Consider the following 115,343-nt stretch of genomic DNA (forward strand, 5'->3'; position numbering starts at 1 on the left):
GCTCCGTCTGCTCCTGTTGCTCCTGCTGGACCTGTTGCTCCTGCTGGGCCTGTCGCTCCGTCTGCTCCTGTTGCTCCCGCTGGACCTGTTGCTCCCGCTGGGCCTGTTGCTCCTGTTGGACCTATTGGACCTTGTGGACCTTGTGGACCTTGTGGACCTGTTGCTCCTGTTGCTCCTGTTGGACCTGTAATTCCTGTTGGACCTGGAACACCTGGTGGCAATGGTGCTCCCGTAGGACCTGTTGGAGCTGGTGGTAGTGGTAAGACTGGTGGTAATTGTGGGCCTGGTGGGCCTGGTGGTATTGGCAAATAGATACACCTCCAAAAATATTTTGACGTACACTTTATCTTATTTTTGTTGGACAAGTTTGTTTGGATTTTAATACTATTTCTATTAAAAATCCGCAAAAAAACTCTACTTACTAGATTCAAAACTATCATTGATAGCCAAATGTGATCTAGTTTAGTAGAGTCATTGTTAAAATATTTTTCTTACTTCTATTTATTAATTAGTTTATAGCTACTCCTGCGCTAGCATATCCAGTAACAGTATTGATAAGGCTAGCACCGTTTGCAGTTGCAGTAAATACCATCATTAAACGAGTTTGTGCTGCAATTGGTACTGCTAAAGGTGTAGAAATACCGCTAGTGATTTGGCCTATTGTAAGCGGACCTGCTAGAGCCGGTAAAGTGACACTTGCACCTGCAACTGGAGTAAAGTTATTACTATTTACTGGTGCACTATATAATTGTGCAGTGACAGTAATACTTGTTCCTAAAATATTTAAAGCTACTACATTACTATAAGATGCGGAAATAGCCGTAATTGTACCAGCTCTAGGCATTGAGAATGCAAAATCAAGAATTTCAGTTGGTAAACCAGTTCCAGTTAAATCAATCGCTGGTCCAGGAAGTAATGCAACATTCGGAATTGAACTTCCAAATCCTACAAGACCTGCTGTTCCTGCTAATCCGCCTAAAACTGTTGACATTACTACTGGTGCACCTGATGCAAACGGAATGATTGCACCTGTACCTGCTATTCCAGTTGCCCCTGCTGGGCCTGTTGCTCCTGCTGCTCCTGGTGTTCCTGCTGGACCTGCTGGACCTGTTGCTCCTGCTGCTCCTGGTGTTCCTGCTGGACCTGCTGGACCTGTTGCTCCCGCTGGACCTGTTGCTCCTGCTGCGCCCGGTGTTCCTGCTGGACCTGTTGCTCCTGCTGGGCCTGTCGCTCCTGGTGCTCCTGGTGTTCCTGCTGGGCCTGTTGCTCCTGCTGGGCCTGTCGCTCCTGGTGCTCCTGGTGTTCCTGCTGGACCTGTTGCTCCTGCTGCGCCCGGTGTTCCTGCTGGACCTGTTGCTCCTGCTGGGCCTGTTGCTCCTGCTGCGCCCGGTGTTCCTGCTGGACCTGTTGCTCCTGCTGGGCCTGTTGCTCCTGCTGGGCCTGTCGCTCCTGGTGCTCCTGGTGCTCCTGGTGTTCCTGGTGTTCCTGGTGTTCCCGCAGGGCCTGTTGCTCCTTGTGGACCTGGTGACCCTTGTGGACCTGCTGGACCTGTTGCTCCTGGAACTCCAGCTGGACCTGCTGAGCCTGTTGCTCCTGCTGGACCTGGGATTCCTTGTGGACCTGTTGCTCCCGCTGCTCCTGGTGTTCCTGCTGGGCCTGTTGCTCCTGCTGGACCTGTTGCTCCTGCTGGGCCTGTTGCTCCTGCTGGGCCTGCTGGGCCTCCTGAAGGACCTGTAACTCCCGCTGGACCTGTTGCTCCTGTTGCTCCTGCAGTACCCGGAGTTCCTGCTGGTCCCATTGGCCCCATTGGACCCATTGGACCCATTGGACCTCTTGGACCTCTGTCTCCATCTTCCCCTTCTTTTCCTCGTTTACCTCTTTCTCCACGAGGACCTTGTTGACCTTCAGGACCGCGTGGACCTGTAGCTCCTGTTGGACCTGTTGGACCCATTACTGGTCTTGGAAGGAATGAAGAAATTTGTTGTAATAACTCTGATTGTTCTGTGCTTTGTGTAGTATCTGATTGATTTGGTTCTTCTGATGGTTGTTGTGGTAGTGGTGGAATTGGTGGTAGTGGCAAAAAAATACACCTCTCAAAAAAATTTTAATTGTACAATTTATAGTATAAAAAAAGGACAAATTGGTTCATTATTATCAAAAAAATGAGTCAAAAAACATGTACAAATTCATTATTATTTTAATATAATAATTCTAACCTTAAATACTTTTTTATTCATATTGGTTAAAAATAGGAAATCCAGGTATACCTACAGCACAAAAAAACCAAATTCTAAAAAAAGAATTTGGTTTTTTTTACATTAATTATATTAATTATTTACCCACGTAATTGAGCATTATGTGTTTCTTCTACAGCTTTTAAAACTTTTGAATGAGCTTTAGTTACTTCTTCATCCGTTAAAGTGCGTTCTGGATCGAAATATGTTAATGAGAAGGCAACTGATTTTTTACCAGCTTCCATCTTATCACCTTCGTATAAATCAAAGATTGTAGCATCCTTTAGAAGTCTTCCACCAGTTGAACGAATTGTAGATAAAATATCACCAGCAAATACTTTTGATTCAACTACTAATGCCATATCTCGGTTCATTGATGGGAAACGAGGAATTGCATTATATAAAATATCATCAAATTCAGTATTTAATAGTTTTTCAAGAGATAATTGGAATACATATGTTTCTTTAAGATCCCACTCTTTTTGAGTAACAGGATGAACTTGACCGATAAAACCAATTTCTTCTCCGTTTAATAAGATACTTGCTGTACGTCCTGGATGTAATTCTTCTTTTTTAGAAGCAAGATAAGTTATTTTATTTGATAAACCTAATTCATTAAATAAACCGTCTAAAATACCTTTTACAACATAGAAATCCACAGCTTTTTTCTCGCCTTGCCAAGCATGTTGCAACCATAAACCAGTTAATGCTCCTGCTAAATATTCTTCTTCATGAGGAAGATCGTTCTTTTCCTTTGTTAAGAATACAGAGCCTGTTTCGAATAGTTGAACATTTTCTTCTTTACGTGCAACATTATAGGAAATAGCATCTAATAAATGTGGTACTAAACTGAAACGTAGCTCACTGCGTTCTTCACTCATAGGTAATGCTAAACGTACAGGTTCTGCATCTACTGTTTCTAGTGCAAAGCGTTTTACTTTATTATTGCTAGTTAGAGAGTAAGTTACAGCCTCGTAAAGACCTGCATGCTGTAAATACTGACGAATTTTTCTACGTTTTGCTTGATAAAGTGTTAATTGTCCACGACTAGCAACACCTGTTGGTAAAGTAGCAGGAATATGATCATAGCCATATAGTCTTCCTACTTCTTCAACTAAATCTTCTTCTATTGAAATATCTCCACGACGACTTGGTACAGTAACTGTAAATACTTCACCATTCCCAGTAGCATCTAATCTTAAGCGACGGAAAATATCTTTTACTGTCTCAGCATCAATTGATGTACCAAGTACACCATTAATCTTACTTACAGAAACTGATACTTTTTTAGCAGCTTCAACTAAATTGTCGGCAATTACAGTACCTTCTTCAATAGTTCCACCAGCTAGTTCAGCCATTAACTGAGCAGCACGTTCAGAAGCAGGCAATGTACGAGAAGCATCAATACCTTTTTCAAAACGAGCACTTGAATCACTACGTAAGCCTAGGTCTTTTGAAGTTTGGCGAACACTTTGACCTCTGAAAACAGCTGATTCAATTAAAACGTCTACAGTATCCACATCAACTTCAGTACTTTGACCACCCATTACACCTGCAACTGCTACAGCTTCTTTCTCAGTTGCGATTACTAAATTATGTGGCTGTAATGTACGCTCTTCACCATCAAGTGTAACGATCTTTTCGTTTTCTTTCGCATGACGAACGATAATTTGATTACTATTTAATTTATTAAAATCAAACGCGTGTAAAGGTTGACCATATTCAATTAAAATATAGTTCGTAATATCAACCACATTATTAATCGGACGAATACCAGCACTCATTAAACGAGCTTGCATCCATAATGGAGAAGGACCAATTTTTACACCTTTAACTAATTTAGCACTATAATATGGTGCATCTTCTTTTGATTCAATTGAAACTGAAACATATTCAGCAGTTGATGCTGATTGTGCGCTAATCGCTGGAAGTTTCACATCACGATCTAAAATTGCAGCTACCTCATAGGCAACACCAATCATATTTAAGCAATCAGCACGGTTTGGTGTTAAACCAAGTTCTAATACTGCATCATCACGATATAATACGTCTAATGCGTCTGCTCCTACTTCTGCATCACTTGGTAAAACAAAAATGCCATTTGAGAATTCTTTTGCCACTACTTTGCCTTCAATTCCTAATTCTTGAAGAGAGCAAATCATTCCTTCAGAAACTTCTCCACGTAATTTTGCTTTTTTAATTTTGAAATTCCCCGGTAAAACAGCGCCTACTTTTGCTACGATTACTTTTTGACCTTTAGCAACATTTGGTGCGCCACAAATAATTTGTACTGGTTGTTCTTCTCCAACATCAACAGTACATTTTGATAATTTATCTGCCTCTGGATGTTGTTCACGTTCCATTACATAACCAACAACAACATTTTTAATTCCCTCTGAAAGATGATTAACACCTTCAACTTCAATTCCTGCTTTTGTTATTAATTTTGCAAGCTCGTCTGGTGTTACACCACTTAAATCAACGTATTCTTGTAACCATTTTGTTGATACAAACATGTTTTGTCCCTCCTACCTTACATTTGTTGGAATTGTTTTAAGAATCTTATATCGTTCGTATAGAAATGACGAATATCATCAATACCATATTTTAATAATGCAATACGTTCTGGACCCATACCGAAAGCAAATCCTTGAACTTCTTTTGGATTATAACCGGCCATCTCAAGTACGTTCGGATGTACCATTCCCGCACCTAAAATTTCAATCCATCCAGTGTGCTTACACATGTTACAGCCTTTGCCTCCACATTTCATACAAGAAATATCCATTTCTACTGAAGGCTCAGTGAATGGGAAGAAGCTTGGGCGTAAGCGAATTTCACGATCTTCACCAAACATTTTTTTCGCAAAAAGCTGTAAAGTACCTTTTAAGTCACTCATTGAAATGTTTTCACCAATTACAAGTCCTTCGATTTGCATAAATTGGTGAGAATGCGTAGCATCATCGTCATCACGGCGATAAACTTTACCAGGACAAATTATTTTAATTGGTCCTTTTTCCACATTCGCTTCCATTGTTCTAGCTTGAACAGGTGAAGTATGCGTTCTCATTAATGTTTCTTCAGAAATATAGAATGAATCCTGCATATCACGAGCTGGATGACCTTTTGGTAAATTTAATGCTTCGAAATTATAATAGTCCTTTTCTACTTCTGGACCTTCTGCAATCTCATATCCCATTCCAATAAATAAATCTTCAATTTCTTGAATAACCGCTCTTAATGGATGAGCTCCACCTGCATGAACTGGTCTTCCTGGAAGTGTTACGTCAATTGATTCGCTTTCTAATTTTTCATTAATTGCATTTTGTTCTAATACAACTTGCTTTGCTTCAAGTTTTTCTTGGATTGCCGCACGTACTTCATTTGCAACAGCCCCCATTTTTGGGCGCTCTTCAGGAGATAAATCCTTCATTGCTTTCATTGCCTCAGTAATCGGACCTTTTTTTCCTAGATAGGCAATTCTTATTTCATTTAATGCTTTTAAATCTGTTGCTTCTTCTATTTGCTTAATCGCTTCTGATTGTAAAGAAACTAAACGCTCTTGCATGAATAATCCTCCTATTCAAATTCATAAATTTAAACATAAAAAAACCTCGCTCCCAAAAAAGGGACGAGGATTGATCGCGGTACCACCCTAATTAACAGTTATTATGTTACAGAAACTAACTGCTCACTTCATTCATATAACGGTCTACTTAGATAGACCGAGTCGCCTTTACATTCAAAAATGGTCCCGGCGCTAGCTCAAGAGGTGAATTCAATTTGGTCTACTATAAAAGTGCTTACAGTCTACGGCACCTTTTCCCTAAATAGAGATTCAAATTTACTATTCTCTGTCAAAGCTTTTTATGTATTAAATTTTCTTAATTAATTATATTGATTTTTTGCAATTAATGCAACTGCTCAACAAAATTATTTACTAAATGATTTGAATCATTTTTACTGACCAAGAAAGCTCGAATGAGCCTTCTATATTTTTTCACAGGCTATACATTAGAATCCCTGCTGCAATACCAACGTTTAATGATTCCGCTTTACCATAAATCGGTATATATAGATTTTCATCAGTTAATGAAAGTAATGTTGAATTCACACCTTTTCCTTCATTTCCTACAATAATGGCAAAACGATTTGTAACATTTACTTCATTAAATGGTTTTGCATTTTGAAGAGATGTTCCGTAAACAGTTATTCCTTTATCTTTCAAATTAGAAACTGCTTCAACTAAATCCCCACGTAATATTGGTAAATGGAATAATGATCCTTGGGTGGATCGAATTGTTTTAGCATTATATAGGTCACTTGTACCTGAACCTAAAATAACCCCATCAAAACCAGCAGCATCCGCTGTTCGAATCATTGTTCCAACATTCCCTGGATCTTGAACCTCATCAATTAATAATAACTTTGACACTTTCTCAAAATCAATTCTTACAAAAGAAAATTCAAGAATTGCATAAATACCTTGAGATGTTTCTGTTTCGCTTAATTCTTTACTAACCTCTTTTGATATATACGTAATGTCAAATGACCCTGTTGAAAAATTAGAAGGTAAGTCAATCTCTTCACTAATTAATAAATGAAGAATCGGTGCATCATGCTTAATTGCCTCCTCGACTAAATGAAAACCTTCTACGATATATTGTTTAGCTTTATCTCTTCCTTTTTTTGTATGTAGCTTTTTCCAAGCCTTAACAGAATTATTTTGTATGGAATCAATTTGTTTCATAAGTTTCCTTTACCTTTCATCGTATCTCATATGAGTTTATCATACATAAAATCGTTTCCGTTTACAAATACTACATAAAGCTTAATATGAAAGGAGAATCCAAATGAATTTTAATATTCGCGGAGCAGTTCTTCACAATATTTCAGGTAATAAAAGTGATCAATTAGAAGCAACAATTGTAGATGCTATTCAAAGTGGCGAGGAAAAAGTATTACCAGGTTTAGGTGTACTTCTCGAAGTTTTTTGGAATCACGCGTCAGAAAATCAAAAGCATGAACTACTTACAGTTTTAGAAAATGGAGTAAGTCAGTAATCTAATCTGTTATAAACATAGAAAAGGACTAACGAAAGTTTTTAACTTTTCGTTAGTCCTTTTATTTTGGCTATTTTGTTTTACCTTTTAAATCATCGATTGAATTGATCTTCATATATTTTGGGACGACTAAGCCTAATTTTGTCCCTTTTAAATTCGGCCCAAGATCAACCAATTGTTTTTTGTACTCATTCATGTAATCTTGATGAGTTGTCGGAAGCCAAGCTGCGACCATTGCATCAGCACTTCCATCTGAGATACCAGCAAACATCGGTCCTGCCTCGACTTGTTTTAATGTAACGTCATATCCTTGATTCTCAAGTACTTTTCCAATCACATTTGTACTGGCAACTTCAGATTCCCATGAAACATAAACGAGACTAATTTTTTCGCCATTTCCTTTTGAAGCATCTTTCGTCCAATTATTTACTTGATCTTGATGCTTTTTAATCCATTTCGCCGCTGCATTTTCAGGTTTTGCACCGTCTTGAATATTACTCATCACTTCTTCCATATCAGATGGTTTCCATGAAAAGTTATCTAAAATCTTGTACGCACCAGGAGCATCTTCTTTTAATCCTTTTCTAACCACTGTATGAATTTCTTCATCCTTACCAAATGACCCTTTTGGATCTTCTAAATACTTTAATTTATATTTTGAAAACATCCAGTGTGGTGTCCATCCTGTAACGATTATAGGTTCCTTATTTTCATACGCTTTTTTCAATTCAGCAGTCATTGCTGCAGAAGATCCTTCTTTTAGAGTCCAATCCTTTAAATCATAATCCTTCATCGCTTTTTCAGTTGCTTTCATTAACCCAGCTCCTGGATCAATTCCGGTAATCTCAAAATTAACCTGAGAACCTATTTTATTTGAAGCTGTTTTTTGATCCTTGCCACCTGCAAAGGCAACTGAAATGGCCGAAATACAAAAGATTAATAAAGTAAATCCATAAACATATTTTTTAGCAAATTTTTTCCCATAAGCAGGTTGACGAAGGTTTTGTGAAATTCGATCAAGAATAATTGCCACGATAACAATTGATATACCTGCCTCAAAGCCCTCACCTACTTTAATCTGAGTTACAGCACGGTAAACCTCTGCCCCTAATCCTGGAGCTCCTACTAGTGATGAAATAACTACCATCGATAATGCAAGCATAATACTTTGATTTATACCAGCTAAAATTGTAGGTGCTGCTAAAGGTAGCTGTACTTTAAAGAGTCTTTGCCACGTTGTTGATCCAAAAGCATTAGATGCCTCTATTAAATCACTTGGAACCTCTCGAATACCTAAATTCGTTAATCGAATTGTTGGTGGAATTGCAAAAATGACAGAAGCTAAAATACCAGGAACTACACCAATTCCGAAAAAGAGAATTGCTGGAATTAAATAGACAAATGCTGGCATTGTTTGCATAAAGTCTAGTATTGGTGTAATCACTTGTTTTACTCGATCGTTTTGCGACGTCCAAATCCCTAAAGGAATTCCAATTACAACCGTAATAACGATTGATGATAAGATCAATGCTAACGATTCAACTGTAGCATCCCAAAGTCCAAGATTATCGATTAATAACAAGCCAAGTAATGTAAACAGACCAACTGTCCACCTACTTGTATAAAAAGCAAGTAATGAAATTAATATTATTAGAATAATAGATGGGCCAAGTCCTAAAACTTTAACAAGGTTATTTAAAAGGGTTTCTGTGATGTTGGTTATTGCGCCAAATAGAGGATGGAACGTTTTAATAATTAGATCGACAATTTTATCAATCCATTCTGCTAACGGAATTTTTGGAATACCCATATATTTAACCTCCCTTTATATTTAAATCGTCTGTTTTACCCGCTAATGCACCGATTACTGCTCCACGGATAATGACACCTTTTAATCGATCATTTTTATCTATAACTGCTAATGGTAGTACAGATGTTGCAAGTGCTCCAATTACATCCGTTAATAAAGTATCTTCATAAACAGACACAATTTCCTTCTGCATAGCTTCCTCTACCGATTTATTTTTAATAAGCGCATTTGAAGCATCATCAGCAGTAATGGCTCCAAGCAGCTTTTGTCTACGATCAACAACAAATATACTTGAATATCCTTGGTCTCGCATTACTTGTAAAGCTACACGTGGTCCACGGTCAGGCGTAATTCTTTCAGCACGTTTCTGCACATGAGCCGCCGTTAAAACTTTTGATAGGTCTACATCTTCTACAAATCGTTCAACATATTCATTGGCTGGATTTACCATGATCTCCTCAGGAGAACCAATTTGCATGATGTTACCATCTTTCATTAGAGCAATTCTATCTCCAATTCGAAGGGCCTCATCAAGGTCATGTGTTATAAATATAATCGTTTTTTTCATCGTCTCTTGCAGTTCTAATAATTCGTCCTGCATATCTTTACGAATTAATGGATCGAGCGCGCTAAATGCTTCATCCATTAATAAAATATCCGTGTCACTTGTTAGTGCCCTTGCAAGGCCAACACGTTGTTGCATACCACCACTTAATTGTGATGGGAACTGATGCTCATATCCTTTTAAGCCTACAATTTCTAATGACTTCAGAGCTTTTTCTGTTCTTTCTTCCTGTGAAATATTTTGTATTTCTAAACCATATTCTGTATTTTCAAGAATTGTCTTGTGTGGGAACAGAGCAAAATTTTGAAAAACCATACTAATTTTTTTACGACGAACATCTCTTAACTGCTGAGGATTCATTTTTACAATATCCTCATCATCGATTAAGATTTGTCCAGTAGTTGGTTCAATTAATCGATTGAGCATTCGAATCAAAGTCGATTTACCACTACCTGACAGTCCCATTACAACAAAAATTTCACCCGGGAATATTTCAAAGCTTGCATTATTTACCCCGATTGTTGAGTTTGTCTGCTCTAATATTTGCTTTTTTGAATAACCCTTTTCTAGTAACTTTATGGCGTTCTTAGGAGACTTACCGAAAACCTTTGTTACGTTTTTCACTTTAACTTTCGCTTTCATTAACTCACCTCAAAACTTTTTATTTATTTTGCTTCTCTATCTATGAAATAAGGATTCTCCCTATAAAAAAAATCAGCCAAGTACTATTTAAGTCTTGGCTCCTTAAAAACTCCATCTACAAAATTGGAGTCTAAATTTTATTTATTAGCTTTAAAAAATTCCGTAAGAAACCATTTTTCAAACTATATTTCCGAGTATCCTTATTTGAAAAGCGTGCATTCATGATAACAATAAGATATGACAAAACTATTTCAAACAAGTTATAGGAATAATACAATTTGTTTCAGTTCGATAACGTTAAAGAAGGAAAAAGTGGGAATATCAGGTTGGTTAGGTAAGTAGAAGAAGCAAAAAAACCCTTTATAAATAAGGTTTTTTCGGAGATATGAAAATTAACTTTATCAAGTAAGATTCATGAGGATGTAAAAAAGGCAGATGGTGTAATTTAGTTTCTCATAAGAGCTTCATAAGGTACTATAAAAAAAAATCCCTCAATAAATGAGGGATTGATTTTCTTAGTTATATGTTAAACGCTCCACTGTTTCGCGATCTAATCGTTTGATTACTTCTACGATTAATTTAACTGTATTTTCATAGTCATCACGATGAAGGATACCAGAATGAGAATGAATATATCTCGTTGGAATTGTGATTGCTAATGCTGGAACACCTTTCATAGTAATATGCATTGAACCAGCGTCAGTTCCTCCGCCAGGCATCGATTCGTATTGATATGGAATTCCAATTTCATCTGCTACATTTACTACAAATTCACGTAAATCTTTATGAGACACCATTGATGCATCATATAGAACGATTTGTGGGCCTTTGCCTAATTTACCTTGTGCTTCTCTTTCAGATACACCTGGCATGTCACCTGCAACACCGACATCTAATGCAAAACCTATATCTGGTTCAACTTTATATGTAGATGTTTTTGCACCACGAAGTCCTACTTCTTCTTGTACTGTTCCAACTCCAAATACAATATTTGGATGTGCTTGGCCTTGTAATTGTTCTAAAACGTCAATTGCAATAGCACAACCGATACGGTTATCCCATGCTTTTGCTAATAATAATTTTTCATTTTTCATCGTTTGGAATTCAAAATATGGAACAACTTGGTCTCCAGGACGAACGCCAAATTCTAATGCCTCTTCTTTACTTGAAGCACCGATATCAATAAACATATCCTTAATGTCTACTACTTTTCTTCTTGCTTCTGCACTCATAATATGAGGCGGTTTTGAACCAATAATACCTGTAATATTACCTTCTTTTGTTGAAATGGTAACACGCTGAGCAAGCATTACTTGTGCCCACCAGCCACCAATTGTTTGAAAACGTAAAAATCCTTTGTCATCAATTTGTGTAACCATAAATCCCACTTCATCAAGATGTCCAGCAACTTTAATTCTTGGACCATTTGGGTCTCCGGTTTTAACTGCTATTAAGCTTCCTAAATTATCAGTTACAACCTCATCAGCAAGTGGTGTAATATATTTTCTCATTACTTCACGTGGTTCATGTTCAAATCCAGCTACGCCGTTTGCATCTGTTAGTTCTTTTAACATTTGTAACTTTGCATCTAAAGTAGACAAACTCATCCATCCTTTTTTTAAATAAGATTATGTACATATAACATTATACAATTTGGGATTCCTTTTGACAAAATTTTTAGATAGTTCTTCAGCCCTCGTATTAAAACATATAAATTTTATATTAATTTTCTCCTAATTGTTTGTGGGGTATAATAATGAAGCTTATAAATAATTACTAGTTTTTTTAAAATTAACCATCTGGAGATTAATATGATAACAACTTCCGCTTTATATAAAGAAGCATTTTCCTTTATATCACAATGCTATAAGGAACTCGATAAATCCGATCAAATAGAAAAACGATTAAAAAGTATCGAAGCTGAAATTCGAGATACTGGTTTTTACACTCATACTTATGAGGAATTAGAGCACGGCGCGAAAATGGCGTGGCGCAATAGCAACCGCTGTATCGGTAGACTATTTTGGGATAAGCTTCATGTTTTAGATGCTCGCCATATTAACGATGATAAAAGTATAGAGCACGAAATATTACATCATATAAGCTATGCAACAAATTCAGGTAAGATTCTACCTACAATTACAATTTTCAAACCAAATCTAGGAACAAATAACACTCTTAAAATCCATAATCACCAGCTGATACGCTATGCTGGCTACGAAACAGAAAATGGAATAATTGGAGACCCAAAATCGATTGAATTTACAGAGGCATGTGAGAGTCTTGGTTGGAAAGGAAATGGTACTAACTTCGATATTTTGCCCATTGTTTATTCCTTAGACAATCATGAACCAAACTATTTTACGATCCCAAATGAATTTGTACTCGAAGTACCTATCGAACATCCTGAATATGATTTTTCCCCTCTAAATACTAAATGGTATGCTGTTCCGATGATATCAGATATGATTTTAGAGATTGGTGGTATATCTTATAGTGCTGCCCCATTTAATGGATGGTATATGGGAACGGAAATCGGTGCTCGAAATCTTGCTGATGAATTTCGTTTCAATCTATTGCCGAAAGTAGCAAAAATTATCGGCCAAGATACAAATAGAAACAGTACACTTTGGAAAGATCGTGCATTAGTTGAATTAAATATTGCCGTTTTATATTCATATAAAAAAAATGGTGTTAGTATTGTTGATCATCATTCTGCCGCACAGCAATTTCTCCAATTTGAAAAACAAGAAGAATCATGTGGCCGTGAATTAACGGGTAATTGGAAGTGGTTAATTCCGCCTATGTCGCCTGCTTCAACCCATGTTTTTCATAAACGATACGATGATACAATTGTTAAGCCAAATTTCTTTCCAAGATAATCATTATAGTTATAACCTTAATGAACTACACATTTGTAGTTAATTCATTAAGGTTTTTTCTATTATTTGATACAATATTAAGTATCAACATAATTTTCTAAAAATTAAAGGAGTAATTCAAAATGATTTTATATCAAAATGACAATATTACTGTATTTCAAAGTGCATTATTTCAAACAAATTCAACCGTTGTAGCAACCGACGATTGTATCATTATTGTTGATCCAACTTGGTTACCGCATGAAATCAATGAAATAAAGGAATTTGTTGAATCAATTAAAAATGAACGACCAATTTATTTATACTTTACACATGGAGATTTTGATCACATTATAGGTTATTATGCATTTCCTAACGCTAAAACGATTGGTAGTGAAAATTTACATAACCATCCTGAAAAAGAGATTAAACTATCAAAAATCCGTCAATTTTACAATGATAATTATATTAATTATGCTCAGCCAATACAATTTCCAAAAATTGATTTAATTATTAGTGAAGATGGCCAGGAAATTAAAATCGGACAAACAACATTAAGATTTTATCATTCTCCTGGACATACTAAAGATGGTTTATTCCTTTATATTGAAAATTTAGGTATATGGGTTACAGGGGATTATTTATCTGATTTTGAACTTCCGATTGTATTTGATAGTGTAAAAAGTTACTACAATACATTAGATAAGGCAGAAGAACTAATTAGTAAGTTTGAATTCTCATTGTTAGTTCCAGGCCACGGTCAAGTTTCATCAAATATAGAAGAGATTGCTACTCGAATTGAGCTAGGTAGAAGTTACTTAAAAAGACTTCAAAAAGCTGTACAGAATAATAATGAGACAGAAATAAATTCGTTAGAAAAAGAGTTTTCATTTCCATCTGGTTTCACAAAATATTGTCATGAATCAAACGTTACTAACATGAAAAAAGAATTTAGTTTCGTTTAAAAAATTATTAAAATAAAGAAAACTTGCCTATTGGCAAGCCTAAAGGCGAAGACAGAGGTTTAGTTGCACTTATACTTTATTCCTAAAATTGGATACCACGTCGAATTAACTTCCTCGTTGCCAATTTATCCTTTAAAGTGAAAAAAATCCTTAACAAATGTTAAGGATTTTTTAAACGAATTATTTTAAGTTAGCTTTTGCAGCGTTTGCTAATTCAGCAAATGCTTTTTCGTCAGCAACAGCTAGGTCAGCTAACATTTTACGGTTAACTTCGATACCTGCTAATTTTAATCCGTGCATTAAACGGCTGTAAGAAAGTCCGTTCATACGAGCAGCCGCGTTGATACGAGTGATCCATAATTTACGGAAATCACGTTTCTTTTGACGACGGTCACGGTAAGCATACATTAATGATTTCATAACTTGTTGGTTTGCAACTTTGAATAATGTATGTTTAGAACCGTAATAACCTTTTGCTAATTTAATAACCTTTTTACGACGAGCGCGTGTAACTGTACCGCCTTTAACTCTTGGCATATTGTTTCCCTCCTAGATATCTATCTAATACGTTTATCGTTCTTATTTCATGTTTGTAAGCATAAAGCGGATACGTTTGAAATCGCCTTTGCTTACTAATGAAGCTTTACGTAATTTACGTTTTGCTTTTGTAGATTTGTTAGCGAATAAGTGGCTTGTGTAAGCACGACCACGTTTTAATTTACCTGATCCAGTCTTTTTAAAACGTTTTGCTGAACCACGGTGAGTTTTCATTTTAGGCATATCGTGTTTCCTCCTCAAATAAATTACTTTTCGTTTTTAGGTGCTAAGACTAAGAACATACTACGACCGTCCATTTTTGGATGTGACTCAACAGTTGCAACTTCTGCACAAGCAGTTGAGAAACGATCAAGTACTCGTTGTCCAATTTCCTTATGCGTAATAGCGCGTCCTTTGAAGCGAATAGACGCTTTAACTTTATCGCCTTTTTCTAAGAACTTAATTGCATTACGAAGTTTTGTGTTAAAGTCATGTTCATCAATTGTAGGACTTAAACGAACTTCTTTCATGCTAATAATTTTTTGGTTTTTACGGCTCTCTTTGTCTTTCTTTTGTTGCTCGAATCGGAATTTTCCGTAGTCCATAATACGACATACAGGTGGTTTTGCCGTTGGTGCTACCATCACTAGATCAAGATTAACATTCGAAGCTAACTCAAGAGCCTCTTGTTTTGTCTTGATTCCAAGTTGATCTCCGTTAGGACCAATTAATCGAACTTCACGAGCACGAATTCCATCGTTTACCATCATGTCTTTGCTAATAGTAAAACACCTCCAAGGTATTGTAAGAATGATCTTAATTTGTTTCGTTGAAGCAATCATAACCCAACAAAAAAGTGTGGGTATATAAATACACCCACACTGACAGTATCAAAGTAATTAATGATTCTGTTACCTGATAACAGCTTGTAGCGTCATCCAGGTGAGAAGCGGGTGCTTCTTCTTCAACAAATAAGTATTCTTTTCTTTCGTTACTATAACATAGCGACATGATGTTGTCAATATTCGTATGCTTTGTTCGCAACGAAATTTATTATATCAAAGAAACTTATTTATGACAATGCTTTTTTAAATTATAAATTTTCATTTCAATTTTTCCTGTGAAAACTCTTGTAATGTATGTATTAGGACTCTTTCTTGAAAGATATTTTGGAGTGTAATGATTAATGAAATATCGACTGATGAAGTGTATAAATGAATTCTTTTAGGTGCAATTGCTGTTAAGGGCAAAATTAATTCGTTATCAATATACTCTCTATTTTCCACTTGTTTGCCATATTCTTTTAATACATCTTTAGTAAGTGGTAAAAATAGATGATCATATACGCTAAATTTCCCGTCAAAAACTATATGCACATGTGGAATAAGCGCATCCGTTTTAAGTACCTGCTGTCTTAAACTCTCAATAAGATTCTGGTATTCGTTTTCTAATTTGTACTCATCTATTGCAATTTCACAAACATAAGCTAACTGCTTGTAATATTCCTTCAAACGAAAAGTAATAAATGAATCGAAGCTAAAATTTACTCCATCTTTTAAATACTCAGAAAGTGCATAAGAAACTAGATTCTTACTTCTACGAATTTTTTTCTGGTTTGGTATGCTTCTTCTAGTTCCTCTTAATAATGATTGTGCAATAGGTATGATTTGATTTTGCTCGTCTTCCTCATAGAAAAAAGATGTATGTAAAATGGATTGAATCCACTTATCTTCTTTTTGAAGTAAAATAAATTGTACTAGTGTCGGAACTAAAATACTTTTTATTAAATCTTCAGTGTTTTGAGGAAATGTGATTAAAATTGTATTGATTTTGTGTCTTCGTAAAATGTATGGTCTCGATTGCTTTTTTAAACGTTTTTGTAATCGTTCGTAGACATAAGCTGCGTCAATGGGTTCATTGAAAAAAATTTCAATCACCCTGTTCCCCCCTTTCTAGCACCACCTAGTCCTATATATATTAAAGAAATAATTAAAAAATGACGCAAAATCACTTAGTAATTTGTGATTTTACGCCATTTTTTGATTTTTTTATGAATGTCTTAAATTTGAACCAGAAATTTTAACTGGTTTGGCTAAAAACTTAACACGATCTACAATACGTGCTGCTTTAACCCTTTCTTCTTCTCCACGTTGAGAATATGTTAAGTGATGCTCTAATTGATTTAAATCAGCATTCGATGTAAAGAAGGTAGGCAATTTTTCTAGCATGCGGTATTGAAGTATTGTGCCTAATATTTCATCTCTTGCCCAACTAGACATTTGCTCTGCACCAATATCATCTAACATAAGAACTTCCACTTTTTTTACAGCTTCAATTTTCTCCTCTAATGTGCCATCACTAATAGAGCTTTTTAGTTCGCGTAAAAATTCTGGTAAATAAACGAGCATTGAAGTTATTTCTTCCTCTGCTAGTTCATTTGCTATAGCCCCAAGAATATACGTTTTTCCAACCCCAAATGGACCATGTAAATATAAACCTTGAGCCATTTTTCCTTTTTCATAGTTCATAATAAACTGTCTAGCAGCAGAAATTGCTTCAAAACGGCCAGGGTCTTCTAAAGACAAGTTTGACATAGATGCTTGAAGAACATCCTTTGGTAAGTACATGCATTTTATCAATGACTCATGTTTTTTGCGTTTATCATGTTTGACACCATTTGGACAACGATCATATTGAACATCAATACGTTTTCCTTGAATAATCAAATGAGGATGATAACCATGCACCATATTTTTACACTCATTAAAAGATGGGCAATCTTCACAATTTACACTTTGTCCAATATACTCATATAGCTTAACTAAGCTACTATCAATCATTTGATCCGTAATTTCATTTTTATGCTCAGCTAAAAATGAAATGATTTTTGGGTGACTACGGACTTCTTGTCGCATTTTTTGAAATGTGTCCTGGAATTGTTTATTTTTCATTAATGCACTAAATGCGTTTTGAATAGGTTCCATTAGCGTCCTCCCATTTAACGTTTCTTTTTATTTTTAAACATTTCTAGTTCTTTTTCTAATCGTTTTCGTTCTTCATCTATCGAAGAATCGTTTTGGTTATTGATTGTTGCCGGTGCAGTCTGTGATTCATTCGACTCACTCGATTGAAGCCAGTCAGGTACAATCTCAGTTCGAATTGTTTTATTTCGTCTATTACTTGAGCGAGTTTTTGCAGCAGTTGCACTTTGTTTAGTTTCTTCAAACTCTTTACGGGCAAGATCCATAGCTTGTTTAACTGTTGTTACACCTTTTCTCGCCCAATGACTTGCTATCTTAATTACGTAATTTCTAGAAAGTTTTTTATCTAAACGGATCATTACATAGTCAATTAACACATTTGCGACCCCAGGTAGAAGCTTTTGATCGATCATAATCTCTTCGATAATTTTCAAATCAGCTTCACTTGGTTCAGCTCCACCCGATATCTCCTTAAGGTACTGGCGAGGAGAAATTGTTTCGAAACAATGAATTAATTTTTCTTCTTGAGTTGATGGCTGCTCATTGATCATTTGTCTATGCTGAATCGGTTGAACCTTTTCCACAATAGTAGGCAGCGCTTCATGATGTTGGAATTGATACCAGTCTCTTGCTTCAAGTCGAAGCGTCTCAATATTGATTTTATTATCTTCATTTAATGAGCGCATAACAATCGTTTTCATTTGAATTGGATTTATTCCATATAAAAATGCAAGTTTTAAAATTGTTTCTTTTACTTCTGTAGTAAATGCTCTTTTTGGAACAAATGAATCTGAAAGTCCATCTAAAAATAGAGCATAGTCAAACTCTTCCATTTTGACAGATATTTTAATTGGCTGATTGTCTTGTAAAATTCTACGATCATTTGCCGTAGAAAGATCGTTACTTTGCTGAATTTCATTTAATTGCTCAACTGTAATTGCCTGGAATACCGAATCAAATGAACGTGAAATCTCACGAAACCCTTCTTTCGAAAATGCCTGTCTACTAAAAAAGGTTTTGGTTCGTTGATATTGTGTTTTTCCAATTGTTTTAAACAGAAAAATATTTAGGATAGGGTCTTCGAAAAAAGAATGAGGATCTAGCGGAGATTGAAGCTCATACAGAAGCTTTTTTGTACTATTTTCAAATCCTTCATAAACTTTAAGTAAGCCGATTCCTTCAAGGATTAATCTTTGTTCATAAATTGATTTTAAATTACTTTTCATTCCAAGCATTAAAGAATGATGTGTTAAAGTATTAGGATTAAGGTCCGTTTGTTCACATTCACTCCAAAGCGTCATATATAAACTTAAAGCTTGACTACCAATTATTGGTTGATACAACATCGTCAATACTTGCCTATGAAAATTATGTAAATACCCAGCTGCCATTACAGTATAAGGATCCGCAGGTAGAACATCCATCCAGTGTTGCTTATCAATAGACATTCAAACATTCCTTTCTTGTATCAAAAGAGCGAAGTATTATTCGTCTTTACCTCGCTCTTTGTTAATTAAATCTTTTAATTCATCAATGAATACATTAATATCTTTAAATTGACGATAAACTGATGCAAATCGTACGTATGCAACTTCATCTACTTTAGATAAATGCTCCATGACCATTTCACCTAGAACTTCACTCGGAACTTCTGATGTGCCACTATTTTTCAGTTCTTTTTCAATGCTATGAATAATATCTTCTAGCTGAGATAAAGAGACAGGGCGTTTTTCACACGCTTTGATCAGACCCCTTAACATCTTATCTTTACTAAATTCTTCACGAGCTCCCTCTTTTTTTACAACTAAAATAGGATTATCTTCAACTCGCTCGAAAGTTGTAAAACGATGCTGACATTCTTCACATTCACGTCTTCTTCTAATTGAACGACCTTCATCTACTGGTCTACTATCAAGTACTCTTGTCCCATTAAAGTTACACGTTGGACATCTCATCGTTATAGTTCAACTCCAAACACTTAATTGTTTAAACGTATTATTATAACTCTATACTATAACAAATTCAAAATAAACTAAAGTTTATTTCATGCTGTCGAAAAAAGAAGTTGTCAATTAAATAAGAATGCCTTGTTGATTTTCACTACGAGATGCTCGCTTTCCATGGGGCATGAGCTGAGCCTCCTCGTTCCTGCGGGGTCTCACCCTTCCTGCATCTCCCATAGGAGTCGAACATCCCTTCGTTCCAATCAACTCTTCAAATATAAAAATTAATCTTTAGATCATTAGAATAATGATCATTTTAAATAATTGTCTTTTATTGACTAAAAAATGTACCCAAAATTCAAATTCTACTTATACAAATTTATAAAATATGGTAAACCCCTTTATGACATTGCTCTTTAGCTGAAATAATTTTTTCTTAGCGAAATCATTATTAAGTCAATTAAAAACATAAAAAACATTTTTTAATCAACGAGTTTCAGAGCCTCTTGTAAAAACTTAAACTTAATGTTCATACTTTTCATATTGACTCTAATATATTTCAACACTCTTGATAAATTAAAGTTTTTTCAACGAGTTGGAAATTATCAATAAAAAATTAATATTATGTTGATGTTAAACAATTTTAATAATAAGCCGTTCAAAACTTCTTTATTTTAATTTAATGAAAATATTTTTTTACTATGTAAAGATTATTGAAAACAAGTTTGTTTAGATAATCTGATTTTAGCTCCAAAATTTAGCCTAAATGCAGCATTATACCAAACTCTTTAAATCAATTTAACAAAACAAAAAAGAGAGATGAAAAATCACCTCTCTCAATTCTTTTTAGTTACCATTTACAATTTTTACATTATCAACTTGAATGGGACCCATTCCTCTTGGTAACTCAACGTTTTCGCGAGTATCAGCTTCTAAAGCTTCAGCGATAAAGTTTGCAGCTACATTCGGATCAATTCTATCACCGCAAGTGTAAACATCAATACTTGCATAACCATGCTCAGGAAAACTGTGAATAGTTAAGTGTGATTCTGAAATGATTACGACACCACTAACGCCATGAGGAGCGAACTTGTGAAAAGCAACTTCACGAACTTCTGCACCAGAGCGTAACGCAGCATCAACAAAAGTTTCCTCAATAAATTTCATATCATTTAATTTTTCTGTATTACAACCCCATAATTCTGAAATGACGTGACGACCCATAGTATCCATATTCATTTCCCCCTTAAAATAATTTGTCATGACTTCTATTGCGAAAGTATGATCAACTACCACGGGGGAAAGTTAGTCCAAAGAGGTCCTAACCCTTTAAGTAATTAGTTATACTTTTAGAAGTTCACGAAAGTTAGTATACTTTTTTTAAATTTGAATTGCAAGATAAATTTTATTTTTTTGTTATTTACTGAATTAATTGTGAAGAAAATAAGTCTAAAAGTGCGATAAATGCATGTATAGCAGGGAAACGAAGGGTACATGCTTTTTAGGGGATCGATCGTTATTTGGTATTGTAAATCAAGACTTCTTAGGTGAAAATCAACGTTCCTCATGTAATAGATATTAAGTCATAGATCCCTCTTTTATTTAGTCATAAATTCACATTTCTTCTTAATATGTTATATAACTTCAAAAAGACTAACCAGATAAACTAGTTAGCCTTTTGTATTCGTTTACAATTTTTTATAAGTACAAGATTTTAATGATTAAACAGTTTCAAGCTTTTTTATTTTAGAAGCAACGATTGACACTAAGTCAACTACACGTCTTGAGTAGCCCCACTCATTATCATACCAAGCTAATACTTTAACTTTTGTACCATCAATTACCATTGTTGAAAGAGAATCGATAATTGCAGAGTGTGTATTAGTATTAAAATCAATTGATACTAATGGTTCGTTACAATATTCGATAATTCCGTGCATTGATCCTTTAGAAGCAGTTTCAAATACTTCATTAATTTCTTCAACAGTTACTTCTCTCTTTAAGTCAACAACTAAGTCAACAAGTGATACGTTTGGAGTAGGAACACGTAAAGCCATACCATGTAACTTGCCATTTAAATGTGGAAGTACTTTAGATAATGCTTTTGCTGCACCTGTAGTTGTTGGAATAATTGATTGACTGCAAGCACGTGCACGACGTAAATCTTTATGTGGATTATCAATATTTTTTTGATCATTTGTAAATGAATGAACAGTTGTCATTAATCCATTAACAATACCAAATTGCTCATCTAATACTTTTACAACTGGCGCTAAACAGTTTGTTGTACAAGATGCGTTTGAAATAATATGATGATTTTCTAGGTCTAATTTATCATCATTTACACCAATTACTACTGTGATATCTTCATTTTTACCAGGTGCTGTTAAAATTACTTTTTGAGCTCCAGCAGTGATGTGCATTTTTGCTTTTTCAGCATCATTAAATTTTCCTGTTGCTTCAATTACTATATCAACATTAAGCTCGTTCCATGGAAGTAACTCAGGATTTCTTTCACTAATTAATTCCACACGCTTACCATCAACGATTAAATGATCTGCATTTGCAATTACTTCACCATCAAACTTGCCATGAACTGTATCATATTTAATTAAGTGCGCTAAAGTTTCAGAAGGATAACTTGCATTAATTGCAACGATATTATAATCTCCATTTTTAATTGCTTGACGGAAAACCATGCGTCCAATTCGACCAAATCCATTTATTGCTACATTTACCATAAGTAAACCCCCAATTAAGTTATACTGTTTATTATCTCCCTGCAATTAGTATAACACATAACTTGGATTTTGGTTAAACTATTTACATTATTTTATGAAATAATTTTATTTAATAGGTCTTTAACTTGTATTTTTGTATCCTCAAAGTCACCATTGTTATTTATTACGTAGTCAGCACGTGCTGCTTTTTCTTTAACTGGTATTTGAGATGCAATACGTAAAAGTGCATCCTCTTTCGATAAACCATTACGATTCATCAAACGCTTTAATTGATTTTCTTCCGACACTGTCACTACGATTACTTTTTCAACCAATTCAATTGAGTTACCCTCATATAAAAGAGGAATATCTAAAATAACAAGTGGTTCACCTTGTTTTATGTATCGATCAGCTTGTTCTTTCATTTCACGTCTGACTTCCGGATGTACTATTTCATTAAGTTGTAAGCGCTTTTCTTTATTATTAAAAATAATACTTCCGAGAAATGGTCGATTAATTTCACCAGACTCTAAAAGAATCTCACTTCCGAAAGCTTCAACGATTTTTTTAAATGCAGGTTGTCCAATTTCAACCACTTCTTTTGCAATTACGTCTGCATCAACAATTGGAACATTTAATTCCTTTAAGTAATTGGAGACTGTACTTTTTCCACTTGCAATACTACCAGTTAGTCCAAAAATTTTACCCATCTTTTATTCTCCTTACACTAGATAAAGAGGACCAAATGGAATAAATCCATTCGGATACACTCTTTCATTATTTTTATTACATCTTCATTAATCCAATTAATATTAAGAAAACACCTGGTAAGAAGGTTAACTTTTGAAGCCACAATGTTTTCGATAACACATTTCCTAATTTCATACCAAATAATAAGAATAAAGCACTTGCAGTAGATGTTACAATTGCCGTCAATAGTGGAGAAAATCCAAGTAATGATGCACCTATACCAGCCCCAAAGGCATCAAGTGAAAGTGCAAACCCAAGTAACATCGCTTCCAATCCATTAATACTACCTGAACGATCTATGTCTGCAGTTGTAGGCTTCTTTAAAATTTTTACGACTACACCTAAAATTTCAAATTCCCAGTCAATCCCTTTATCTTCTAACTCATTCTTTTCTTCTATATTTGATCCTTTATTTGATCGGTAAAATTGAAACAGTACCCATAATCCTATACATACAAGTACAAATCCTCCGATTCTTTTTGCTATTATTGGTGAAAAAAAGTCTGTAATTGCATGCCCAATCCCCATGGATGTCATTAATATGATTCCTGAACAAGATGCAATTGTAATGATTGATTTTAAAGGAATTTTTACTTTTCGAAGTCCATAAGTAAATCCAACACTGCAACTATCTAAGCTTAGTGCGCATGCTAGTAGTATTAATGATAGCATATTTACCATAAAAATAGGCTCCTCTCTTTCGTACTCTTGATATAGTATGAAAGAAAGGAACCTTATGTTAATTTTTTTTAGGCTGACATACCGGGCAAAAAGAAGTACCTCTGCCACCAACTTTTATTTTTTCTATTGGTTGGCCGCAATTTTGACACTCTAAACCCTTTCTGCCATATACTTTAATGATATCTTGAAAAGTTCCTATTTGCCCTTGGGAATTTACATAAGAACGAATTGTGCTTCCGCCTAAATTCACAGCCTCTTGTAAAGTTGCTGTAATGGATTCGGCAAGTATTTTTATTTGTTTAGGCTTTAATGATGATGCAGGTGTTTCCGGATGAATCTTAGCTCTAAACAAAACCTCATCAACATAAATATTGCCTAAACCGACTACTAATTCCTGATCTAATAAAACGACTTTAATTTTTCGGTTTGTATTTTTAAGCTTTTCCCTTAAATAATCAGCAGTAAATTCATCGGAAAATGGCTCTGGACCTAATTTAGCAAGTGGTGGTCCTTCATTCTCCTCACCTTTATTAAATAAATGCATAGTGCCAAATTTACGAACATCTTGATATCTAAGTTCAGTTCCATCTTCAAATAGGAATCGAACATGTGTATGAGGTGCTACAGGTTCTTCCGCTGGGAACACGCGAAATTTCCCTTCCATTCTTAAATGCGAAACAAGTGTAAAATCACTTAATTGAAATAGTAGAAACTTACCTCGACGATTTATATTTTCTACTGTTTGACCTTTTAGTAAAATCTGAAACTCATCTACTTCATTAGGTTTTTTAATTATTTTTCCCCATGAAACGATTACTGTTGAGATTCTTTTCCCAACAATTAAATCCAGCAAAGTTCGTCTAACCGTTTCAACTTCTGGTAATTCAGGCATAAAAAGTCATCCTATCTATTTATTTTGCTTCAAACCAAGAATCTCCAAAATTATAATCAACCTTTAATGGCACAACTAGCTCGACTGCATGTTCCATTACTTCTGGTACGATTTTTTCTAAAATTGCTAATTCCTCTTTTGGAGCTTCTAATATTAATTCATCATGTACTTGTAAAATTAATTTTGCCTGAAGTTTTTCTGCTTTAAGACGTTCATCTAATAAAATCATCGCCTTTTTAATAATATCTGCAGCACTACCTTGGATTGGCGTATTCATCGCTGTTCTTTCAGCAAATCCACGAACATTAAAATTTGAGCTTGAAATTTCAGGGATATAACGACGTCTATTTAAGATTGTACTTACAAATCCTTCTAGTTTAGCCTTTTGAACAATATCTGACATATAATCTTTTACTTTTGGAAAACTAGCAAAGTACTTTTCAATAAATCTAGACGCTTCTTTTCTTGTAATACCTAATCCTTGTGATAATCCATAATCACTAATTCCGTATACAATCCCAAAGTTAACAGCTTTTGCTTGTCTTCTCATATTACTTGTTACCTCATCAGCACTAACATGGAAAACATCCATTGCAGTCTTTGTATGAACATCAAAGTCATTTTTAAATGCATCCATTAAATTATCGTCTTGTGCGATATGAGCTAATACCCTTAATTCAATTTGAGAATAATCGGCAGCAAAGATCAGCCAGTCTTTTTTAGATGGGACAAAAGCTTTTCTAATTTTTCTACCTTCTTCTAAACGAATCGGAATGTTTTGCAGGTTAGGATCAATTGAGCTTAAGCGACCAGTTTGTGCTAATACTTGATTAAATCGTGTATGAACCTTGGAATCTGATTCATTGATCACTTTTAATAAACCTTCTACATAAGTAGAATTTAATTTCCCAACTTGACGATAGTGAAGAATTAATCGTATGATTTCATGTTCTGCCTCTAATTTTTCAAGTACATCAGCAGAAGTCGAATAACCAGTTTTTGTTTTTTTACCAGATGGTAAATTTAACTTTTCAAATAATATAACACCTAGTTGCTTTGGTGAATTAATATTGAATTTTTCACCGGCTAACTCATAAATAGACTCTTCAAGCTCTTTTAACGTATTAGCTAGTTCTGAACCCATCGTACGAAGAGTCTCTTCTCTGACTGTTACTCCTTCAAATTCCATATCACCTAAAATAAAAGTTAATGGTAATTCTAATTCTGTTAGTAGTTCAAATTGACTATTTTTTCGCAATGATTCTTCTAAAGTTTCTTTTAATTTGCTAATAGCAATTGTTTTACGAACAATATATTCTGATAAAACTTCATCTGATGGTTTAGTTTGCTTTGCACCTTTACCATAAATCGATTCGGCAGTTTGAATTGAAAAATCTATTTTACCATTTACGATATCAGCAAATTCTTTATTAGACTGGGCAGGGTCATATATATATGAAGCAAGTAACGGGTCGAAATTAACACCATTTAAATTAATCCCTCTCCACTTTAGTGCAACATAAGCACCTTTTGCATCATATACATTCTTATTAACACTCTCATCCTCAAGCCATTTTTTAAATAAATCCGACTCTAATCCAACAGTTGTTGGAATAAAGAAATGACCTTTTTCATTTGAAAGTCCAAACCCTTGAATTTCTTCTGTATGATAATTTTCTCCGATCATTTCAACGATTAAGCTTGAATGGTTCGCTAAATGTTTCTCCTCAATTGAATCTAGTACTTCATAGTTAATCTCTTCTAGATCTTCCATCGTTTCTTGGATATCCAATTTAGCTAACAATGATGTGAATCCAAGGGATTTAAAAAATTCCGCTACTTTATTCGTATCGGCTTCTGGAAGCGTTGTGTCATTTACAGTTAATTCAATTGGTGAGTTTTTATTAATTGTCGCTAATTGTTTACTCATTAAGGCTTGATCTTTATTTTCACTTAAATTTTGAAGAAGCTTTGCTCCACTTACTTCCCCTATATTTTCATAAAGACCTTCTACAGTTTGAAACTGTTTTAAAAGTTTAATTGCAGTCTTTTCCCCAATACCTGGTACACCAGGAATATTATCAGATTTATCACCCATTAAACCTTTCATATCAATAATTTGATCAGGTGTAATCTCATATTTTTCATGAATCGCTGCAGGAGTATATTCTTCAACCTCAGTAATACCCTTTTTAGTCATACTTACTGTAATACGATCATCAACTAGCTGTAATAAATCTCGATCACCTGAGATAACCTTTACTTCATATTCATCTTTAGAAGCTTGACCTGCAAGTGTACCAATAATGTCATCCGCTTCATAATTCTCTAACTCATAACGTGCAATTCCGTATGTATCTAATAACTGGCGAACAAGTGGAAACTGCTCACTTAACTCTGGTGGAGTCTTTTGTCTTCCACCTTTATATTCTTTAAATGTACTATGTCTAAATGTTGTTTTCCCTGCATCAAATGCAACAAGCATATGAGTCGGTTTTTCATCTTCAAGAATTTTCATTAACATCATTGTAAATCCATAAATTGCATTCGTATGGACACCTTTATCATTACTTAAAAGTGGCAATGCAAAGAAAGCTCTATAGGCAATACTATTCCCATCAATTAAAACCAATTTTTTCTTCAAAATAGATCCCCTTCCTATTACAAATCTCACTATCTTTTTATGTATAATTTTATTTCATACTTTATCTTTTCAAGAGGTTAGTCGTTTCCTCATTTCCTTGCTCTTAACATTTTAACACGAACTATTCATAAAAGAAAAAGAGGTCGTCTTTGATTCAGGCATATTAAAAGTTTTTATTCACTTGAGACTAAAGTTGAATAATTATGACTTTTAAGAATGAATCGTAAGACTACCTCTGTAATTAATTCAAGTCGATTTCTCGCTCAAAAATTAGTTCAACACATGAACCTTCTATTGCTGCTTGCTGATTATTTACAACCTGATGGAGGCGCCAGCCACTTTTAGCATAGTTCCCAACTACGTCATAATAATATCTATTTGATGATTTCGTGTTAACTTTTACAAATTCGTATTCGTACATCTGTATCCACCCTCCGATGTATGATTCAACACTCATAATTTCCCCAAAAATTATAAAAGTAATATGATCAAATAAAGAAAACTCTTCGACTGTGGTGATTACTCGTTGCCAATTTATACGATCTTAAAGTGTAATAAAAAAGGTATCCACTAGTATGGACACCTTAAAGAAAAAATAAAACAGTATTAAATATAAAAAATCCCGGAAGTATAACTACTCCCGGTTTAAGATAACTCCTTGGATGAAGGGGTTTTCATCATAACTATAACAATTTTTTATTAATTATTAATAAATACAATGTAAAAACAATGTAAATGTTACATCGAAATATTTTTATTTAATGTTACAATGAATGATGTCCCATGGCCTAGTTTACTTTCAACTTCGATTTTGCCTTTATGCGCTTCGACAAGATGCTTTACAATCGCTAGTCCTAGGCCTGTCCCTCCAGAGTTCCTACTTCTTGCTTTATCTACTCTGTAAAAACGTTCGAAAATACGAGATATATCTTCTTTTCCAATTCCAACTCCTGTGTCATTAACCCTTAAAACAATATGATCATTCGTCTCGGAGGCAGTAATAAATACTTTACCACCAGCTGGAGTATAGTGAATTGCGTTATCAACTAAATTAATAATTACTTGCTTTAATCTTAACGCATCAGCATATACAACTAACGGACTATTTAAATATAATTTGAAGTCTATATTCTTCTCTTCTGCTTTTTGATTAAGCATTTGCTGTACATCTTCAATAACTTGTTTTGCTGATACTTCTGCAAGATCTAATTTAAAATTCTGTTGCTCAATTTTTGAAAGGTCTAACAAATCTTGAATAAGTGTCTGCATACGATCACTTTCCGTTAAAATAATCGATAAGAAGTTTTTACATAACTCATCATTTTCCATTGCTCCATCTAGTAGAGTTTCAGTAAAACCTTTAATAGATGTAATAGGTGTTTTAAGCTCGTGGGATACATTTGCAAAAAAATCTTTTCGAACTTGCTCTAATTTCTTTAATTCACTTATGTCATGGAAAACAAGAACGATTCCTTTCCACTCGTGATTTATCCCAATGATTGGTGCACCATATATTTCAAAATGTTTTCTTTCAATTGATAATGGCAGAATGATTTGCTTTCTAACTTTTATTTCTTTTAGAAAAATTTCTTCCACAATTTCAATGACTTCTTTATGTTTAAATGCGTCATAATAAAGTTCACCCAGTATACTTCTGGAGTCAATTTTGAATGTTTCTCGATATGTTTTATTAATTAGGTTTACATGACCCCTACTATTAATTAAAACAACCCCGCTACCAATATTATGGATTAATGTGTTTAATCGATCTTGCTGCATTTCTTGTTGACTAGTCATTTCTTGTAGATTTTTTGCAAGTACATTCATTGCTTGACTTAACATTGTTGTCGATTCATTACTTTCAGCTAATGTTCTAGCTTTATAATTCCCTTTGGATAATTCAATTGCAACTTGTGTAATATCTTCAATTGGTTTTGAAAATTGATGCGAGTATCGTATCAGTAAAACTATGATGGCAAATAAAACAAAACCTAATAATGAAAATAATAACATCGAAATACTTCGGTAAACTTCTTTGATTGACTTAGTTGAATAATCGACAATTAAAAATTGCTTATTGCCATGTTTATCTGTAATTTTCTTGCCATAATATTTAGCTGCAGAATCTTTTTCAGTAAATTTAGCTGCACTCTCTACTTTATCAAGTCGTTCTAGATAAGTTTTTAAATCCTTTGATGATATATTCAATTCCACATTCTCATTGCTAGATTTAGCAATCAGATTATAGTGATCATCAAATAATATAATATCGATATTTAAGTCCTTTGATATCTTTTTTAACGTCTGATTAGATATATTCTTTGTTAATGGTGTATTCGACTCCATAATTGAGGCAATTAAGTTAGTTTCTTTCTCAATTCTTTGGTCATAGTTTGTCAGATAAAAGGATTTAAATATTTGCCCTAGTACGATTCCTAATATAACAAGAATAACGATTATGATTGCAGAGAATCCATAGAGCAATTTTCGATTAAGATTACTCATTTAATCTTGGTTCCTCTAATTTATATCCTAATCCACGAATTGTTTTTATATAAACTGGTTTTTTCGAGTCTAGTTCAATTTTTTCTCTTAAATGGCTAATATGAACATCGACAATTCTAGTGTCTCCAGCAAAATCATAATTCCAAACAGCACTTAATAATTGATCTCTAGTTAATACTCTACCTTTATTTTTCGTTAAATATAATAATAACTCAAATTCCTTAGGTGTTAACTCTAGTTTTTCACCTTGGAAATATGCTTCATAGTACTCAGGTAGAATTTTTAGATCAGCTATTATTAAAGTATCAGCATCGTCATTTGATTGTACTGGTGTCTCAGTAATTTTAGATCTTCTTAAAATCGCTTTAACTCTAGCTACGACTTCTCTTGGGCTAAATGGTTTTGTCATGTAATCATCGGCACCAAGTTCGAGTCCTAACACTTTATCAAATTCATCATCTTTTGCTGTAACCATTAAAATAGGCGTCGTATTTCTTTGTAGTCTTAATTCTTTACATACTTCCATACCATCTTTTTTAGGTAGCATTAGATCTAGAACAATTAATTCTGGTTTTTCCTCTACAGCCTTTTGTAAACCTTCATCCCCATCAGTAGCTGTAACAACTTGGAAGCCTGCTTGTTCTAGGTTAAATTTGATTAAAGTTAAGATATGCTCTTCATCGTCAACTACAAGAATTTTATTGTTCATTTCATATTCCTCCAGGTCATTGTTAACCCCTCATCCATTTGTAACTATTTTATTATTTATGTCTACTTTTTAATCATACTAAAAATTCCATCAGACGTAAAACGTAAAAAGCAGGGATGGAAAGTTCATTCAAAAGTAAAACAACAAAAAAAGAATGTCAGAGTTGACATTCTATAGTTAAAAATTTTCATATAATAGAGCATTCGATTGGTTTACCGTTGGTGGAATTACTGTCAGTTTTCCATTAGCAATTTCAGTTTGCGTTTTATTTAAAACGCTTACATTAATACATACTTCATTTAAATCTAAGTTAATTTCGACTACCTCAAAATGAATTGAAATTGTTTCATTGTGATATATATGTTGATCGAATTGAAGTTCTTTTTTTATAATATGACTTCCTGGACCAGGTAAATGTTTTGTAACTGCTGCAGAGACTAGCCCGCTTATAATAAAACTTGGAACAATCGGTTTATTATATTTTGTTTGAGAAGCATAGTTGTATTGAGTATATAATGGGTTTGTATCGCCTGTTAAAGCCAGGTATAAGTAAATATGTTTTTCATCAATATGTTCTGTTACAATTAACTTTTCACCAATTGAAATGTCTTCAAGTTTTCGTCCGATTTTTGCTTTTTTAGTTAACATATTAAACCCCCTGTTTATCTTAATATTTTAAAAATTCGATAAACAACAGCAAATTTCCTTCTTAATCGGCAAAATTTTTATAAAAAAACTTATAAAAATTTTTACTTTTCGTCTGTTTATATTTTCCCCCTTATGGATGATAAAATTCTATCTTTCTCCTTAATAAGTAATTAAATACTCTATATTCGTTCTGTATAAAAATCATTGTGGTTTGTTGCATAAAAAACTTGTACATACTTATACCGTGAAACGACAATTCAGATGCATAAGTTTTTGGTATAATTTAGTAGATAAGATGATTAAATTAAAGTTTGGCTAAGTGAAAAGGAGAGATGGACATGTCTTATACAGTTGATTTTAAAAATGTGTCTACGGTTGGTTTAGAGTCTTCCCCAGTAGTAGATGCACTTGCTGGTTTACGTGCAAATGAAGCTCGTTATTTTATGAACAAGTACAAACATGAATTTACGGTTGTACCAGCTAGTGAAAGTCAGGAGACACTTGATTATGTTAACCGAATTTTGAAAGAAGAACGTGATATCGTATTCGCTGCTAAACCTTTAGAAACATCTCGTTTTCAAGTGGAAAATATTAAATTTACCTACGTCTTTTATGAGGATGGACTTTCGGTAAATGTTATGTATACGGTTGATGACCCTAAAAAGCGTGCTGTTGGTTTTAAACTTTCTGACGGAATGGAAATTCCAATGGAGTTAGTAGAGAAGTTTAAGTTTGCTAGGCAGAAGTCTAAACTAGCTGGAACGATTCGTGGCTCATATTTTGTAATTAAAGGTGAATATTAAAGTAGGATAAAATGAAAGACCCACAAGGTAATTAGAAATTACTTGTGGGTCTTCTTTTTAAGCTAAAACGTTCATAACGTTTTTGACAGCTGCAACTGAACGATCTAACGCTGATTTTTCTTCAGCGGTTAAATCTAATTCGATAATTTGTTCAATACCGTTTCCGCCAATAATTGTAGGAACTCCTAAGTAAATACCGCTGTACCCATATTCGCCTTCTAAATAAGCGATTGTAGGTAATACGCGACGTTGATCCTTAAGTATAGCTTCAACCATCTCTACTAAAGATGCAGCAGGTGCATAATAAGCACTTCCGTTACCTAGTAGATTAACGATTTCTCCGCCACCCTTACGAGTACGTTCAACAATAGCTTCTAAACGATCTTTTGGAATTAATTTTTCTAATGGAATACCACCAGCATATGAATAACGCACTAATGGTACCATATCGTCTCCGTGACCACCTAAAACAAATCCAGAAATATCTTTAACGGATAAATTTAATTCTTGAGCTACAAACGTTCTAAAACGTGCTGTGTCAAGAACTCCAGATTGTCCTATAACGCGGTGTTTAGGAAAACCAGCTTCTTTGTATACTGTATAAGTCATTGCATCAACCGGATTAGTTAAAACAACGATTGTACAGTTAGGAGAGTATTTTACGATTTCACGAGTAACTGCTTTCATGATGTTTGAGTTAGTTGATACTAGATCGTCACGGCTCATACCCGGTTTACGAGCGATACCTGCTGTAATGACTACTACATCTGAATCAGCTGTGTCAGCATAATCACTAGTACCAATAATGTTAGCATCAAATCCTTGAACTGGACTTGCTTCAAGCATATCTAAGGCTTTGCCCTTAGTAGGGTTCTCAAGTTGTGGAATATCAACTATCACAACATCCCCTAATTCCTTTTGTGCAAGCAAGAAAGCTGTTGTAGCACCAGTAAACCCAGCACCTACTACGGAAATTTTACGTCTACGAATTGACATACAAATACCTCCCTTTTATTTACAAACACAATTTAATTATACAAGAACTGATTCCATATTTGAAATTAATTCGTTTGCAAATTCAGAACATTTCACTTCAGTAGCTCCATCCATTAGACGAGCAAAGTCATAAGTAACAACTTTTGAAGCGATTGTTTTTTCCATTGATTTAAGAATCATAGAAGCTGCTTCATTCCAACCCATATGCTCAAGCATTAATACTCCAGAAAGAATAACTGAAGATGGGTTTACTTTATCTAAACCAGCGTATTTAGGTGCTGTTCCATGAGTAGCTTCAAAAATAGCATGTCCAGTTTCGTAGTTGATATTTGCTCCAGGAGCGATACCAATTCCACCAACTTGAGCAGCAAGTGCATCAGAAATATAGTCACCATTTAAGTTCATTGTAGCAACTACATCGAACTCACGTGGTCTAGTTAAAATTTGTTGTAAGAAGATATCAGCAATGCTGTCTTTTACTAGGATTTTCCCAGCTTTTTCAGCTTCATCCATTGCTTTGTTAGCAGCGTCTTTACCGCTTGTTTCTACAATGCGATCGTATTCTGCCCATGTAAATACTTTGTCGCCGAATTCTTGCTCAGCAACTTCATAACCCCAGTTCTTAAATGCACCTTCAGTAAATTTCATGATATTACCTTTATGAACTAAAGTTAAAGATTTACGGTTTTCTTGGATTGCATAATTAATTGCTGCACGTACAAGACGTTTTGTACCTTCTTCAGAAACTGGTTTGATACCGATACCAGATGTTTCTGGGAAACGGATTTTATTAACACCCATTTCTTTTTGTAAGAATTCGATAACTTTTTGAACTGCTTCAGAACCTTTTTCATATTCGATACCTGCATAGATATCTTCAGTGTTTTCACGGAAAATTACCATGTCAGTATCTTCTGGACGTTTAACTGGTGAAGGTACACCTTCAAAGTAACGTACAGGACGTAAGCACACAAATAAATCTAATTCTTGACGTAGAGCAACGTTTAAAGAACGAATACCACCACCAACTGGAGTTGTTAAAGGTCCTTTAATTGCGATCATGTACTCTTCAATTAAATTTAAAGTTTCTTGAGGTAACCATTCACCAGTAACATTAAATGCTTTTTCACCAGCAAGAACTTCTTTCCATTCAATTTTACGATTACCATTATATGCTTTTTCAACAGCTGCATCTAAAACACGTGATGATGCTGCCCAAATATCTGGGCCTGTACCGTCGCCTTCAATAAAAGGAATAATTGGATTGTTTGGCACGTTTAATTGGCCGTCTACTAATGTAATTTTTTCAGCTTGCATTACATGCTCCCCCTTGTATAAATAAATTAAATTCATTAAAATACATGCTTTTGAGAGGAAGATTCCTCTTCCTCTCTTTACTATACCACTATTATTCGAATATTAAATACTATTTTAAGTATTCAATTATTTCTTTATGCACGCTCTTCAATTGGAATGTAAGAGTTTTTCTCTGGTCCTGTATAATCTGCACGCGGACGAATAATACGATTATTTTCATATTGTTCTAAAATGTGTGCAGTCCAGCCAGACATACGGCTAATAGCAAAGATTGGAGTGAATAAATCATGTTCAATTCCTAAGCTGTGATAAACAGATGCAGAGTAGAAATCAACATTTGGTGGAATATTCTTTTGAGTTGTAACAAGTTCTTCAATTTTTTCAGACATTGTGTACCATTTTAACTCTCCAGTAATTGCACCTAATTGACGAGACATTTCTTTTAAATGTTTCGCACGTGGGTCCCCACCACGATATACGCGATGTCCGAATCCCATAATTTTCGCTTTAGCATCCATTTTCTCTTGAATGTAAGATTCAACATTTTCAATCTCACCGATTTCAGCTAACATTTTCATAACGCTTTCATTTGCGCCGCCGTGTAATGGACCTTTTAAAGCTCCAATCGCAGCTGTAATACCTGAATAAATATCAGATAATGTAGCTACGCAAACGCGTGCAGTAAATGTCGAAGCATTTAATTCATGGTCAGCATGTAGTACTAAAGCCTTATTAATTGCTTCTTCAGCAATTGCATTAGGTTTATCACCTGTTAGCATGTATAAGAAGTTAGCCGAATAAGATAAATCTTTATTAGGAGCAACTGGTTCAAGCCCTTGACGAATTCGAGAAAACGCTGCCACAAATGTTGAAACTTTAGCTTGAAGTTGGATTGCTTTAAGATAATTTGAATCTGAGTCCATTGCTTCAGCATTTTTATCATACAATGCAAGCATTGAAATAACTGTACGTAGTACAGTCATAGGATGTACATTTTTTAAATTAGTTGATTTTAAGTAAGTAATAACTTCTTCTGGTAATTCGGCATTATCTGCTAATTGAGAAGCAAGTTCTTTAAGTTGATCCTTATTTGGTAACTTGCGATGCCATAATAAATATACTACTTCTTCAAAACTTGCATATTCTGCTAATTCATCAATACCGATACCCACATACGTTAATGTATCATCAATAATAGAACTTATAGAAGTCGTAGCTGCTACAACACCCTCTAAACCACTTTTAACTGTCATATTCCCCTCTCTCCTTTACGCAAAAATTTCCCTAGTATTTAATACATACATATACTGGTATAACTCTTTTTAAATACCGAGTATATATAGAAAGGAACCCTACTATCACTTATTATAAACAATAATCTGACTTTTGTGAATGAAAACAATTTACTAAAATATAATTATTATGCAATTACTTAATTAATTCTACAATCCAAATGAATAGATATGCGATTCCAGCTCCAATTAAAGGCCCTACTGCAACCCCTTTAAATACCGCTACAGACAGTACAGTACCTAGTACTAATGCTGCTGTTATTTGTGGACTAGTTGCTAATAATTGTACTCCACCTTTTGCCAAAAGAGCTACGGCGATACCAGAGAGTAGTGCGATCCAGGCAACAGGGGTTTTTAATGCATCAATCAAATTTTTAAAACCGATTTCTCCGGTCGCTATTGGTACTAATACAGCAATCGTAATGATTGTTACGCCTAAATTAATACCTTTTGATTGCATATACGGAAATACTCGAACTCCTAAGGGAGTATATTTTAGTACTAACAATACTATAATTGAAATAATTAAAGAGTTATTTTTAGCGATTGCACCAATTAATAATAAAACTAAGAGAAAAATTGTCGATTCACTCATTTGTTAGTATCCCCTTAATGTATAATTTATTAATAAATACTATCAAACTTTACTATTATAAAAAAATAATTCTTGATAAAATAAGACAAGAGGACTCATTTCACTTTGGAAGGAGGTAAAAGTTTGAATAGAACTTTAGTTTTTCAGATCATTCGGTTTTTATTTGTTATCGCATGTACTATTCTAGGTCTTTACGTGGCACTATTCATCTCAAAACTTACATACCCTTTCATCATTGCTTTAATCATTGCATACCTTTTAAATCCACTAGTAAATTTTTTAAACGAAAAAGCCAGAGTACCTAGAGGAATAGCAGCATTTTTATCAATTATTTTACTATTAGCTATTCTAGCAGGATTATTTACATTACTAATTACGGAAATCATCTCAGGCTCTACCTATTTAATTCAAGTTGTTCCAGAAAGCTTTGAACGATTAATTTATTTCGTTGAAAATCTTGTTACTGATAAGGTGATTCCTTTATATGACTTGATTATGAGTAAATATAGTCAACTCGGAGCTGGTCAACAACATACGATTCGCACAAATATACAATCGATTGGCGATTCTGCAATTAATCTAGGAAAAGAAGCATTAAATGGTATTATTGTAGGGATTAAGTTAGTAATCGCTTTATTACCAAATACTGCTACCTTAATATTCGTTTCTTTATTAGCAACTTTCTTTATTAGTAAAGATTGGTACAAAATAAAAAATTTATTCGCAAAATATACACCAGATCGAATTCAACATTACAGCAAAACAATTTTTATTGATTTACGAAAAGCTTTATTTGGTTTTATTAAAGCACATATCACTCTTATTTCTATGACGACTGTGCTAGTCTTAATCGGATTATTAATATTAAGAGTTCCTTTTGCAATCACTATAGCTATTCTAATTGGCTTCATCGACTTACTTCCATACCTAGGAACTGGCTTAATTTTCATACCATGGATCTTATATACATTTCTGTCTAGCGATTATAAATTAACGATTGGTCTCGCAATTTTATATGGTGTTGTAATTGTCCAACGTCAACTTGCAGAGCCAAAAGTTCTATCTTCAAATATTGGACTACAACCACTTCCTACTTTAATCTCGATATTTGTTGGTTTTAAATTTTTTGGTCTACTAGGATTGATAGCCGGTCCAGTAACCTTAGTAATTTTATCAACTTTGTATCGAGCAAGAGTCTTCCATGAACTTTGGTATTATATTAGAGGTTCGAATTAAACTGAAAATCAATTTATTATTTCTTTGCAAAAATAAAACGAGAAAGCTAACCGCTTTCTCGTTTTTTTGTCTCTGATAAAAAATCAATTGTATTTCCAATGTTTATTTCTTTATATAACCTGTCCAAACAACATTACCCTTTAGCCTTTTCATGACAAAATAAATAAGTTGTTGAACAAATTTGATTCTAATTGGTTTAATTAGCAAAACGATTGCTAGTAAGTCGGTAATTGGTCCTGGAATAAAAAATAGGAGGCCAATTAGGAAAAATGACAATCCCTCTATCATGATTAAATCCGGCATTTTGCCAGCCCGAATCTGTTCTCCGGCTTGATTTTTAACTGTAACCCAAACGGTTCTCATGATATATATACCAATCAAAAGCGTACCGATTAGCCAAAGAAATACTGATAAGGAACCAATTACTCTACCAAGTAATGTTAAACAGATTAAATCAATTAATGGGATTAACAATAGCCAACCAACAAGTTTTTTCATGATCGTTTCACCTCTTGCTTAGAATTAAAAATATATCTCTTAATAATCTTATGCACGTCAAAAAATAAAGAGAAGGAAACTTTGTCCTTCTCTTTATTATATCTTAAAATATGCTTTTATGTCCTGTACTAACTATTCCTCTTGAAGCATCTACTGTAACAGCTTGACCGTTTACTAAGATGTTTGTTGCATTTTCAACTCCAACAATTACTGGAATACCTAAGCTAACACCTACTACTGCAGCATGGCTAGTTAATCCACCTTCTTCAGTAATAATAGCCGCTGCTCTTTCAATCGCTGGCATCATGTCTCGATCTGTACTATTTGTTACAAGAATACTTCCTGGTGTAACTTTCGAAACAGCTTCTTCACCAGTTTTTGCGATGACAACTTTTCCTGCAGCAGTTTTGCGACCAATACCTTGACCTTGAGCGATCACGTCACCTACTACATGGATTTTCATCATATTTGTCATACCTGTTTCACCAACTGGTAATCCAGCAGTAATGATGACAGTATCACCATTTGAAACAAATTTAGCGTCTTGAGCCGCTTCCATAGCATGTTGTAACATTTCGTCAGTTGAGTTTGCTCTTTCTCTATATTCAGTTTGTACTCCCCAAACTAAAGTTAGGCGGCGACAAATACGAATATCAGATGTAATAGCTAATATAGGAGCTTTTGGACGATATTTTGAAATCATTTTCGCAGTATGTCCACTCTCAGTAGGAGCAATAATTGCAGCTACTTTTAAGTTTAAAGCCGTTGCTGCAACCGATTGACCAATTGCATCTGTAATTGTTCCTTTATTTTCTCTTTGACGCTTTTTAAATAATTCTTCGTATTGTAAGCTTTTTTCAATTCGAAGCGCAATTGAGTTCATCATTGAAACAGATTCGACTGGATATGAACCTGCAGCAGTTTCTCCTGATAACATAATTGCATCAGTTCCATCAAGAATGGCATTTGCAACGTCACTTGCCTCTGCTCGTGTTGGTCGAGGATTACGTTGCATAGAATCTAACATTTGAGTAGCTGTAATTACTGGCTTACCTAAATTATTACATTTTTTAATTAATAGTTTTTGAACGATTGGTACCTCTTCTGGTGGAATTTCTACACCCATATCACCACGTGCAACCATTAAACCATCTGAAACCTCAAGAATTTCATCGATATTATCGATCCCTTCTTGGTTTTCGATTTTCGGTATAATTTGAATATACTCAGCGCCATGTTTACCTAAAAGCTCACGAATTTCTAATACATCAGAAGCTTTACGAACGAAAGATGCGGCAATAAAATCAACATTTTGTTCAATACCAAATTGGATATCGCTTATATCTTTTTCTGTAATACCAGGTAAATTTACACGTACATTTGGTACGTTTACACCTTTTTTATTTTTTACTAAACCGCTGTTTAACACTTTAGTACGAATATCATTTCCTTCAATACCGATAACTTCTAATCCGATTAATCCATCATCGATAAGAATTCTAGAACCAACATGTACGTCATCAATTAAACCTTCGTAAGAAACCGCAAATTTTTCTGCTGTACCTACTACTGGTTCTGTAGTAATAATAACTTCATTTCCAGTTGTTAATTCTGCTTGGCCACCTTCAAAATCTAAAGTACGAATTTCTGGACCTTTTGTATCTAAAAGAATCGCTACAGTTCTACCAGTTTGTTTTGAAGCCTCGCGGATACTTGTAATTCTTGCAGCATGCTCTTCATGAGAACCATGCGAGAAATTTAAACGTGCTACGTTCATTCCTGCATTAATTAACTCTACTAATTTTTCTACCGATTCACTAGCAGGACCAATCGTACAAACTATTTTTGTTTTACGCATTTTTTACCCTCCAAATTTATATAAAACTCTATACTATTACGAAATTTATGAAATCGATTGCCCAATTAAATCTAACTAATTAAATTGAAAGTTCTTGAGATAATTGGTACATATCTCGATCAAGTTCATGCTTTTTAGATAGTGCTTCGATAATGTCATGGTCAACTAACTTATTATTTTGGATTCCAACACAACGTCCACCTTTGCCCTCCATAAGTAGTTCAACCGCTCTTGCTCCTAGACGACTTGCTAAAACTCGATCAGCAGCACTTGGTGAACCACCACGTTGAACATGTCCTAAAACTGTTACACGTGTATCAAAGTGAGTTCGCTCTTGTATTACTTTACCTATCTCAATTGCACTTCCGACGCCTTCTGCAACTACAATGATACTATGTTTTTTGCCACGCTCACTACCACGGTTTAATTTACTAATAATATCATCCATATCATAGTCACATTCAGGTATTAAAATCGTTTCTGCACCATCAGCTAACCCTGCCCATAATGCAATATCACCTGCGTTACGACCCATAACTTCAATTACATATGTACGCTCATGTGATGTCGCTGTATCACGAATTTTATCAATTGCATCAATAACAGTATTTAATGCTGTATCGAATCCAATTGTAAAATCTGTACCTGGGATATCATTATCAATTGTACCTGGAACACCAACGCAAGGATAACCATGTTCAGTCAGCTTCTTTGCACCTTGATATGATCCATCTCCACCAATAACAACTAATCCTTCAATTCCGAACTTTTTAAGTTGTTCGATCCCTTTCATTTGTCCTTCCAATGTTTTAAATTCTGGACAACGAGCACTAAGTAGTTTTGTCCCACCACGATGAATAATATCACCTACAGAACCTAACTCTAGCTTCTCAATATTTCCATTAATAAGACCAGAATAACCTTGGTATACACCATAAACTTCAAGACCATGGAAAATCGCTTTCCTTACAACTGCACGTACAGCAGCGTTCATTCCTGGAGAGTCTCCTCCACTAGTTAATACGCCAATTCTTTTCATTATGTATTCACCTCAATGATTTTACCTTATGCATTTATTCATTTTTATAAAGTACCATGTAATGCCTATTTAAACAATAGAAATAATGTGAACTTTTTCATAAACTTTTTTTAATGAATGAAACACTTTTAAAAAGTATGACGACATCTTTATGCATATTGCTATTTTTTACTAATTTTATAAAAAAAATACAAAAAGAGCATGCTAACATATTGTTTCACACACTCTAGAAGTTAAACTAAATATTATTGGTTAAAAGAAATTTTCCCTAACTTTGCGTGTTTTTCATATCGTTGTTGAACTAGCTCTTCTTTATCCATAGTTAACAGTGACTTTAATGTTTCATATAAGTACTTGTCAATATACTTAGCCTGTTGTTCAACATCATTTTGCGCTCCACCTTTTACTTCAGGAATAATTTGGTCAACTACACCTAAATCTAATAAGTCTGGAGCTGTTATTTTCATTGTTTCAGCTGCTCTACGTGCTTGTGAAGAATCTTTCCATAATAATGCTGCTGCACCTTCTGGTGATATTACAGAGTAAGTTGAGTTTTCTAACATCAGTAACTTATTACCAATTCCTAATGCTAAAGCTCCACCACTACCACCTTCGCCAATTACAATACAAATAGTAGGTACTTTTAAGCCTGCCATTTCAAAAATATTTCGGGCAATTGCTTCACTTTGTCCACGCTCTTCAGCTGCCTTACCAGGATATGCACCTTTTGTATCGATAAACGCGATAATCGGTCTGTTAAATTTCTCTGCTTGCTTCATTAAACGAAGTGCTTTTCGGTACCCTTCTGGATGTGGCATACCGAAATTACGTCGAATATTTTCTTTTGTATCTTTACCACGTTGATGTCCAACGATAGTAACCGGTAATCCACGGTAAGATGCGATACCTGAAACGATTGCAGCATCGTCTCCAAATAATCGATCACCATGACACTCAAAGAAATCTGTAAATAATCTATTAACATAATCTAAAGTAGTTGGTCGTTCAGGATGTCTAGCAACTTGTACACGATCCCAAACTCCCATGTTACCGTATATTTCATTTTCTAAGGTTTTTAAACGTTCTTCTAAACGTCTGATTTCTTCAGAAAAATCAACATCATGTTGACTTGTATAAACCTTAAGTTCATCTATTTTCGTCTTTAGTTCATGAATCGGTTTTTCGAATTCTAACATAACCACTATTGCAAGACACCCCCTTGATGTAAGTTAAGGATTGTAAATAATTTTGAACGTAATTCTAATCGTGAAATGACTGCATCAAGCTGACCATGATTCATTAGGAATTCAGCAGTTTGGAAGTCTTCAGGTAATTCTTCACGGATCGTTTGCTCAATAATACGTCTACCAGCAAAACCAATTAAAGCACCCGGCTCAGCAAAATTAAAATCGCCTAAAGATGCAAAACTAGCAGATACTCCACCTGTAGTTGGATTTGTCATAATTGAAATTGCTAAATAACCTAGCTCGCTATGCTTTTTAAGCGCAGCACTAGTTTTTGCCATTTGCATTAAACTTAAAATACCTTCCTGCATACGAGCTCCGCCGGATGCAGTAAAAATAATAAATGGTGAACCGTCAGATGAAGCTCGCTCAACTGCACGAGTTATTTTCTCTCCGACAACAGATCCCATGCTTCCCATTCGGAATCTTGCATCCATAACTGCAATTACAACAGGAATTCCGTCGATTTTTCCTTTTCCTGTAACAATCGCCTCGTTAAGCTCAGTTTTTTTACGATCCCCTTCAAGCTTCTCTATGTAATCAGGGAAGTGTAGCGGATTTGCAGAAACCATATTTTGATCAAACTCTTCAAAAGTATCTTCATCAATTAAGCTTTCGATTCTTTCGAATGCTGTCATTTGATGGTGATAACCACAATTATTACAAACTTTTAGGTTTTTTATTAATTCTTTTGTAATACTAATTTTTTTACATTTAGGACATTTTGTCATAACACCGTCAGGTAAATCTTGTCTCATTACTTCTGAAGGTATAGATGCATATTTTTTCTTTTTGGAAAATAAGTCTTTGATTTGCAACCTAATTCCTCCTAACTTTTTTAGTACTAAATACTAATAGGATACTATAAATGTTATACACTTTTTGTTAACATTTGTCGATAAAATTCAGCTAAATTTCGTCATTTCAACCATTTAACCAACTTGAAATTTGTAGAAAATCTAAAAAAATTAATTTATACATTTTTTATGTAATTCCTTTAATTTCCAACAATCTTTGCGCTTTTTTACCACATCTAAGTATTATATCAGATAAAAAAGGATAGTACTACATTACTTAATTTTAGTATTGTAATACTATCCCCATTAATATTGATATCTGGTAATAAAACTATTTAATTAAAGCTAGTTTTTTTGTTTTTTCTTCGATTTCTTTCGGGTCAACATTCAGTCTCGCAACCCCTGTTTCCATTGCAGCTTTTGCTACACTAGCAGCTACTTTTGGAGCCACTCGAGGATCAAATGGCGCTGGAATAATAAAATCTGGAGATAGATCAGCTTCACTTACTAAGCTTGCAATTGCATTTACTGCAGCAATTTTCATCTCTTCATTAATATGTGTAGCACGAACATCTAATGCTCCACGGAAAATTCCTGGGAATGCAAGAACATTATTTACTTGGTTAGGATAATCACTGCGACCAGTACCGATTACTAAAGCGCCTGCTTCTTTTGCATCTTCAGGCATAATTTCTGGATCTGGATTAGCCATTGCAAAAATAATAGGATTTTCATTCATTGAACGAACCATTTCTTGAGTTACTGCTCCTTTTACAGAAACCCCAATAAATACGTCTGCCCCTTCGAGTACTTCTTTAAGGCTACCTTGAATTTTATCTTTATTTGTGTATTTTGCAACTTCATTTTTTACGCTATTCATACCATTTGGACGCCCTTCGTAAATCGAGCCTTTTGTATCACACATAATAATTTGACGAACACCAAAACGATACAATAATTTTAATATAGCAATACCTGCAGCTCCTGCACCATTTAGGACCACTTTAATATCAGCCATATTTTTATTCACTATTTTTAAAGCATTTACTAAACCTGCAAGTGTAACGATCGCCGTTCCATGTTGATCATCATGGAATATAGGAATATTTGTTTCACGCTTTAAGCGCTCTTCTATTATAAAGCAGTTTGGAGCTGCAATATCCTCTAAATTTATTCCACCAAATGTAGGCTCTAACAATTTTACTGTTTGAATGATTTGCTCTACATCTTGCGTATTTAAGCAGATTGGAAATGCATCAACACCAGCAAAGCTTTTAAATAACGCAGCTTTACCTTCCATTACAGGTAATGCAGCCTCTGGACCAATATTACCTAGTCCAAGAACGGCAGATCCGTCCGAAACTACACCAACCATATTACCTTTCATTGTGTATTCATACACTCTGCTTTTTTCTTCGTAAATTTCTTTACACGGCTCGGCAACACCTGGTGAGTACGCTAAACTTAGTTCTTTAGCATTTGTAACTGGCACCTTAGAAACTGTTTCTAATTTACCTTGATGTACTCTATGCATATGTAATGCTTCTTCACTTAATAATGACAAACTATTCACTCTCCCTAATGTTGACGAGTTGACTTTTCAACTGTATATTTCTTAGTGATTTTCTCTTTAAAAGGTAAAAATTTCTTTTTGTATGATATCACATGTATGTTAATAATAAATAGTTTAGAGAAGAATGTCTATTTCTTTAATACAACATTTGCATCTCCTACAATATTTCTTAACATCGAAAGACAATTCACAGAAGGATTCACATAATAGTGTTCAGATAATTGAACAGCTTTTTTATCTTCTTCATAGTAAAGCACAACTTTCGCATGCCCTTTATACTTAGAGATCGTTTGCTGTATTGTGTACGAAATATTTTTATTAGTATGTCCCGTTATTTTAATAAATAAAGTATACTTCTTTTGGTCGTTTATTTCTTCCATTTCTTCGATTGTAAGGACTTCATTTATTATTAATTGTTTTCTTTCATCCCGTTCATCAACTTTTGCTTTAACTACAACTACTTCTTTTTCTTTTAATTTATGACGGTATTTTTCAAAAGTAGTTGGAAATACAACAGCATCAATTGAAGAACTTAAATCTTCAACTTGTAAAAAAGCCATATGCTGCTGTTTTTTTGTTTTTGTAATCCTTAAGTCCTTAATATAGACAAACAGTAGATGCTCTGTATCTTTCTTCATCATAATTGATGTAATAGTCCCGGCATTACTTTCATTCAGCAACTTCTCGTATTGACTAATCGGATGACCTGATAAATAAGTTCCTAAAGCTTGTTTTTCAAGTTCAAGCTTGATTGAAATTTTCATTGGCTCCACTTTAATAATTTCTGGTTTAGGCACAAAATCTTCATCAAGAAATAAATCAAATTGATCTTCATTTTCAGGTCTTACTATATCCACGTAATCAAAAATCATATCAATATTTGCTAATAGTGTTGCACGGTCGAGCTCAAACTCATCAAAGCATCCCGAAAAAATTAAATTTTCTATACTTTTTCGGTTTAATGCTTTTGGTGAAATTTTAATGCAAACCTCAAAAAAATCTTTATATGGCCGCTTTTGTAGAATTTCTCTTACAGTTGCCATTCCTATATTTTTAATAGCTAATAAACTATATCGAATTCCATTTCCTTCAACTACAAATGCGTATTGACTTTTATTTATTGAAGGTGGATAGATTGGGATCCCTTTTAATTTTGCTTCCCCAATATAATTCGATACTTTCTCTTCACTTCCTATAAAACTCGATAAAAGTGCTGCATAAAATTCTAGAGGAAAATTTGCCTTTAAATATGCTAGTTGATACGCAATCATACTATACGCTACAGCATGACTCCTATTAAATCCATAATTAGCAAATTGGACAATTAAATCGTATACTTCATTTGCAACTTGTTCATCATAACCTTTAGCTATTGCACCTTCTACAAAATGAATTCTTTCTTCATCTAAAACTTCCTTCTTCTTTTTACTTACAGCTCTTCGAAGTAAGTCTGCTTCACTTAAAGTAAATCCTGAAAGTGTCGAAGCAATTTGCATGATTTGCTCTTGATATATGATTACACCATATGTTGGTTTTAATATTTTTTCTAAAACTGGATGAGGATACGTAACATTCTCCAATCCATGCTTATATTGAATAAATCTAGGGATTTGCTCCATTGGACCCGGACGATATAACGCGTTTACAGCCACTATATCTTCAAACTGATTAGGCTGTAATTGCTGTAGTACTCTTCTCATCCCTGATGATTCTAACTGAAATACGCCTGAGGTATCTCCTTTACTAAGAACTTCAAATGTTTTTAGATCTTGTAACGGAATTTCTTCCAAATTAATTACTTCGCCTTTTGCTTCATAAATTAATCGACAGACCTCTTCCAATAAACTTAAGTTACGTAGACCAAGGAAATCCATTTTTACTAATCCAAGCTCTTCAAGGATTTCTGCAGGATATTGTGTTAAAAACACTCCATGATTCCCCTCTTGTAGCGGGACAACATTTGTTAAGGGAAGTTCAGAAATAATTACACCTGCTGCATGGATGCTTGTATGACGAGGTAATCCTTCAACTTGGCAAGCTACCTCAAATATCCGTTTATGAATACCAGAATGTTCAACATGATTTTTAAATGCTTTTGATTGCTCAAAGACATCTTTTAATGAAATTCCTAATGATGATGGAATTAACTTTGAATACCGATCTATTTCAGTTGGTGTAAGCCCCATTACCCTGGCAATATCTCGAATAGCTGCTTTTGCTCCTAATGTTCCGAATGTAATAATTTGTGCAACATGCACATCACCATATTTTGAAGCGACATAATCAATCATTTCATCTCGTCGATGATCTGGAAAGTCAATATCAATATCTGGCATTGTAATTCTTTCTTCATTTAAAAAACGTTCAAATAGTAAATTATAATGTATTGGGTCTACATTCGTAATTTTTAATACGTAAGCCACTAAAGATCCCGCAGCGGAACCACGTCCTGGTCCAACAAATATCCCTTGTTCAAGTGCATATTTAATAAAGTCCCAAACAATGAGGAAGTAATCATTAAATCCCATCTTATTGATTGTATTTAACTCAAATTCTAATCTTTGTTTAAGTTCATCATTTATTTCCCCGTACCGCTCAATCATGCCATTTTCACAAACCATTTTTAAATATTCCACTGTTGAATATTCATCAGGTACTGGATACTTAGGCAATAACGGCTGATGAAAAGGAATCGTTACATTACAGATATCTGAAATATGGATAGTGTTTTGAAATGCTTCTTCCTCATCAGAAAACAGCTTCAATAATTCGGCTTTTGATTTATAATAATATTCGTTGGAATGTAATCTTGGTCTTGATTCGTCCGATAACTTAGTACCATTTTTAACTGAAAATAATGCATCTTGAATAAGTGCATCCTCTTTTTCAATATATCGAACGTCATTTGTAACTACTAAACTGATGTTTGTTTCTTTTTGTACTTGTTTAATGAGTGGATATAGCAAACGATCTTCAGGTAAACCGTGATCTTGAATACTGACAAAAAATTGATCAAAAATTGATTGATACTCTTTTAAATGAACAATAGCTCTTTCTATTTCTCCATTCAGTAGTAAGTTTTCAATTTCTCCCTCGATTCCTGGCGTAATTGCAATCACGCCGTTACTATATGCCGATAACCACTTTTTAGGAATTCCTTCTGGTGATTTTGTCCCTATTATACTTGTAAGTTTTAAAAGGTTTTGATAACCAGTCAGATCTTTTGCTAGAAAAATCATCGGATAAGACTGCTGTTCATCCATTAAAATTGAGATTTTCACCCCAATAATTGGCTTAATCCCCGCTTTTTTACACGCATGATAAAAAGGAATTACCCCGTACATGACATTTTCATCTGCAATAGCAAGCGCAGGATGTCCTTCTCTAACAGCAGCATTAATTAATTCATCTATTTTACATGCGCTTTGCAATAAACTATAAGAACTTTGAACTTGCAAATGAACAAAACTCATCTACATTCCTCCTTACCATCTTTTCAATATAATCTATTCTATCACAAAATACGAACTTACATTCTATTTTTGTTCGTGAAAATTAAAACATATCTTTTATTTTAAACTTACTTTAATACTCATCATACACATAACACTTTGTCCATATATATTAATGGAGGGAGTGAGGACAATTGGAGCTTAAGTTGCCATTTATACCAGCATTAATTTCAATGTATTTTATTTCACTAGGAATCATAATAGGTGGATCGATAATTGGTTCAATCGGTTACTACGTCATTGGACAGCCACCACTTAGCAGCATGTATGATTTATCAATGAAGTTACGAATTTGGGCAATTGTTGGGGCGATTGGTGGAACATTCGATACATTCTATAGTTTTGAAAAAGGATTATTTGAAGGAGAAACAATTGAATTCATTAAGCAAATTTTCATGATTATAGCCGCCATGGGAGGAACTCATACAGGTACAATCATTATCCAATGGTTTACAGGAGAACACGTTTAATGAAAGCTCCTCCAGAACAACTCTCCCACGCTTGGGCTAAATTTTTTGTAGGCATTTTTTTCGGGTTTATCATTAGTTGGCTCGTTTTTATTTATTTTTATGGTGTGACTGAAGAAGAGCAAGTAAAACAAATATCTGAATTAAAAATGCTCAATAAACAATATTTAAGAGATAAAAATATATTTATTGAAAATATGGAGCGAATGAACAAGGAAAAGAAACGAAATTTAACAGTTCAAGATATCAAGGTGACAATTTTAAATTACAAACAATACAATATAAATGCCTTTACTAATAATCAACTTGTTACTGATGTAAAGGATGATCTAAGTAATTTACTTACTCAAGATATTAAAAGCGTTTCACAAAATCGGGAATTATTAAGACGTGCAATCGAAAACAAAGTTTATATTAAAGATGATCGGCGTTTTAAACTTGAAATAGATACAATCTACTTTGATACCGTATTAGAAATCACATTAAAAATAAAAAGCACAAAATAAATGAGAGGCTAGCATTCGATTAGCCTCTCAAATTTATTTTTTTAAGCTTTATTTTTCTTCCCTACAAACCTTTTTTAATTCTTCCACTACTTTTTCTGCTTCTTCCCATGAGAAGACTTTCGCTCCAGAAGCAAGCGGATGTCCACCCCCGTTAAACATAGCAGCTACTCCATTTATAACTGGTCCTTTTGAACGAAGACGTACTCGAATTAAATCCTCTTCCTCTAAAAAGATAACCCAAGCTTTTACTCCTTTTATATGTCCAAGTGAACTTACAGCCAACGAAGCTTGTTCAGAATTAACATTGTATTCATCCATTAGAGCCTTTGTCATGTTTATATGACCGACTCCCTCTTCTGTCAGTTTAAAATTTTGAAGAACATATCCATTTAAATGTGCCATCTCAATTGATGTTTCGTACATATTGTCATATATTTCATTAATTGAAAAATCCTTTTTTATCAAATTACTAGCTGCATGAAAAGTTCTTTCTGTTGTACTTGGAAATAAGAATCTTCCTGTATCTCCAATAATCCCCGCATAAATTAGTCTCGCAGCTTTGTCAGTTACGACTAATTGTTCATTACTACTCTCTGCCAGTTCAAAAATTAACTCACTTGTTGAACTGGCAGTAGTATCTACATGCATAATGTCACCGTATGGATCTACATTCGGATGATGGTCAATTTTAATCAGTTTCTTTCCAGATGAATATCTTGCGTCATCTACTCGTTCAGTATTGGCAGTGTCACAAACAATGACAAGAGCATCCTCATATACTTCATCTGCAATTTCATCCATTTTATATAAATACTCTAGAGATTGTGGCAAATGTCCTACTACATATACTTTTTTAGCGGGATAACTTGCTTTAATCATCTCTGCTAAACCACACTGTGAACCGATTGCATCTGGATCTGGGCGAACATGACGATGAATGATTATCGTATCAAACGAATGTATATCTTTTAAAATTTGTTCCTTCAACATTAAACTCTCCTTTATATGAAAACTTTTGAAATATAGTTTCTATGACTGTAAAATAGAATTATGTATTAGTCATTGAAAGGTGGAAGCTAAGTGAATAGCATTGCAACAATCGTAATTATATCTTTTCTATTCTTCTTATTTTACGTTACCAAATTTTTCTTTACAAGCGAACTATTAACAAAAAAAATTGCCGGGTCACGTGCCAGATTAACTTTTGGATTATTCTTATTGCTTTACGGTATAAATCAAATGGTAGCAAAGCTTGAATTAATCACAATTTGTGTCGGTATTCTTTTCATTCTATTTGGTGCGGCAAATCTATATCGTGGATACTTACAAAATAAGCATTATAAAGCAATTGAAAATAAACAAACTATTTAATCTATAGTAATCTAGAAAGTGAGAAAACTTACATGATGACAGAAGATCTATTTTCATCTAAATTTGATGAACTAGTAGAATTATCACATTCTAGTATTAAACTTCAAAAACTACTTACTTTTGCAGAAGAATTAGAAAATCAAGAGGAATGGGGATATCTATATTACGTTAATATGGAATTAGCAGAAACTGCTTTTTCTATTGGTGAAATAGATTTATTTATTGATACCTTTTTGTGGTGTGTAGATTTATATGATCAAAACGAAGAACGTATCGAGCAAGAGCAGATCCTATGGTTGTACAAGTGGTTGTTAGAAATAATACCTCAGTCCCTCAGATTCTCGTTAGAAGAAATTCACCATTATTTCGAGGATTTTAAGAATCGTTTAGTAATTGCTAACTATTCTTTAAGACCTTATTTTCAATCTCTATTTATAATGAATTTATATTTAAATCAAATTGATTACGCAAAACAAAACTTTCAACTATATAAAAAATCTCCAAAGGATCATTTAAGTAATTGCGAAAAATGTGAAATGTATGGTGAAATGATTTATTTACTAAAAACGGATCATCTTCAAGAAGCGTTAAATTTACAAAATAAAATAATGAATAGCTCAGTTGATTGTGACGAAGCGATTCACAAATCCTACTCAAAATTACTGCTTCCTTTATTAGAAGAAAGCAAAATAGATGAAGCATTAATTATTCAACAAAAAGCTTATTTTGTAACATACAATCGCACAAAATACATTCCTGAACTAAGTGAACAAATGATCTTTTTAACTTTTTGTGATCCTGACAGAGCAATTGAATTGTTCTATAAACATGTTGATTTATGTGATAATCTTTCAAATCTATCATATAAATTCGAGTTTTGGCTAGCAGCATTATTTATGGCGAAAAAATTGAAAATAAATGAAGATGAATTTATTTATGACTTAGAGAAATTAGAGAAAATTGTATATGACTTAGCAAAAGATTTTGATACTAGAAACGAAAATAATGAATTTGTTAATCGAGTTACTAAACTACTTTCGAAATAAATATACGGGATGATATTTTCATAAACTTCAAAGGCAGGGAATGGTTTCCTGCTTTTTTTTTACGTAATTAAAAAATAATGGAAGCCCTAATAGAGCTTCCTCGCTGTTAAAAAACAAACTTCTCAATTTAAATTACCAAATTTTCGTAAAGGAGTAGTGTGATGTTGATTTCCACTACAGGATACTCGCTTTCCATGGGGCGAGACCTGAGCCTCCTCGGCAAGCCTCCGGGGTCTCAGCCTTCCCACTTATCCCATAGGAGTCGAGCACCCCTCCGCTCCAATCAACTTATTCATCGAAAAAAGTCTGCTATAAATCATAATCAAATAGCCTTTACTTAAAGTAACTTAAATACCAGCTTGTCGGTCAATTAATCTCGAAAAATTAAACTAATCAATTGAATTTGTTTTTCTAAAAATTAACTCATAATATTTTTAATTTCTGAAAAAATCACTACTAGTGTTATTGGAAACATGCAATTACTCAAAACTATTAACATTTAAAACCATTAATAGCAATCCAAAAAAATGATAATTTCATCCATAAATAAATGCTCATTTAATGTCCGTTTTCCCTATTGACCATTTTATATTCCAACAGTGTGTAGACAAAGTACAAAAAATTTGATTCTCAGACTGATTGCAAGCTCTTGTCTTTCGAGGAGCGAGAGATGAGCACCATAGACAGCCGAAGCAATGAAGAAAGTGAGCGTTTTCGGGCAATCTGATGGCTTCATATCTCATCGATCTAATAACTGCATCATCATCAATGCTTTGCCTACTAATATTCCTTGCTGAAATACTTCTACATCAACTTTTCCAAACTTACGACCTAATTCTAAAACTTTTGGTTTAATTTCAATTACATCGTCAATTTGAACTGGTTGTACGAAGTAAATTGTAATATTTTCTACGATTAAGTCCCCTTTTTTCATATCACGAACTGCTCGTTTACCTGCCTCGGTTACAATCGTTGTAAATACACCATGTGAAAGAGTACCAATTACATTTGTCATTTGAGGAGTTACATTACATCTAACCGTAAAGTCATCATTTTTTTGCTCTTTATTATTATGGAATTGACTAGTAACGATATCATCAATTGTTTCGCCCACTTGAGGTTGTCGTTGCAATTGCTGTAATGCTTCAAGTACATCTTGACGACTTATAATACCAATTAAGTTATTCGATGTATTTACAACTGGTAGCAACTCTATTCCTTCCCAAACCATCATTCTAGCAGCTGCTGCAACCGACATTTTTTCATTTACACTTATTGGTTGTCTAGTCATCACTTTATCAATTCTTTGCGTACGTTGTTCATGTATAATATCCTTTGAAGTTACAATTCCTATTAGCTTACCTCGATCATCAATTACTGGATATCTTCCATGACCTGTGTCTCTATTATATTCATACCACTTTTCAACTTCATCAAATGGAGATAGTGTAGCTGTTTTTTCAGTTGGGATGAGTATATCTTCAACTAGTACTATATCTTTCTTAATTAACTGATCATAAATTGCTCTATTAATTAACGTGGCAACAGTAAACGTATCATAACTAGAAGAAATAATCGGCATTTTCATTTCATCCGCAAGACGTTTTACACTTTCATCTGTATCAAATCCACCTGTTACTAAAACCGCTGATCCTTCTTTTAATGCTAATTCATGTGCTTTCACTCGGTTACCGACGATTAATAAATTATTTGCACTAATATATCTCATCATCGCATCAAGCTGCATTGCACCAATAACAAACTTATTAAGTGTTTTATGTAATCCTTCTTTACCACCCAAAACTTGTCCATCAACAATATTAACAACTTCGGCAAAAGTTAATTTTTCAATATTTTCTTTTCTTTTCGTTTCAATTCGAATCGTACCTACACGTTCGATGGTACTAACAAACCCTTTGTTTTCCGCATCTTTAATTGCTCTATATGCAGTACCTTCACTTACACTTAAATCTTTTGCAATTTGTCTTACTGATATTTTATGACCGACCGGTAGTTGTTCAATATGTTCTAGTATTTGATCGTGCTTTGTAGTCAATTACCTCACCAAGCTTTCAATGGTTGTATTAATATTTTTATTAACTATTATATAACAATTCATACCATGAAAAAAAGCACGTTTCAACGTGCTTTTAAAACTGTACTAATATTTTCTTCAATGACCTATACTACAATAGTGAAATTGTTGTATTTGGCTCATGAATGAAACCATTATTCTTTGGTAATTTTGCAAGGAACTCATTTGGGTCTACTTGGATTGGTGGAAATGTATTATAATGCATCGGAATTACTTGCTGTGCATTAATCCATTCAGAAGCAATTACTGCATCGTCGATTCCCATTGTAAAATGATTACCAATTGGTAAATATGCTAGATCGATTTTTTCATACTCACCTAATGTTTTCATCCCTCTGTATAACGCAGTATCACCAGCATGATAAATTGTTTTACCAGCTATTTTTAATAAAACGCCTGACGGTGGTCCTACATTAATTATTTGTTTATTTTCTTCATCAACAATACTTGAGCCATGGATTGCTTCTACTAATTTTAATTTACCAAATGAAAACTCTTTTTCTCCCCCGATATGCATAGGGACAACTTTGACACCTTGCCACGAAATCCAAGTTGCTAATTCCACAGGAGCAATAACCGTTGCATCATTTCGTTTTGCTAGTTCAACTGTGTCACCTAAATGATCGCCATGACCATGTGTTACATAAATATAATTCACTTTAATATTTTCTACCTTCACATTAGTATGTGGATTACCATTAATAAATGGGTCAATAATAATTGAATCTTGACCGTGTTCTACTAAAATAACACTGTGCCCAAAATATGTAATGTTCAAATGAAGTCGCTCCTTTATTATAAAATTAGTCTCTACCACATTTTAACAGATTATTTTCTATTACAAAAATAAGAAATAAGTTAACTATTTTACGTAATTTGATAAAAAATGATAAAATAAGAGTGTTATAAACTGTAAAGACTTTTTTGTTTATTGCAGTAATTTGTTTTTTAAGAAAGGATGTTACAAATGGAACACCGTATACAAAATCTATCAACTTGGTTAAAAGAGCAAGATATTCAACTAGGATTTATTACATCTACTGAGAACGTATTTTATTTAACTAATTTCCATTGTAATCCACATGAACGTCTTTTAGCTTGTCTTGTATTTCCAAATGATGAGCCAATTCTAGTATGTCCACAAATGGAAGTTGGACATGTGCAAAACGCAGGTTGGAAATATGACGTAATAGGCTTTAATGATAGTCAAGATCCTTGGGCAATGATACAAGAAACATTAGCAAAACGTAATATTACAGTAAATCGTATGGCGATTGAAAAAGAACATCTTCTTGTTGGCCGCTATGAAAGATTAGTACAACTTTTCCCTGGCGTACAATTCCTAGCAGCTGAGGAAAAATTACATGACTTACGTTTAATTAAAGATAGTGAAGAAATTCGTCGTATGCAAGTTGCTGCTGAAGCTGCTGACATGGCTTGCCAAATTATTGTTGATCGTATTGCTGAAGGCAAAACAGAAATGGATTTAATTGCTGAAATGGAATACGAAATGAAGAAAAAAGGTATTTCTAAAACTTCATTTAGCACTTTAATTTTAACTGGTGCAAACTCAGCGTTACCACATGGAAATCCAGGTACAAACCCAATTAAAAAAGGTGATTTCGTACTTATGGACTTAGGTTTTATCGTTGATGGATATTGCTCAGATATTACTCGTACAGTAATGTTTGGTCAACCAAATGAGCAACAACAAGAAATTTATGAAACCGTTTTAAAAGGTCAACTTGCTGCAATCGAAGTAAGTAAACCGGGCGAGGTATTAGGAAATGTTGATCGTGCTGCTCGTCAAATTATCACTGATGCAGGATATGGCGAATACTTCGTTCACCGTATTGGTCACGGTTTAGGTATTGGAATCCATGATTACCCGTCAGTAAATGATTCAAATACTGGTATTATTAAAACTGGTATGTCATATACAATCGAGCCAGGAATCTATGTACCAAATGTTGGTGGAGTTCGTATTGAAGATGATATCGTTATAACAGAAACAGGTGCAATGACATTAACGAAGTTCCCTAAAGAGTTAATCATCCTATAATATGAATCAAGGCGGATTAATAAATATTCGACAAGTACTTCCCTCAGATATCCCTATTATGCATAAATGGGAATGTGATGATGAGATTGGTAAGCTTGTAGGAATAGAAAAACCACGTTCTTTAGATGAAATGGTACAAGGCTATGAAAAATATTTTGACGGACTTAAACCTAATCTCCACTTGTTCACAATCGAAAACAATGGTATTTGTGTAGGAAGAATTGAATTAGGAAATCTTGATCAAGAGAATCATCATGCCGCTTTTGGAATCGTAATTGGAGATCATTCAATGCAAAATAAAGGAATTGGTTCATTTGCATTAAACTATCTACTAAATTATGCTTTTAATGAATTAAAACTCATAAAAATATATGGTGAAGTATACGATTATAATATCGTTTCACAAAAATTTCTTACAAAATTAGGCTTTCATTTAGATGGTATATTGCGCAAGCATGAGTTTTTCAAAGGCGCTCATCGAAATATGCATCAATATAGCATGCTGAAAGAAGAATATAATTTAAGTCAGGTTTAAAAATAAACCCCCTTTCTTCATAAAGATGGAGAAGGGGGTTTATTTTTAAACCTTTTGAAGTATTGTATGTTGTAAAGGAACACCACCCATTGATACATTTCGTTCAATTAGATGATAGTGTTTACCATTTATTATGAAAAGTCTATTCCCTCTGTAATCAACTGTTTTACCTTGGCTTTCTAATTCAGCCTTCACAGCCTTCGCATAATCATTTAGATGTATATAGCGCTCATCTAAATCTAATATAATATTTTGATTACGATAACCCATTAGCCAGTTAAACGCGAAAATACCCGCAATCAGAAAAATAAGGATTAAAATAAACTCCAATACCATCGCTCCTTTTTACATAAAATGGAAATTATAATATAATTTTACTATAAATTTAAAGTGAATGTTATTGTAATTGAGAAAAAAATAAAATCCCTTTACCGTCTTCGATAAAGGGATTTTTCTTTAAATTAGTTTGTAGAAACAGATGTACCTTGTAATAAAGTAGTTGCTTCTTTATATTCTAAGCCGTGAGCTTCAGCTACTGCTTCGTAAGTTACATATCCATCAAGTGTATTAATACCTTTAAATAATGCAGAGTTATCTAAGCAAGCTTTTTGATAACCTTTGTTAGCAATTTGAACTGCATAAGGTACTGTAACATTTGTTAATGCCATTGTAGAAGTACGAGGTACTGCACCAGGCATATTTGCTACAGCGTAGTGTACTACTCCATGCTTCTCATATGTTGGGAAATCATGAGTTGTAATACGATCTGTAGTTTCGAAAATACCACCTTGGTCAATTGCAATATCAACTACAACTGAACCTGGTTCCATTGATTCGATCATTTCTTTTGTAACAAGTTTTGGCGCTTTTGCACCTGGAATTAATACTGCACCGATTACAAGATCAGATTCTTTAACCGCTTCAGCAATATTGTAAGGGTTTGACATTAAAGTCGTAATTTGATGACCAAAAATATCATCTAATTGACGTAAACGATCTGGATTTAAGTCAATCATCGTTACGTGAGCACCAAGACCAACAGCCACTTTAGCAGCATTTGTTCCTGCTACACCACCACCAATGATTGTAACATTTCCACGACGTACTCCTGGTACTCCACCTAATAAAATACCTTTTCCGCCTTTATTTTTCTCAAGGAATTGAGCACCGATTTGAGCTGACATACGTCCTGCTACTTCACTCATTGGAGTTAATAACGGTAATGTATTACCAACTTGTACAGTTTCGTAAGCAATTCCGACTACTTTATTATCAATTAAAGCCTTAGTTAATTCAGGCTCTGGAGCTAAATGTAAGTATGTGAATAAAATTAATCCTTCACGGAAGTATCCATATTCGCTTGGAATTGGTTCTTTAACTTTCATAACCATTTCATTATTCCAAGCCTCTTCAGCTGTTTCAACAATTGTTGCGCCAGCATTTACGTATTCTTCATTAGTAAATCCTGAACCAATTCCAGCATTTGTTTCAATGTAAACTGAATGACCATGTCCAACTAAGTTCATTACTCCAGCTGGTGTCATTGCAACACGATTTTCGTTGTTTTTTATTTCTTTTGGTACCCCAATACGCATGTTATTTCCCCCTGAAATATATTTATTTCGTGCCTCTTAGGATGAGCTCTATTTATTAAAAAATAATACATTTTTATATTAACACAAAACATATAGTGCAGAAAATGAAAACGCTTAATTTCGTTTAATAAATATTAATTCAGAATCTTTTTTATTATAAATTATGCTTTAAAAATGGAATTGTCCCACGAATTCTCATGATAATGGAATATGTCTGTATTTATTAATAACATCCAAGCCACCAGTGACTTCAAATATATCACCTGTTATAAAATCAGACTCTTCCTTACACAAAAATTGCACCATTCTTGCTATATCTTCCCCAGTACCAGATCTTCCAATTGGTGCAAGACCTTTTCCATCCTTACTTGCTTCAGATTGATTTGCCTCTTTCATATCACCAAAAATATCTCCAGGACAAATCATATTAGATGTTATACCATTCTCTGCTTCCTCATAGGCTATTGTTTTAGTCAAAGAAACTAGACCTACTTTAGCTGCGCTGAATGCAGAACGATAAATCCACCCCGAAGCTGAATTGGCACCTTGGAATCCATAATTTATGATACGTCCATATTTCTGCTTTCTCATAATTGGAATAATTTGCTTTAAAAGATAAAACACGCTGTGCAAATTTCCATACAACAAGTATTCCCACTCTTCATCAGTGTAGTCAGCCAGTTTTTTACGGTTAAATAAATACGGGCCAGCATTATTGATAAGACAATCGACCCTACCGAATTTCTCCATCGTTTTTGAGACAATCTCATTAATAAATTGTTTATCGCAAATATCACCTTTTACAAAAAGAACCCGGTCCAAATAATCCTTCCATTCTTCTTTTCGCTCTTTGATAGCCTGTTCATCAGAAAAGTAAGTAACAGTTACTGAATAACCATCGTTTAAAAATGCTTCAGTTACTTTCTTCCCTAACCCCTTCGATCCTGCCGTAATGACAGCATGCCTCATAAAACTCTTCCTTTCGAGTCTAAATAATTTTATATATTTGTGAAAATCATCTAGATAAATCAATCAATTGTATGTATTTGTAGATCTATTCTCATTATCCTTTTTAATTGGTTATTTAAGCATAAAGCCAGTTCATTAAAAATTATGTCATTATCTTATACCTTTATCTTTAATTTAGTAAGATTATTTTATTAAAAGATAACTATGTTTTCTATTATTATGAATTATTTTCCTTTTATTTTAATAATTTTTATTTTTAGATTTTAGACTTTAATTTAAAAATTTTTATTGAAATTTAAAATTCAATTTGTTTCAATTATTTTTTTCAATGTATAATATAGTCAAGAGGGGGAGTAAGGGATGTTTCAAGATTATTTTTCATACGATGAACGATTAGGTATTTTTCTACCAAGCCTAAAATTAGATTGGGAAGATTACTCTCACGATCAGCAACAAATGATTCTTACGGAATGGGAATATATCCGTGGTGGAATACCTGATCAAATTACACGTTTAGAGTTTACAATTAATCATAAACAAGAACTTTTAAATCACGAATCTGATTTTGTTTTGAGCTGTAAATTAAATTCTGAAATTGCAGAATTAGCATCAATTATTAACGATCTTTGGATTTGGTTTAGAAGTAACCAACAAATGTCCAATGATACAAAAATACATGGTTAAAAAGCTAACAATTAATTTGTTAGCTTTTTCATTCTGTTGAAAAAAGAAGTTATCAATTAAATAAGAATATCTTGTTGGTTTCCACTACGGGATGCTCGCTTTCCATGGGGCATGAGCTGAGCCTCCTCGTTCCTGCGGGGTCTCACCCTTCCTGCATCTCCCATAGGAGTCGAGCGTCCCTTCGTTCCAACCAACTCTTCAAATAAAAAATTAATCTTTATATCATTAAATAATGATCATTTTAAAGAATTGTCTTTTGACTAAAAACTGTAACCAAAAATCAAATTCTACTGATGCAAATTTACTCAATATATTTTTTAGCAAAATCATTATTAGTTCAATAAAAAAACGTAAAAAACATTATTTAATCATGAGTATTAGAGCCACCTTGTATAAACTTATTAATACTTTTAAATATTGACAACAATATATTTCAAAAATTTGAAAAAGCTAACAATTAATTTGTTAGCTTTTTCAAGAGTGTTGAAATATAAAATGATCAATAGGGAAAACGGACATTAAATGAACATTTAATAATGATGAAATTTTCATTTTTCTGGATGATCTTTCCAATAACATTAGACATGTTTTTTCAGAAGTTAAAAAAATTATGAGCTTATTCTTAGAAAAACAAATTCATTTGATTAATTTAGTTTAATGTTCGATATTAATAGAACTACAAACTGATTAATAAAAACTGCTAGATTACTCTAAGTAAAGGCTATTTGATTAGGATTTATTGCATACTTTTTTTGATGAAAAAGTTGATTGGAATGGAGGGGTGCTCGACTCCTATGGGATTAGCGGGAAGGCTGAGACCCCGCAGGCTTGCCGAGGAGGCTAAAGAATCTCGCCCCATGGAAAGCGAGCATCCTGTAATGGAAATCAACATCACTCTACTCCTTTTACGAAAATTTGGTAATGTAACAGCGTGGAAAAAGCTAACAATTAATTTGTTAGCTTTTTCATTTTGTGAGTACCAGTTTATTCATTTTCGCGCTTTTGAATTTGTAAAAGAGTGTCTCCGATTGTTTTTAGTTCCTCTTTTAGTCGGATGGTTTCATTCGCAACTTTTTCGGAAGATGCTTCTTTAATTTGCTTGTTTAGTTGGTCAGCCACTTTTCGTAACTTTCCGATGGATTGTTCTAGTTGAAAACTTGATGTAGGCTTCATAATTGTCTCCTTGAATGGTTTTCTTTTAGCATACCACATACTCGTTTACAACCAAACGGGTATTCGATTAACTAAAGGTAAATTGCCTAATGGAGATTGAAGTATTTCGGTTTCAACTCATTCTACATTAAAAAAAGCTAACAGATAATTTGTTAGCTTCTCAAATTGCGATTTAATCTGTTGGTTCTTGGTTTACCCGTTCCGATAATATACGATATTGATAAAATTTCTTTGTATATTCTAATACGTTTTTTGTAAAAGATTCATTCCATTTTGCCCCAACAGAAACTCCTAATAAAGGAATACCACCTAAAACTTTATTCCGTAATGAATGGATCATTAATAACTTGCACATTTGTAATATGACAGTGTAATAGACCCCTTCTCCATTAAATTGATTTTCCCAAGTTGCAAATACGTCAGAATCCTCATGCTTTAAAATATCGTTCATTAACTTACTCCAAACAACGTATTTTTCGTTTGATGGGAGGATTGCACCTTGTAGTACTTTTAAACTACATTCCATTTCTTTTGGAATACTTACATCATAACCATAACAAAGTGCTATTTCTTGTACCGTTTTAAGATTAATAAATAATAAAGCCGGTAAATCACCAAATAAAGCAAGCTTTGTACTAGTTCCACTTATTCCACCTTGAACACTTGAGACTATTAATGCTTTCGATATTTCTTGTTCAGCTAAAAAATTCAATTGTCTTAATGGTAGCTTTCTTAGATCACTTATTGTCTTAACATCACTTCTTAAAATTTGTGCTCGATTAAGTATATCTAATTTCTTTTCTTGAAACTGTTTTGTTGTTTGTATTAAAGATTGAGTGTGGAAAAAAGCAGTTGAAAAAAATTCATTAAAAGTATTCGAATAGCTCTGGGGTATTTTTTGGAGGAGAAAATTAGAAGCATTTTGATACATTAGTTCTAATTTATTTAAATTTTGCTGTTGTTTCTTTTCAATCAAATCGTTAAGTTCGAGCCATAAATTATACTCTTTCATTTGATCCATACTATCACCTCGAATATAAAAAAAACGTAGAGCCAAAAAGTGATCTCATTTTAAGAATATGAGTTCATCTATTTTTGTATGCTCTACGTTTATGTTTACTAAACAGATTATTTCATTCCAACTCGTACTACATCTCTTGCAATTACAACTTCTTCATTAGTTGGAATTACAATTACTTTAACTGGAGAGTGATCAAAGCTAATGAAAGCTTCTTTTCCTCTAAAGTTATTTTTACTTGGGTCAAAATACACACCCATAAATTCAAGACCTTCTAAAACAGCTTGACGAATTTCCGGTCCGTTTTCACCAATACCAGCAGTGAAGATAATCGCATCTACACCTTTCATACGTGCAGCATAAGATCCTAAATATTTGTGAATACGTTCAATGAATACACTTTGAGCGATTTTAGCTCGTTTATTACCTTCTTCAGCTGCAGTCTCAATATCACGTAAGTCACTTGAGAATCCAGAGATACCAAGCATACCACTTTGTTTATTTAATACATCAAGTACTTCCTCAGCTGTTTTACCCGTTTTTTCCATAATAAATGGAATTAAAGCTGGGTCTAAGTTACCTGAACGAGTTCCCATTGTTACACCAGCAAGTGGAGTGAATCCCATTGAAGTATCAATTGATTTTCCACCTTCAACTGCAGCAATACTTGCACCATTTCCTAAGTGACATGAAATAAGTCTTAATTCTTCAAGAGGTTTACCGATTAATTCAGCAGCTCTTTCTGTTACATACTTATGAGATGTACCGTGGAATCCATATTTACGAATACCAAATTGTTTATAGTACTCATAAGGTAAGCTATATAGGTAAGATTCTTCAGGCATTGTTTGATGGAATGCAGTATCGAATACAGCTACTGCAGGAATATTTGGTAATAATTCTTTAAATGCACGAATACCAACTAGGTTAGCTGGGTTATGAAGTGGTGCTAAATCAGAAAGTTGATCAATTTGTTGTTCAACTTCTTCAGTAATTAAAGCAGAATCTGTAAATAGTTCTCCACCGTGAACTACACGATGTCCAACTCCATGAATTTCATCGAATGAAGAAATAATTCCTAAACCTGTTAGCTTTTCAAGAAGCATTTTTACTGCAACAGAATGATCAGCAATATCTGTTACTTCTTTAATTTTTTCCCCGTTTACTGAAATTACAAAAACGCTATCCTTAATACCGATACGTTCTACTAAACCAATTGTAAGTACTTTTTCGCTAGGCATTTCAATTAATTGAAATTTTAATGACGATGAACCTGCATTAATAGCAAGAATATTTGCCATGTTTTTACATCTCCTTTAAACATGAAACTGTTATATTTTTTTAGCTGAAATTATTATAACACAAATTAGTTTACGTGTTTAAAAGTTCAATTATTGTAAATTTTCTTTAAACCATTCATTCATTTGAAGCATAATATCTTCAACTGCTTTCATATTCGATAACTTAGGGAAATCAACTAATAAAGCCTGTTTTGGCTTCTTCATATTTTCTGCATTTTTGCGGATTATTAATATACTTTTTTGATGTCTTTCGTCCTTAAAGGCAGATACTGGCAACTGTATCAATCCTTGAATAACGCCTGTTTCATTAATATAGCTTTGTAATTGCGCAGATTGCTCTGAAGTAAATAAGTGATTTGGAACTAGCGAGATGAAAAATCCTCCAGATTTTAAGTAGTTCATACTTTGCTCAATAAATAAATGATGAGCATAAGACATGCCCTCTTTTGCTTTTAAAGTAAACTCTTTTGCACGTTCTGCATTTGGATAAAAGCCAATTGGTAAATCACAAACAACAAGATCAACCGGATCTACAAATAAAGGTGCTAAACTGTCTTGATTAAATAATTCAATTTCATGGCCAAGTAAGTTGCCAATAACAAATGCGATTCTAACAAGAATGTCATCTACATCGATTCCAACAGAATCAGTAAATTTATCTTTTGAAGAATTTAAAATTGTTAATAGAAGATTTCCAGTACCAATTGCCGGATCTAAAATAGTTAAATTTTGTTTACCCTCAGTAAGCTTTCCTACTAAATAAGTAATAATAAAAGCAATACCATCTGGAGTCATTTCATGGTTTGTTTGTACCCCTTGTTTCATTCCTTTTAGTATCGCTAATTGAAATGCTCTACGAATACTCTCATTATCTTTTGACGCCGATGTAAATTGATGAATTGTATTCATCAGTTTATCTTTTTGTGGACCATTAATTTCTTCTTGTAAAACTTCCCCTTCAAAGAAATTTTCACCCGTTTCAATTAATGCCTCTAAATAAGAAATTTCTAAATTATCTTTTAAACATTCTGTCGATTCATCTATGTAATTAAATAAAAATTCCACTGAATTCTCTTTTAGCATTTTTCATTCCTCACTTTCATAATAGAACAGTCATTGTGTTTCATTATACGTATGGCTTTTAAACGTGTCCACTTTATTAAATTCTTCTATTAGAAAGTATTTGGTTTTTTTAATCATTTTTAATCCAGTACTGTTAATTTAATTTTAATGGATGAATGTTTGCTTTTAATTAATACATTTTGAACTTTTTATGTAGTTTTAATTTTTTTGTATTGAATTGGAATTAATGGAATTATGACGAACAGTATCATTTTCATAAAGCACTACTGAATACATAAAAAAAGACCTCCTTTATTGAGGCCTTCGTTAACTAATTTTTACTTTTTTCTTTTCTAACGGCTTCATAAATCGAGTGATATAGTTCAAAGATTTTGTTCCATGAACTAGGCGATATAAGCTTGTGATAACCGATAGTAGTGTATATGGTTTGTATGCTAAGTACTTTGATTCCCATTTATTTGCAAATTTACTTTTAAAAATTAATAATCCTTTGAAGTTATAAATTGAGTTACCATATTTAAAGATCATTTTTGCAGATTTCTCGATGATTGATGATTTTGAATCTTGGCCAACATTTGCTAATGGTGCCATTCCAAGGCTGCAGCTTTTAAATCCATTTTCTTTTGCCCAAAACATAATTGAAACAAAAAGCATATCCATCGTTCCGTATGGTAATTCTTTTAAATATCTCATTAAATCAATTGTTATATTTTCGCCTTGAATTGGTAATGTCGCAAAAGCAATAACTTGACCATTTTTATCCCTTAAGATTCCGATCGGAAAATTTGAAACATAATCAAAATGAAATGAACCAACTGAAAAGGATAGCTCTTCTCTTCCGTTTAACCATACATCTGAGACCCCTTTTAGCTCTTGAAGTAGACCTATAGAATATCCAGGCATAGACACTTCAAATTGATATCCTTGTCGGATGAATTTGTTCCTTTTTGTTCTTAGTTTTGCTCCTTTTTTACCTGCAATTTCGAAATTTTCTAATTCAACTATTGCTTCTTCACCTAATTTCAACAATCGATAGCCAGCTTTTTCATACAACATCTTTGAGTTTTCGTCTATTTGATAAAAGCACGGAGTACACTTCATACTCCTTGAATAATTTTCAAACTCCTTTATTTTTTCAAAAGAAATCTCACCAATTGGATCACATAGAACAACTAATTTATTCCCCTGTTTCCGGTAAACAAATGCAGATTTTTGATCTTCTGAAAGAAATACTTTTTTATCTCCAAGTAATCCTAAATGTGTTAATGAAGTTCCACCATATGTTTGAATAAGTTGTTGAATAATCTCAATTGTAGTTTTATGATTTGATTCTTTTAAAATTTGTTTCATAATACCCCCAAAATAAAGAGTCAATTTTCTTTACAATTTCTATTTTACAAAAAATAATTCCTTGTGGATATCCATACATTAATTTTTTTTAATAATGTATTGTTTGGTAATATTTAACCCCTCCTGTATAATTCAATTTATTAAATATATTGGATGTGAGTACAAATGAATAAGAAAATTGGTTTTATTGGTTGCGGTAAAATGGCTCAAGCTATGATTGGTGGGTTAATTGAATCGAATGTAATTGATAAGCATCAAATTTATGTAAGTGCAAGGTCTAATGAAACACTTGTAAAAGTGAAAGATTTATATAATGTTCACACATTAAATAGTAATATCGATTTAGCAATGCAAGTTGATTATTTGTTTTTAGCAGTTAAACCTGATTTATATCCAACTATTATTGAAGAAATTAAAGAAGTTATTTCAAATAATACTGTAATCATTACGATTGCCGCTGGAATTACTTTAGAAGGTGTAGAGAAATCCTTCGGTAAAGAGGTTAAAATCGTTAGAACAATGCCAAATACTCCTTCATTAGTTAGAGAAGGAATGAGTGCACTTTGTCATAATCAAGTAGTGACCAATGAAGAGTTAAATGAAGTAATGGAAATTTTCAATAGCTTCGGAAAATGTGAATTAGTAAATGAAAAATTAATGGATGCGGTTCCTGCTGTTAGCGGTTCTTCTCCAGCTTATGTTTACTTAATGATCGAAGCTTTAGCAGATGGAGCTGTATTACAAGGAATACAGCGAGACCAAGCATATAAGTTAGCTGCCCAAGCTGTTTTAGGTGCAGCAAAGATGGTACTTGAAACTGAATTACATCCTGGTGAATTAAAGGACCAAGTTTGCACACCAGGTGGTGCAACAATAGAAGCAATTGCTGAATTAGAAAAAAAAGGCTTCCGCTCATCTATTATTTCTGCCATGGAACGTTGTACTGAGAAATCAGTTTCTTTAGGTAAATGATTTTAGCAACAGTCTAATAATACACACTGAGGCATTCATATTTGTGAATGCCTTTTTAATGCAAAAAAAAACTGCCGAGATCTACTCGACAGCCTTTTACCTCTTAATAGAGTTATTACTATTATTTTGCAGCTTTTACAGCTTCGATTGCTGCTTCATAATTCGGATGAGTTGTACCTTCAGCTACGTACTCAACGTAAGTAACAACATCATTTGAATCTACTACGAATACTGCACGAGCTAATAAACGTAATTCTTGCATTAAAACACCAAATGCTTCACCAAAAGATGCATCACGGTGATCAGAGTAAGTATGTACATTTTCTAAACCACTTGCAGCACACCATCTTTTTTGTGCGAATGGTAAGTCCATTGAAATTGTTAAAACTTCAACGTTTTCTACGTTTGATAATTCTTCGTTAAAACGACGAGTTTGTGCATCACAAATTCCAGTATCTACAGAAGGTACTGCGCTAATTAAGCGTACTTTACCAGCTGAAGCCTCTAAAGTTACAGGGCTTAAATCATTTGCTAATACAGTAAAGCTTGGAGCTTTTTCTCCTACTTTTACTTCTTGTCCAATAAGAGTTACTGGATTGTTTTTAAATGTTACAGATGCCATGATATTTCCTCCCAAAATTACAAAATGTTCACAACATTTATCTTACTGGAAGGAAACCATGAATGCAATTAACTTTACTTAAATTTTATATTTAATCTAAATCTGTATCAAAAATTGCCTCATCATCAACTGAATTATCATTTTTCTTCATATATTTTTTTGCTTTTTCAAGCGCTTGTGGCGCTAAATCCATCAGCTTTTCAATTAAATGCGTGTTTTGATCTAAGTGAAGTAATTTTACTCCATCTTTGTTAACGATTAGAAATGCAATTGGAGTAATTGATGCACCTCCACCTGTACCTCCTCCAAATGGATGTGGACTTCTTACTTCAGCTTCTTTAACACCATCTACTAAATGGTAATTTCTGAATTCACTTCCACCAGCTGCAAAGCCAACCCCTACTTTTGATACGGTTAAGATTAAACTTCCATCTGGTGTTGAAATTGGATCACCAATAATTGTATTTACATTAATCATTGCTGATAAATTTTCCATTGCCGCGTGCATTAAGTCTCCAATAGGATGTTGACTCATTGTTAATCACCTCTAATTAGTTTCGATTGGATGTGTTGCTTTAAAGTCTTTTCTAGTTTTTAAATATGCTTTAAGTAATAATAGTCCCGCAAAGACTGCCTTTCGTACCGAAAATGAAAACCGTATCTTACCAGTAGTTTCCATTACAGATGTATAATAATTGGGCGTGATATCTATAGTTGGCGGATGATGAACTATCGTAAATTTCTTTAATAAGTTTTCAAAAATTCCGATTGCACTATAAGCTGTTCCAATTGATATCCCTGTTAAAGCAGAATTTCCGACACCAAAATGAATGTGATAAGTTAAATTGTAAATTTGTACAGTGTTTAAAAATTTTGTAATGATAGTATGTCCGTTGGAGTATAAATTTATGAAAAAATCAATTTGTTGAAAGACAGACAAATCCCTTTTTTTCTCTAAATCTGATACGTCCTCCTTTACCTCTTTCGGTCTCTTTAATGGAATCGTAAAGGCGAAATGCAATAGGTTGTTCAAGATAGACAGTTTAATATTCATAAATCGTTCTTCATTTGTATAAACGGATAAAATATTAACTTTCATATTTATAAACAGGACGAAAATGATTAACAGTAAAACAACGATTGCAATAAAAATTAGAATAGAGTATATGTAAAGCAAAAAACCACCCTTTTTTGTATCAGTATGGGCAAACCAACTTCTGAATAAACAAAAAGAATGGTAAAATTACATACCATTCTTTTCGAGTAGTAAACTATAAGATTTTTGAACTTCGTTGATAAATTCTAGTTGCTTGTTGATCATAAACAACTTCTCCAACACATTCGCTTGTCCTTTTCATAACTTAATCATGACTTTTATAAACAATATTTCCTCGGCAAATAGTTTCACTACATTTAACATAAAGTAGATCATCTTTTTCTAACTCAAATGGATTTTCATCAAATAAAATAAAGTCAGCAGAATATCCTTCTTTTATGAGACCTCTTTTATCTTCTTGACGAAACGATGCCGCACTATCAATCGTATAAAGTTTAATTGCTTCATATAAGCTAATTGCTTCCTCGATATTATACGCTCTCCCGTCTTTGGCTTTTCGGGTAACCGCTGTATATATACCTTGCCAAGGATTAATTGTATCAATCGGTGTATCTGAACCATTTGCTATAGCGATTGATTCATTTATCAGCGTTTTAATTAAATATGCAAATTCATTTCGTCTTTGACCAATACGTTCTACTAACCATGGATAATCTGCATAGATAAATGAGGTTTGTACATCTACAACGATGTTTAATTCTTTCATTTCCTCGATTAATTTTGGAGATAAAAGTGCACAATGTATAAATCGGTCAGGTAGCTGAGTTTGATTAGGATATTTTTTAACAACATCAATGGCTTGTTTAACGGCTAAATCTCCAATCATATGAAATGCTATCGGCAATCCATTTTCACGTGCTTTTTTTGTAATTACTTCTAATTTTTCTAAAGAAGTCACTTGTAATCCTGTTATGCTTTGATTGTCGTCATAAGGTTTTTCTAACAGTGCAGTTCGACCACCAAAAGAACCATCAATAAATGCTTTTACGCCTCCAAATGATACATTCTTATTACCTTTATGTAATCTTCCTTTGACTTCATCCAAAGTCGTATGATGAATTAAAACATGAGTGTGAAATGGAACTTCATTTAACAATCGCTCATATAAATCAATCACTAGATTTGCATTTCCATAGTATGATAAATCCTCTGTTACCGCTCCAACGATTCCGTATTGGTAACAATCTTTAATAGCGGAAATGATTGCTTTTGACAAATACTGATCGTCAGGTGCCGGCATCGCTTTAATGATTAAATTGACAGCTTCATCATACAATAATCCGTTTAAACGACCATCCTCAAAGTAGCCTATTTGTCCTCCATCGATTTGCATTTGTTCATTTATTGCTGCATGACTAATTGCAAGAGAATTTACAAAGTAGACATGTCTACAAGTTCTCTTTAATACAAGTGGATTTGTGCTTGATAAACTATTTAAATCGTCAACTTGGAATACGGCTTTTGATTCCCATTCGTTTTCATTCCATCCTTCCCCGACAATCCATTCATTCGGGTGCGCGTCCTTTACAACTTTTTTCATTCGATCAAGCATCTCTTCATATGATTGACACTTTGACAAATCTACACGATTCATCGCTTCACCATGACCAATTAAATGCAAATGACTATCTATAAAACCTGGAAAACCGATTTTTCCATTACAATTAATTTTCTCAAATTGTTCACCTTCTAAAAAAGAAAGCAAGGATTCAAATGTTCCTGTTTTTAAAATTTTTTCATCTTCAGTAATGATTGAGTCTACCGTTTCCCCTTCACTTTCCATTGTATAAAATAAACCATTATGCCAAAGCTTCTTCATTTCATTCCACCATCCGTTCATTATCTATATTCGTTTATCATTTTGAAAGATAAATAATCCTAAAACAAAAAAAGAGGGAATTTTCCCTCATTTTAACATAAGTATTTAATTCGATTCACGTAATTGTTCCATCGCACGTAATTCTACTCGGCGAATTTTACCAGAAGTTGTTTTTGGTAGCTCTTGGACAAATTCAATTTTACGTGGATATTTATATGGTGCAGTAATTTTTTTCACGTGTTCTTGTAGTTCAGATACTAAGTCATCTTGATTTGTAGCATTTTCAGTCAAAACAACAAATGCTTTAACAACATTACCACGTAATGGATCTGGACTAGCAACAACCGCACATTCTTTTACAAGCCTATGTTGTACTAACGCATCTTCTATTTCAAAAGGACCAATTGTATAACCAGAACTAATTATTATGTCGTCACTACGTCCATCAAACCAATAATAGCCATCTTCATCTTTCTTAGCTCGGTCACCCGTTAAATAATACTCACCTTTTCTTTGTGCTATTGTACGATCCATATCATTATAATAATGTTTAAATAATGCTGGAGAGCTTAAATGTACCGCAATATGCCCCACTTCATTAACCCCGACTGGATTTCCTTCATCATCAACGATTTCAACTAAGTTTCCTGGTGTTGGAATCCCCATTGAACCTACTTTTGCTTTAATATCCTTCATCGTCCCGATTAATAATGTATTTTCAGTTTGTCCATACCCATCTCTTACATCAACATTGAAATGCTTTTTAAATGTACGGATTACTTCTTGATTTAAAGGCTCTCCTGCTGATACAGCACTTCTTAAAGCTGGTAATTGATATTGATCTAGATTTTCAACCTTTGCCATAAATCGGTATTCGGTTGGCGTACTACAAAATACAGATATATTATGCTCCTTTAGTAATGTTAGGAAAGTATCTGCATCGAATTTCCCTTCATAAAAGAACCCTGTTGCCCCGCTGCCTAATGTCGCTAAAAATGGACTCCATATCCACTTTTGCCATCCTGGCCCTGCAGTCGCCCATACAGTATCATCTTCTGTCACATCTAGCCAATTCGAAGCAACTGTACGAATATGTGCATACCCCCAACTGTGAGTGTGTACGACACCTTTAGGATTGCCAGTCGTTCCTGAGGTATATGAAATAAACGCTAAGTCATCACTTTTTGTTTCCACAGTTAATACATGTGCTCCACTAATTGCTTGGTCATTTAATGAAGTCCATACTGTTTGTTGATTATGAATAGTAAATAATTTATATTTTCCAGTTTTAGCAATCTCGCTAAATGTACCTATATATTCATCATGCGATACAATCGCTTTTACTTCACTATGTTCAAGACGGTATTGAATATCCTTAACCGTTAACATTTCAGATCCTGGGATTACAACACATCCAATTTTTAAAATAGCTAAATAAACTACATAAGTCTCAATACATCTAGGCATCATGACAAAAAGTTTGTCCCCTTTTTCGATGCCACTATTTTTAAATGTAAAAGCATATTGGTGAACTTTATTATAAAGTTCCTTATATGTTAATTGATGGGATTCGCCATTTAGGTCAACCCACTTTAACGCCACTTTATCAGTTGAGGCAAATTTTTCAATTTCCCAAACGAGATTATATACTTTTGGAGCAATTAGACTTGTACTGTTCATCTTAGTTAGTCCCCCTTTTGATCATTACTAAAATTATATTTTGAATTTTGCAAAATAGAATAATAATGGTTTCGTTAATTGTATAGTCAATTCCTGCTATTTTTCGACTATTTTTCAGAAAATTTAAACAAAAAATCACAAAAAAAATAAACCATCCAAAAAAGATAGTTTATTTGATCTCTAAACTCCTAATTACGTACCTTTTATTTAATCAATCACTTTCAACTGTAATACTGTATGTGCAAGTAAATGTTTCATTTGGATTTAGCATTTGAATACCAAGTCTATTTTTCATTTCTTTTACTGGGCCGATTTCATCTGCAACTCCATACCATGGCTCAATACATAGAAAAGGTGCTGTTGGTGTAGTCCATATTCCGACGTATGGAAACCCTTCAAAATGAACTTTGATCGCATTACGATGATTTTTCGAACGAATTGTCAGTACGTTTTTATTAAGTTTTTCAAAAATTAATGCATCATCCTTAAAGAGTTCTCGGGTTAATGGTAAGTTTTTAATATTTTGACCAATTAGTTCTCTTTTGCCACTTCGATATGATCCTTCTAATTTAATTGTTTCTAATCTTTCTTCCTCTTCAAATTCTAGGTAATAATCCTCAAAAGTTTCATCTTCCAAAAGAGGTATATTAAACGCTGGATGAGCTCCTATTGAAAATGGCATTGATTTCTCATCATTATTTGTTACAACATATTTAATAAAAACAGTGTTGTTCTGAATCTTATAATTAATATTTAAAGAAAATTGAAATGGATATTTTAAAAGCGTTTGTTCACTACTGTTTAACTCATAGTTGATATAGTCTTCCTTCATTTCGGTTAATTGAAAATCCATATCTCTTGCAAAACCATGTTGAGAAAGCTCATAAACTTTATCATCGACTTTATATTGATTATCAATTAATTTACCTACATTCGGAAATAAAACTGGTGCATGTCTCCCCCAATAAGCTGGGTCAGCATTCCATAAATAATTTAAATTATCTTTTTTTGTATAGATACCCGTCAACTCTGCTCCCTGTGATTTAGTTGTAATTTTAATAAATTCATTTTCAATATATGACATGAACAGGTCTCTCCTTTAATTTATTCCCTCTATTATAGCAAAGTTAATATTAAATATTAAATCAAGCGAAGAGCATGTAGAACAAATAGAAAAGAGGTAGGTTTTACCCTACCCCTTAATCCATAATTATTTAAATTTATTAACGAGAATATCCACCAAGGCTTTGTTCAGCCATTTGTACTAAACGCTTTGTGATTTCACCACCAACAGAACCATTAGCACGTGAAGTTGAATCTGGACCAAGGTTTACACCAAATTCTGTAGCGATTTCATACTTCATTTGGTCTAAAGCATTCTGAGCACCATCAACTAATAATTGATTGCTACCTGAATTATTTCTATTTGACATGTGTTGTCACCTCCTTGTGAGTATAGAGTGTGATAAAACACATATCTTCATTCATCTTTTTACTGGTAATTTTTAGTAATTTTATAAAAGTGCGTCGATATCGATTTCTTCTTCTTTTGTTGACGATTGATTTCGAATCATTTCGTTCTCAAAAATGATTGATTCTCTATTAACTACAGCTTCATTTATTAGTTCAGTAAAGTCAAAACGACTCTCGTAACGAGCCACCTTATCACGTTTTGGTTTTGTAGTTGGATTAGCTGGAGTAAAGATTGTACAGCAATCCTCATAAGGTCTAATACTGATATCATACGTATCAATTTTTTTAGCAATATCCATGATTTCTAATTTATCCATAGCTAATAATGGTCTTAAAACTGGATAATTAGTTACTTCATTGATTGTATGCATACTTTCTAATGTTTGGCTTGCCACTTGACCTAAACTTTCACCTGTAGCTAAAGCAAGTGCTTTTCGATCAACAGAAACTTGCTCAGCAATTCTAAGCATAACGCGTCTCATAATTGTCATTGTATAGCTTGCAGGCATTTCTTTATGAATTGCTTTTTGAATTTCAGTAAATGGTATAACATGCAAAGTCACTCGTCTACAATATCTAGTTAGTTTGCTTGCTAAATCAATAACTTTTTGTTTTGCACGATCACTCGTAAATGGCGGACTTTCAAAATGAATCGCTTCGATTGACACGCCTCGTTTTAACAACATGTAGGCTGCCACTGGACTATCGATACCTCCAGATAGTAGTAACATAACTTTTCCGCCAACTCCAACTGGATAGCCACCTGCACCGTATTCTTCTCCACAAGTAATATAAGTCGCATCGTCACGCACTTCTACTCGTACAGCTACATCTGGCTGATGAACATCTACAGTTAAGTGTTCTGTATTTTGAAGTATATACCCACCTAGCTCGCGATTTAATTGTGGCGTATTTAATGGGAATTGTTTATAACTACGTTGTACGTTCACTTTAAATGTTTTAACACTATCACCAAGCTCGTTAATAGCCTCAAGAGCACCTTTTTTAATTGCATCTAATTCAGTATCAACTTTTCTAGCATAACTAAACGTATGAATTCCGAAAACTTCTTTAAGATTGGCAGCAACCTTCTCATGGTCTTCACCATTTAATTTTATATACATACGATCACGCGTTGCAGTGATTTTAATTTTTTCAAAAGCTTTTAATCGATTTCGAACATTTTCTCTTAATATACTTGTAAATCGGCCTCGATTTTTTCCTTTTGTAGTCATTTCTCCATAACGAATTAAAATATATTCTACATTCATGCTGTTACCCCATTACTTTATATAAATTTTTAATTACTTCTTTAATTATTTTGTTAAACTGCTCTACTTCACTCATTGTATTTTCATAAGAAAGACTGATTCTGACAGCACTACTTGCTACTTTTTCGCTTTTACCCATACTTTGTAGTACCCGGCTTATCTCAAAAGTTTTAGAAGAACATGCTGATTTTGTAGAAATAAAAACATTTTCTTCAGATAGAGCATGGACAATTACCTCAGGCTTTAATCCTACAAATGAAATATTTATTATATGAGGAGCAAAATCCGATTCTGGTGAGTTCAATACAGCGTAGTCAATCATCTCTAAATTTTGAATAAGTTCATTTCTCATATTATATAGGTGATCATTCATTGTTTTTTGTTTTTCTAGCATGATTCTAAGCGCTTTTGCCATCGCAACAATTCCTGCTAGATTTTCCGTACCTGAACGAATCTCTCTTTCCTGTGACCCACCTGTCATTAAAGATGATAAGGTTACACCTTCTCTAATATATAAAATTCCAGTTCCTTTTACACTATGAAATTTATGACCCGAAATAGATAATAAATCAATCGCAGCTTGTTTAATATTTAATGGTACTTTCCCTACCCCTTGAACAGCGTCAACATGGAAAAATATTTTTGGATAATCCGTTAATAATCGACCAATTTCTGCTATTGGTTGAATTGCTCCTGTTTCATTATTTACATGAATGACAGAAACTAATATCGTATCATCTCTTAACGCATTTTTTAATTGGTCAACAGAAATAAACCCCTCTTCGTTTGGGGATAAGTAAGTTACTTCAAATCCTAGATCCTCTAATTGTTTATAAGCTTCATAAATTGATGGATGTTCAATTTCAGTCGTAATTAAATGCTTCCCTCTTGAACGATGCATCATGGCAGTTCCCTTTATTGCTAAATTATTCCCCTCTGTACCACCTGATGTAAAGATGATCTCTGATGGTTGAACTGACAAAAGCTCAGCAATTTGGTTTCTAGCTTTTGAGAGTAATTGCTCTGAGCGTCCACCTAGCTTATGAATCGAAGAGGGATTTCCAAAAAACTGGTCCGAAACAGTAATATATGTGTCTAATACCTCTTTATAAGGTTTAGTAGTCGCGCTATTATCAAAATAAATCATATTTTTTCCGTACCTCCATATTGCTTGAGTCCATTTTTCATTATATCTGAAAACAGACGAAACCCCTAAGATTTTCATCTATAGGGGTAGTGTGTACTATTGTTCATTTAGTATTTCTTGTAATTTATCGATTGCACCAGGTTCAATTTTCTCAATTGAAACGGCAGCTTCTTCTAGAGCTTCATTATATTGAAATTCTCTAAATAATTGCTCTGCCTTGTCCATTGACGTTGCCATTTGTACATTTTTACTTCTATAGCGATTTCCATATTGTATCACTTTTTCTACGAAATATCCTTGTTCAATCATATATTTCGTATCATTATAACAAACATGTACTGCAGTTGCTGCTTTTTCTAGTAAAAATGATACATGCGCCATTTTTAATGGTTTTTTCTCTAATTCCAAATAAACAATTTGCATACTTTCTTGAGCATCTTGTATTTGTTTCATAGATGAAACTGGCATACCAGGCAAATTAGAAATTTGAACAAGACGTTTGACCTCTAACATTAATCGTTTCATTTCAATTAATTGATCACGAGCTTGTAATTCATCTTTTCGAAGTGCTTTTAGCATTTCAACATACATCAAATGAGATTCTTTAACATCTTCCATTTGCTTTTTTAGTAAATCTAATTCTTCTCTTATGACAGAAAATGCAAGGTCTTGTTCTGCTACACGAATCTGCAATAATTCAAAGCGTTTTGTAATGATACTAACTTGCTTTTCAACCATTTTTTGAGCTTGAGTATCTTCATCACTTAATTCATATATTTGCTGAACTAATTGAGTCTCTTCTTTTGTTTTTAAATTATCTTCTCGAATACTTTGAATTTCTTCCTGAGAAGTCCATATTTCTTTTTCTACTACAAATTTACTCTCTACTTCTTTTTCTAATAAATCATAGATTGAATCGACTTTTGCTTTCACAAATTCAAGCTTGTCATTCGCTTCTGTGATATCTAGTTTTTTAATTAATTCGACACATTCGATACATATTTTAGAACAATCGATTGTTTCATTTTCTAATGCTTCAAAATCAAGCGCATATCCTTCTGCTTTCATTTGCTTTAAACCATCAGTTAAATTATGTATTTGAGAGGGCATCGTAGTAGAAGATTCAATATATAAATCCGGTATGATTTGCATATTTGATTTCAATATATGTACTTGATCAGCAATTTCATGCACTAAGCCTCTTGCTTCTAAATAGTTTCCTTTTTCAGTTGTTTCATTAAATAATTGGATTTGTTGTTTGATATCATCCATTTTTTGTTCCAACTGAGTTTCAGAAATTGAATATAAATGACGATGAGTTAATAAAAGCTTTCTTTGCTCAAGATACTCTTGGTTTAATATTTCAATATCCGAATTATTTTGTTCTTCACTACCTACTAGGTCGCTTACCTCATTTAGAATTTTTTCGATGTTTGATTCTGCTTCAGTTAGGCTTCCTTCAATTTCACTAATCCCTGCTTTAGCTTTCATGAAATGATATTTATTAATCGCCTCATCTATTTCTGAGATCGAATCAGTTACTTTTGGTAAAAAAGTTGTAACTAGTTCATCCCAATCGGTTCTCCATTTATCAAAAAGCTCTTCCGTTTGGCCGGTCATATTTAAGGCCTTTAGCTTTGAAAGTTCATCCGTAACTGGCTTACTCATTAACTGCATTCTCCACGCTTCAAGTTCATCGAGTTTTTTGAATAAACGTTGTCGAATTGTTAAGGCTACAATCATTAATGCGATAACAATAGCTATTACGACTAAAATTACATAGAATGTCATTGTCATTTTCCCTGATGTACCTCCTTTTACTGCCTTCTGAATCTATTTATTTGTACGTTAATTTTTGAATTAATAAATTGCTCTTTATTTAGGTCATAGTTAATAATAACATGATAAAGTTGATTTTTGGCTTAATTTTTTCAATTTTTTCATATTTTTATCAAACTATAATAAATACTGTAAAAGCTTGTAGAAATTTCAGATTTTTAAACAACGAAAAACGCCTTTTCATTGTGATTTTTCACAATGAAAAAGGCGAACTTTTAGGATGAAAGTTCTACTCGAGTAACAAGTCTCTCATCCATATCGAATAGTGATTCGATCCATTTCTCTACATACTCTTTATATCTCTCAAAAAAATACAGATCATTTTGCTGTATATACAATACTTCATTTAAATAGCCTGGAAATAAGTACGGTGTTGAAAGGAAGGATTTTAATTGGACGAAAAAGACTGAAAATGGCATTGTTAGTTTCGCATTAGACATACGAATAGCATCATAAATTTGAGTAAAAGTATAACGCTCTCTTGCTAAATAGGTCATCATAATTTCACGAATGAAGACAGAGTCGATTGTCAACTCTCTGTAAAAAATAGAAGCATATTCCTTTTTTAAAAAGTAATAATTAAGTACTTCTCCAACAAGGTTCATTAAAATTAAATTTGCGTTTTTATCATACAATGACAAACAATGTTTATCTAAAATTTCAATATATCCTTCTAAAAAATCTACTATGATATGTTCAAGTAAACCTTGTTTACCTTTAAAATAATACGAAATCGTCGCAATATTTACATTTGCTTTTTTAGAAATATCCCTTACTGAAGTACCTTGGTATCCATTAATTTTAAATAACGTAAGCGCTGTCTCGATGACTTTCTTCTTTGTTGCAAGTTTATCTTGCTCCATACTCGTCACCCTCTTTTACAAACATCAATTCCTTTATTAATTAGCGAAATACTAATAAAATCCTCTACAAATCGGTCGACAAAATTACCAGTATTCTTTCGAAATATGCTATGATATTTCACATGAAATAGGGAAAGGGGTCTACAAATGTTTCAAAAAGTCGAATATTCAGGTACAAAAGAACAACAATATAATACTCTAACAGCTCAAGTTAAAGCCTTAATAGATGGCGAACATAACCTAATAGCTAATTTAGCAAATACATCTGCCTTATTAAATCAGTTTTTGCACCAAATAAATTGGGTAGGATTTTATTTAAAAGATGGAGATCGCAATGAATTAGTATTAGGCCCATTTGTAGGTCTTCCTGCGTGTGTGCGTATACCATACGGCAAGGGAGTTTGCGGCACATCTGCTCAAACAAAAACGGTTCAAAGAATCGATAATGTTCACGATTTCCCAGGCCACATCGCTTGTGATGCTGCATCAAATTCAGAGATCGTTATTCCTTTAATGCATAACGGTGAAGTAATTGGTGTATTAGATATCGATAGTCCGGAATTTAATCGCTTTGATGAAACGGATCAAAAATATCTTCAAGCAATCGTTAATTTAATTGAAGAAACAATTAGATAAGAAAATTTGATTTCTAAAGGAATCCTTTATTGGATTTCTTTTTTATATTGGGGTCAATATAAAAAATCTATCGTCTCCTAACTGAAAGACTATTGATAATATATTTTTTTAATTAACTTGCAAAAATTTAACATAATTAACGTCATTATTATTACAAATATCTTTTTTGAGGCACTATTTTTAATGCTTTGTAAGTCGTGGATTATCTATTACTTGCAACTAGATTACTAAAGCGAAAATCATACGTTTATAAGACAATTCTATTGTTTTTAAGATTATTCTTTTTTATTAAGAAGTTGATTGGAACGAAAGGGTGCTCGACTCCTATGGGATTAGCGGGAAGGCTAAAGACCCCGCAGGCTTGCCGAGGAGGCTCAAGAATCTCGCCCCATGGAAAGCGAGCGCACTGTAGTGGAAATCATACCACAAAGCTTATTTATCAATGATAAGATTAATTGACAAAGTTCTTTTTATAAAAAGCTAAAAACAAAACTGCCCTTGACTATTTTATACTATCTGGTTATAATATTTTTTGTGTAAAATAACGCAGCGTTGTAAGCACAGGCTTGATATTTATTTTGTTCCTCTACTGTTTAAGAGGTGTCATCGCGTAACTCTGGCTGCTGGAGCGAGGATACATGAAAGCAAAATAAACAAACTGGGGCTACACGAACGTTTTTATTTTACTCCAAAATAAAAACTAAAGGAGGAGACACTCAATGTCTCGTTATACAGGATCTACTTGGAAATTATCTCGCCGTTTAGGCATTTCATTAAGCGGAACAGGTAAAGAATTAGAAAAACGCCCTTACGCACCAGGTCAACACGGACCTAACCAACGCAAAAAATTATCAGAATACGGTTTACAATTACAAGAAAAACAAAAACTTCGTCACATGTTCGGTGTTAATGAGCGTCAATTCCGTCGCACTTTTGATATCGCTGGTAAATTAACTGGTAAACATGGTGAAAACTTCATGATCTTATTAGAAACTCGTTTAGACAACGTAGTTTACCGTATGGGTCTTGCTCGTACTCGTCGTGCTGCTCGTCAATTAGTTAACCACGGCCACATCTTAGTTGATGGCAAACGTGTAGACATCCCATCTTTCCGTGTGAAAATTGGCCAAACTATCAGCTTACGTGAAAAATCACAAAACTTAGCTGTAGTTAAAGAAGCTGTTGAAGTTAACAACTTTGTACCTGAGTACATCACTTTCAACGCTGACAAATTAGAAGGTACTTTCAACCGCTTACCAGAGCGTTCTGAATTACCAGCTGAAATCAACGAAGCTCTTATCGTTGAATTCTACAACCGTTAATCATATCGCTTCTTAGAAAGCGATGAGAAACCACAATCAAATTTGATTGTGGTTTTTTTTATATTTATTTTACACCATAAAAAAAAGCCCTCGACTTTACTCGAAGGGCTACTTATGCGGAATTGAGAGGTGTATTAAAATAACATTTTATTTTATTTTAATTTCACTACCGCTAAGTCATGTTGCATTGCATTATTACCTTCTTGAGGATCAAATGCAATGTCACTAAGTCCAAATACATTTACTACAACATCACGATCTTTCGGATGAAGAATTCTTACTTCATAAGCAAATAAAGCTGCTGGAAGTTGGAAAGATCTAAATGTTCTATATTGATTTGGTGGAATTGTTACTGTAGATGGGTCAACCATAGGAAGAATCACAGGTGAACCACTTGACCAGTCAAACATTAATACACTCACAGAACGTGAGTCATCCGGGTCAACATTAAGAGCTTCAACTGTTAAAAACTGAGTACTAGAATGTCTTCTTAATACGCCAGTTGATAAAAATTTTGACGACATCAACGTCACTCCTTTCATATTATTTGGACAAGCAAATCCATATAATATAAAATGTTTCAATCAGTAGAAATGAAACGGACATTGGTACAAATTTAATTCATAGTTTTTATAAAAATGATAGATTGCCTACAATGATTACATTTGTTTATAGTAGATAGCTTTTAAAATAGATAAACATTCTCTAAAGTATGCTGTCGGTATGATAACTTTTGGTGTTTTTGCAGGAAGTCCGACTACATTCAACCCTTGTTTTTTAGCCAATTTTAAAGATCTAAATAAATGATAATCATTTGAAACAACGACTACTTGAGCTTGATCGTTATGAATGAGCTTTTTTGAGAATTTCATATTCTCGTATGTATTTGTTGATAAATCTTCCTTCACAATTCGATCTTCTTCAATTCCTAATTTGATTAATTCAACCCTCATACATTCAGCTTCTGATATCAATTCATCATTACCTTTTCCACCTGAAACAATAATTTTTGCACTTTTATTTTCCTTAGCATATTTAGCTGCTGTTTCAATTCGATAACGTAAAGCTCTAGTAGGTTTATCCTTTTTCAAACCAGCGCCTAATACGATGATATAATCTGCATTTTTAGGTACTTTATGCTGATATTGTAAAAAGCTATTTATACCGATAAAAACGATACAGAATACATAACTTAGTATCCCAATAATAATTGTATATGTAATTATTTTAAAAAAGCTCATTACCTTTATCCCCTTAAATAAAATTACTTTAGCTTTTATTTTATCGGATAATTAAGTGGATTTCACTAAAATTTGAATATTGCATAAACATTTAACATTATTCCTCATAAAAAGTTAGACTACAAATAAAAAATCCCCTATATGAAAAGAAATGGATGGATGTCCTTTCTTTCATATAGGGGATTGATTCAAAATTATTTATTCAACTATCTAGGATACTTTTCGCCCATTGGATTATGTTGATCCTTTGAAAGCCTTTTTTGATGAGCTTTCGTTTTTGCATCTACATGATTTGCATCACTAGGACGATTTTTCTTTGAACCACCTGCTGCATGACTCATTTTTTTCCCTCCATTAACCAGTTCGTACAAAAACTAGTTTACGTAGAAACAATTTGTTTATGCGACTTTTCTTGAACTTTCTCCTTTATTTTCAACTTCTAAACCTTTACCCAATAAAGCGGCTAACATACTGAATAATGGTGTAATAAATAATACGAATGCAAACGGTAAGTAATCAATAACAGGTACTCCCAATGTTGAAGCGAAAAACGCTCCACTTACACTCCAAGGAACGATTGGATTAAAAAGTGTTCCACCATCTTCTAATGCACGTGATAAGTTTTTAAGTGGTATATTTTTTTTGATAAATACATCCTTTAATAATTGCCCAGGAAGTAGAATTGATAAGTATTGTTCACCTGTTAAAAGATTTACACTCATTGCAGATAATGTACTTGCAATAACAATATGCCCGTTACGTTTCAAATTAGATAATGACTGTATTAATGTCTCGAATACACGTAGCTCTTGTAATAATCCGCCTAGAGCAAGTGCAATAAATATTAATGACACAGACCACATCATTGATTGTAATCCTCCACGGTTAACAATGGAATTAAGCATTTCGTTCCCTGTATCCGTTTGGAATCCATTTTGTAATGTTGTAAACACTTTTGCAAGTGTAATATCTTTTTGAATGAAAAATGCTAAAACTAATGAACTAACAATACCAGCCGACATCGTTGGTAAAGTTGAAAAACCTCTAAATGCCATTATAAAAACAATTAAACATGGGATTAATAATAACGGATTGACTTCAAAGCTAGTTGAAATTGCTTTTTTCATTTCTGTAACTTGCGCCATATCTGTATTTCCATGACCCATACCGATGATTAAAAATAATATAACTGTAACAATTAATGCTGGAATTGTTGTATATGCCATGTGTCGAATATGTTCATTAACCTTTATTCCTAAAATACTTGGAACGAAATTCGTTGTATCTGAAATCGGTGACATCTTATCACCAAAACACGCTCCACTAATAATCGCACCTGCTGCAATTGCTGGTGGAATCCCCATTATATGTGCGATTCCCATTAACGCAACACCAACTGTAGCGATTGTTGTAAAAGTACTACCAGTAAAACTAGCAACGATGATTGTAATAAAAATTGCACTGATCGCAAACCACTTAGCTGAAAGAACCGAAATTCCGTAAAATAATAATGTAGGTACTGTACCACTTAGCATCCAAGAACCGATTAATAGACCGATCATCATTAAGATTAATGTAGGTGACAAGCCATTTTGAATACCCTTTTTCATACCATTTTCAATCTGCTCCCATTTAAACCCTTTAAATAATCCAAATACAGCTAAACAAACAACACATAAAAGAAGCGGAATTTGTGGATCTGATTTTAATATAACTAGACAACTAGACATAATAACTGCAAACAGTGCGATTAACGCACCTAATTCAATCTTTTTCATTTTATATACTCTCCCTTTTTTATACATCCATAAATACGTGTTCACGAAACTTTACGAACCCAAGTTTCTCATAAAAACTACTTGCATTTTTATTTTCGATCCAATAATCTAGCTCAATTCTAGAAAGATTATTCTCACGAGCAAATGAAGCAATTTTATGAATTAAGAAAGAACCGTATCCTTTATTTCTTTTTTCTTCTTTAATACTTATTTGATGAACATAACCTAGCCGAAAAGCCTTTTTAATCGGTCCTTCAGGTATATGTTTTATTTCAATCCAAGCGTATCCGACCAATTCTTCAATATCTTTTACTACGAAAAAATGATGATCTGATTTATCAACTACACCCTTGAAAAACTCAGTTATCTCCGCTAGATTGTGAACCTTAAAAAATTCTGGAAACAATTCAGCATGTAAATTTTGTACATCTTCATTAAGTTTTGCCAATATTCGGTAATCTTTTGTTGCAAAAATCTCCATGATTGTCACCCTTTCAAAAAAAAATAAAGAAAACTCGTTGATTGATGAGCCTTTTAGGCGATGGCAAAGACGTAGTTGCACTTATACTCTTTATTCCTAGAATTGGCTACTACGTCGAGCAAGGATCATCGCTGCCAATTTATACCTATTAAAGTGCAATAAAAAAAGAGGCCTCCCTATATAAAATAGGGACGACCTCGATCGCGTTACCACCCTAGTTATAAGAATTAATACTATGACTAATAAAAATTCTTATCACTCGAATCTGTAACGTAGACTTACGTTCTTCCCTTCATTAGATCAACTAACTACGAAAAGAAAACTCCCGAAATGTAATTCATTTGATTGTGTAGACGAGTTTTCACCAACCACTCGCTCTCTGAACTACTTCCAACCAAACTACTGCTTTTTCGTTCACTGTTTGTTCGGTATTATAATGTAACCAAGTGGTATTTCTTCTTACCACGACGGATAATAATAAATTGCTCTTCAATTGCATCTTGTTTAGTTAACACAGTTGCAACGTCCTGTATACGATCTCCATTTACATAAACAGCACCGTTTTGTACATCTTCACGTGCTTGTCGTTTTGATGGAGAAATTTTTGCTTCAACTAGTAAGTCTACTAATCCTTTTTCTGCTTCACTTAAATTAAATGAAGGCACGTCTTTAAAACCTTGTTTAATTTCAGCAGCCGTTAATTCTTTTACAGATCCACTAAATAATGCTTCTGTAATTTTAATTGCTTGATCAAGAGCAGCTTCACCGTGAACAAGTTTTGTTACTTCAGCAGCTAATGCTTTTTGAGCAACACGTTGTTCTGGTGCTTCATTAAATTGTTTCTCTAGCTCTAAAATTTCTTCTTTTGTTAAGAAAGTAAAGTATTTCAAGTATTTAACTACATCACGGTCATCTGTATTAATCCAGAATTGGTAGAATTCGTATGGAGTTGTTTTTTCTGGATCTAACCAAACTGCTCCGCCTTCTGTTTTACCAAATTTAGAACCGTCAGCTTTTGTTACTAAAGGTACTGTAAGACCAAAAGCTTTTGAATCTTCTTCTGTCTTACGGATTAATTCCATACCCGCTGTAATATTACCCCATTGGTCACTACCACCAATTTGTAATTTACAGTTATGGTCTTGGTATAATTTTAAGAAATCATATGATTGTAAAATCATGTAACTAAATTCAGTAAATGAAATACCTGCTTCTAATCGAGATGCAACTGAATCTTTAGCTAGCATGTAGTTTAATCCGAAGTTTTTACCGATGTCACGTAAGAATGTAATAACATCTAATTCGCCTGTCCAATCAAAGTTATTAACTACTTTAGCAGCATTATCACCTTCGAAGTTTAAAAATGGTAATAATTGTGTACGAATTCGTTCACTGAACATTTTTACTGTATCAGTAGTATTTAACGTACGTTCTGCCTTCTTACCGCTTGGATCACCGATCATTCCAGTTGCTCCACCTACTAAACCAATTGGTTTATGACCTGCAACTTGGAATCTCTTTAACATTAACACTGGTAATAAGTGACCAATGTGTAAGCTATCACCAGTTGGGTCGAAACCACAATATAATGAAACAGATTCTTCGCTTAATAATTTTTGTAGACCTTCTTCATCTGTCATTTGGTTAATTAATCCACGAAATTCTAAATCTTGTAAGATATTTTCCATTTTTAGCCCACCCCTTCTATGCTCTATACGTCGTTTAAACAAAATAAAAAGTCCCTACTGATAAACAGTAGGGACGAATAATTATAATCGCGGTACCACCCTAGTTGTAGCTAATAAAACTAGCTACCTCTCATACAATTAACGGCTGTTAACCGTTCTAATCCTAATTTGCATTAAACAAATTTCGAAAAAGAATGCTCCAGGTTGTAATTCGTGTCAATGTCTGTGCTAATTCTCACCAACCATTAGCTCTCTGATCCAATACCATTCACACTACTAAGCCTTTCAACGCTCACTATTAAAATGTTATGAAACATTTATATCACAAATAAAACGTTTAAGTCAAATAGATAATTAAATTTTTATTAATTTTATTTAAATTGTCATTCAATATTTGAATAAAAATGCTTTATATCAAATAATATGGTTAAATATTAATACTAACATCTTTAAAAATACATATTTTGGAAATGGAGTGTTTTTTCTTGAAGAATAAAGGAATATGGATTGCTTTAATTATTGTAGTCGTTCTAATCTTTATGGGTGTCGGAAGCTATAATAGCTTTGTGACTCAAGAAGAAAATGTAACAAATAAAATGTCACAAGTTGATAACCAACTAAAACGTCGTTCAGATTTAATACCAAACTTAGTAAATACAGTAAAAGGATATGCTACACAAGAGAAAGATGTGATTGCATCAGTAACAGATGCACGCGCAAAATTAGCTGGTGCTCAAACGACTGCTGATAAAAGTAAAGCTGATGCAGAATTGTCTGGAGCGCTAAGTCGTCTATTAGTAGTCGTTGAAAACTATCCTGATTTAAAATCAAATCAAAACTTCCAAGCATTAATGGATAGCCTAGAAGGAACTGAAAATCGACTAGCAATTGCTCGTAAAGATTATAATGATGCAGTAACTGTTTACAACCAAAAAATCAAAAAATTCCCGGGTGTTCTAGTAGCTGGACCTTTTGGATTCGAGAAGAAGGATTACTTTGAAGTATCTGAAAAAGATAAAGCTACACCTGAGGTTGACTTTAGTGGCGATGGTAATAAATGAGAAAATTTCTCTCAACAATATTCCTAATAGGATTTCTTTTTTCATTTGCTACAGCAGCAAATGCTGAAATTAAAGTACCCTCTCAAGTGGGAGACATTTATGTACAAGATTATGCAAATGTTCTTAACAGAGAAGATTCACAAACTCTAATTCAATTAGGGAAAAAGTTAGAAGACACTACCTCCGCTCAACTTGCGGTATTAACAATCCCAAGTCTGGAAGGAAATGATATTAAAGAATATGCTAATACAGCATTTCGAAAATATGGTTTAGGTAATAAAGAGAAAAATAATGGTGTTCTTTTGTTATATGCTAAAAAAGACAGACAAATAAGAATCGAAGTAGGATATGGTTTAGAAGGAGTTGTAACGGATATTAGATCTGGTAAAATTTTGGACCAGAGCGCTATTCCATATTTGAAAAAAGGTGAAGAATCTCTTGCAATAACAAACACATATAAATCACTATATAATGTTATTTTAAATGGCTCTGAACAAACTGGCCATTCTAAAACAAGTAATTTATGGGACAATTTAAAAGTATTCATCATCATTGCAATAGTGATAGGGATCATCATCATTGATATGATGTTCTTTAATGGTGTACTAACTTATTTCATTTTGAATTTATTACCTGCACTATTAAGCTCTTCAGGTGGCGGTGGCCCAAGAGGCGGTGGCGGAGGAAGCTCCGGCGGTGGTGGCTCCGATCGAAAATTTTAGAACAACAAAAAACCATTGGATTTTTTCCAATGGTTTTCTTTTTTTATTAATCTTCCATTGTTGATAAATCACCAGTTGGAAGGTCTAACTCCCATGCTTTTAATACTCTTCGCATAATTTTTCCGCTGCGAGTTTTTGGTAATTTATCACGGAATTCGATTTGTCTAGGTGCTGCATGAGCTGCTAGTCCTAGTTTTACAAAGTTACGGATTTCTTCCTTCAATTCATCTGAAGCAACATACCCATCTCTTAGCGCAACAAATGCTTTAATGATCTCACCTCTTACAGGATCTGGTATACCGATTACACCAGCTTCTGCAATCGCAGGATGCTCTACAAGCTTACTTTCTACTTCAAATGGACCAACTCTCTCACCAGAAGTCATTATTACATCGTCTACTCGACCTTGGAACCAGAAATATCCATCTTCATCCATATACGCTGAATCACCTGAAACATACCATTCATCATTTAAGAAATATGATTGGAATTTTGCTTCATTATTCCAAATTGTGTTCATCATTGATGGCCAACCCTTTTTAATTGCTAGATTTCCCATCGTATATGGAGCAACTTCATTACCGTTATTATCAACAATAGCTGCTTCGACTCCAGGGAATGGTTTACCCATTGAACCTGGGCGAATTGGCATACATGGATAGTTACAAATTAATGAAGCTCCAGTTTCAGTCATCCACCAATTATCATGGATTCGTAAATTAAATACTTTTGCTCCCCAACGAACTACTTCTGGATTTAAAGGTTCACCAACACTTAAAATATGTCGAAGTGAACTTAAATCATACTTATTAATAATGTCTTCCCCTGAACCCATCAGCATACGGAATGCTGTTGGAGCACTATACCAAACTGTAACGCCGAATTCTTGAATTGTTTCATACCAAGCATCTGGACTGAAACGACCTCCTAAGATTACGTTAGAGGCACCATTTAACCAAGGTCCAAAAATACCGTATGAAGTTCCAGTTACCCAACCTGGATCTGCTGTACACCAATATACATCATCTTTTTGAAGATCCGTCACCCATTTACCAGTTTGATAGTGTTGGATCATCGCTTGTTGAACATGAAGTACACCTTTTGGTTTACCAGTTGACCCAGAAGTATAATGCAAAATTAAACCATCATGACGATTTAACCATGTAATCTCAAAATCTGATTTCGCTTCTTTATAACGAGCTTTAAAATCTACAAATTTACCGCCTTCCTCAACGTCATTACCGATAAGGAAGATTGTTTTTAACGCAGGTAGATCATTAACTGGAACACGTGATAATAATTCTGGCGTTGTGACTAATACCTTTGCTTCACTATCCTCTAGACGATCCTTTACAGCACCTTCCATAAATGCCTCGAATAAAGGACCAACAATAGCACCTAATTTTAAAGCTCCTAAAAGTGCAAAATACAATTCTGGTTGACGAGGCATGAAAATAAATACTCGATCACCTTTTTCAACGTCACCGAATTGTTTTAAAACATTTGCAGCCTTATTTGAATTAATTTTCATTTCTTCAAACGTATATTTTTCATTTCGCTTATCATCTTTGTAATACAAAGCAACTTTATCTTTTCGATCAGAATTTGCATGACGATCGATAGCTTCAAAAGCCATATTATACTTTTGTGTTGTATACCAAGAAAACTCTTTTTCTACATCTTCCCACTTAAAATTTTTATAAGTTTCCTCATAGTTTTTTAAATTAAATTGCCCGTTTTTTACAGGAAGCGCTTCCACCTTCATATAAATCCCTCCTTGATATTCTCTACTATCATTATACAATGATAAGATTTAATTTTCAGTATTTTTAATAAATTATCCATTTATATGTATTAGACACCTACTGTTTTTTTTCCTGTATGTCTTTCCTGCATTTTTTAGTATGATTATTAAAAAGGTGCTTTTTAAAGGGAGTGAGAAATATTGGATCACCCAAAAAAATATTTTTCAAAAACAATCCAAACTGTGCATGGTGAATTAATTATAGAGGGACCGGTCGAATCTGCCTTACTTGAAACATATCATTTTCATGAAAATTTAACATCTTTTAGACAACCAGCACAGCAACACAAAGCAATTGTTGAAATTGCTAGTCTACCTGAAGCTAGAATTATTATTGCTAGACTCGATCAAACAATAGTAGGTTACGTAACTTATTTGTATCCAGACCCACTTGAAAGATGGTCAAAAACAACTCTAGAAAATTTAATCGAGCTTGGAGCAATTGAGGTTATACCTGAGTTCCGCGGTTTTTCAGTTGCTAAAAATATGTTAATTCTCTCAATGCTAGATGATGCAATGGAAGACTATATCATTATCACAACAGAGTATTATTGGCATTGGGATTTAAAAGGCACTGGTTTAAACGTATGGGAATATAGAAAAATGATGGAAAAAATGATGAATGCCGGTGGACTCATTCAATTTGCAACTGATGATCCTGAAATCTGTTCCCATCCAGCAAACTGTTTAATGGTCAGAATGGGAAAACGAGTAACAACTGAAGAAATTCAAGCATTTGACGCACTACGCTTTTTACAAAGATATATGTACTAATTGAACTTTAATCTCGAAAGGTAGGATTCAAAAAAATGCTTATTCAAGATATTATGCGCAGTTCAAACATTACTTTAAAAAAAGAAAATACAATCGGTGAAGCAGTAACAATTTTTCGAACAGGTGAAGTTCGTCATATTCCAATCATTAATAAAGATGATCAAGTGGTTGGAATCATTTCTGATCGAGATGTACGTGATGCCCTACCTTCAACATTATTTCCACAAGCATTTTCATCTGTACTTGAGGTTCCTGTTGAAAAAATTATGACTACTAATGTCATAACTTGCAGTCCAATTGACTTTGTTGAAGAAGTAGCAACATATTTCTATCAATATAAAATAGGCTGCTTACCTGTCGTATCTAGCGGAAAATTAATAGGACTTGTCACTGAAATTGATGTATTACACACTCTAGTAACTTTAACAGGAGCATATCAGCCTAGCTCCCAAATAGAAATCTTAGTTCATGATCATCCAGGCATTTTAAGTGACGTTGTTAACGTATTTTCAAAAGAAAATATTAATATTGTAAGTGTCCTTGTTTACCCTGCAAAAGAAGTGGATCATAAGGTTCTTGTATTTAGAATTCAAACGATGAATCCACTTTCAATCATTCAAACTTTAAAAACTGAGGGATATAAAATTCTTTGGCCAAATGAAGCGAGTGACTCATGATGAAAAAGGATGCATATTTAATATATAGCGAAGAATACCATGCCTATCAATTCAATGAAAATCATCCATTTAATCCGATTCGCTCTCAATTAGTTTATGAACTATTAACATCTAGTAATCTATTAAATGGCGCTGATATTATTCCACCAAGATTAGCAACAGATGATGAGCTGCTCCTTTTTCATGATTTACAATTTATCGAACAAGTTAAAAAAGCAAGCCGCGAACCTGTTAGCGCAAATATCGCTGAACAATTTGGGCTTGGAACTGAAGATACACCCATTTTTAAAAATATGCACGAGGCCAGTTCTTTAATTGTTGGTGGCACCTTAACAGCAGTAGATGCTGTACTAGAGGGAAAATCCAATCATGCTTTTAATTTAGGTGGTGGACTACATCACGGTTTTAAACGAAAAGCCTCTGGTTTTTGTGTTTATAATGACTGTGCAATCGCCATAAAATATATTCAACAAAAATACGGTTTAAAGGTATTATACATAGATACGGACGCACACCATGGCGACGGAGTTCAGTGGGCATTTTATGATGACCCGACTGTTTGCACACTCTCAATACATGAAACTGGTAGATATCTATTTCCTGGTACAGGTGCGGTAACCGAAAGAGGACAAGGAAAAGGTTTCGGTTACTCTTTTAACATTCCTATTGATGCATTCACCGAAGACGAATCATTTCTATTAAGCTATAAAAAAGCAATAAACGATATAGCTCAATACTTCAAACCAGATGTAATCCTCACTCAAAATGGCTCTGATTCACATTATTACGATCCATTGACTCATCTATGTACAACAATGAAAACATTCGAGGAAATCCCAAAAATCGCACACGAAATCGCTCATAAATATTGCGATGGTAAATGGATTGCTGTTGCTGGAGGAGGATACGATTACTGGAGAGTAGTACCAAGAGCTTGGTCACAAGTATGGCTAGCTATGACAAATCAACAACCAACTTCAAACCTAATACCGGATAGCTGGTTAGAAAAATGGCAGAAAATTTCTAATGTTAAGTTACCTACAACTTGGACAGACAATCCATCAATCGTAAAGCCTATTCCAAGGAAAAAGGAAATAGAGGAATACAATGAACAAGTCTTATACCGTGCACTTGAGCCATTGCACATTCAGCAAAAAAAGCCTTTTATTTAAATACTACGCGCCGCTTGAGAGGGTATCTCGACGGCGTTTTTTAATTTCGGGTGGATTTTTGATCTTGAATTAGTAAACTTCAATTTAAAAATGGTTCGTTTTTAGATAGATTCAGAACAAATTTGCTAGCTTAATATTAAAAACGATCTAATATCTGTTTATAAAGGTGTAAAATACGATTACCGGTATATGTATACTATTGACTTATTTGCGATTTACAAAGTTTTATTTGCTGTTTTACTATTTTTAATTGCGGTTCTTGGATTTTAATTGCAGTTTTGCAATTTTTAATTGCGATTCTCAGATTTTATTTGCAGTTCTACTTTTATTTCCACTGATTTAAACTATAATTGCGGACCTCTTAGGTTTATTTGCAGCTAAACGTTACTCCATTCTTTCCTTGCACCCATAAGTTCCCCCATAAAACAAAAAAGCCTAGAATCACTAAAATTCTAAGCTACTTTCATCATTTACTTTGTAGATTGTCTAATTTGAAGATGATGCGGAAGAATGACTGTATGATCTTCCACTGTCTCTTTATTCATATACTTCGTTAATAATCTCATTGCAACTGCACCAATATCATACATTGGTTGAGCAACAGATGATAATTTTGGACGTACCATTAATGCCAGCCTTGTATTATCAAATCCAAATACTTCAAGGTTATTTGGTACTAATATTCCGTGGTCTTGAGCACTGTGGATTACACCAATCGCCATTTCATCAGATGCTACGAAAATAGCGCTCGGAATAATATTACGCTCATGGAAAGCTTCAAAAGCTTCACTTCCTGATTCATACGTATTATCACCATAAGTTACTAACTCTTCATCGAATTCGATTCCATTTTCTTGTAAAGCTCGTTTATATCCTTCTAACTTACTTAATCCGATAATATTCGTTTCAGTAGGTCCGTTTACGAATGCTACTTTTTGGTGACCTTTTTTAATTAAATAATCTACTGCATCAAATGCCGCCTGAGCATAGTCGATATTTACTGAAGGGATTTTATTAGCTTCATCATATGTAGTCGCTAATACTATTGGAACGCCAGCTTTTTCGTACTCTTCTTGATGAACATCCGTAATTGTTCCACCAATAAATAAAATTCCGTCAACTTGTTTTGCTAACATATTATTTATTAATGTAATTTCTTTCTCAACATTCTCATCCGAGTTACTTAAGATAATATTGTATTTATACATTGTTGCAATATCTTCAATACCACGGGCTAGTTCTGCATAAAAAGTATTAGAAATGTCTGGAATAATTACACCAACTGTAGTTGTTTTTTTACTTGCTAGTCCTCTTGCTACCGCATTTGGTCTATATCCTAAACGGCTGATCGCTTCGTTTACTTTTTTTCGTGTAGTAGGTTTAACATTTGGATTACCATTAACTACTCGTGAAACTGTAGCCATGGAAACGTTTGCCTCACGTGCTACATCATAAATCGTAACCGTCATTTTCATCACTCCTCTATTTTATTCTATCTATTATGTAGTTTGTTTTTTATTTAGGTAAAATAGTCATAAAACGTAATTTTCCACAAAAATAGTGCTTCATTCTATCTTATAGTGAAACGAATATTCGTTCAATACACCTATTAGAAAAAAATGTAAATTATTCGTAGTTTATCACTATATATTGGTAATTTAAAACAAACGTTCACAAATTATTCAAAAAGCGCCGACTGATTTTGTTCAGCCAGCGCTTTTATGTTGATTATCGATTTATGAAAGAATTTACTTCAGACATAAATTGGTCAAATTGTTCAAAATTCATTTGCTGAGATGAGTCACTTAAAGCAGTAGCAGGATCTGGATGAACCTCTGCCATAATACCATCAGCTCCAATTGCTAGTCCCGCTTTTGCTGCAGGTATTAGTAAGTCTCTTCTACCTGTCGAATGTGTCACATCAACCAATACTGGTAAATGTGTTTCTTGTTTTAAAATTGGAACAGCTGTTATATCTAATGTATTTCTCGTAGCTTTTTCATAAGTTCTTATGCCACGTTCACATAAAATAATTTCTTGATTGCCTTCTGACATAATATATTCAGCTGCATAAATGAATTCTTCGATTGTCGCTGATAAACCTCTTTTTAATAAGATTGGTTTTTTTACAGAACCCGCTGCTTTTAGTAATTCAAAGTTCTGCATATTTCTTGCGCCGATTTGAATGATATCAACATAATCTAGTGCCATTTCAATATGTTCTGGGCTTACTATTTCACTAATAATTGCCAACCCATGGTTTTTGCCAACTTCTTTTAAAATCTTTAAGCCATCTTCACCTAGTCCTTGGAAGTCATAAGGAGAAGTACGTGGTTTAAATGCACCACCACGCATAATTTTGATTCCTTGTTCCTTTAACACTTTCGCTACTGAATCAACTTGTTCATAGCTCTCGACAGCACATGGACCCGCAATAATAATTGGGCTTCCATCACCAATATTAACACCATTTACATTTACGATTGTGTTTTCTGATTTTCTTTTTCTTGAAACAAGGAGAACTTTTTTATCGTCTTCTTCTTGAAGTTCTAAGCTACTTTTAAAAATTTCTTTAAAAATATGTTGGAGGGTAGCCGTACTAAAAGGACCTTCATTGATTTCGGCAATATGATCTAGCATCTTACGTTCCCTAACCGGGTCATAACGTTTAACGCCTTGATCAATTTTTGCTATTCCAATTTTCTTAGCGATTTCGCCTCTTTTATTTAATAACTCAAATATTTGATGATTAATCTCGTCTATTTCAATTCTAAGTTGTTCTAAATCATTTTTAGTCAAATTAAATCCTCCTTGCAAATACCGATATCTCATTTGTTATTATGACACTTTATTGGAAGCTAATCAAAACATGAGCATTATTTTAAAAAAATGTTTTTTTAGTGAATATTTTGTATTCTTGTTGGGGAAAGTTAATGACCAAATAAAAAGAAGAGTTAGCTTAGTAACTCTTCTTAACGTTGAAAAAACAATTTTGTCAATTTATTATCAAATTTTCGTAAAAGGAGTAAAGTGATGTTGATTTCCATTACAGGATGCTCGCTTTCCATGGGGCGAGACCTGAGCCTCCTCGGCGTAGCCTGCGGGGTCTCAGGCTTCCCGCATATCCCATAGGAGTCGAGCATCCCTCCATTCCAATCAACTAATTCATCCAAAAAAGTTTACGTTAAAAACCTATTTTAATATCCTTTTCTTAGTGTAACATAACAGAATACTAATCAGTTTGTAAGACAATTGAGATTGAAAATCAATTCATAAACCAATCATCTATAAACTATTTATCTAAAATTGATCTTAATATTTTTAATTTCCAAAAAAACAATATAGTTTATTGATTTAAAATCGTTAATAAATATAAAAAATGAAGTATTTTAACATCAATAAATTTTCACTAAACTTTGTTGTCCTTATAGACTAGACCATTTTTTATTCAACACTCTGAAAAGAAGGATTATCAAACAAACACTTAGATAGTAGTTCCTTCTTCTACATCTAATACTCTGTCTAACCATTCATTAATCAGTAAGTTGAATAGGTTCTCTTGTTCTATTTGAAGATTATGGCCAGCTTTGTCTAAAATTGCAAATGATGCTCTTGGAAAATTTTCAAGAATAGTAAATGCGTCTTTAAATCCAACGACTGAGTCTTGTAGTCCTAATAAAAAAAGACTAGTTTTTTTAAACTTAATTTTATCTATATCAAATGAAAATCCGTAGTTATTCCTTATTTTAGATAAAAATTCTTGATCAGCGATTGAACATCCACTAACAATTTCATCTTTATAACGAACCCAAGTTTTTTCATCTAAAACTACGTTATTTGAACGAAAATCAGTTTCTTCAAGTTCATTTAATTGATTCAAAAAAGTTTTATCTTCGACTATTACGGTATGGTTTGGTAACGACCTTTTCTCAAATTGTGGAATAATCACTGGACAAATAAATGCAGCACCTTTAACTTTTTCAGGTCTATTTGCAATTATTCCTCGTGCTAAATATCCTCCGTAAGATTCTCCGGCTAACAAAAATGATTGACCCGGAATGATCGTATCGATAAATTTTAAGACGATATTCAGCATATCATCTGTCGTATTAATGTTTGTTCCGCCCTTAGTTTTACCCATACCTGGAAGGTCAAAATAAATCCTTTTATAACCGCTTTTCTTTGTAAAAATCGGTTCCATGCAACATTGCATTAACCTAGAGTCTGGGGTAAACCCATGAATCATAACGATTGGATTTCCTTCTCCCATTATTTCATAGTTTAAATCAACATTATTTATAGTACAAAACGGCAAATTGTGACCCTCCATTTTACAAATCTATTCATTTTTTTAAATTGAAGAGATATTAATATTATAAGGCAAAACAGCATGGACACCCTTAACATGGTTTACAATTTGAGTTATTCTCAAATCAACACAAACACTAGCTAAAGCAACAGCCTCTGTTTTTTCAATAGCATATAGCTCTTGAATTAACTCAACCATGCCATTTAATGCTGTTTTAGTTGCTATATTTAAGTCCTCATCAAAGCCAAATGTAAGCCACCCTGCTGGTGTGTTAGCTCGTGGCATACTAATCTGCATGTCCTCTCTTACTGTAAGAGTTAGATTCACTTTATCAAATGGAGATTCGATCGCTTGACCAGATACTTCACCATCTCCTTGTGCAGCGTGTCCATCACCCGCAGAAAAAAGTGCTCCTTCAACGGCTATAGGTAAATACAATGTACTACCTTCTACTAACTCTTTACAGTCTATATTTCCCCCACAATATCTCGGTGGTATAGTCGAATGAACACCTGATTCAGAAGGAGCTGTACCTAGGACTCCTAAAAATGGAGCGACAGGTACTGAAACTTCCTTATCTCTGATTTTAGTCTTCGCTGTATTGTTTTTTTCATTGATTAACCAATTTAATGTCACTTCTAGCTCTTCAGAAATACCTAATGCGTTATTTTGCCAATTCTTATTACCACCTGCACAATTCCAGCCATACCAGCCAGCTTTTAATTCGTTTATTTTAATTTCAAGTGTCATCCCCGGTTTAGCACCTTCTACAAAAAATGGACCAATCATAGGATGACCCCATTCTTCTTCCTTTTCCCTTGACTTGAATCTTACTCTTTCTCCATTTTGATGAGAATACCCCCACCCGATATCAATCGTATCAAATTCAATCGAATCACCAGAACGAATGATTTGAATTGGTTCATATACGTTACTAAAAGATGCATGCAAATGCTGATCTGATGTTTTAAATTTATATGTTTCTGGCATATTTACTCCTTCTTTCGACGCTCGATTTTATGTAAAAATAATTTAACTTTAATTAATTTCTGCGCGGAACTTCATTTCCCTTGTTTTAATTTAAAATTTTCATTACTTTTTTCCTATAAATCATATGATTTTCTCCATCAATTTGAATTGCATAAGACTTTCGGTGTATTGTATAGTTGAGATTTCCAAAATTAGGGATTTCTAATTTCATTATACTGGAGGAGTAATAATGGCAATAACTTTTAAACAAATGGTTGCAGAAGCACGTGACAATGTACAAGGAATCAGTTCAGCTGATGCTCGTGAAAAAATTAATTCTAATCCTGAAACATTAGTAATTGATGTTCAAGACGCAGCTGATGCAGGTGCATGTGGATTAATACCAAGCAGTTTGAATATCTCACTTGGCATGCTACCAATCCGTGCAGATTTAGAATTACCAGAACATTTACGCGAGCCTAAGTTAGCGGATCGAAACCGCCCTGTTCTTGTAACATGTGGTGCAGGTGGCCAAGCATCTTTAGGAGCATATTTACTTAAAAAAATGGGATTTACTGATGTAGCATATATTGATGGTGGTACTGCTGCGTGGAAAGCTGCTGGTTTTGACGTAGAATAATTCTCAGACTGCCCGCCAAACGCTCGCTTTCTTCGTTACTTCACCTGCCTGCGGTGCTCATTACCGACAATGGTAACTTCGCGCCTCGAAAGACAAACGTTTTCAATCAGTCTGAGTATCGAACTGTTTATGAATTTTTCAAACAACGTAAAAACTGCACCTTAAGTTACGATTTAAGGTGCAGTTTTTTTATTTTTTTAGTAAAGCATTTTCAATTGAATCTTTCTTAATTGAAAAATGAGAAGTATTATAAACTGCTTCTCCATTTTCAAAAATAAATAATTGAGGAGATTCATGTTTTATTGCCGTTTTCTCAGCAATATAGTTAGACAATTCTCTGTCATCTTGAACTTGTAAAAAATACAATGGTACATTCTCATATGCAGATGCAAATGCTAAAAATTCAGTATAAGCTGCATGACTAATTGGGCATGTTGTACTATGCTTTAAAAATACAAATTTCTCTTCGTTGTTAGTTATTTCATCAAACTGTTGAATCGTTGATATTCGATTTACCATTTCTCTTTTTTCCCTCACGCTTCGTTTTGTACTTTTCCCATAAATCCATTGCTGTATTTCCCCAATTTGCCAATTGGGACATTTTTTCAGTACTAACTTTTACCGTATTCGATACATTATTAGCAGTATCTCGTACTTTTTCATTCATTTCTGAGATTGTAACTCCGACTTCTTCGACTGATTTAGCTAATACATCAAGGGATTTTGCACGTTCACGCATATCTTTCGTAAGTTCGTTCGAATTATTCACAAAAATTTTAGCCTCATTTGCTAAATGATTCGAAGTATGTACTAATTGAACGGCTTCAACACAAACATTATGTAAATCTTTTTGTGTTTCAGCAATAGTAGACTCTACACCTCTAAATACCCTTTCTAGTCGGAATAAAGTACGACTTATAAATACAACTAAGATCACAAATGCAACTGCTGCGATTAATGCACTAATAGAAATTAAATCCATTCGAAAAAACCCCTTTCCTTCATAGCCTTCCACAAATTTAATCACTTATTTGGTATTATACTACAAATTTTACCAAACACTAAACTAGTCGTAAAACAAGTTTTCAAATTCTTTAGTAAAAAAAGAATACTTTAGTAAACAAAACTGACTAAATAGTTTACAATAGGTATATAGTTATAATTATTGGAGGGAATTTTCAATGAAAGATCCACGTATTTCAAAATTAGCTAAAAACTTAATCAATTACTCAGTAAAATTACAACCAGGAGAGAAAATCTTAATTGAAAACTTTAAGCTAGAAACTGAATTAGTTACAGCTTTAGTTAAAGAAGCATATGCTGCTGGTGGTTTTCCTTTCGTATCAATCAAGGATCATAAAGTAGATCGCGCATTATTAATGGGTGCTACTGAAGAACACTTTAATAAAGTAGCAGAATACGAAGCAAATGTTATGAAAGATATGGATGCTTATATCGGATTACGTTCAGGTGTTAATATTAATGAACTTTCTGATGTACCAGACGAAAAGACTAAAATCCATGGTAAAACTGTAGGCCAAAAAGTACATAGAGCAATTCGCGTTCCAAAAACTAAATGGGTTGTACTACGTTACCCAACTGATTCAATGGCTCAATCAGCAAAAATGAGCACTGAAGCATTTGAAGATTTCTATTTTAATGTATGTAATTTAGATTACGGTAAAATGGACAAAGCAATGGATGCTCTTGTTGAATTAATGAACCGTACAGATAAAGTTCAAATTAAAGGTCCTGGAACTGATCTTACATTCTCAATTAAAGATATCCCAGCTATTAAATGTGCTGGTGAAATGAATATTCCCGATGGTGAAGTATTTACAGCACCTGTTCGTAATTCAGTAAATGGTACACTTTCTTATAACACGCCATCTCCTAACAATGGATTTACATTTGAAAATGTTCAACTTAAATTCAAAGAAGGTAAAATTGTTGAAGCAACTGCTAACGACACTGAGCGTATTAACAAAATCTTTGATACAGATGAAGGTGCACGCTTTATCGGTGAATTCGCAATTGGTGTAAATCCATACATCTTACACCCAATGGGAGACATCTTATTCGATGAAAAAATCGATGGAAGCTTCCACTTCACACCAGGTCAAGCATATGATGAAGCTTACAACGGTAACAACTCAAATATCCACTGGGACATGGTATGTATCCAACGTCCTGAATATGGTGGAGGAGAAATCTATTTCGATGACGTTTTAATCCGTAAAGATGGTCTTTTCGTAATCGAAGAATTAAAAGGATTAAACCCTGAAAACTTAAAATAATCTTTAGAAAAAAGAACACATATTAAGCTATGTGTTTTTTTGTATCTATTGATATGATTCCATGTAAATGGCGGTATTATGACTGAAACTTGAAAAATAGAAGACAAGGAAAATACTCTTACAAGAATAAAAGACTGGGAGATTCCCAGTCTTCGTTTTTTAAGCAGCCTTTTTCCCGTTAGTCAATCTCTCAACTAACATGCTTACAGATAAATCACCTGTCGCATTTAACATTGTTGCAGGTGGGTCAATTATCGTACTAATTGCCGCAAGAATTGGTAATGATTCTACCGGTAATCCAAACAGAGAAAGAATTAACATTTCCCCGATCATTCCACCATTCGGAATTGCTCCCATTACCATACCTACTAGTAAAGCAATACCAATTGTTACAAGATAAATATTCAAACCGGAGAAATTCATTCCAAATACACCAAAGGCAAAGGCAATTTTTACTACTCCACCCATAACAGATCCATCTTTGTGTAATGCACTAGCTAATGGAATAACGGTCTCTCTAATGTTTTTAGATACGCCCATTTTTTCAGCTGACTCGAAATTTGTTGGAATAGTTGCCGCACTACTACAAGTACCTAAAGAGGTTAACGTTGAAGGTAATACATTTTTCCAATAAATTTTAAATCCATAACTACCACCGGCCATATAAGCAATAATACTATAAACGATAAAATAAAATAGAATAGCAGTTACATAATATAAAACGAAAACTCGCTCATATGAACCTAGTAATTCCTTTCCGTATGTTGGAACAAGATAAGCAAAATAAGCTCCAAGTCCAACCGGTGCAAGATACATAATATAGTTAACCATATTCATAATTACTACATTAGCACTTGATAATAATTTTTTAACAATGTCTGCTTTATCGCCAGCTTTATTCGTTGCTAAACCAACTAATACAGCAAATACAATAATTGCTAACATATTGCTTCTTGAAAACAAGCCTGAGAAATCATTCACCGTAAATGTATTTACAATTTGCTCCGCTACTGATACTTTATCAGTTGCATCTGGCTTAACAATTGGGATATTAACCCCATGTGCAGGTGGATAAACTTTCATAACAACAAGCATTATGATCGCTGCAATAATACCTGTAAATAAAAATACCCCTGACATATTTCGCATAATCTTACCGAATTTTTCTCCTCCACCATTTGCAAAGCTTGAAGCTACAGAGAAAAATACAAGCGGTACAACTACTACGAATAATAAGTTTAAAAAGAAATCCCCTATTGGCTTAAGGGCAACTCCTACGCTTTCAAAATTATAACCGATGACTGAACCTATGATGATACTACTTAGTAAAATCAAAGGGAAAGCGTAATTTCTAAATGAAAAATTCATAAGCTTCCTCCTAATATAATTGCTATTTGTAGTATACCGAAAATTTGATAGTTTGTACCCCAAATTTTTAATAAAACCTTCATTTTTCTACATAAACATACAAAAAAGAACACTTTGTATGATCTACAAGTGTTCTTCTTTTATTAAAATTACGAAATACTGCCTATACCTTTGCCCGTATTCCAATGCTTTAATCCTACTTTTTTTGATCTTATTATCTTAAGACTTCATCAAAAGCAGCTGAAACTTTTTCAAACTCTTCTTCTGTTTCTATATCGTAAAACTCGCCATCTTCTTCGACTCTTAGGAAGAAAACGTCAATATCCTCTTCACTTTCCTTTTCTACTTCTTCTAGTAAACCTACTGCTATGTATTCATGACTTTCGATCGTAATTGAGCCTAGTACTTCGTAATCTTGCTCGTCTCCTTCATCATAGCTAAGTGTAAGAATTTCGCCTACTTCAATCTTTTCCATAAATCTTGACCTCACTTATTTCAAATTCATTTTGCATAAAGAAAAACCTTTATGTTCCTTTAGTGTAACAGAATGATGCAAAACGTTAAATTGTAAATACACTAAAAGCTTTTCTAAATCGTTCTACTTTTAAACCATCTTTTTCTGGAGAATCGATTTTAGTAAAAAAAATTGATTTTTAAAAATTCACATGAATATTTTTACCAACGCTGTAATAAGATTTAGAACAACCAATTCTTAAGTTTCTTTCAAGTTTATTAAGTTGGACAAGCCTATGTCTTCAAATAGTAGATATTTTCTATATTTAGGGAGGATTATTGAATGTCAACACTAATAACGGGTCAAGAAAAAACTAGAAAAAAAACTGTCAATTTTAAATCATTCTTTCAACGTTTTACTAAAAACCATTTAATTGATGAAACGCCATCACAACTTTTACATAATGAATTAAGAAGCTTACAAAAACTTTTAGAGCTAAAAGAAATTAATTTTATTTATGCCGATCCCGAATACATTGATGTGGCTATTATGGAATTAGAAGCTATACGTACAAAATACAGCATTACTGTTAGACAATTAAAGGAAATACAGTCTGCTAGTGTTGTATGAAAAAAAGAGATAAATAGCATATTAGCTATTTATCTCTTTTTCTATGTTTTTCCCTATAATTACAATTTTCCTAATTAAGAACTGACCTCATACTTCGTTTCGTATGTCTTAACTTTTTTAAATACATTGACGAAAATCGTTAAGCATGGAAGAAGCCATAAGAATATTGCATAAGGTAAATACTCATGTAACTTCATATTAATGACTGTACTGCTCATGATTGCAAGAACATTCCAAGGGATCATAGCTGGAAATAATAAAGTTGTATCTGCCATTATCCGAGCCAATTCTTCTTTGTTATATTTATTTGACCAATGCGTTAAAAAAGAGCGCCCTGTTAAAATAATTGGCATCGTTTGGTTACCTGCTATTACACATATCACAGCAGTAGCACCAATTGTTTTCAAAGAATCGGATAGCATAGAAGTCGAAGTTTGAAGCCATTTATCCAACATAGGCTGAATGATATTAAGCTCCTCCAATAACGCATTATAAATTCCTGCTACAGCAATGAACAATAACAAGCTATACATATGACTTAGCCCTCCACCAAGTCCATTAATTCCGTTCCAAAAAGCATTCACAATTTTACTAAAAGAGGTTCCATTAAACAAAGCTATTAAACTTCCAGACAAAATACTTATGACATACGAGTAAATAATATTGATTCGAAATAAAACAAGTACAACTAATAAAATCGGTGGAATAAATTGAATGAATGAAATATTCTTATTGCTCACGATTTCGTGATGTGTCTGAGTAATTCCATTCGCAAACTTTAAATCCATTACGCTGAAAAATAAGATTGTTACGATTACAGCAGTAATTGATGTAAAAAGCATCGCTTTACCTTGTTTTTTGACAGTTGTTTCAAGTATATTAGCTAAAAGTTGATGTGCGCTTGAAAAAGGTGACGTTCGATCACCAACAAATGCACCCGAAATTACCGCTCCGGCCGATATTTCCACAGGTATATGTAGTAGTATCGCACTACTAATAAGAGGAACTCCTAAGGCACTCAATGTTCCAATCGACGAACCCAAAATCATTGAAAAAATCATCGTCGTTAGAAAACAAAACACAAAAAAGTGATGTGGATTTATTGCATGTAAAGTAATCGAAACCATCGATGTGATCGTTCCTGATAAATACCAAGATGGAAGTAAAAAGCTAATTAAAAATAAGATAAAGAGAACAATTTTAACTTTTCCCATCCCCTGATAGCTTAACTTCATAATATTTCTAACTTCATATCCTCTTTTTAAACTTAATACAATTAAAAAAATTAACCCTGGTAAAATTCCAAAAACTAGCGAGATATGTAATATGACGGAACTAATAATTCCAATCAAAGTTACTAATATTAGGAAACTTGCCTGTTTAACTGAAAATTGATTCTCCATCACTTTCCCTTCCTTCAAACAGATTTATTACACTAAATTGATTAAATATCATTCATTAATTATATAAGCTTTCATTTAATAATACACTTATATTTCAATTAAAAAGCACTACTTCAACTTTAGAAGTAATGCTTTTGCACTAAAATATAGATGCTTTTAACTAAAATGTAAATCCGTTCCATATTGAACTAATTTTAATTTTCGTGCGACTGCCTGAGATGCATAATTATCCCAAGAGGTACTATACAAAGCAGTTCGTCCTTGTCCTTGGATGTCCGCAGCCCATGCATTTGAAACGATTAATCCATACTCTTTCCCACGAAAATCCTCGAGTGTATATACGCTTGCTTCAGCAGCTTCGGCTGATTGTCTGGCACTACAGCAAATCGACACGGCTATGTCATTTTCAATAATTGCATAACAAGGCTCTTTAAATTCTAGCTCCTCATATGTATAAGGAAAGTTTGGTAATAAAAATTGTTTATTTGCCTGGGTAATTTTTATTGCTTTCGATGATGCTTTGCCAACTGTTTGAAATACATATGCCGGCCCTATCCATAAACGATCTATCTGATGAGTTTTACTTAAAATCTGCATGATATTTACTAAAGGTATACTAGGGTCCGTGTCTAAGGATTTCTCTAATTCAATTAGTTCCTCATTTTTAAGACAATCTAAAAACCTTTTCACATTTCCCATTTTGGTGCTTCCTATATAAAATCGTGGTGCGCTTGTGTATGGTGGTTCATTTATTTGTGTTATTTTTCCAACTTCATTGTGTTTAAATAATACGTTAATATGCATTTCCATAAGTTCTAGCTCTGATTTCAAAAGGAATCCCCCTAGCTTCAAACTAGTTAATTTACATACTTCAAATTTCTTTTTACTCTATCTTTTAATTTTTACAAATGTTCCTTTTTCAGACTTTTCAATTGCGATCTTATTCATTTTTGCAATGTTGTCTGATAAAAGAGATGATTGTAGAACAGTTTTTCCGTCTAATGATACAGGCACATCGATAATCCTTCTTTTACCTTTTCGATGAATATCATAATCCTGATCGTTTTCTTCAAGCTCAACTTTTTCATATAAACTGTTTATTAATTCTAGAATTTCTTTATCATTACTTTTTTGCATTAATTTCATAAACTGCATATCATCCAATAATAAATCGTTTAAATTAATAACTTCTTTTTGTAATGCAAGTTTTATAATCTTTGCAAGTGAATCGTAAGAATAGATGCTGATCGGACCTAAAAAATAATCAATAGCAAGCTTATAATAAATCTTTGTAAACCACTCTGCCATCTCAATAGAGTTTACGCAGACTTCTCCATTTACAATAATTAATGAATTTAAAAATGCTTCAATTTCATTTTTAGGTGTTCCAAAATATGTATGCATATCTCTAATGGTATAATCTATTCGATCTGCACATAGCTTCGGAAGCTCTTTTTCAAGTATTTCCCATTTATCTATATCAAAAATTTCTTTAATATCGATATGATATTTTTCAAGTATAGAAGGGATCTCCGAATCTAAAATTACTTTTTCAAAGATTGTTTCATGATAATTTTCTTCACTTAAGTCAAAAACAAAATCAATAACATGAGAAAATGCCGTATGTGAAACATCGTGTAATAATCCAGCAATTTGTTCCTTTACAGAACCCCCTAACCTTTTTATTAACAACATTACGCCAATTGAATGTCCATATCGAGTTCCATTAAAATGTTGATCCACTAAAAAGGTAGCACCAGCTTGATGAATTTTTTTTAACCTTTGAATTGGTTTTGTCTTTATTAATTCAACAAGTACTTGATCAATATTGTATTGTCCATATAGTTCATCGCTCAAAAACATACTGTACTCCTCTTCATTTTATATTTGAAATTCCATCTCTTTAACATAAACAGCATTTCCAGTAATTTCTATATCATAAGTCGACTTTACTCTTTTTACATTTACTTTTACACGTCCGTCTTTCTGAATTTCCGTTCCTTGTTCAACAATTAATTCCAGAGTATCAATAACATCATTATGAATATAATTAGCATAATAAGCTCCTAAAATCCCAGAGGCAGTACCTGTAACCGGATCTTCAATCGTTCCAGAAAATGCAGAGGAAAAATGGCGAGCATGAAAATCTGCATTTGAATCGTATGTTTCTAAACAAAATGGATGAACGGACGCTTTTGGAATTTCGGTCAAAATACTAGGAAAAAATAGATTATTAGGTTTCATATTTTCAAACGAAGATAATTTTTTTATCGGTAAAAGTAAATTCCAGGCACCAGTACTTCCATAAAGAGTTGGTAGACTTTGATCGATTTCTTCTACACTAAGACCAATTGAGGACGCTACATCATCAATGGAGCCTTTAAACTCTACAAACTCTGGTGTTTTTTGTTTCATCGTTATGTAGATTTCATTATTCGAATGATGAATCTTGATCGGCAAAATCCCAGCCTTTGTTTCGATCGTTAACTCACTTTTAAACTCAATTAGCCCTCTAGTTACTAATGCATATATTACTGCCACTGTCCCGTGACCACATAAATCCATTTCATGCCCAGGTGTAAAATAACGAATTTTATGATCAGCAACTTTCGAATTTAATAGAAATGAAGTTTCATTAAATCCCACTTTTTTCGCAATATCCTGCATTTCATAATCAGTCAAAGAATCACAATCTAAAACGACTCCAGCTGGATTTCCTTTATTGGGCTTTTTACTAAAAGCATCATAATGGTATACAGTAATATTTTTCATTTTCTCACCTCTTTTTTGTAACTTAGTTCTCTACTATCAGTTTAAAAATAAACTAATTTTATGAGATTGTTAGAATAGTGCCTTATCTTCAATTATTTAATAATATACATTAATAAACTAATTAAATAAAACGATTACAATTTCTATATGAAAGTTCATTTTCCCAATATTTTTAATTTTAAAAGTTTGATAAAATAATATTATTCATTAAAATTTTGGAGGAAAATATGTCATTATTCATTACAGCTTTCGGAGGAAAACTTTTACTTTGCTTAGCCTTTACCTTAATATGCTTCTTAATTGCATGGCCTGTCGGATTATATTTCCGATACAAAGATGCACAGAAAATGAAAGAAGTATTGCGTGACCAACCAATCAATCGACGCAATTACTGGCTTAAACAATTCTTAAAGTTAAGTATAGCAATTATAGTTTTATATTTTATATCATTTTTAATTGCACTTTATTTTGATATGCCATTTTCATCTACTGCACCATTTGTTGGTCTATTTGCTCTATTACTCATGCTTTATATTAAATTTGCTCCACGTACAACTGGTGAAGCAACACCTGATATTGATGGATGGCATACAACATCTGTGATCATTGATCCTGATGAATATTTCACTTCAACAGGAGCAACAATTATTTTTGGATCTCTTATATTTACAGCCTTTGAATTTATCAGCGTTCTATATTAAAATCTTCAGCATTTATTTTATATTTTTTCCTTAAGGAAAGCATTAATGATCACACTGATTATTAATGCTTTTTTCATTACTTTTTTGATTGGTTATTTAACAGTTCTAATTCTTCCTCTATTTTACCTACATCAATTCTTTCAAAAAGGGGCCTTACTTCGTTAATTTTTACTAAAACCGGAGAAATTTCCCTCCATTCGAAGTTTGCTAAATTTAGCATTTCTTTTATTTCATTACTCGAAAAAGGTAGGATTGGATGTAAGATTTGCGCCAGGTTTGCAATAGCATATATACAACTCACCATCGTGTTATGACACTCAATCAAATTTTCCTTAACTTGTTTCCAAGGCGCAGCTTCATCAAAATATTTATTTGCAGATCGAATAAATTCAAATACTTCCTCTATAGCTTTTTTGAAGTTAGCCGATTCAATATGCGAACCAACAGACTTATAAAGCCCATTAATATCAAATCTAATTGTTTTTTCAATTTCCCCTTCTGGAACTACACCATTATAGTATTTTTCAATAAACTTTAATGTACGATTTACAAAATTCCCATATGCGCCTAATAGTTCACTATTATGACTATAAATAAATTCCCTCCAAGAAAAATCAGTATCTCTATTTTCTGGAGCATTTATTGTTAAAAAATATCGTATTGAATCTGGATGATATTTTTCGATTAGATATGGTACCCATACAGCCCAGTTTTTACTAGTGGACAGTTTTTTCTTCTCAAGCGTCAAATATTCGTTTGAAACGATATGAGTTGGAAGAGCCTCTTTTTTTAAACCAATTAAAATAGCTGGCCAAATAATTGAATGGAACGGAATATTGTCTTTACCGTGAATATAATATGATTTTGTTTCTTTTTTCCAAAAGTTAGTGTCATCTTGATTCGTTCTAAGTGCCCATTGTTTACTTGCCGAATAATAACCAGACACTGCTTCGATCCACACATAAATTTTCTTCTTCTCGTACCCTTTTACTGGTACGCTTACTCCATTTGGCAAATCCCTTGATACTGCTCGGTCATGAAGCCCTTCATTTAAATACCGTTCTGTTAATTGGATAGCATTCGAACGCCAGCTTCCACTCAATTTAGCAAAATCAAGATATTCCTTTAGCTCATCTTGTAATTTGCTTAATGAAAAATAAAAGTGCTCTGTGTTTTTTACGGATGGAGGATTTCCACATAACTTACATGTTTTATTTAATAAATCTAAAGGATCTAATATAGCAGAGCAATAATCACACTGATCTCCACGCGCATGTTGACCACAATTTGGACAATTTCCTTCTACATAACGATCTGGTAAGAATTGTTCAAATTCTTCACAATAGCATTGTTCAATTTCTTTTTTATAAATTAACCCATTTTGTAATAAAGTTAAGAAAATTTCTTGTACAGTATTATGATGATGCTCTGCGTCTGTCCTAGTATAAAAATCATAGGTAAATCCTAATTTCTTAAAGTTATCCTCGAATTCATGATGGTAACGATCTGCAATTTCTATATAGGTTACATTTTCTTGTTTCGCTTTAATAGCAATAGGTGTCCCATTACAGTCACTTCCTGAAACGTATAATACATTTGCTTTTTTTAAACGAAAATATCGAGCTAGAATATCACCTGGCAATAAAGCTGCAATATGCCCCAAATGTAATGATCCATTTGCATAAGGCCAAGCTCCTCCAATAAAAATATCCATTCCAATTCCTCCTAATTTATAAATGCAAAAAACCTCGCCCCTATCTATAAAAGATAAGGACGAGGTTTACAATCCACGTGGTACCACCTTAGTTCACAAAGTATTTGCATACATTTGTCTTTGCAAGTACGAAAAGCATAAAAATGCTTATATACTGTGACTTTGGTAACAAGTGCCAACTCTTGTCGTAGCCTACTAATATGACATATACGTTCAGTACGAAGCTCCGAGGCCATTGTTCAAATAAGTATTCTTGCTTCTTTTCAGCTACCGAAGCTCTCTGTAAAAAATAACATTATTCTACTTTTCCTCTTCATTGCTTTTATTTAAATGTTAAAAAGATTTTATAAAAAACATATTGAAAAGTCAAACTATTTCATAACGATTAAAGATATTAATATAGTATAAGTTATAAATTAAAAGTTGATTCAATTATTTGTCGATATTAAAAATGTTTAAGAGTGAAGGAATTCTCAGGAATAAAGTTAAATATATTCAATTATCAAAGCTTTAGGAGGAGAAGAAATGTCAAATTGGAAGACTGCATTATTTGAGTTACAAAAAACAGATATGTCTTTTTCAACATTTAATGAAGTAAGAGCTGAAAACTTAGACTTTAATAATGTAAGCTTGGCGAATTCAAAATTTACAAATGCAAACATGAGAAACCTCGAATTGAATGACGTAAATTTATTCGGAACTCGAATTTCAGATGTTAATTTATCTAATACAAAAATAACAAATGGTAATTTAAGAGACTTAGTTATTAATCATGTTCATTTAGCTGGAACAATCTTCCGCAATATTGTCATTCCGGAAAATCTAAATCTTGACGATTACTCAAATTCTATTAAATTTGAGAAATGCAATTTAACAAATAGTCAGTTTACCGACTGTGATTTAAGTCATGTCGAAATCAATAATTGCAATTTAACAGGATTGAAAATTAATGGCATTTTAATTGAAGATTTGTTAAAGAGTTATAGTCAGAGAAAATAATTATTTCATAAAAAAGGATGTAGTCAATTTCAACGCGCAATAAAAAAAGAATCTTTAATCAGATTATTTTTCCACTCTGTTGAATAAAAACCTTGTCTATTAAATTACCAAATTTTCGTAAAAGGAGTAGGATGATGTTGATTTCCATTACAGGATGCTCGCTTTCCATGGGGCGAGATTCTTTAGCCTTCCCGCTAATCCCATAGGAGTCGAGCACCCCTCCGTTCCAATCAACTTATTCATCAAAAAAAGTATGCAATAAATCCTAATCAAATAACCTTTACTTAGAGTAACCTAACAGTTGTTTATTAATCAGTTTGTAGGTTAATTAATATCGAACATTAAATACTAATCAATTGAATATACTTTTCTAAAAATTAGCTCATAAAATTTTTAACTACTGATAAAACATTACTAGTGTTATTAGAATCATAAAATTGCTCAAACATATTAACATTTAAAACCATAAATAGAACATCCAAAAAATGATAATTTCATCATTAATAAATGTTCATTTAATGTCCGTGTTCCCTATTGACCATTTTATATTTCAACACACTGAAAAAAAGAATCTTAATCAGATTCCTTTTTCGTTTCTATGGTAACTTGCTGTGTTATTAATGATCGTCCAGTACAATATTTCTGTTTCCATTCCCTGTTAACTGGGCTTCGAACGCGTCAATTATATGCAAAAATCGATCTGCTTCTCTAAATACATGGTCTGCTAGCAGTGGATGAATGATACTTTTAATTCTACAAGCTTCTATTAGGTCGCGAGCTGTTTTCTTAAAATCCCTAAGTGATTTTACCGATACTCGGTTTTCATCAAGGAATTGGTCAAGTATCGGAACAGTTTCCGATTGTGGTCTCATTGATTCTAAATCTACGGCTTGGTAGAGAAGTTGATCAAAATCATGGCTAAATTCCCTCGCTTGATCTACTAGTTTTCTTTCTGATGGATCTAATAAATGTCCGATAAATTTTGCATGGTCTGCCATAATTCTTAAAAAGAAAACATTTTCCTGAATAATTGCAGCAGGTAGCGGTTGGAGTTGACCATTATTTAATTCAGTCAACCGATTTGCAAAATAAGCCGCTTCCCTACTAGTATGATCAACTAATAAAGGAAAGTTATTTCCAGTTATTTTACAAGTAAGGAGTAAGTTAAGGATTTTCCGCTTATAGGCCCAAATCATCGAAGCAGCTTGATGAACCTCACTATTAAACTGTTTAATTTGCTGAGGATCCGTTTGAAGCGAAAATGATTGGGCTTTATTTCCTATTGCTTCAAAAACTTGATAAAATTGATCTGCTTCTTGTATTAACTCAGTATCATCACAATTAAAGCCTAATTTAAGAAATAGTGAATGCTCTTTCATAATCCTTGACCAAAACATAATCTCATCTAAAGAACGTGCTATAAATGCATCCGACAATCGGACCCCTCCTAACATAATTCATTTCACTTTCTAATATATTGATGAAAAAATGAATTATTACTGATACATCTTTCTTAAGTAGATTAGCTATTAGATTACTAAAAAAATATAAAAAAGCATTACCTCAATAGAAGTAATGCTAAAATATTTATTTGAAAACTAGAACTTTTTCACCAGCTTTTGCTGCAAATAAAGCAGCACTTGCTTCCGCCAGTCCGGCGCAGATAATTACGATATCATACAATATTAAAATCGCTCCTTTTTACATATAAGATTGATTTAAATACTGTAATCGTTATTCTGTCGTCGCCTTATTAATCCCTGTATGAATAGATTGCAAATTAATTAAACCCTGGGAAACTTGAGAGATCAGAATAATTAATCCATAAAAGTACAAACGCAATAATACCTAATAATAATATTGTAAAAGTTTGTTTAAACGAATCCTTCACACGGATATGTGATATTATTCCACCAATTGCCACAACTCCTAATAACAAACCACTCGCTGGAACCCAACTTTCTTCCCAAAATCCAATAATCAATCCAACTGCTCCAACCAATTCTACTAATCCAGTAATTACTCTGAACCATTGTGCTAATTTCAAGTGATTAAAACTTTCAACACTCGTTTTTGAACCAAAAAGTTTAGCCAACCCAGCAATTAAAAACATAAGAGCTAATAAAATTTGCAAGATAATTGATAAAATATCCATTTTTTATCACCCCTTTACTAATATATATGCAATTGAAAAAAGCACATATTACTACAAAAGTAACTATTCAATCTAAAATTTGGATTAGATTGTTTATTAAAATCAGTAATAAGGGGTAGAGGTTTCTTAATTAGTTTTCTTATCTTTCTTTTTGTTAAAGTAGATTGTTGATTTTCTTACTCGACTTAAATGGCAGATTGTTTAAAGATAAATCCATAAAAATGACTTTGAATTTAAATAAATGAATTTTAAATATCTCTCAATATAAATCGTGAAATTTGGTTAAAACCATCATGTATTCAATTCTTATATAGAATAGTGGATATTTAGTTAAAAAAACATATTCTGTACCACAAGTATTTGTTTTTTGGTATAGCGAGTCATATTAAAGCATTTTACAGCAAGTATTTTTTTGAAAATACTGAAATATCTTGACACTTTTTAAGTGAATTGATATTGTTATTAAAAATATATATTTCTTATCCAGAGAGGTGGAGGGACTGGCCCTATGATACCTCAGCAACAGGTCTATTAAGATACTGTGCTAATTCCAGCGGGTGAAACTCCTGATAGATAAGACCACTCATTTTATTTGTCAGTAGCGCACTCTTTTTTAGAGTGCGTTTTTGTTTTCTCTGGATAGTATCAAAAGGAGATTAAAAATGGAAAACATCGATAGGCAAGAATTTCAAAGGAAAATGCAAGCGCGTCATTTAGTCATGCTATCACTTGGAGGGGTTATTGGAACTGGCTTATTCTTAAGTTCGGGTTACACGATTCAACAAGCTGGTCCATTTGGTACAATTCTATCCTATCTGATTGGTGCGCTAGTGGTTTATCTAGTCATGTTATGTTTAGGGGAGCTTTCCGTACATATGCCTGAAACGGGCGCATTTCATAGTTATGCAGCTAAATACATTGGACCGGGTACAGGATATACAATAGCCTGGTTATACTGGTTAACTTGGACTGTTGCTTTAGGTTCTGAATTTACAGCCGCAGGATTACTTATGGAGCGTTGGTTTCCATCGATTAATGTTTGGGTATGGAGTGCTCTTTTTGCCATTATGATCTTTGTATTAAACGTCCTTACGGTTAAGTTTTTCGCTGAAACTGAATTTTGGTTTTCATCGATAAAGGTTATAGCAATTGTGATCTTTATTATTTTAGGAGTAGCGGCAATGCTCGGGTTTCTTCCAATGACTCATTCAAAAACAGCCCCATTTTTTTCTAATTTAACAAGTGCAGGTTTATTTCCTAATGGTGCTACAGCCATTATAATGACCATGCTTGCGGTTAATTTTGCTTTTTCAGGAACAGAATTAATAGGCATTGCAGCCGGTGAAACAGCCAACCCGGAAAAAACGATACCGAAGGCCATTCGTACTACCCTGTGGAGATTGATTATCTTTTTTATAGGAACAATTATTGTTTTATCTGCTTTATTACCTATGTCGGATGCAGGGATATTAAAAAGCCCCTTTGTTGCTGTTCTAGAACGAATTGGGGTGCCCTATTCAGCCGACATAATGAATTTTGTTATCCTAACAGCCATTCTTTCTGCGGCAAACTCAGGTCTTTATGCCTCTTCTAGAATGCTTTGGTCACTTGCAAATAAGAATACAATATCACCGATTTTTGGAAAAATGACAAAGAAGGGTGTTCCAATCAATGCTGTTATTTTCTCAATGGTGGGTGGAGGTTTGGCGTTGCTCTCTAGTATTATAGCTCCAGATACTGTCTATATCGCACTAGTTTCAATTTCTGGTTTAGCCGTGGTTGTTGTTTGGATGAGTATTAGTGTTTCACAGTTCTTATTTCGCAGACAATTTTTAAAAGAAGGAAATTCTGAAAAGGATTTGATCTATCGTACACCATTATATCCATTGGTACCAATTTCTTCTTTTATCCTTTGCCTGGCTTCATGTATTGGAATTGCATTTGATCCAACACAGAGAATTGCGTTATATTGCGGCATACCGTTTATTTTGCTTTGCTATGGAAGTTATTATCTATCAAAATATCTTAAGAACAGGGGCGTAAATTATGTCGAACAAAATCAATCCAATTGAAGCTATTTTATCAGAATATTCCATAATGATTCTTGACGGAGCATTAGCTACAGAATTGGAGGCACATGGATGTAATTTGGACGATCCCCTTTGGTCGGCACGCGTGTTATTAGAAAATCCCGAACTAATTTACCGAGTTCATTCAGACTATTTTCGTGCAGGAGCAGACTGTGCCATAACAGCAAGCTATCAAGCTACTATTAATGGTTTTTCCGCACGTGGAATACAAGAACAGGAAGCTTTGGAGTTAATCAGGAAAACTGTGCTACTTGCAAGAAGAGCAAGAGATGATTTTTGGAAGGAGAACAAGCAAAAGAATAGGCCTAAGCCATTGGTTGCTGCGTCAGTTGGACCGTATGGTGCTTACCTTGCGGATGGCTCAGAGTATATAGGCAACTATGGTGTATCAGATAAAACATTAGAAGACTTTCATCGTTCTAGAATATCAGCTTTGATTGAAGCTGGTGCAGATCTATTAGCATTCGAAACAATCCCTTCATTGCATGAAGCAATAGTTTTAGATAGATTATTGCGTGAGTTCCCAGAAACATATGCGTGGCTATCCTTTTCTTTAAAAAATGAAAAAGAGATTAGTGAAGGTACGAAGCTTGCTGAGTGTGCAAGAGTTTTTGAAAAAAGTGAGCAAATTGTGGCAATAGGCATCAATTGTGCACCAGTAACTGTTGTAACTGGTGCCATCCAGGAATTGAGAGAAAATACGAAAAAGCCAATTCTTGTTTATCCCAACTCTGGTGAAACTTATAACCCGGAAACAAAAACATGGCATGGGCATGAACAGTGTGGCACCTTGGGTATACAATCTGAAGAATGGTACCAATTAGGTGCACGTTTAATAGGTGGATGCTGCAGAACGACACCTCAACAAATTAAGGATATATCGAAAAAATGGCGCCATTCAGAGGTTTTCTAATTGCATAAAGCAAAGTAATAATTGAGGTTGATTACTTAATAAGCAAAATGATAGAACATTAAATTTTCATAGGCAATAGAATGATTAGAAGAAACTTATTAACAATTTTTACAAATAATTGTTAATAAGTTTACTTTTGTATAGTAAATCTATTTTTTATTAGAGTCCAAAATGTTGCTTTGCCAATTCCTTATATCTCATTTCATCAATATCCTCTTTCGTTACTACACCGTTAATCCATTGTGTAAAAGAAGTATTCGTTAAAGTTTTATTCCCCTCATTTGTCAGTTGAGTCATTAAAGGGTTTTTATTAAATGGGGATTCCTCGTGCTCAGCAATAATTGTTTGAATCTCATTAAATTCGGACACATCCGAAATGACATCGCATGAATCAAATGCATATCCAATTCTCCAAACGGGATCTTTATGTTTTAGTTTTAACATCAATACATAATCCCCGAATTCTGTGCCTTCTTTTTTAATTCGAAAATCTCCATTACTAGAAGTAATCATCTCACCGGAAAAGGGAACTGCTTTTAAAGGAAGATTGGCTCCAAATCCCGTATCAATTAAATATGATTCTTTATTTTGTGTTAATAGGATTG

The 115,343-nt window shown here is 33.4% G+C and carries 108 protein-coding genes, 1 riboswitch and 5 other annotated features (1 of these 114 running past the window's edge); of the genes, 27 read left to right on the forward strand and 81 right to left on the reverse strand.

What is annotated here, in order from left to right:
* The 5 genes from BM319_RS24920 to BM319_RS15700 form a co-directional block, all read right to left on the reverse strand.
* Positions 1-308 (reverse strand): hypothetical protein (locus BM319_RS24920; protein ID WP_286143798.1); only part of this gene is annotated, 308 nt, incomplete at its 3' end.
* Between the two features lie 200 nt (positions 309-508).
* Positions 509-2,080: an exosporium glycoprotein BclB-related protein gene (locus tag BM319_RS15685; protein WP_175495627.1), complete on the reverse strand. Its 1,572-nt coding sequence runs from the start codon at positions 2,078-2,080 to the stop codon at positions 509-511.
* A gap of 255 nt (positions 2,081-2,335) precedes the next feature.
* Entirely contained in the window at positions 2,336-4,750 is a 2,415-nt protein-coding gene (gene pheT, locus BM319_RS15690) for a phenylalanine--tRNA ligase subunit beta (RefSeq protein ID WP_025568438.1), read from the reverse strand.
* A gap of 17 nt (positions 4,751-4,767) precedes the next feature.
* Entirely contained in the window at positions 4,768-5,802 is a 1,035-nt protein-coding gene (gene pheS / locus BM319_RS15695; protein WP_025568437.1) for a phenylalanine--tRNA ligase subunit alpha, read from the reverse strand.
* A 56-nt stretch (positions 5,803-5,858) separates the two neighbouring features.
* Positions 5,859-6,104 (reverse strand) — a binding site (T-box leader).
* 130 nt (positions 6,105-6,234) lie between these two features.
* Positions 6,235-6,984, reverse strand: coding sequence for a TrmH family RNA methyltransferase (locus BM319_RS15700; protein WP_029715264.1), 750 nt, complete (start codon positions 6,982-6,984; stop codon positions 6,235-6,237).
* A gap of 103 nt (positions 6,985-7,087) precedes the next feature.
* Between BM319_RS15700 and sspI the strand changes: the two genes are divergently transcribed.
* Positions 7,088-7,297, forward strand: coding sequence for a small acid-soluble spore protein SspI (gene sspI / locus BM319_RS15705; protein WP_025568436.1), 210 nt, complete (start codon positions 7,088-7,090; stop codon positions 7,295-7,297).
* Positions 7,298-7,367: 70 nt separating this feature from the next.
* Here the strand turns inward: sspI and BM319_RS15710 are convergent, their stop codons facing one another.
* From BM319_RS15710 to BM319_RS15720, 3 genes are all read right to left on the reverse strand, one after another.
* Positions 7,368-9,107 (reverse strand): glycine betaine ABC transporter substrate-binding protein, encoded by a 1,740-nt coding sequence (locus tag BM319_RS15710; RefSeq protein WP_025568435.1) that lies wholly within the window; start codon positions 9,105-9,107, stop codon positions 7,368-7,370.
* A gap of 4 nt (positions 9,108-9,111) precedes the next feature.
* Entirely contained in the window at positions 9,112-10,314 is a 1,203-nt protein-coding gene (locus BM319_RS15715) for a quaternary amine ABC transporter ATP-binding protein (RefSeq protein WP_025568434.1), read from the reverse strand.
* Between the two features lie 515 nt (positions 10,315-10,829).
* Entirely contained in the window at positions 10,830-11,921 is a 1,092-nt protein-coding gene (locus BM319_RS15720; protein WP_483295443.1) for a M42 family metallopeptidase, read from the reverse strand.
* A 204-nt stretch (positions 11,922-12,125) separates the two neighbouring features.
* Between BM319_RS15720 and BM319_RS15725 the strand changes: the two genes are divergently transcribed.
* Together BM319_RS15725 and BM319_RS15730 are read left to right on the forward strand one after the other, a co-directional pair.
* Entirely contained in the window at positions 12,126-13,196 is a 1,071-nt protein-coding gene (locus BM319_RS15725; RefSeq protein ID WP_025568432.1) for a nitric oxide synthase oxygenase, read from the forward strand.
* 122 nt (positions 13,197-13,318) lie between these two features.
* Complete coding sequence (locus BM319_RS15730) at positions 13,319-14,140, forward strand: MBL fold metallo-hydrolase (protein ID WP_025568431.1); 822 nt, start codon at positions 13,319-13,321, stop codon at positions 14,138-14,140.
* A gap of 180 nt (positions 14,141-14,320) precedes the next feature.
* Here BM319_RS15730 and rplT read toward each other — a convergent pair whose 3' ends face one another.
* The 17 genes from rplT to BM319_RS15815 all read right to left on the reverse strand — a co-directional run bounded on the left by rplT (position 14,321) and on the right by BM319_RS15815 (position 31,150).
* Positions 14,321-14,677 carry a 50S ribosomal protein L20 gene (gene rplT, locus BM319_RS15735; protein WP_025568430.1) on the reverse strand — a complete coding sequence of 119 codons (357 nt, stop codon included), beginning with the start codon at positions 14,675-14,677 and terminating at the stop codon, positions 14,321-14,323.
* Positions 14,678-14,719: 42 nt separating this feature from the next.
* Positions 14,720-14,920, reverse strand: a complete 201-nt coding sequence (gene rpmI, locus BM319_RS15740) for a 50S ribosomal protein L35 (protein ID WP_025568429.1) — start codon at positions 14,918-14,920, stop codon at positions 14,720-14,722.
* Between the two features lie 23 nt (positions 14,921-14,943).
* A complete protein-coding gene (gene infC / locus BM319_RS15745) occupies positions 14,944-15,447 on the reverse strand; it encodes a translation initiation factor IF-3 (protein WP_069034593.1) in 504 nt (167 codons plus the stop codon).
* Positions 15,448-15,521: 74 nt separating this feature from the next.
* Positions 15,522-15,648 (reverse strand) — a sequence feature (ribosomal protein L20 leader region).
* Between the two features lie 132 nt (positions 15,649-15,780).
* Positions 15,781-16,614, reverse strand: a complete 834-nt coding sequence (gene ytxC, locus BM319_RS15750; protein WP_025568427.1) for a sporulation protein YtxC — start codon at positions 16,612-16,614, stop codon at positions 15,781-15,783.
* Positions 16,615-16,725: 111 nt separating this feature from the next.
* Positions 16,726-17,661, reverse strand: coding sequence for a primosomal protein DnaI (gene dnaI / locus BM319_RS15755; RefSeq protein ID WP_025568426.1), 936 nt, complete (start codon positions 17,659-17,661; stop codon positions 16,726-16,728).
* Positions 17,662-17,675: 14 nt separating this feature from the next.
* A complete protein-coding gene (locus tag BM319_RS15760; RefSeq protein ID WP_049813521.1) occupies positions 17,676-19,106 on the reverse strand; it encodes a replication initiation and membrane attachment family protein in 1,431 nt (476 codons plus the stop codon).
* Between the two features lie 36 nt (positions 19,107-19,142).
* Positions 19,143-19,613 (reverse strand): transcriptional regulator NrdR, encoded by a 471-nt coding sequence (nrdR, locus tag BM319_RS15765; RefSeq protein ID WP_025568424.1) that lies wholly within the window; start codon positions 19,611-19,613, stop codon positions 19,143-19,145.
* A gap of 834 nt (positions 19,614-20,447) precedes the next feature.
* Positions 20,448-20,834: an adenosylmethionine decarboxylase gene (gene speD, locus BM319_RS15770; RefSeq protein ID WP_025568423.1), complete on the reverse strand. Its 387-nt coding sequence runs from the start codon at positions 20,832-20,834 to the stop codon at positions 20,448-20,450.
* A gap of 488 nt (positions 20,835-21,322) precedes the next feature.
* The gene (locus tag BM319_RS15775; protein ID WP_029715263.1) at positions 21,323-22,342 is read right to left on the reverse strand and encodes a glyceraldehyde-3-phosphate dehydrogenase; all 1,020 of its coding nucleotides are present in this window, start codon (positions 22,340-22,342) and stop codon (positions 21,323-21,325) included.
* Between the two features lie 92 nt (positions 22,343-22,434).
* Positions 22,435-23,031 carry a dephospho-CoA kinase gene (coaE, locus tag BM319_RS15780; RefSeq protein WP_025568422.1) on the reverse strand — a complete coding sequence of 199 codons (597 nt, stop codon included), beginning with the start codon at positions 23,029-23,031 and terminating at the stop codon, positions 22,435-22,437.
* Positions 23,032-23,107: 76 nt separating this feature from the next.
* Positions 23,108-23,791 (reverse strand): sporulation membrane protein YtaF, encoded by a 684-nt coding sequence (ytaF, locus tag BM319_RS15785; RefSeq protein WP_286143808.1) that lies wholly within the window; start codon positions 23,789-23,791, stop codon positions 23,108-23,110.
* Positions 23,792-23,810: 19 nt separating this feature from the next.
* The gene (gene mutM / locus BM319_RS15790; protein WP_025568420.1) at positions 23,811-24,644 is read right to left on the reverse strand and encodes a DNA-formamidopyrimidine glycosylase; all 834 of its coding nucleotides are present in this window, start codon (positions 24,642-24,644) and stop codon (positions 23,811-23,813) included.
* A 19-nt stretch (positions 24,645-24,663) separates the two neighbouring features.
* Positions 24,664-27,291 carry a DNA polymerase I gene (gene polA / locus BM319_RS15795; protein ID WP_084006976.1) on the reverse strand — a complete coding sequence of 876 codons (2,628 nt, stop codon included), beginning with the start codon at positions 27,289-27,291 and terminating at the stop codon, positions 24,664-24,666.
* 238 nt (positions 27,292-27,529) lie between these two features.
* Positions 27,530-27,709, reverse strand: a complete 180-nt coding sequence (locus BM319_RS15800; protein ID WP_049813519.1) for a DUF4177 domain-containing protein — start codon at positions 27,707-27,709, stop codon at positions 27,530-27,532.
* Positions 27,710-28,026: 317 nt separating this feature from the next.
* A complete protein-coding gene (gene pnpS / locus BM319_RS15805; protein ID WP_025568417.1) occupies positions 28,027-29,793 on the reverse strand; it encodes a two-component system histidine kinase PnpS in 1,767 nt (588 codons plus the stop codon).
* Positions 29,786-30,502, reverse strand: coding sequence for a response regulator transcription factor (locus BM319_RS15810; protein ID WP_025568416.1), 717 nt, complete (start codon positions 30,500-30,502; stop codon positions 29,786-29,788). The genes pnpS and BM319_RS15810 overlap by 8 nt, the downstream gene beginning before the upstream one ends.
* Before the next feature lie 177 nt (positions 30,503-30,679).
* Entirely contained in the window at positions 30,680-31,150 is a 471-nt protein-coding gene (locus tag BM319_RS15815; protein WP_025568415.1) for a MaoC/PaaZ C-terminal domain-containing protein, read from the reverse strand.
* 338 nt (positions 31,151-31,488) lie between these two features.
* Between BM319_RS15815 and BM319_RS15820 the strand changes: the two genes are divergently transcribed.
* Positions 31,489-31,953, forward strand: a complete 465-nt coding sequence (locus BM319_RS15820) for a DUF8821 family protein (protein ID WP_025568414.1) — start codon at positions 31,489-31,491, stop codon at positions 31,951-31,953.
* Positions 31,954-32,010: 57 nt separating this feature from the next.
* Here the strand turns inward: BM319_RS15820 and mdh are convergent, their stop codons facing one another.
* From mdh to BM319_RS15840, 4 genes are all read right to left on the reverse strand, one after another.
* Entirely contained in the window at positions 32,011-32,949 is a 939-nt protein-coding gene (gene mdh, locus BM319_RS15825; protein WP_025568413.1) for a malate dehydrogenase, read from the reverse strand.
* Between the two features lie 36 nt (positions 32,950-32,985).
* Positions 32,986-34,266 (reverse strand): NADP-dependent isocitrate dehydrogenase, encoded by a 1,281-nt coding sequence (gene icd / locus BM319_RS15830; RefSeq protein WP_025568412.1) that lies wholly within the window; start codon positions 34,264-34,266, stop codon positions 32,986-32,988.
* A 134-nt stretch (positions 34,267-34,400) separates the two neighbouring features.
* Positions 34,401-35,519, reverse strand: a complete 1,119-nt coding sequence (gene citZ, locus BM319_RS15835; RefSeq protein WP_069034596.1) for a citrate synthase — start codon at positions 35,517-35,519, stop codon at positions 34,401-34,403.
* Between the two features lie 175 nt (positions 35,520-35,694).
* Positions 35,695-36,153, reverse strand: coding sequence for a DUF441 domain-containing protein (locus BM319_RS15840; protein ID WP_069034597.1), 459 nt, complete (start codon positions 36,151-36,153; stop codon positions 35,695-35,697).
* 123 nt (positions 36,154-36,276) lie between these two features.
* Here BM319_RS15840 and ytvI point away from each other — a divergent pair, with 123 nt between their 5' ends.
* Entirely contained in the window at positions 36,277-37,389 is a 1,113-nt protein-coding gene (ytvI, locus tag BM319_RS15845; protein WP_091023594.1) for a sporulation integral membrane protein YtvI, read from the forward strand.
* A 102-nt stretch (positions 37,390-37,491) separates the two neighbouring features.
* Here ytvI and BM319_RS15850 read toward each other — a convergent pair whose 3' ends face one another.
* The 7 genes from BM319_RS15850 to dnaE form a co-directional block, all read right to left on the reverse strand.
* Positions 37,492-37,887, reverse strand: a complete 396-nt coding sequence (locus BM319_RS15850; RefSeq protein ID WP_069034599.1) for an FxsA family protein — start codon at positions 37,885-37,887, stop codon at positions 37,492-37,494.
* Positions 37,888-37,990: 103 nt separating this feature from the next.
* Positions 37,991-39,745: a pyruvate kinase gene (pyk, locus tag BM319_RS15855; RefSeq protein ID WP_069034600.1), complete on the reverse strand. Its 1,755-nt coding sequence runs from the start codon at positions 39,743-39,745 to the stop codon at positions 37,991-37,993.
* Between the two features lie 79 nt (positions 39,746-39,824).
* Positions 39,825-40,784 (reverse strand): 6-phosphofructokinase, encoded by a 960-nt coding sequence (pfkA, locus tag BM319_RS15860; protein ID WP_069034601.1) that lies wholly within the window; start codon positions 40,782-40,784, stop codon positions 39,825-39,827.
* A 245-nt stretch (positions 40,785-41,029) separates the two neighbouring features.
* Positions 41,030-41,980, reverse strand: coding sequence for an acetyl-CoA carboxylase carboxyl transferase subunit alpha (gene accA, locus BM319_RS15865; RefSeq protein WP_069034778.1), 951 nt, complete (start codon positions 41,978-41,980; stop codon positions 41,030-41,032).
* A 5-nt stretch (positions 41,981-41,985) separates the two neighbouring features.
* Complete coding sequence (gene accD, locus BM319_RS15870) at positions 41,986-42,786, reverse strand: acetyl-CoA carboxylase, carboxyltransferase subunit beta (protein WP_069034779.1); 801 nt, start codon at positions 42,784-42,786, stop codon at positions 41,986-41,988.
* Between the two features lie 370 nt (positions 42,787-43,156).
* A complete protein-coding gene (ystJ, locus tag BM319_RS15875) occupies positions 43,157-44,359 on the reverse strand; it encodes an NADP-dependent malic enzyme (RefSeq protein WP_175403520.1) in 1,203 nt (400 codons plus the stop codon).
* A 167-nt stretch (positions 44,360-44,526) separates the two neighbouring features.
* Positions 44,527-47,871, reverse strand: a complete 3,345-nt coding sequence (dnaE, locus tag BM319_RS15880) for a DNA polymerase III subunit alpha (RefSeq protein ID WP_069034603.1) — start codon at positions 47,869-47,871, stop codon at positions 44,527-44,529.
* A 173-nt stretch (positions 47,872-48,044) separates the two neighbouring features.
* Here dnaE and ytrH point away from each other — a divergent pair, with 173 nt between their 5' ends.
* Both ytrH and ytrI read left to right on the forward strand, forming a co-directional pair.
* Positions 48,045-48,380 (forward strand): sporulation membrane protein YtrH, encoded by a 336-nt coding sequence (gene ytrH, locus BM319_RS15885; protein ID WP_056472224.1) that lies wholly within the window; start codon positions 48,045-48,047, stop codon positions 48,378-48,380.
* Entirely contained in the window at positions 48,380-48,883 is a 504-nt protein-coding gene (gene ytrI / locus BM319_RS15890; protein WP_084006968.1) for a sporulation membrane protein YtrI, read from the forward strand. The genes ytrH and ytrI overlap by 1 nt, the downstream gene beginning before the upstream one ends.
* A gap of 48 nt (positions 48,884-48,931) precedes the next feature.
* Here the strand turns inward: ytrI and BM319_RS15895 are convergent, their stop codons facing one another.
* A complete protein-coding gene (locus BM319_RS15895; RefSeq protein WP_069034781.1) occupies positions 48,932-49,870 on the reverse strand; it encodes a DHH family phosphoesterase in 939 nt (312 codons plus the stop codon).
* A 93-nt stretch (positions 49,871-49,963) separates the two neighbouring features.
* On the opposite strand from BM319_RS15895, the gene BM319_RS15900 reads away from it, so the two are divergent.
* Together BM319_RS15900 and BM319_RS15905 are read left to right on the forward strand one after the other, a co-directional pair.
* On the forward strand, positions 49,964-50,254 hold the full coding sequence (locus BM319_RS15900; protein ID WP_069034604.1) for a YtpI family protein: 291 nt from the start codon (positions 49,964-49,966) through the stop codon (positions 50,252-50,254).
* A 32-nt stretch (positions 50,255-50,286) separates the two neighbouring features.
* Positions 50,287-51,300 (forward strand): hypothetical protein, encoded by a 1,014-nt coding sequence (locus tag BM319_RS15905; protein WP_069034605.1) that lies wholly within the window; start codon positions 50,287-50,289, stop codon positions 51,298-51,300.
* Between the two features lie 739 nt (positions 51,301-52,039).
* Here BM319_RS15905 and BM319_RS15910 read toward each other — a convergent pair.
* Positions 52,040-53,356 (reverse strand): DRTGG domain-containing protein, encoded by a 1,317-nt coding sequence (locus BM319_RS15910; protein ID WP_069034606.1) that lies wholly within the window; start codon positions 53,354-53,356, stop codon positions 52,040-52,042.
* A gap of 130 nt (positions 53,357-53,486) precedes the next feature.
* Entirely contained in the window at positions 53,487-54,173 is a 687-nt protein-coding gene (locus BM319_RS15915; RefSeq protein WP_069034607.1) for a metal-dependent hydrolase, read from the reverse strand.
* 189 nt (positions 54,174-54,362) lie between these two features.
* Here BM319_RS15915 and BM319_RS15920 point away from each other — a divergent pair, with 189 nt between their 5' ends.
* Positions 54,363-55,457 (forward strand): M24 family metallopeptidase, encoded by a 1,095-nt coding sequence (locus BM319_RS15920; protein ID WP_091023598.1) that lies wholly within the window; start codon positions 54,363-54,365, stop codon positions 55,455-55,457.
* Between the two features lies 1 nt (position 55,458).
* Positions 55,459-55,992 (forward strand): GNAT family N-acetyltransferase, encoded by a 534-nt coding sequence (locus tag BM319_RS15925; protein ID WP_069034609.1) that lies wholly within the window; start codon positions 55,459-55,461, stop codon positions 55,990-55,992.
* A 45-nt stretch (positions 55,993-56,037) separates the two neighbouring features.
* Here the strand turns inward: BM319_RS15925 and BM319_RS15930 are convergent, their stop codons facing one another.
* From BM319_RS15930 to BM319_RS15940, 3 genes are all read right to left on the reverse strand, one after another.
* Positions 56,038-56,328, reverse strand: a complete 291-nt coding sequence (locus BM319_RS15930; RefSeq protein ID WP_091023600.1) for a hypothetical protein — start codon at positions 56,326-56,328, stop codon at positions 56,038-56,040.
* A 125-nt stretch (positions 56,329-56,453) separates the two neighbouring features.
* Positions 56,454-57,587 (reverse strand): alanine dehydrogenase, encoded by a 1,134-nt coding sequence (gene ald / locus BM319_RS15935; RefSeq protein ID WP_069034611.1) that lies wholly within the window; start codon positions 57,585-57,587, stop codon positions 56,454-56,456.
* Positions 57,588-57,782: 195 nt separating this feature from the next.
* On the reverse strand, positions 57,783-58,556 hold the full coding sequence (locus tag BM319_RS15940) for an SDR family oxidoreductase (RefSeq protein ID WP_091023602.1): 774 nt from the start codon (positions 58,554-58,556) through the stop codon (positions 57,783-57,785).
* 360 nt (positions 58,557-58,916) lie between these two features.
* On the opposite strand from BM319_RS15940, the gene BM319_RS15945 reads away from it, so the two are divergent.
* On the forward strand, positions 58,917-59,240 hold the full coding sequence (locus BM319_RS15945; RefSeq protein WP_069034613.1) for a hypothetical protein: 324 nt from the start codon (positions 58,917-58,919) through the stop codon (positions 59,238-59,240).
* A gap of 984 nt (positions 59,241-60,224) precedes the next feature.
* Here the strand turns inward: BM319_RS15945 and BM319_RS24765 are convergent.
* The 5 genes from BM319_RS24765 to BM319_RS15970 all read right to left on the reverse strand — a co-directional run bounded on the left by BM319_RS24765 (position 60,225) and on the right by BM319_RS15970 (position 65,165).
* On the reverse strand, positions 60,225-60,413 hold the full coding sequence (locus BM319_RS24765) for a hypothetical protein (protein ID WP_069034614.1): 189 nt from the start codon (positions 60,411-60,413) through the stop codon (positions 60,225-60,227).
* Positions 60,414-60,585: 172 nt separating this feature from the next.
* On the reverse strand, positions 60,586-61,434 hold the full coding sequence (locus tag BM319_RS15955) for an EcsC family protein (RefSeq protein ID WP_069034615.1): 849 nt from the start codon (positions 61,432-61,434) through the stop codon (positions 60,586-60,588).
* Between the two features lie 107 nt (positions 61,435-61,541).
* Positions 61,542-62,732 (reverse strand): acetate kinase, encoded by a 1,191-nt coding sequence (locus BM319_RS15960; protein WP_069034616.1) that lies wholly within the window; start codon positions 62,730-62,732, stop codon positions 61,542-61,544.
* 90 nt (positions 62,733-62,822) lie between these two features.
* Positions 62,823-63,815, reverse strand: coding sequence for a class I SAM-dependent methyltransferase (locus tag BM319_RS15965; protein ID WP_069034617.1), 993 nt, complete (start codon positions 63,813-63,815; stop codon positions 62,823-62,825).
* A gap of 306 nt (positions 63,816-64,121) precedes the next feature.
* Positions 64,122-65,165, reverse strand: coding sequence for a phosphatidylglycerol lysyltransferase domain-containing protein (locus BM319_RS15970; RefSeq protein ID WP_069034618.1), 1,044 nt, complete (start codon positions 65,163-65,165; stop codon positions 64,122-64,124).
* Positions 65,166-65,330: 165 nt separating this feature from the next.
* Between BM319_RS15970 and proC the strand changes: the two genes are divergently transcribed.
* The gene (gene proC / locus BM319_RS15975) at positions 65,331-66,137 is read left to right on the forward strand and encodes a pyrroline-5-carboxylate reductase (RefSeq protein ID WP_069034619.1); all 807 of its coding nucleotides are present in this window, start codon (positions 65,331-65,333) and stop codon (positions 66,135-66,137) included.
* A 121-nt stretch (positions 66,138-66,258) separates the two neighbouring features.
* On the opposite strand, the gene tpx is transcribed toward proC, so the two are convergent.
* From tpx to refZ, 11 genes are all read right to left on the reverse strand, one after another.
* Entirely contained in the window at positions 66,259-66,759 is a 501-nt protein-coding gene (gene tpx, locus BM319_RS15980) for a thiol peroxidase (RefSeq protein ID WP_056472180.1), read from the reverse strand.
* 91 nt (positions 66,760-66,850) lie between these two features.
* Positions 66,851-67,294: a GerW family sporulation protein gene (ytfJ, locus tag BM319_RS15985; protein ID WP_069034620.1), complete on the reverse strand. Its 444-nt coding sequence runs from the start codon at positions 67,292-67,294 to the stop codon at positions 66,851-66,853.
* A gap of 12 nt (positions 67,295-67,306) precedes the next feature.
* On the reverse strand, positions 67,307-67,936 hold the full coding sequence (locus BM319_RS15990; protein WP_069034621.1) for a DUF2953 domain-containing protein: 630 nt from the start codon (positions 67,934-67,936) through the stop codon (positions 67,307-67,309).
* Positions 67,937-68,120: 184 nt separating this feature from the next.
* The gene (locus BM319_RS15995) at positions 68,121-69,695 is read right to left on the reverse strand and encodes an amidohydrolase (RefSeq protein ID WP_175495628.1); all 1,575 of its coding nucleotides are present in this window, start codon (positions 69,693-69,695) and stop codon (positions 68,121-68,123) included.
* Between the two features lie 105 nt (positions 69,696-69,800).
* A complete protein-coding gene (gene mbcS, locus BM319_RS16000; protein ID WP_091023606.1) occupies positions 69,801-71,375 on the reverse strand; it encodes an acyl-CoA synthetase MbcS in 1,575 nt (524 codons plus the stop codon).
* Between the two features lie 211 nt (positions 71,376-71,586).
* The gene (locus BM319_RS16005; protein ID WP_069034624.1) at positions 71,587-72,459 is read right to left on the reverse strand and encodes an aldose 1-epimerase family protein; all 873 of its coding nucleotides are present in this window, start codon (positions 72,457-72,459) and stop codon (positions 71,587-71,589) included.
* A gap of 139 nt (positions 72,460-72,598) precedes the next feature.
* On the reverse strand, positions 72,599-72,808 hold the full coding sequence (locus tag BM319_RS16010) for an alpha/beta-type small acid-soluble spore protein (RefSeq protein ID WP_069034625.1): 210 nt from the start codon (positions 72,806-72,808) through the stop codon (positions 72,599-72,601).
* Between the two features lie 81 nt (positions 72,809-72,889).
* Positions 72,890-74,119, reverse strand: coding sequence for a tRNA uracil 4-sulfurtransferase ThiI (gene thiI, locus BM319_RS16015; protein WP_069034626.1), 1,230 nt, complete (start codon positions 74,117-74,119; stop codon positions 72,890-72,892).
* Between the two features lie 4 nt (positions 74,120-74,123).
* Entirely contained in the window at positions 74,124-75,266 is a 1,143-nt protein-coding gene (locus tag BM319_RS16020) for a cysteine desulfurase family protein (protein ID WP_091023608.1), read from the reverse strand.
* Positions 75,267-75,362: 96 nt separating this feature from the next.
* Positions 75,363-77,063 (reverse strand): septation ring formation regulator EzrA, encoded by a 1,701-nt coding sequence (ezrA, locus tag BM319_RS16025; protein WP_069034628.1) that lies wholly within the window; start codon positions 77,061-77,063, stop codon positions 75,363-75,365.
* 257 nt (positions 77,064-77,320) lie between these two features.
* Positions 77,321-77,968, reverse strand: a complete 648-nt coding sequence (gene refZ / locus BM319_RS16030) for a forespore capture DNA-binding protein RefZ (protein WP_069034629.1) — start codon at positions 77,966-77,968, stop codon at positions 77,321-77,323.
* Positions 77,969-78,115: 147 nt separating this feature from the next.
* On the opposite strand from refZ, the gene msrC reads away from it, so the two are divergent.
* Positions 78,116-78,604 (forward strand): free L-methionine (R)-S-oxide reductase MsrC, encoded by a 489-nt coding sequence (gene msrC, locus BM319_RS16035; RefSeq protein ID WP_069034630.1) that lies wholly within the window; start codon positions 78,116-78,118, stop codon positions 78,602-78,604.
* A 719-nt stretch (positions 78,605-79,323) separates the two neighbouring features.
* On the forward strand, positions 79,324-79,926 hold the full coding sequence (gene rpsD / locus BM319_RS16040) for a 30S ribosomal protein S4 (RefSeq protein ID WP_056472146.1): 603 nt from the start codon (positions 79,324-79,326) through the stop codon (positions 79,924-79,926).
* A 152-nt stretch (positions 79,927-80,078) separates the two neighbouring features.
* Here the strand turns inward: rpsD and BM319_RS16045 are convergent, their stop codons facing one another.
* The 6 genes from BM319_RS16045 to tyrS form a co-directional block, all read right to left on the reverse strand.
* Positions 80,079-80,450, reverse strand: a complete 372-nt coding sequence (locus BM319_RS16045) for a hypothetical protein (protein ID WP_254664611.1) — start codon at positions 80,448-80,450, stop codon at positions 80,079-80,081.
* Positions 80,451-80,585: 135 nt separating this feature from the next.
* Entirely contained in the window at positions 80,586-81,167 is a 582-nt protein-coding gene (locus BM319_RS16050) for a YdcF family protein (protein ID WP_069034632.1), read from the reverse strand.
* A gap of 206 nt (positions 81,168-81,373) precedes the next feature.
* A complete protein-coding gene (locus tag BM319_RS25130) occupies positions 81,374-81,508 on the reverse strand; it encodes a hypothetical protein (protein WP_088013475.1) in 135 nt (44 codons plus the stop codon).
* Between the two features lie 57 nt (positions 81,509-81,565).
* The gene (gene nhaC / locus BM319_RS16060; protein ID WP_069034633.1) at positions 81,566-82,945 is read right to left on the reverse strand and encodes a Na+/H+ antiporter NhaC; all 1,380 of its coding nucleotides are present in this window, start codon (positions 82,943-82,945) and stop codon (positions 81,566-81,568) included.
* A gap of 19 nt (positions 82,946-82,964) precedes the next feature.
* Positions 82,965-83,426, reverse strand: coding sequence for a GNAT family N-acetyltransferase (locus BM319_RS16065; protein ID WP_069034634.1), 462 nt, complete (start codon positions 83,424-83,426; stop codon positions 82,965-82,967).
* A 184-nt stretch (positions 83,427-83,610) separates the two neighbouring features.
* Positions 83,611-83,853: a binding site (T-box leader), on the reverse strand.
* A gap of 4 nt (positions 83,854-83,857) precedes the next feature.
* A complete protein-coding gene (gene tyrS / locus BM319_RS16070; RefSeq protein WP_069034635.1) occupies positions 83,858-85,114 on the reverse strand; it encodes a tyrosine--tRNA ligase in 1,257 nt (418 codons plus the stop codon).
* A 66-nt stretch (positions 85,115-85,180) separates the two neighbouring features.
* Positions 85,181-85,412 (reverse strand) — a binding site (T-box leader).
* 187 nt (positions 85,413-85,599) lie between these two features.
* On the opposite strand from tyrS, the gene BM319_RS16075 reads away from it, so the two are divergent.
* Together BM319_RS16075 and BM319_RS16080 are read left to right on the forward strand one after the other, a co-directional pair.
* Positions 85,600-86,175 (forward strand): LemA family protein, encoded by a 576-nt coding sequence (locus BM319_RS16075; RefSeq protein ID WP_069034636.1) that lies wholly within the window; start codon positions 85,600-85,602, stop codon positions 86,173-86,175.
* Positions 86,172-86,897 (forward strand): TPM domain-containing protein, encoded by a 726-nt coding sequence (locus tag BM319_RS16080; RefSeq protein WP_069034637.1) that lies wholly within the window; start codon positions 86,172-86,174, stop codon positions 86,895-86,897. Before BM319_RS16075 ends, BM319_RS16080 begins: the two co-directional genes overlap by 4 nt.
* Positions 86,898-86,943: 46 nt before the next feature.
* On the opposite strand, the gene acsA is transcribed toward BM319_RS16080, so the two are convergent.
* Positions 86,944-88,662: an acetate--CoA ligase gene (gene acsA, locus BM319_RS16085; RefSeq protein WP_091023610.1), complete on the reverse strand. Its 1,719-nt coding sequence runs from the start codon at positions 88,660-88,662 to the stop codon at positions 86,944-86,946.
* 180 nt (positions 88,663-88,842) lie between these two features.
* Between acsA and BM319_RS16090 the strand changes: the two genes are divergently transcribed.
* Genes BM319_RS16090 through BM319_RS16100 form a run of 3 tightly spaced genes read left to right on the forward strand, consistent with a single transcriptional unit; the run spans position 88,843 to position 91,324 of the window.
* On the forward strand, positions 88,843-89,475 hold the full coding sequence (locus tag BM319_RS16090) for a GNAT family N-acetyltransferase (protein WP_091023612.1): 633 nt from the start codon (positions 88,843-88,845) through the stop codon (positions 89,473-89,475).
* 35 nt (positions 89,476-89,510) lie between these two features.
* Positions 89,511-90,152 carry an acetoin utilization AcuB family protein gene (locus BM319_RS16095; protein ID WP_091023614.1) on the forward strand — a complete coding sequence of 214 codons (642 nt, stop codon included), beginning with the start codon at positions 89,511-89,513 and terminating at the stop codon, positions 90,150-90,152.
* Positions 90,152-91,324 carry an acetoin utilization protein AcuC gene (locus tag BM319_RS16100; protein WP_091023617.1) on the forward strand — a complete coding sequence of 391 codons (1,173 nt, stop codon included), beginning with the start codon at positions 90,152-90,154 and terminating at the stop codon, positions 91,322-91,324. Before BM319_RS16095 ends, BM319_RS16100 begins: the two co-directional genes overlap by 1 nt.
* 470 nt (positions 91,325-91,794) lie before the next feature.
* Here BM319_RS16100 and ccpA read toward each other — a convergent pair whose 3' ends face one another.
* The 4 genes from ccpA to BM319_RS16120 form a co-directional block, all read right to left on the reverse strand.
* Positions 91,795-92,793, reverse strand: a complete 999-nt coding sequence (gene ccpA / locus BM319_RS16105; RefSeq protein ID WP_069034642.1) for a catabolite control protein A — start codon at positions 92,791-92,793, stop codon at positions 91,795-91,797.
* 259 nt (positions 92,794-93,052) lie between these two features.
* Positions 93,053-94,123, reverse strand: a complete 1,071-nt coding sequence (locus BM319_RS16110; protein WP_091023620.1) for a bifunctional 3-deoxy-7-phosphoheptulonate synthase/chorismate mutase — start codon at positions 94,121-94,123, stop codon at positions 93,053-93,055.
* 685 nt (positions 94,124-94,808) lie between these two features.
* Positions 94,809-95,639 (reverse strand): alpha/beta fold hydrolase, encoded by an 831-nt coding sequence (locus BM319_RS16115; protein WP_091023623.1) that lies wholly within the window; start codon positions 95,637-95,639, stop codon positions 94,809-94,811.
* A 36-nt stretch (positions 95,640-95,675) separates the two neighbouring features.
* Entirely contained in the window at positions 95,676-96,623 is a 948-nt protein-coding gene (locus BM319_RS16120; protein WP_091023625.1) for an acetamidase/formamidase family protein, read from the reverse strand.
* 229 nt (positions 96,624-96,852) lie between these two features.
* On the opposite strand from BM319_RS16120, the gene BM319_RS16125 reads away from it, so the two are divergent.
* A complete protein-coding gene (locus BM319_RS16125; protein WP_069034646.1) occupies positions 96,853-97,242 on the forward strand; it encodes a rhodanese-like domain-containing protein in 390 nt (129 codons plus the stop codon).
* Between the two features lie 189 nt (positions 97,243-97,431).
* Here BM319_RS16125 and ytxJ read toward each other — a convergent pair whose 3' ends face one another.
* Both ytxJ and BM319_RS16135 read right to left on the reverse strand, forming a co-directional pair.
* On the reverse strand, positions 97,432-97,761 hold the full coding sequence (gene ytxJ / locus BM319_RS16130; protein ID WP_069034647.1) for a bacillithiol system redox-active protein YtxJ: 330 nt from the start codon (positions 97,759-97,761) through the stop codon (positions 97,432-97,434).
* Entirely contained in the window at positions 97,727-98,224 is a 498-nt protein-coding gene (locus BM319_RS16135) for a DUF948 domain-containing protein (protein WP_069034648.1), read from the reverse strand. Before BM319_RS16135 ends, ytxJ begins: the two co-directional genes overlap by 35 nt.
* Positions 98,225-98,423: 199 nt before the next feature.
* Here BM319_RS16135 and BM319_RS16140 point away from each other — a divergent pair, with 199 nt between their 5' ends.
* Complete coding sequence (locus BM319_RS16140) at positions 98,424-99,539, forward strand: aminopeptidase (RefSeq protein WP_025671369.1); 1,116 nt, start codon at positions 98,424-98,426, stop codon at positions 99,537-99,539.
* A 159-nt stretch (positions 99,540-99,698) separates the two neighbouring features.
* On the opposite strand, the gene BM319_RS16145 is transcribed toward BM319_RS16140, so the two are convergent.
* Positions 99,699-100,907 carry a dicarboxylate/amino acid:cation symporter gene (locus tag BM319_RS16145; RefSeq protein WP_091023627.1) on the reverse strand — a complete coding sequence of 403 codons (1,209 nt, stop codon included), beginning with the start codon at positions 100,905-100,907 and terminating at the stop codon, positions 99,699-99,701.
* A gap of 214 nt (positions 100,908-101,121) precedes the next feature.
* Positions 101,122-101,382: a DUF1292 domain-containing protein gene (locus BM319_RS16150; protein WP_069034650.1), complete on the reverse strand. Its 261-nt coding sequence runs from the start codon at positions 101,380-101,382 to the stop codon at positions 101,122-101,124.
* Positions 101,383-101,703: 321 nt separating this feature from the next.
* Here BM319_RS16150 and BM319_RS16155 point away from each other — a divergent pair, with 321 nt between their 5' ends.
* Complete coding sequence (locus tag BM319_RS16155) at positions 101,704-101,991, forward strand: hypothetical protein (RefSeq protein ID WP_091023629.1); 288 nt, start codon at positions 101,704-101,706, stop codon at positions 101,989-101,991.
* A 74-nt stretch (positions 101,992-102,065) separates the two neighbouring features.
* Here BM319_RS16155 and BM319_RS16160 read toward each other — a convergent pair whose 3' ends face one another.
* From BM319_RS16160 to BM319_RS16175, 4 genes are all read right to left on the reverse strand, one after another.
* A complete protein-coding gene (locus BM319_RS16160; protein WP_091023632.1) occupies positions 102,066-103,394 on the reverse strand; it encodes a Na+/H+ antiporter NhaC family protein in 1,329 nt (442 codons plus the stop codon).
* Positions 103,395-103,550: 156 nt separating this feature from the next.
* Positions 103,551-104,225 (reverse strand): GNAT family N-acetyltransferase, encoded by a 675-nt coding sequence (locus BM319_RS16165; RefSeq protein ID WP_091023634.1) that lies wholly within the window; start codon positions 104,223-104,225, stop codon positions 103,551-103,553.
* 57 nt (positions 104,226-104,282) lie between these two features.
* The gene (locus tag BM319_RS16170; protein ID WP_091023636.1) at positions 104,283-105,257 is read right to left on the reverse strand and encodes an HD domain-containing protein; all 975 of its coding nucleotides are present in this window, start codon (positions 105,255-105,257) and stop codon (positions 104,283-104,285) included.
* 18 nt (positions 105,258-105,275) lie between these two features.
* Positions 105,276-106,166: a PhzF family phenazine biosynthesis protein gene (locus BM319_RS16175; RefSeq protein ID WP_091023638.1), complete on the reverse strand. Its 891-nt coding sequence runs from the start codon at positions 106,164-106,166 to the stop codon at positions 105,276-105,278.
* A 227-nt stretch (positions 106,167-106,393) separates the two neighbouring features.
* Between BM319_RS16175 and BM319_RS16180 the strand changes: the two genes are divergently transcribed.
* The gene (locus tag BM319_RS16180; RefSeq protein WP_091023640.1) at positions 106,394-106,867 is read left to right on the forward strand and encodes a hypothetical protein; all 474 of its coding nucleotides are present in this window, start codon (positions 106,394-106,396) and stop codon (positions 106,865-106,867) included.
* Positions 106,868-106,943: 76 nt separating this feature from the next.
* Here BM319_RS16180 and metG read toward each other — a convergent pair whose 3' ends face one another.
* Positions 106,944-108,581: a methionine--tRNA ligase gene (gene metG, locus BM319_RS16185; protein WP_091023642.1), complete on the reverse strand. Its 1,638-nt coding sequence runs from the start codon at positions 108,579-108,581 to the stop codon at positions 106,944-106,946.
* 52 nt (positions 108,582-108,633) lie between these two features.
* Positions 108,634-108,907: a binding site (T-box leader), on the reverse strand.
* Positions 108,908-109,106: 199 nt separating this feature from the next.
* Between metG and BM319_RS16190 the strand changes: the two genes are divergently transcribed.
* Positions 109,107-109,580, forward strand: coding sequence for a pentapeptide repeat-containing protein (locus BM319_RS16190; RefSeq protein ID WP_069034658.1), 474 nt, complete (start codon positions 109,107-109,109; stop codon positions 109,578-109,580).
* Positions 109,581-110,197: 617 nt separating this feature from the next.
* Here the strand turns inward: BM319_RS16190 and BM319_RS16195 are convergent.
* Positions 110,198-111,016 carry a DUF2935 domain-containing protein gene (locus BM319_RS16195; protein ID WP_286143801.1) on the reverse strand — a complete coding sequence of 273 codons (819 nt, stop codon included), beginning with the start codon at positions 111,014-111,016 and terminating at the stop codon, positions 110,198-110,200.
* A 344-nt stretch (positions 111,017-111,360) separates the two neighbouring features.
* The gene (locus BM319_RS16200; RefSeq protein ID WP_091023644.1) at positions 111,361-111,735 is read right to left on the reverse strand and encodes a DoxX family protein; all 375 of its coding nucleotides are present in this window, start codon (positions 111,733-111,735) and stop codon (positions 111,361-111,363) included.
* 476 nt (positions 111,736-112,211) lie between these two features.
* Positions 112,212-112,315: riboswitch (SAM riboswitch) on the forward strand.
* 82 nt (positions 112,316-112,397) lie between these two features.
* Between BM319_RS16200 and mmuP the strand changes: the two genes are divergently transcribed.
* Together mmuP and mmuM are read left to right on the forward strand one after the other, a co-directional pair.
* Positions 112,398-113,807, forward strand: coding sequence for an S-methylmethionine permease (mmuP, locus tag BM319_RS16205; RefSeq protein WP_069034661.1), 1,410 nt, complete (start codon positions 112,398-112,400; stop codon positions 113,805-113,807).
* On the forward strand, positions 113,782-114,738 hold the full coding sequence (gene mmuM / locus BM319_RS16210) for a homocysteine S-methyltransferase (protein ID WP_069034662.1): 957 nt from the start codon (positions 113,782-113,784) through the stop codon (positions 114,736-114,738). Before mmuP ends, mmuM begins: the two co-directional genes overlap by 26 nt.
* 159 nt (positions 114,739-114,897) lie before the next feature.
* On the opposite strand, the gene BM319_RS16215 is transcribed toward mmuM, so the two are convergent.
* On the reverse strand, positions 114,898-115,343 hold the 3' portion of the coding sequence (locus BM319_RS16215) for an arylamine N-acetyltransferase family protein (RefSeq protein WP_069034663.1). It continues 331 nt past the right edge of the window; the window shows 446 of its 777 coding nt (coding positions 332-777); its start codon lies off the right edge, out of view — the gene reads right to left on this strand; it ends in the stop codon at positions 114,898-114,900.

It is taken from the genome of Bacillus sp. UNCCL81, from assembly GCF_900112535.1.
In the GTDB taxonomy this organism is placed as follows: Bacteria; Bacillota; Bacilli; order Bacillales; family Bacillaceae_G; genus Gottfriedia; species Gottfriedia luciferensis_B.

What these genes read in the sequence shown, in the direction of transcription:
- pheT (WP_025568438.1), bottom strand. Translation starts at nt 4,750, where the DNA reads ATGTTTGTATCAACAAAATGGTTACAAGAATACGTTGATTTAAGTGGT.
- pheS (WP_025568437.1), bottom strand. Translation starts at nt 5,802, where the DNA reads ATGCAAGAGCGTTTAGTTTCTTTACAATCAGAAGCGATTAAGCAAATA.
- BM319_RS15700 (WP_029715264.1), bottom strand. Translation starts at nt 6,984, where the DNA reads ATGAAACAAATTGATTCCATACAAAATAATTCTGTTAAGGCTTGGAAA.
- sspI (WP_025568436.1), top strand. Translation starts at nt 7,088, where the DNA reads ATGAATTTTAATATTCGCGGAGCAGTTCTTCACAATATTTCAGGTAAT.
- BM319_RS15710 (WP_025568435.1), bottom strand. Translation starts at nt 9,107, where the DNA reads ATGGGTATTCCAAAAATTCCGTTAGCAGAATGGATTGATAAAATTGTC.
- BM319_RS15715 (WP_025568434.1), bottom strand. Translation starts at nt 10,314, where the DNA reads ATGAAAGCGAAAGTTAAAGTGAAAAACGTAACAAAGGTTTTCGGTAAG.
- BM319_RS15720 (WP_483295443.1), bottom strand. Translation starts at nt 11,921, where the DNA reads ATGAGTTTGTCTACTTTAGATGCAAAGTTACAAATGTTAAAAGAACTA.
- BM319_RS15725 (WP_025568432.1), top strand. Translation starts at nt 12,126, where the DNA reads ATGATAACAACTTCCGCTTTATATAAAGAAGCATTTTCCTTTATATCA.
- BM319_RS15730 (WP_025568431.1), top strand. Translation starts at nt 13,319, where the DNA reads ATGATTTTATATCAAAATGACAATATTACTGTATTTCAAAGTGCATTA.
- rplT (WP_025568430.1), bottom strand. Translation starts at nt 14,677, where the DNA reads ATGCCAAGAGTTAAAGGCGGTACAGTTACACGCGCTCGTCGTAAAAAG.
- rpmI (WP_025568429.1), bottom strand. Translation starts at nt 14,920, where the DNA reads ATGCCTAAAATGAAAACTCACCGTGGTTCAGCAAAACGTTTTAAAAAG.
- infC (WP_069034593.1), bottom strand. Translation starts at nt 15,447, where the DNA reads ATGATGGTAAACGATGGAATTCGTGCTCGTGAAGTTCGATTAATTGGT.
- dnaI (WP_025568426.1), bottom strand. Translation starts at nt 17,661, where the DNA reads ATGGAACCTATTCAAAACGCATTTAGTGCATTAATGAAAAATAAACAA.
- BM319_RS15760 (WP_049813521.1), bottom strand. Translation starts at nt 19,106, where the DNA reads ATGTCTATTGATAAGCAACACTGGATGGATGTTCTACCTGCGGATCCT.
- nrdR (WP_025568424.1), bottom strand. Translation starts at nt 19,613, where the DNA reads ATGAGATGTCCAACGTGTAACTTTAATGGGACAAGAGTACTTGATAGT.
- speD (WP_025568423.1), bottom strand. Translation starts at nt 20,834, where the DNA reads ATGGATACTATGGGTCGTCACGTCATTTCAGAATTATGGGGTTGTAAT.
- BM319_RS15775 (WP_029715263.1), bottom strand. Translation starts at nt 22,342, where the DNA reads ATGGTAAATGTAGCAATAAATGGATTTGGTCGAATTGGACGCATGGTT.
- coaE (WP_025568422.1), bottom strand. Translation starts at nt 23,031, where the DNA reads ATGGGTAAAATTTTTGGACTAACTGGTAGTATTGCAAGTGGAAAAAGT.
- mutM (WP_025568420.1), bottom strand. Translation starts at nt 24,644, where the DNA reads ATGCCTGAATTACCAGAAGTTGAAACGGTTAGACGAACTTTGCTGGAT.
- BM319_RS15800 (WP_049813519.1), bottom strand. Translation starts at nt 27,709, where the DNA reads ATGTACGAATACGAATTTGTAAAAGTTAACACGAAATCATCAAATAGA.
- pnpS (WP_025568417.1), bottom strand. Translation starts at nt 29,793, where the DNA reads ATGAGTAATCTTAATCGAAAATTGCTCTATGGATTCTCTGCAATCATA.
- BM319_RS15810 (WP_025568416.1), bottom strand. Translation starts at nt 30,502, where the DNA reads ATGAACAATAAAATTCTTGTAGTTGACGATGAAGAGCATATCTTAACT.
- BM319_RS15815 (WP_025568415.1), bottom strand. Translation starts at nt 31,150, where the DNA reads ATGTTAACTAAAAAAGCAAAAATCGGACGAAAACTTGAAGACATTTCA.
- BM319_RS15820 (WP_025568414.1), top strand. Translation starts at nt 31,489, where the DNA reads ATGTCTTATACAGTTGATTTTAAAAATGTGTCTACGGTTGGTTTAGAG.
- mdh (WP_025568413.1), bottom strand. Translation starts at nt 32,949, where the DNA reads ATGTCAATTCGTAGACGTAAAATTTCCGTAGTAGGTGCTGGGTTTACT.
- icd (WP_025568412.1), bottom strand. Translation starts at nt 34,266, where the DNA reads ATGCAAGCTGAAAAAATTACATTAGTAGACGGCCAATTAAACGTGCCA.
- citZ (WP_069034596.1), bottom strand. Translation starts at nt 35,519, where the DNA reads ATGACAGTTAAAAGTGGTTTAGAGGGTGTTGTAGCAGCTACGACTTCT.
- BM319_RS15840 (WP_069034597.1), bottom strand. Translation starts at nt 36,153, where the DNA reads ATGAGTGAATCGACAATTTTTCTCTTAGTTTTATTATTAATTGGTGCA.
- BM319_RS15850 (WP_069034599.1), bottom strand. Translation starts at nt 37,887, where the DNA reads ATGAAAAAACTTGTTGGTTGGCTATTGTTAATCCCATTAATTGATTTA.
- pyk (WP_069034600.1), bottom strand. Translation starts at nt 39,745, where the DNA reads ATGCGTAAAACAAAAATAGTTTGTACGATTGGTCCTGCTAGTGAATCG.
- pfkA (WP_069034601.1), bottom strand. Translation starts at nt 40,784, where the DNA reads ATGAAAAGAATTGGCGTATTAACTAGTGGAGGAGACTCTCCAGGAATG.
- accA (WP_069034778.1), bottom strand. Translation starts at nt 41,980, where the DNA reads ATGTTAGAATTCGAAAAACCGATTCATGAACTAAAGACGAAAATAGAT.
- accD (WP_069034779.1), bottom strand. Translation starts at nt 42,786, where the DNA reads ATGAGACAAGATTTACCTGACGGTGTTATGACAAAATGTCCTAAATGT.
- ystJ (WP_175403520.1), bottom strand. Translation starts at nt 44,359, where the DNA reads ATGCATAGAGTACATCAAGGTAAATTAGAAACAGTTTCTAAGGTGCCA.
- dnaE (WP_069034603.1), bottom strand. Translation starts at nt 47,871, where the DNA reads ATGAGTTTTGTTCATTTGCAAGTTCAAAGTTCTTATAGTTTATTGCAA.
- ytrI (WP_084006968.1), top strand. Translation starts at nt 48,380, where the DNA reads ATGAAAGCTCCTCCAGAACAACTCTCCCACGCTTGGGCTAAATTTTTT.
- BM319_RS15905 (WP_069034605.1), top strand. Translation starts at nt 50,287, where the DNA reads ATGATGACAGAAGATCTATTTTCATCTAAATTTGATGAACTAGTAGAA.
- BM319_RS15920 (WP_091023598.1), top strand. Translation starts at nt 54,363, where the DNA reads ATGGAACACCGTATACAAAATCTATCAACTTGGTTAAAAGAGCAAGAT.
- BM319_RS15925 (WP_069034609.1), top strand. Translation starts at nt 55,459, where the DNA reads ATGAATCAAGGCGGATTAATAAATATTCGACAAGTACTTCCCTCAGAT.
- BM319_RS15930 (WP_091023600.1), bottom strand. Translation starts at nt 56,328, where the DNA reads ATGGTATTGGAGTTTATTTTAATCCTTATTTTTCTGATTGCGGGTATT.
- ald (WP_069034611.1), bottom strand. Translation starts at nt 57,587, where the DNA reads ATGCGTATTGGGGTACCAAAAGAAATAAAAAACAACGAAAATCGTGTT.
- BM319_RS15940 (WP_091023602.1), bottom strand. Translation starts at nt 58,556, where the DNA reads ATGAGGCATGCTGTCATTACGGCAGGATCGAAGGGGTTAGGGAAGAAA.
- BM319_RS15945 (WP_069034613.1), top strand. Translation starts at nt 58,917, where the DNA reads ATGTTTCAAGATTATTTTTCATACGATGAACGATTAGGTATTTTTCTA.
- BM319_RS24765 (WP_069034614.1), bottom strand. Translation starts at nt 60,413, where the DNA reads ATGAAGCCTACATCAAGTTTTCAACTAGAACAATCCATCGGAAAGTTA.
- BM319_RS15955 (WP_069034615.1), bottom strand. Translation starts at nt 61,434, where the DNA reads ATGGATCAAATGAAAGAGTATAATTTATGGCTCGAACTTAACGATTTG.
- BM319_RS15960 (WP_069034616.1), bottom strand. Translation starts at nt 62,732, where the DNA reads ATGGCAAATATTCTTGCTATTAATGCAGGTTCATCGTCATTAAAATTT.
- BM319_RS15965 (WP_069034617.1), bottom strand. Translation starts at nt 63,815, where the DNA reads ATGCTAAAAGAGAATTCAGTGGAATTTTTATTTAATTACATAGATGAA.
- BM319_RS15970 (WP_069034618.1), bottom strand. Translation starts at nt 65,165, where the DNA reads ATGAAACAAATTTTAAAAGAATCAAATCATAAAACTACAATTGAGATT.
- proC (WP_069034619.1), top strand. Translation starts at nt 65,331, where the DNA reads ATGAATAAGAAAATTGGTTTTATTGGTTGCGGTAAAATGGCTCAAGCT.
- tpx (WP_056472180.1), bottom strand. Translation starts at nt 66,759, where the DNA reads ATGGCATCTGTAACATTTAAAAACAATCCAGTAACTCTTATTGGACAA.
- ytfJ (WP_069034620.1), bottom strand. Translation starts at nt 67,294, where the DNA reads ATGAGTCAACATCCTATTGGAGACTTAATGCACGCGGCAATGGAAAAT.
- BM319_RS15995 (WP_175495628.1), bottom strand. Translation starts at nt 69,695, where the DNA reads ATGAAGAAGCTTTGGCATAATGGTTTATTTTATACAATGGAAAGTGAA.
- mbcS (WP_091023606.1), bottom strand. Translation starts at nt 71,375, where the DNA reads ATGAACAGTACAAGTCTAATTGCTCCAAAAGTATATAATCTCGTTTGG.
- BM319_RS16005 (WP_069034624.1), bottom strand. Translation starts at nt 72,459, where the DNA reads ATGTCATATATTGAAAATGAATTTATTAAAATTACAACTAAATCACAG.
- BM319_RS16010 (WP_069034625.1), bottom strand. Translation starts at nt 72,808, where the DNA reads ATGTCAAATAGAAATAATTCAGGTAGCAATCAATTATTAGTTGATGGT.
- thiI (WP_069034626.1), bottom strand. Translation starts at nt 74,119, where the DNA reads ATGAATGTAGAATATATTTTAATTCGTTATGGAGAAATGACTACAAAA.
- BM319_RS16020 (WP_091023608.1), bottom strand. Translation starts at nt 75,266, where the DNA reads ATGATTTATTTTGATAATAGCGCGACTACTAAACCTTATAAAGAGGTA.
- ezrA (WP_069034628.1), bottom strand. Translation starts at nt 77,063, where the DNA reads ATGACAATGACATTCTATGTAATTTTAGTCGTAATAGCTATTGTTATC.
- refZ (WP_069034629.1), bottom strand. Translation starts at nt 77,968, where the DNA reads ATGGAGCAAGATAAACTTGCAACAAAGAAGAAAGTCATCGAGACAGCG.
- msrC (WP_069034630.1), top strand. Translation starts at nt 78,116, where the DNA reads ATGTTTCAAAAAGTCGAATATTCAGGTACAAAAGAACAACAATATAAT.
- rpsD (WP_056472146.1), top strand. Translation starts at nt 79,324, where the DNA reads ATGTCTCGTTATACAGGATCTACTTGGAAATTATCTCGCCGTTTAGGC.
- BM319_RS16045 (WP_254664611.1), bottom strand. Translation starts at nt 80,450, where the DNA reads ATGTCGTCAAAATTTTTATCAACTGGCGTATTAAGAAGACATTCTAGT.
- BM319_RS16050 (WP_069034632.1), bottom strand. Translation starts at nt 81,167, where the DNA reads ATGAGCTTTTTTAAAATAATTACATATACAATTATTATTGGGATACTA.
- BM319_RS25130 (WP_088013475.1), bottom strand. Translation starts at nt 81,508, where the DNA reads ATGAGTCATGCAGCAGGTGGTTCAAAGAAAAATCGTCCTAGTGATGCA.
- nhaC (WP_069034633.1), bottom strand. Translation starts at nt 82,945, where the DNA reads ATGAAAAAGATTGAATTAGGTGCGTTAATCGCACTGTTTGCAGTTATT.
- BM319_RS16065 (WP_069034634.1), bottom strand. Translation starts at nt 83,426, where the DNA reads ATGGAGATTTTTGCAACAAAAGATTACCGAATATTGGCAAAACTTAAT.
- tyrS (WP_069034635.1), bottom strand. Translation starts at nt 85,114, where the DNA reads ATGGAAAATATCTTACAAGATTTAGAATTTCGTGGATTAATTAACCAA.
- BM319_RS16080 (WP_069034637.1), top strand. Translation starts at nt 86,172, where the DNA reads ATGAGAAAATTTCTCTCAACAATATTCCTAATAGGATTTCTTTTTTCA.
- acsA (WP_091023610.1), bottom strand. Translation starts at nt 88,662, where the DNA reads ATGAAGGTGGAAGCGCTTCCTGTAAAAAACGGGCAATTTAATTTAAAA.
- BM319_RS16095 (WP_091023614.1), top strand. Translation starts at nt 89,511, where the DNA reads ATGCTTATTCAAGATATTATGCGCAGTTCAAACATTACTTTAAAAAAA.
- BM319_RS16100 (WP_091023617.1), top strand. Translation starts at nt 90,152, where the DNA reads ATGAAAAAGGATGCATATTTAATATATAGCGAAGAATACCATGCCTAT.
- ccpA (WP_069034642.1), bottom strand. Translation starts at nt 92,793, where the DNA reads ATGACGGTTACGATTTATGATGTAGCACGTGAGGCAAACGTTTCCATG.
- BM319_RS16120 (WP_091023625.1), bottom strand. Translation starts at nt 96,623, where the DNA reads ATGCCAGAAACATATAAATTTAAAACATCAGATCAGCATTTGCATGCA.
- BM319_RS16125 (WP_069034646.1), top strand. Translation starts at nt 96,853, where the DNA reads ATGGCAATAACTTTTAAACAAATGGTTGCAGAAGCACGTGACAATGTA.
- ytxJ (WP_069034647.1), bottom strand. Translation starts at nt 97,761, where the DNA reads ATGGTAAATCGAATATCAACGATTCAACAGTTTGATGAAATAACTAAC.
- BM319_RS16135 (WP_069034648.1), bottom strand. Translation starts at nt 98,224, where the DNA reads ATGGATTTAATTTCTATTAGTGCATTAATCGCAGCAGTTGCATTTGTG.
- BM319_RS16140 (WP_025671369.1), top strand. Translation starts at nt 98,424, where the DNA reads ATGAAAGATCCACGTATTTCAAAATTAGCTAAAAACTTAATCAATTAC.
- BM319_RS16145 (WP_091023627.1), bottom strand. Translation starts at nt 100,907, where the DNA reads ATGAATTTTTCATTTAGAAATTACGCTTTCCCTTTGATTTTACTAAGT.
- BM319_RS16150 (WP_069034650.1), bottom strand. Translation starts at nt 101,382, where the DNA reads ATGGAAAAGATTGAAGTAGGCGAAATTCTTACACTTAGCTATGATGAA.
- BM319_RS16155 (WP_091023629.1), top strand. Translation starts at nt 101,704, where the DNA reads ATGTCAACACTAATAACGGGTCAAGAAAAAACTAGAAAAAAAACTGTC.
- BM319_RS16160 (WP_091023632.1), bottom strand. Translation starts at nt 103,394, where the DNA reads ATGGAGAATCAATTTTCAGTTAAACAGGCAAGTTTCCTAATATTAGTA.
- BM319_RS16170 (WP_091023636.1), bottom strand. Translation starts at nt 105,257, where the DNA reads ATGTTTTTGAGCGATGAACTATATGGACAATACAATATTGATCAAGTA.
- BM319_RS16175 (WP_091023638.1), bottom strand. Translation starts at nt 106,166, where the DNA reads ATGAAAAATATTACTGTATACCATTATGATGCTTTTAGTAAAAAGCCC.
- BM319_RS16180 (WP_091023640.1), top strand. Translation starts at nt 106,394, where the DNA reads ATGTCATTATTCATTACAGCTTTCGGAGGAAAACTTTTACTTTGCTTA.
- metG (WP_091023642.1), bottom strand. Translation starts at nt 108,581, where the DNA reads ATGGATATTTTTATTGGAGGAGCTTGGCCTTATGCAAATGGATCATTA.
- BM319_RS16190 (WP_069034658.1), top strand. Translation starts at nt 109,107, where the DNA reads ATGTCAAATTGGAAGACTGCATTATTTGAGTTACAAAAAACAGATATG.
- BM319_RS16200 (WP_091023644.1), bottom strand. Translation starts at nt 111,735, where the DNA reads ATGGATATTTTATCAATTATCTTGCAAATTTTATTAGCTCTTATGTTT.
- mmuP (WP_069034661.1), top strand. Translation starts at nt 112,398, where the DNA reads ATGGAAAACATCGATAGGCAAGAATTTCAAAGGAAAATGCAAGCGCGT.
- mmuM (WP_069034662.1), top strand. Translation starts at nt 113,782, where the DNA reads ATGTCGAACAAAATCAATCCAATTGAAGCTATTTTATCAGAATATTCC.